The sequence below is a fragment of the Pseudarthrobacter sp. 01T43 genome (assembly GCF_056398665.1).
Window position 1 is genome coordinate 1 of record NZ_JBFTPV010000004.1, and the last position, 115343, is coordinate 115343.

The following is a 115343-nucleotide window of genomic DNA, read 5'->3' on the forward strand; positions in this document are numbered from 1 at the left end:
GAGCTGAACACCGCAGCTGAAGGTATCGAGATTGGCCCGTCGCCGACGGACGCTGCCCTGGCAGCAGACATGGCACTGCCGATCGAGGATCTGGACCTCACCGTCCGTTCCTACAACTGCCTCAAGCGTGAGGGCATCCACACCGTGGGTGAACTCGTTGCACGCTCCGAGGCTGACCTCATGGACATCCGTAACTTCGGTGCGAAGTCCATTGACGAGGTCAAGGCAAAGCTGGTTGAACTGGGCCTGTCCCTCAAGGACTCGCCTCCCGGTTTTGACCTCGCAGCACGCGCCGCAGCAATTGAAGAGGACGACGCCGCTTTCGGCGACGACGAACTCTAAAACAGATCTTGGCCGGCGGGCACCATGGTGTGCCCACCGCCGGCTTCCATATGAGGAGAAACTATAATGCCTACCCCCGCTAAGGGTCCGCGCCTCGGAGGCGGAGCGGCTCACGAGCGTCTTATGCTCGCGAACCTGTCCGCAGCACTGTTCGAGCACAAGCGGATCACCACCACGGTGACCAAAGCCAAGCGACTGAAGCCGTACGCCGAGCGTCTGGTGACTTTCGCCAAGCGCGGCGACCTGGCTTCCCGCCGCCGTGTACTCGGCCTGATCAGCAACAAGGGCATCGTCCACGAGCTGTTCACCGACATTGCACAGGCAGTGGAGAACCGCGAAGGCGGCTACACCCGCATCACCAAGATCGGCAACCGCAAGGGCGACAACGCTCCCATGGCTGTCATCGAACTGGTTCTCGAGCCGGTTTCCGCTAAGCAGGCCGTTGTAGCCGAGGCTACCTCCGCCGCCAAGCGCGATGCAGACAAGAAGGAAGCTGCTGCTGCCGCTCCGGCCGCTGAAGAAGCTCCCGAGGCTGAGGTTGTTGAGACCGAAGCTGTAGAGGCTGAAGCTGCCGAGGCTCCGGCCGAGGACGCTGCAACCGAAGAGGCTCCGGCCGCTGAGGAAGCTGCTCCCGCCGCCGAGGAAAAGGACGCGAAGTAATTCGCTGATTTTCTTCGCATAGACTTAGTTCTATGAACAACCAAAAACCCGCGGCCCCCGTTTTGGGGGGCGGCGGGTTTTTGCGTGTCCGGCTTGATTTATCGTACGACGGCGGTCCTTTCAGCGGGTGGGCACTGCAGCCTGGCCTGCGCACCATCCAGGGAATTCTGGAGGAGGCGCTGGCTCTGCTGGTCCGGCGTCCCATCCGGGTCACCGTGGCAGGCCGCACCGATGCGGGCGTGCACGCCCGGGGCCAGGTGGTCCACCTTGACCTGACCGAAGCTGAGTGGCTGCGGCTGCCGCGGGGGCACGAACTGGATCCCGCCGTCGCGCTTTTGCGTCGGATCCGGGGGGCGCTGAGCCGTGGCCTGGGCGACCTGTCCGGGGCTATCGAGGTCCATCAGGTGTCCTTGGCGCCGGTCGGCTTCGACGCCCGGTTCTCAGCCCTGTGGCGCCGCTACAGCTACCGGATCGCCGACGGCCCTGCCCTGTGGGACCCGCTGGAACGCTACTTCACGCTGTGGCACAAGAACCCGCTGGACGTTGACCTGCTGAACGAGGGGGCATCCCAGCTGCTCGGGCTGCAGAACTTCCTCTCCTACTGCAAGCCGCGGGAAGGCGCCACCACCATCCGTGAGCTGCAGCGTTTCGAGTTTCACCGCAGCGAAGACGGGGTTATTGTGGCCACCGTCCAGGCCGACGCGTTCTGCCACAACATGGTCCGTTCCCTGGTGGGCTCGGCCCTGTTCGTGGGTGAGGGCGTGGAGGAACCGGGCTGGCTGCATGACCGGCTCGTGGCCAGGAAGCGGGACGCCAAGTCGGTCCTCGCCGCGCCGCACCCCCTCGTCCTGGAGGAAGTGGCCTACCCGTCCGACGACGAGATGCTGGCGCGCGCCGAGCTGACGCGCGCCGTGCGGAAGCACTAACGTTCGCGCCCATCCATTGCTCCGTAACGGCCCTTTTGGGGCTTCAAAAGGGCCGTTACGGAGCAACCGACGCTAGAACGACGGCGGCGGCCCGTCCGCCGGCAGCGTCACCGTGAAGGTGCTGCCCTTACCCCGATCGCTGGTGCACGCCACCTTGCCTCCGTGGCGTTCCACGATCATCTTGGTGATGGACAGGCCCAGTCCCGCTCCCGGGATGGCTGCCTCCCGGGCGGAGTCGGTGCGGTAGTAGCGGCGGAAAACCCTGGCGGCGTCGTCCGTGCTCATTCCCATTCCGGTATCGCGGACGCTAAGTTCCACCCAGTCCCCGCCGGCGCCCGCGCTGATGTCCACCACGCCGCCGTCGGGGGAGTACTTGATGGCGTTGGACACCAGGTTGTCCAGTGCCTGCCCGATCCGCAGCGGATCCGCGTACGCCCAGAGAGGTGACGGGATGTGCGCCGCGAGCCGGACCCCGGATCGGTCTGCCTCGGCCCGGGCGGAGCTGAGGCTGCTTTCCACGAGGCTGGCAAGGTCGGTGCGTTTGGGGTGGACTTTCAGGGCTGCCGAGGCGGTGGCCGACAGGTCGGCCAGCAGGGCCAGCAGCCGTTCGGAATTCCGTTGCACCACGGTGAGCCGCTGGGCCGTGATCGAGGACAGTTCGGCGGCATCCTCGAGGACGAGGTCCACATTGCCTAGGATGGAGTTCAACGGCGTCCTGAACTCGTGGGAGACGTTGGATATCAGCTCCTCGTGGGCGGCCAGCGCCTCCACCCAGCCGGTCACGTCGCTGTACACCACTACCGCACCGTTCAGGTGCCCGTTCTCGCTCGTCAACGGCCGTGCGGCAGTGGAGTAGGCACGCTGGACCGGATCCTCCCCGGCCCAGACCAGGTAGTCGGCAAAGGATTCTCCGGCGATGGCCCTGTTAATGGGCCGTTTGCCGGGCGGCAGCAGGGTCTGCCTGTCCTGCCCGAAGATGAGCTGGTGCCCCTGGCCCGGCATCTCATCGGCAACGCCAGTGGCCTGCCGGAAGATGCGCTGACGGTTATTCGTAACCAGGTAACGGCCTGAGCTGTCGACGGCGGCAACGGCGACGTCGGTCGCGTCCAGGATGGTGGTGAGGAGTTTCTCGCGTTCCCGGCTTACCGATAGCAGCTCCCGCAATTCGTCACCCATAGCAAGCAACTCGCGGTGCTGCACCCGCATATTGACGCTGGCGAAGCGGATGGCCAGCGCAACGGCCAGCATCATCAGCGGGAAAAGAACCAGAGCCGTGATGTCTGACGCTGTGAGGTGGGGGAGACTGCCCGCGGCTGAGGGGAGCATGATCAGGAACGGCCCGACGGCGCTGAGCGCGAGGGTGGTGCGGACCAGCATGCCCGAGGCAGCCAGCCAGATGATTGGAAAGACCACCAGGATGGCCAGCCCCGGCAGATGGGGTGCGGCGCCGTTTCGCAGTAGCCCAATTGCCAACAGGTCAAGCACCGGGATGCTCAGGTAGGTACTGGCAGGAAGCCTTTCCCAGGGAGTCATAAAGCAGGCCGCGAACAGGACGAGATGAAGGCCAAGTCCGGCCACGTAGGCGGGACTGCTGAGGAGGGACGGCCAGGTGAACGGTGTGGCCAAGCCGAGGAAGCTGACAAGCAGGGACAGCGGAAGCTGGCACAGTGCTACCTGGGTGCGGCGGCCGAGCTTCCTGAAGAACAGGGCAACTCCTCGCGGCGAGGGGCGAACAGCCATGGGGATCTCCGTTTTTCCGACGGTCCCCATCCGTCACCAATGAAATCGACAGCCGCTCTTCTGAAGACGGCCTCAACCAATCTTATGAATCCTAATATGCCTGTGATGTCATAATAATTGACTTTTCAAAAGTAAACACGGACGGGCGTGTCATCTGCTGTTCATGCTTGTACGGTATAGAGAGTTGGAGTGGATAAGGGATTGGCGCTGGGCTGATGGGGGCCTTTTCCACCTGGCATCAGGGATAGCAATGGAAGATCTTGGGGTAGCAGTAGTAATCGAAGACGATGCGGACATACGCAATCTCCTGGAGGGAGTGCTGCGCCAGGCGGGATTTGAGGTCCATACCGCCGTCGACGGACGGGACGGCGTGGAGGCGGTCCGGAACAACATGGCCCACGTGGTCACGCTGGACATCGGCTTACCGGACATTGACGGCTTCGAGGTCCTCCGGCGGATCAGGAATTTCAGTGACGCCTACGTGGTGATGCTGACCGGCAGGACGGAGGAGCCGGACCTGCTTTCGGCCCTGAATGCCGGCGCGGACGACTACATTGCGAAGCCTTTCCGGCCGCGCGAGCTCAGGGCGAGGGTGGCAGCTATGATGCGCCGGCCCCGCCAGGAGATCCACCGGCCGCAGCAAACTCCGCGATCCTGGGCTGCGGCTCCGGCGGCACCGGCACCGTTCGGCACGTCCTTGGTCCATGCCCCTTCCGGGGAGTCATCGTCGGTCCCGGCGGGAGTCCTGCGGCACAACGGACTGGTTCTGAACTACCGGACGCGCACCGTGATGGTTGGCGAGGCGCCCCTTGGACTTACCCGCAGCGAGTTCGACCTGCTGAATACCCTGCTTCGGGGCGAGGGGGCCGTGTGTACACGATCAGAACTGGTCCGTGCGGTCCGCGGGGATCTCTACGAGCCCGACGCGTATATCAGCGAGGCTGATGAGCGGGCCGTGGAAGTGCACATCGGGAATCTTCGGCGCAAGCTCAGGGAAGATCCCCATTCACCGCGTTGGCTGCAGACCGTGCGGGGAGTCGGCTACCGGCTGGCCCCGGAGCGGACGGACGTCCCGGCCTGGCCGGGCCAAGGCTGATCGCTGCTAGTTTTTCGGGATGTAGTTGGCTTGGAGCTCTGAGACGGTACTGACCCCGTGCTCGGCCACACCTGCCAGAAGGTCCTGCCCCTGGACGAAGTCGTCCCTGCGGATAGTGTCCTCCAGTGATTGAGCCAGCGAGGCGAGCCGGATTCCCCCCACCATTGCGGAGGCGATCCGCAGGCTGATGACGGCGTCCAGGGCGGCCTTGCGGTCGTGGGCCTGGACGGCTGCGGCCAGGCGTCTGAAGCGCTGGTCCCACATGGCGGCATAGTCGCGGGCGAATCCACGGGCAAGTTCGGGGGCGTCCAGTTCGGCCTCCAGCTCGGTGAGGACTTCGAGTTCAACCCACTGGTTGAGTTCCCCGGCCGACGTCGGCACGGCTGGATGCGCGCCACCATTCACGTCCGCAGCGGATCCCTGAGCCGCAGGGCTGACGGGAACACCCCCGCTGCTGGAGGTGAATGGGGGGCTGTCCATGCTCCAAGGCTACTTCCTGTAAATGGATGAGGATCCATCTTCAATGGATCCTGTGGAAACCTTGAGTCATCCTTGCCCTACTTGATCCGCAGTCACTGGCCGCTGAACGTGACAATCGTGTTGATAACCGCGGGACCAAGAATTGCAATGAAAAGCACGGGAAAGATGAAGAACAAGAGGGGGAAAAGAATCATCACGGGCAGTTTCATGGCCTTTTCCTCAGCCCGCTGGCGGCGTTTGACCCGCATGACCTTGGCCTGGATCCGCAAAACCCGGCTGATGGCGATGCCATAGGTGTCGGCTTGGACCACTGCCTGGACGAAGCTCCGCAGCTCAGGAATGTTGGTCCGCTCGGCAAGCGCCTGGTAAGACTCGCGGCGGCTCCGGCCGACCTGCATGTCCTGCAGGGTGCGGACCAGTTCCTCCGCCAGCGGGCCCTTGCCGTTTTCGCCGGCGCGTGCCATGGCGCCTTCGAAGCCGAGGCCGGCCTCCACCGAAATCAGCATCTGGTCCAGGGTGTTGGCCAGTTCCAGCTGCATGGCCTTCTGCCGCTCCATGCCCTTGCTGTACAGGAGCAGGTCCGGGATGAAGTAGCCGAGGAAGAGAAGGAACAGGCCGGCAAGTTTCATGATGGGCGTGGAGCCGACGGCGGCCAGATAGAGGCCGAGGCCGGCGCCGGCCACGCCAAGGGCGAGCTTGGAACCCAGGACTTTTCCGAGGGGCATGGATACTGGCCGGCCCGCCAAGGAGAGCAGCCGGTCCAGGAACGCGACATACGAAGGCGGGGTCAGTCGCCGTCCGATGGACTCAAACAGGCTCGTTTTGGGCGGGGCCACCTCGCCGTTGAGTGCGGCCCCGCGGCTGAGGAGTTCTGCCGTTGCCACACGGCCCTTCTGGTCGGCGGTCAGCAGCGACCAGGTAATGGCGCCCACAGGAACGCAGACCAGCACCGTTGCGAGGAGGATCACGGGGTTCACTAAATCCTCAGAACTTCAGGTCGATGATCTTGCGCATCCACAGCGCGCCGATGGTCATCATGACAAACGACGCGCCGATCATGACCCAGCCCAGGGGATGGCTGAACATAGGGTTCATGTAGTTCGGGCTGATCGCAAGCAGCATACCCACGATGCCGAATGGCATGGCAATGAGGATGTAAGCGGAGAATTTGCCTTCGGCGGCAAGGGCTTTAATGTGTCCTTTGATCTCACCGCGCTCGCGGATCGTTTCGTTGACTTGGTCGAGGACCTCGGCGAGGTTACCGCCCACTTCGCGGTTGATCTGGATGGCCTGCGCAACCCAGACAAAGTCCTCGTTCTCCATCCGGAGGGCTGTGTCGTTGAGGGCTGCCAGAAGGTCGCGGCCCAGGCTGGTCTCGGTGATCACACGCCGCATCTCCTCGGACGTTGGCTTCTGCGACTCAGCCGCGGCGGCGTCAATCGCACGAAGAATACTGTGGCCGGCACGCAGGCCCCCGGAGAGAAGCTGCAGGGTGTCGCCGAGCTGGGTGTCAAACCTCGCCCGGCGCTTCCCGGCGAGATACCCGAGGACCAGGTGCCCCACGAACGGAGAGAGCAGCGCCAGAAGCAGCCCGATCAGCGGCCCCACGGCCACGAGACCGACGAGGATTCCCACACAGGCGCCCACGGCGACAAGGATGAAAAACTCTGCCTGGCTCAGCCGGAGGCCTGCGTTCTCAAGCTGCACGCGGGAGAAGAGCTGGACATTGCGTCCGGCCAGCATCCGCTCGAAGGACACCACGGCGGACGCTGCGAGGCGCGTCAGCGTGGTGGGCGGGTTCGCTTCGAACGGACGACGGCGGTCCATCGGCACCTCAGGAGTGCCCGGGGCAAGGACTGCGATGCCGAGGAGTCCGATGGCAGCGAGTAGGACGACGATCCCGACGTAAAGAATCATTTCGTGACCGGGGAGAGGGAACCGGCGAACACGGCCGGTGAGACGTGGATGCCCAGGTCCTCGAACCGGTCGATGAAGCGTGGCCGGATGCCGGTAGCCACGGGCTTGCCAAGGAAACGGCCCTGGGCATCAACACCGGCCGAGTAATCGAAAACAAACGCGTCCTGGAGGGTGACGATGTCCCCTTCCATGCCTTGGACCTCGGTGACGTGGGTGATCCGGCGGGACCCGTCGCGGAGTCGGGAGATCTGGACAATAAGGTTCACGGCCGAGGCAATCTGTTCGCGGATGGCCCGCAGGGGCAGGTCCATGCCGGCCATCAGCACCAGGGTCTCCAAACGGGCAACGGCGTCGCGCGGGGAGTTGGAGTGCACCGTGGAAAGGGACCCGTCGTGGCCGGTGTTCATGGCCTGGAGCATGTCCAGGGATTCCCCGCCGCGGACCTCGCCCACCACAATGCGGTCCGGTCGCATACGCAGGGAGTTGCGGAGCAGTTCGCGGATGGTCACCGCGCCCTTCCCTTCCGTGTTCGGGGGACGGCTTTCGAGCCGGACCACGTGCTGCTGCTGGATCTGCAACTCCACCGCATCCTCGATGGTCACGATCCGCTCGTCAGCGGGAAGGAAGGAGGACAGGACATTGAGCAGCGTGGTCTTGCCTGTGCCGGTACCGCCGGAGACGATGATGTTCAGTTTGGCCTTCACACAGGCGTCCAGGAGCTCAGCCATCTCCGGGGTGAGGGTGCCGAAATCGATCAGGTTTCGGACCGTCAAAGGTACTTTGCTGAACTTTCGGATGGTCAGTGACGATCCGCCCACGGCCAGGGGCGGGATGACCGCGTTGACACGTGAGCCGTCCTCGAGGCGCGCGTCCACCAGCGGCGAGGACTCATCGATCCGGCGTCCCACCTTGGACACGATCCGCTCGATTACTTTCCGCAGGTGCTCTTCCGAGCTGAACCGGGATTCCGTGAGGGTGAGCTTGCCCTTGCGTTCCACATAGATCTGGTCCATCCGATTGACCATGATTTCCGTGACGGCGGGATCGTCCAGCAACCGCTGCAGCGGCCCGTAGCCCAGCACGTCGTCGGCGACGTCGCGGACCAGCCGGGTGCGCTCGTCCGCGGAAAGCGGTACCTGTTCGGCGTCGATGATTTTGGTGAGCTCTTCCTTCGCGGTGCTCCGCAGCTCCTCTTCAGTAACTGATGCGTCGTTGAACCGTGCGCCCATTCGTTCAAAAAGGGCGCTCGCGGCCCGGAGCTTCATCGCCGCAAAGACGTCCACCGGTTGGGCAATGGGCGCCTGCGCCGGCGGTTCCGGCAGAGTGGCTGGTGAAAGTACGACGGCGGCAGGCTGGGTTCCAGCGGAATGCTCCACCCTAGCGGTGCCCGCCGCATGCTGCGGCACCGAGGTGCGTACCGGCGTCGTACCTTTGACGGCAGGGTTTAAGGCAACCGCCGGGTGGACGCCCTGGTTCCTGTCTTGGACGGATTGGATCCGTTCGGAGAGTTTCACGAAATGACCACCCTTCGGTGAAGCTTGCGTTGGACCTGCGCCCGCCAGACAGGGTTGAAACGTTCAACCAGCTGTTTGAGGCTCTTGACGGCGGGATCCTTTTTGGATTCCTGGAGGACGGGAATGCCCCGGTTGGTGGACAGGGCCACGGCGCGGGACCGGGGAATGCTGACGTCCACGGGCGCGCCGATGGTGGACTCGACGTCCTGGACGGTCAGGCCGGCCTTGGAATCGGCCATGTTCAGGACCACGTGCCGGGACTCGGGCGTGATCTCGAGTTGTCTGAGGACCTCCAGGCCGGACCGCAGGCCGCGGAGGCTGGGGATATCCATCGCGCTGACCCACACCACATCGGTGCACTGTTCCAGGGCTGCAATCCCGATCTCGGGAAGACCGGGTGCGGTGTCCAGCACCACATATTGGAATTCCCGGGCCAGCTGCTCCAGCAGGTGGGTGATCTGCTCGGCTGTGATGTGGTCCGCGTCCACCGGCGAGGGCGGCGCACACAGGGCATAGATCCCGGCCGGGTGGACCGTGAGAAAGGCCTTGAGGACCAGTGAATCCTGGGCCGCGGCAGGTGACACGGCGTCGGTGACCGTGTGCTCTGGGTGGAGATAAAGGCCGGAGGCGACGTCGCCGAACTGCAGGTCAAGGTCCACGATGACCACGCTCATGGGCGCAATCTGGCCGAGACCGATGGCGATGTTCGTGGCGAGCGTGGTCTTGCCGACGCCGCCCTTGGGGGAGAACACGCCGACCACGAGTCCGGTGCCGCCGTTTTCGGGCGGGGGCGCGTCAAAGGTGCGGTTGCGGGTGGCGAAGGTCTGGCATGCACGTTCCAGGAGGACACGGATTTCCGCGGCGTCGGCGTGGGGGCTCAGCATGTCCCGGATCCCGGCCCGCATGGCGTGCAGGAGGAAGATGGGATCGGCGTCGCTGACCAGCACAACGCTGAGGCCGGGGACCTGGACGTCGAAGACTTTGGCAAACCGCAGTGCATCGTCCGGCGGCACGTCCGGGCCGATGATGAGGACTTCGGGCTGCTCGTGGTTGAGGAGGGCGAACAGTTCCTGCGGGCCGGCGGGGAGGATGTCCGAGACGATGGTCTCCACCGAACCGCGAAGTCCCTGCGCAACGGCCTGGCGGAGCCTTACATCAAAGTCGGAGTTGGGGGAGAGGAGGACGAACCGGCTCACTTGTAGACCACATCCTTGCGCTCGACTCGGGGTCCGTTGTCCTGTGCGTCGAGGGGTTCCTTGGTGAGCCACAGGGTGCCGAATTCGGACGCGAATATGATCTTGCCGGCGTCGATGTCGTTGACGGCGACGGTGAGCATCAGCGATCCCTCCGGCAGTGAAGTGTTCTTCGGATCCGTGCCGTCTGCCGACTTGGTGGCCGTTGCCTGGGGCGCGCGCTGCACTGCAGTGATCAGGACCTTGCGGAGACTGATTTGGGTCGTTTCGGCTGCAGGATTGGGCTTGTAGGCGCCTTCCTTAAAGCTCATCGCGATGCCCACATGGTCGCCGACCTCGAGGCGTCCTCCGGCCATCCGCTGCGGCTCCAGCTGGAAGGACACTTCCTGGAAGCCTGCCGGCAGTTTGACGGTACCTTCGGCTTGGACGTCTTTCGGAGCGACGAGGCGTTCTGCGAGGAGCTGTTCGCCGGGGATGAGGTCTACCGCGCTGACGGTGCCTGCCTTGTTGTCCAAGCTGCCGAGTGCCGTTTTGGAGACTCCGGCGGCGGGGATTCTTTCGACCACCAAGGAAGCTGCCATGGCGTCGACTGGTGTGCCGGCCGGGATGGCGGTCTTCACCACCAGGACGTCCACGGGTTGCGTCGTTGCAATTGCCCGCTGGTCCGCGCCTTGGGCATAGAAGACGATGAGGAGTGCTCCCACAAGCGCCAGGGCAACTGCGGCCGTTCCGGCGAGCATCCGAGACTTCACTTTTTACTCCTGGTGTGGGGTGGCGCTAGAGGGTGAGCCGGACTATTGAGGTCCCGTAATCAGGGGTTTGGCCGAGTTCGAAAGCCTGGGCCAGGGAGACAAACTTTACGAAATAGCCCCTGATGGTCTTGTTGTCGACCTTTGGCCCTGCTGTCCAGCTGATATTGGCAAAGTGGTAACCGGTGACGTGAAAGGCGGCGAAGCCCTTGATGAAGTACTTGCCGTTGGAGCCAGTTCCCGTGGCAATGTCATAGAGGGGCAACAGCACTGTCTGGTTGTTCATCTGGCTGAAGTCTGCGGCGGTGCACCCCGACGGCGGACTGGCGCCAGTGTCGCTGGTGAACCACACCCCCGAGTCGCTGGATGCACCTGCGGTAAGTGTCACGCTGCACTTTGTACCGGTCCCCTGAATCCAGCCGAATCCACCGGGGATGCCGGCACATCCATTGAACGACTGGTCCAGTACCTGTTCAGCGCCGGCAATTCCCCCAGTGGGGATGTTCAGCTTGCAGTAGGCAATCGCCAATGGGAGGATAACCGGTCCCTTCTTGGGCGTGCCCCATTGCGCCGTGGAGCTGGCCGACACTTCTGCGGTGTTGAATCCGAGGACCCGCGCGAAGAAGAGCGAGACCTGGTTGGGCGCATGGCCAGCTTCCTGGGCCCCCGCGGTGACGGTCACTGAGCCCTGGGCCTTGTCCAGCACGGTGGACTTTATGTTGCTGAGGCCGTCAAGGGCATTGCCGTTGTTGAGGCCTGCTGCCAGAGGAGAAGTGTTCGAGCAGTCAAGGTTGTTGATGTTCTGACTGCACTTTTGTGCGATGGCCAGGGCCGCCGCGTCGGCTCCATTTCGGAGCTGGGCCCGTTCTGAATACATCATTCCCACGTCCACTGCTATGGCTCCGAACCCAAGCAACGTGACAAGCAGTAGTGCGACGATTAGGCTCACAGCTCCGCGCTCGCCGTCGTTTCCTGGCGGGCGACGGGTCAGCCGCCGCATAGCATTGCTCCCTTTCCGGCCATCGAGAACGGACCGGCAATTCCAGTCAAGGTGGACAGGTTGTAGGTGATGGTGATGGATATGCGGTTGCCCGGCGCGCAGCTGGTTGTGCCGGTGTCGAGATTCTTGAAGGTGATGTTGGTGTCCACCAGCCCGGGTTGCAGCGACGCGGCCGTGTTCCTGGCAGCGGTTCGAGCGTCTGCCGGGAGGTTGGAGATTGCCATGACGCGGACCCCTTCGCGTGCGGCGGCTGAGAGCGAAGCCTGGGCATTGTATGCGCGGCCGAATTCCATAATGCCCAAGAGCAGCATGACCAGGAGGGGCAGCAGGATCGCGAACTCGACAGCGGCTGCGCCGCGTTCCGAATCTTGCGTCACCTGCTCTGCTTCCTCGTGAATTGATAAGGCTTTGAACGCGTGCCTATTACACGCCGCCAGAGCACGGGAAGCGGTTCAGGCGTCTGCCTGAACCGCTTCCGAGCTGTATCAGGCCGGAACTTTGGGTGCGAGCTGAGTGTTGATCGACTTGAAGAAATCGTTGAGGGTGCCGCCCAGAGTGCTAACGGCGATAATGATGACGACGGCGATGAGGCCCACCATGATGCCGTATTCAACGGCAGTGGCGCCTTTTTCGTTGCTGAGGCGGTCCTTGAGGCTGAAACCGAGGGTCTGAAGGGTGGCGATGAGAGAAAGCATTTCGTACTCCTGAGCGAGTTTGGGTGGCTGGCCCTGCACCAGCACTGAGACGAAGCTAGCAACCCTTGATTCGACGTTGATCGGACCTTGCAATATCCTGCGCGAAGTCTTCCTGAATGCGGCGTACCCTGCGGATCTGCTTGGAGAAAGCTGCAGTGATCCTTGGAAGTCGTTGTCGTCGGGCACACAAGCGGACCCCCTCGGTTCTGGGTGCCGAGGGGGTCCGGATTTGGGGCGCTGGTAGCGCGTTTCTATCGACGCCGGATCACCGGCAGGGAATGCTCAGCTCAGTGCCTCCATGATATTGATAGCAGCGGGTCCAAGCAGAACGATGAAGAGCACTGGGAAGATGAAAAAGATCAATGGGAACAGAACCTTCACGGGCAGCTTCATTGCTTTTTCCTCGGCGCGCTGGCGACGCTTCACGCGGGCATCCTTGGCTTGGGCTCGAAGGACCTTCGCGATGCCGATTCCATACTTGTCTGCCTGCACCACTGCCCTCACAAAGCCACGCAAGTCCGCAACTGAAGACCGAGCTGCCATAGCCTCGTAGGCTTCCTGCCTCGGACGGCCCACTTGGATGTCCTGGAGGGTGCGCACTAGCTCCTGTGCAAGTGGACCTTCGCCGTTGGAGCCGGCCCGGGCCATGGCAGATTCAAAACCCAAGCCTGCCTCTACGGAAATCAGCATTTGATCAAGAGTGTTGGGCAACTCGAGTTCGATGGCTTCTTGGCGCTTTATACCTTTGTTGTATATGAGCAGGTCGGGCACAAAATAGGAGAATACTATAAGAAAGATTGTGAGCGCGAAATTGGTGGGTGTTGGTGAGTCGCTGAGAAGGAGAATTCCGGCCACCCCACCGGCCAGTGCTAACAGTGGCTTGGCAACGATCAATTTCGAAAGCGGCATTGAGGCAGGGCGTCCTGCCAATGATAGCCAACGGTCTAGTCTTGCCTCGTAGCTGGAAGGCGTGAGTCTTCTGGAGATGCCCAAGAGGGCAGGCGCACCTTGGGGTGATTTTGTTCCAGCCAGGTTAAACCCGCGGGCAAGGTTACTCTGAACGGCCAGCACACCTTTTCTGTCCAGTGTCAACAGGGACCACGCGAAGTAAGCGAGGGGCAGAATTATCGTCGCGATGATTATCCAAGCGAATCCGGTCATGGCAGGTCCTCAAAACTTGATCTTGATGATGCGGCTCATCCAAAAGCCACCTATTGCGAACATGAAGACGCTAAGACCCATCATGAAGTAACCGATGGGTTTAGTTACGAATACGTCCAGATATCCGGGGTTTATCATTCCGACGAAGAATGCCACACCTACGGGCAATGCCATCAGAATGTAGGCGGACATCTTGCCTTCCGCGCTAAGCGATTTAACGTGACCTTTGATTTCGCTGCGTTCCCGGATGGTGCCTGCAACTTGTTCCAAGACTTCCGCCAGGTCACCTCCCACTTCGCGGTTAATCTGAATGGCTTGACCGATCCATCGAAAGTCCTCGCTGTCCATTCGATCGGCGACATCCTCAATTGCTTCACGGGCATCCTTGCCGATGCGTGTCTCGTTTACGATCCTGCTGAGTTCCTCCGACGCTGGGGCGTCCGATTCGGCAGCCGCCGCCTCAATAGTGCGCATCACACTATGGCCAACGCGCAGACCGCCAATAAGCATTTGAATTGTGCCAGCCAACTGGGCATCAAATTGGCTGCGTCTTTTGTCCCGAAGAGCAGTCAGAACGAACTTCGCACCGAGCGGTGTCGCTACCGCCGCAAGTAGGCCAATTAGCGGACTGCTGAGGAGGACCACAAAGAGCCCGACCACGAAGGCGACGACGGCGACGAGGACCGAAAATTCGCCCGGCGATTGTTTGACACCGGCGTTGTACAGGAGATCCCGGTTGAATGGGCCGCCCGACTTGCCTAAGTACCCACCCATCAATCTTGCGGCGGCTTCAGCGGCCCGGCCTAGCGGAGAGGGATCGACTTGTCCTGCGGGGCGGCGCCGTTCGACCGGAATGGCTGCGAAACGCGGACGGAGCACGACAAGAATGAGGAGGAGAAGGGCGCAGAGGCAGAGTGCAATGGCCACAGCGAAAACCATCGGGGACTCCATTGCTATCTCCTCCCGGCTGTGGGCGTAGCGGCAAACACCGCTGGGGAAACTGAGATTCCAAGTTCCGCAAATCGGTCCAGAAAGCGCGGACGTATCCCGGTCGCAATAGGCTTTCCGAGGAATCTGCCGTGGGAGTCTACGCCGGCCGAGTAGTCGAAAAGGAACGCATCTTGCAATGTCACGATGTCGCCCTCCATGCCTTGTACTTCGGTGACATGTGTAACCCGGCGGCTTCCGTCCCGTAGCCTGGTGACCTGGATTATCAAGTCAACGGCTGAGGCGACCTGTTCTCGGATGGCGCGCAAGGGAAGATCCATACCGGCCATAAGTACAAGAGTTTCGAGGCGGGCTATTGCATCGCGGGGCGAGTTGGCATGAACAGTTGAAAGTGATCCGTCATGGCCAGTGTTCATAGCCTGCAACATATCCAAGGACTCACCGCCGCGGACCTCGCCAACGATGATGCGGTCTGGGCGCATTCGTAGGGAGTTGCGAACCAGTTCACGAATTCCTACCGCACCCTTGCCCTCGATGTTGGGGGGCCGGCTCTCCAACCTAACAACATGCTCTTGCTGAAGCTGAAGCTCCACCGCGTCTTCAATGGTGACGATTCGATCGTCCTCGGGGATGAAAGAGGAGAGCACGTTTAGGAGGGTAGTCTTTCCGGTACCGGTCCCACCGGAGACTATGATGTTGAGCCTGGCGCGAACACAGGCGCTGAGCAGCTCGGCCATTTCGGGCGTGAGCGATCCCCAGTCGATGAGGTTCCGTACAGTTAGTGGAACATGGCTGAACTTCCTGATCGTCAGCGAGGGCCCATTCACAGCCAACGGCGGAATGATTGCGTTAACGCGAGAGCCGTCTTCGAGGCGGGCATCGACCAACGGCGAGGATTCATCGATGCGGCGCCCCACTCTGGAAACGATTCGTTCGATCACCTTTCGCAGGTGGTCATCGGAGCTGAACTGGGATCCAGTGAGCGTGAGATGTCCATTGCGCTCAATGTAGATTTGATCGAACTTGTTGACCATAATCTCCGTAACTGAGGGGTCTTCCAGGAGCCGTTGGAGTGGCCCGTACCCCATAACTTCATCGGCGATTTCTCTGATGAGCCTGCGGCGTTCCTCAGGGGAAAGCGGTACCTGCTCTTCGTCGATAACTGCAGAAAGTTCCTCAACGGCTGTGGTGCGGAGTTCCTCCTCGGACGACGACGTGTCCCCAAATCGAGTTCCCAGTCTTTGGAACAGGGCCAGGGCAGCTCTTTGTTTTAGTCCTGCCAGAGCATCTGGCGCGGCAGTGAGGGGTATGCCGCCCAAGGGAAGGGGCGCCGATGAAGGCTCGGAATTGTTGAGTGCAGCGAACGGCGAGGTTTCGGGTGGAGTAATTGGGAAGTTAGCGTCAGAATAGGCCTGAAGGCTTGATGTATGTTCGCCACCAGACAGGGACACGTTCTGCGACTTGGCGAGCCGATCTGAAAGTTTCATGACACTACCACCCTTCGATGCAATTTAGTGTGTGCGGTGGCGACCCACGCTGGATCAAAGCGGTCGACAAGCTTTTTCAACCCCTTCGACGCTGAGTCCCTCGTGGAAGCCTGAAGCACGGGTATGCCGCGGTTTGTTGAGAAGGGAAGCGTCCGGGAGCGTGGAATGACGGCGTCGACAGGGACTCCAATGGTGGCCTCCACGTCCTGAACTGAAAGTCCGCTCTTGCGATCTGCAAAATTGAGAACAGTATGCCTTCCCTGTGGGAGGAGCTGTAGTTCCTTCAGCACCCCGAAACACTTGCGCAATCCGCGTACGCTGGGAACATCCATCCCACAGACCCACACGCCGTCGGTTGCTTGCTCAAGAGTTGCCAAGACGTGCTCACCCAGACCAGGTGCGGTGTCAACCACAACATATTTGAATTCGCTGGCCAGCTGACTGAGGAGCCGGCTAACGTGCTCTCCAGTGATGTAGTCAGATTCCGCAGGCGTCCGCGGCGCACAGAGTGCGTAGATTCCTGCAGGGTGCACAGTCAGGAACGCTTTGAGAACCATGGAGTCCTGGGAGGCTGTTCCATGGACCGCGTCCGTAATGGAATGTTCAGGCTCAAGCAGCAGCCCTGATGCGACGTCACCAAACTGCAGGTCAAGGTCAACGATCACCACGCTCATCGGCGCAACTTTGGCCAAGCCAATAGCCAAATTGGTTGCCACTGTCGTCTTGCCCACACCGCCTTTAGGCGACATGACGGCGATCACGCGTCCTTGCTCTTGGCCCGGGTCGGTAGGCAATGCCATGCCTCGGCGTCTGCTGGCGGAGGCCAAGCATGCACGTTCCAAGAGGACCCGCAGGTCGTTGGCCCGAATATCAGGAGTGAGGACGTCGCGGATACCGGAATGCATAGCCCGTAAGACAAGGTCCGGAGTGGGGTCTGCTACCAGAAGTAGGCTGATCTCGGGAAATTGAAGGTCAAAAACTGTCGCCAGTTTAAGTGCGTCTTCAGCATCAACCCCTGGTCCGAGGAGCAGCACTTCTGGTGGGGCACCGGTGAGCTGCTTGAAAACGTCATCAGGACCGCCTGCCAGAACCTCTGGGGACAAGGTCTGCAATTCGCCGTGAAGGGAGCTTGATACCGCTTCGCGTACCCGCGATTCGAAGTCGCGCACCCCCGTGACGGCTACGAAACGACTCATCAGTACAGCCCTCCCAAGGTTGTGACAGGTGGCTGTGACTTGGCTGTCGTGTCAGTTTGTTTGGACAGCCAGAGGGTTCCGAACTCTGCTCCGAACACTATTTTTGCGGCGTCGGCGTCGCTCCGGGCCACCGTCACGAAGGCGGAACCGTTTGGCATCGCCACTGCGGGGTCTGAAGATGAAGTCGATGTTCCGGCCTTTTGAGTCTCGGGTGCTGCCTTTTGGACGGCGGTCACCAGGACATCGTGAAAGAGGAGGCCGGTAGACTCCTTCGCACCGGTCTGACTGCCATCTTCTGATTTGAACGAACTATAGACGGTGACTTTGTCGCCGGCCTCAAGCCTGCCACCGAGGATGCGTTCCGGAGCAAGAAGGATGGTAACTTCACCAAGGCCCTCAGGAACGGGAACTGTTCCAGGCACAAGTTCCTTTGGATCCACGAGCTTTGCCGCAAGCAGCTGTTCTTCAGGCTCCAGAACGGCAGAAGTCACCCTACCTGACTGATCGCTAAGGGTTTCAAGTGCGGCGGCCGGAACAGCTGCTTGTGGGAGCGATTCCAGCTTTACCTTGCCGTTCAAGTCCTCTACTTTGGTGCCGGCAGGAATACGCTCTTTAGCGACTAATACTTTAACGGGATTCAGCCCTTGGGCCGCTCTGCTATCGGCTGCTTGGACATAGATGGCCAGTAGGACTGCTCCAGTGATTGCCAGCAGCAGTGCGGCGATGCCTCCCAGTAGGCGAGATTTCACTTTGATTGCTCCTTCGAGAGTTGGTGACGTCGAGTTGACGGGTAAGGMTCCTGGCTACTGTGTGAGGTATACAACTGAGCCTCCATAATTTGGGGTTCCGCTCGTCGTAGCCAGCCCTTCCTCGAGGGACACAAAGCGGGTGAAGTAGCCCTGGATTCCACGACAGTTGTTGGTGCAAGCCGGGGCGAGAGGATCCATGCTTGCAACCGAGCCGCTGAACTTGTAGCCGGTGACTTGAAATGCAAGGAAGCCACTGAGGGTGTACTTCGTCTTCGCTCCGTTCTTGACGGCCGAAGTGAAAACCGGAATCAGGACGGGTGTGTTCTTGATGGTCGCAGGCATGTCTCTGCACACGTTCGGCAGGCTATTTCCTGGATTGCTGCCTACTTCGGCCGTTGCAATGTTTATGTTGGCCGAACACCCTGAGTCCGTGTCGAGCCAGCCAAAGCCTCCGGGCTGGTAACCGTTTTGCGCGGCGCACCCCGGGTAGGTAGGCGTATTCGTGTCATAACGGAACAAGATATGGGTGGGGGTGGGGTTCCCCGTGAAGTTTCCAGTCGAGTTGAACTCAGTAAGCTGGGCGGTGCTGAGGAACTTCTTGAAGACACATTCGCTGATTGTCCAGGGAAGGGTGGTGGCTTCGGATGGAGACCCCCACTTCGCCTGCGCCACAGCACTGATTTGGGTGGAGTTAAGACCCATAACTCGGGCGAAGAAAAGGGAGAAACCGTTAGCGGTCGCCCCAGCTGCCTTGGCATTGGTTACAACTCGAACTGTGGTCGCGCCGGGAAAAGTTACTGTCGCTCCGCTCGCCCCATCGTTTGCATTGCTGTTGGCGAAGAGATTTCCCGTGGCCGTGGTGTCGCCGCAGGTGCCTTTTGCACACTGGTTTGCCACTGCGAGGGCCGCGGAATCGGCGCCGTTCTGCAATTGGGCTTTCTCTGCATACATGGCTCCGACATCAACGGCCAGGGCTGCGAATCCCAGGAGAACAACTAGGAGAATGGCGACGACGACCGTCACGGCACCCCGTTCCGGGCTCTCGGACTTGGCAGAAAGCCTATCTTTCACAGAATTCCTCAGCCGCCGCATCGCATTACTCCTACTCCTCGGAGGTTCATCGGAAAGATGCCGGGTGACCCAAAGAAGCCTGCGTCCAAGAAGCCGGAGAGCGAGGTGAGCCTGACGGTGGTTGTGACCGTCACGTTCGCCCCGGAAGTGCAGGAACTTTCATTGCTGGAGACGCCAACAGGAAGTGTTGAGAGCGACGGCGCTGCCGCCAGGGTAGCCCCCGACACGTTCCGGCTTGCCTCCTTATAGTGGATGGCTGCGTATCGCGCGCCTTCCCTGGCTGCCTGAGTGAGGGACACCTGGACATTGAGGACACGACCAAACTCGATTGTTCCCATTAGTATTAGGAGCAGTAGCGGCAGGATTATTGCCATCTCCACGGCTACAGCACCGCGTTCTTTTTGTTTCCTTTTCAAGACCGTCTCCCCAGGCCTGATACCGCAAAATTGGGTTTGGGCTCCTTTTGCCTTCAAAGGAGCTGGCCGGCTCCAGGGGCTACTAGCGCTCCCAGAGCCGGCCAACGAGGCTCTGGCTAAAGTCCAGCGGTGACGCCGTTGAACATGCCCTGGATGGCCAAACCGAGCGGTCCTACGGCAAGGATTACGACGACGGCGATCAGTGCGACCATAATGCCGTATTCCACCATCGTGGCGCCTTTTTCGGAAGCGAGGCGATCCTTGATGCCGGCGATGAATGCAGTCATTGAGACCATGAGAGAAGTCATTGTATTTTCCTTAATTCGGTGAAATGGATTTGAATAAATTCCAACGAATTTCCAGCTCCCCCCATATTTCCTAGCGGTGGCTGGACTTCGCTAAGAAGAGATTGTCATTCCAATGTTTCGGCAACAATGCGTAGAGGTACTCGACTTTTTTCAGTTCATTTCAATGACGTACTCGAAAGATAATCTTGAGTACTCGCATGCGGAATGTATGTACGCAGGTCACTACTTGGATGCGGCGGGGTGCCCCACCGCTAGCACTGTGAAAGGAGCGACGTGGCCTAGGCCAAAAGAAGCGCAACGCCGGCTGCCGCAAAAAGCATCGACGGCCCGTGGGGCACCTCAGAGGCACGTTCTGAGCGGTTTCTGCGTAGGACGAGCAGCGTGACGATCCCGTTCAGGATGAATCCCAGGAGGCCGCCATACAGAAGCTGAGTCCAACCTAGGTACCCCAAGTAGAGGCCGATCGGTGCCGCGAACTTGACGTCGCCCATCCCCATGCCTGCAGGGGAAATTAGCGCCAGAATCAGGTAGATGGCGAAGAGAATCGCCGCCCCGGCCACTGCCCGAAGCACGTCTGGCCACTGCGATCCACCCAAAATCGCCGCCAGAAGGCAAAAGAGTCCGCCCAATAATAGGGACAAAACCAGGGGGTTCGGTAGCAAATGCAGTGATATGTCGATTCTGGCCAGCTGCAGGCCAAGAACGGCAAGCAATACGAAGGCCGGCAGTCCGGCGCCAGCTCCGAAGCGCAAAGCGAAAGCTGCGCAGAGAACCCCGGTGACCACGGCCGTCGTCATCCTTATACGCACGGACGGCAGTCCGCCGATGCGGGGGAGGAGCTTGGCGATGAGCAACTCGGCGGCAGGTGAAAGAATGAGTCCCAGGAGTCCGAGGCCGGCCACGAACAGCGGCGCCGTTGAACCGGCGTTACCTAAAGAAGTCATCGAGTCCCCCTGCATGTGTCAGGCCGGCGGGCAGCGAATAGCGTCCGGCTCACCCATTTTGACCCTGAGGCCGGGTTCAAGCTAACATTGGTAGTCGTTGTGCGTGTCCTTTCTCGATGATGCGTGCCCGCTTGAGAATCCGGTTGCAGGATAACTACTCAACGAGCACATTCGAGACCTCTGGATGACTGGTTACATAGAGCCCTCACCTCTGTTCCGGTAGCGCATAGATAGTAGGTGCACACGTTTGAGTGACACCTAAACAAGAACGCCAGAACAAGAACGAGGCAAAAACCGTGCGTACGTACACCCCGAAGCCCGGCGATATCAACCGCCAGTGGCACGTCATTGACGCCACAGACGTTGTCCTTGGTCGTCTCGCGAGCCAGACCGCAATCCTGCTGCGCGGCAAGCATAAGGCCACCTTTGCGTCCCACATGGACATGGGCGACTTCGTCATCATCATCAACGCTGAAAAGGTAGCCCTGACCGGCGCCAAGCTGGAGCAGAAGCGCGCATACCGCCACTCCGGTTACCCGGGCGGCCTGACCTCCGTCAACTACGCGGAACTSCTGGAATCCAACCCGGTCCGCGCCGTKGAGAAGGCCATCAAGGGCATGCTYCCSAAGAACTCCCTCGCTGCRCAGCAGCTGGGCAAGCTGAAGGTRTACCGCGGTGCAGAGCACCCCCACGCCGCCCAGCAGCCCAAGACTTTCGAAATTACCCAGGTCGCCCAGTAGTCCTGGCCACCAAACAACTTATCTATACAAGGAGAATCGTGGCTCAGAACGAAGAGACCACCGAAGCCGTTGAGGCTGAGGAAACCCTGACCAGCTACACCTCTGAAAGCGGAGCTGCTGAAGCTGCTGCGCCGAAGAAGGAGCGCCCGGCCCTGACGGTTGCTGGCGCAGCCGTTGGCCGCCGCAAGGAAGCTGTTGCCCGCGTCCGCGTTGTACCGGGTTCCGGCAAGTGGACCATCAACGGCCGCGCGCTGGACAACTACTTCCCGAACAAGCTGCACCAGCAGGACGTCAACGAGCCCTTCAAGATCCTTGATCTCGAAGGCGCCTACGACGTTATCGCCCGCATCCACGGTGGTGGCATCTCCGGCCAGGCCGGTGCCCTGCGCCTCGGAATCGCTCGTTCACTGAACGAGATCGATGTCGACAACAACCGCGCCACCCTGAAGAAGGCGGGTTACCTGCGCCGCGACGCACGCATCATCGAGCGTAAGAAGGCCGGTCTCAAGAAAGCCCGTAAGGCTCAGCAGTACTCCAAGCGCTAAATCCGCTTGCACAGAAGCCCGTCCCGCCATTGGCGGGGCGGGCTTTTTGTCGTCTGGCAGTTTGGGTCATTGACGCCGATGTTGAAGCACGCTAACTTCGTACTTGATCAGCCACTTCGAGTGGATTCGGGTCGGTCTGTACTAGACAGCCGATCAAGTGTGGACATAGGTCTCGCGCGCATCCTTAAAGGGATTTCGCCCGATGGCCAACTGCACCAAGATCACTTATCAAACCCGGAATGATGCCGCTCACGCGCTCCGAGCCATCCGTCACTCGGGAGGCAGTCGCAGGCGGGAAGCCGGTGTATATCCCTGCGCTGATTGCATGGGATGGCATCTAACTTCGAAGGAAGTCACCGGAGCGTGGAAGAGATTCCAAAGACCGCTATTCGTATCCAAACGCCGGGCTAGGGAAAAGAATGCCGTTTCACCAGTCATTTCAAACCCTGAAGCCCACATCCCCTAGACTTGACCCCGATGTCTAGATTATTTGGAACAGATGGAGTCCGGGGCCTGGCTAACGGCCTGTTGACGGCGGAGCTCGCCATGCAGCTCGCCCAGGCAGCCGCCGTGGTGCTCGGGCACGACCGCAACACCAACGGCACGCGGCCCCGCGCCGTGGTGGCGCGCGACCCGCGCGCGAGCGGTGAGTTCATTGCCGCGGCCGTTGAGGCCGGGCTGTCCAGCTCCGGCATTGACGTCTACGACGCCGGAGTACTGCCGACGCCGGCCGCTGCTTACTTGGTGGCGGATCTCGACGCCGACTTCGGCGTGATGATCTCCGCGTCGCACAACCCGGCGCCGGACAATGGCATCAAGTTCTTTGCCCGCGGCGGCCAGAAGCTCCCGGACGAGGTTGAAGACGCCATCGAGCAGCAGATGAGCAAGGAGCCCACCCGTCCCGTAGGCGCCGACGTCGGACGTATCCAGCGCTTCTCAGACGCCGAAGACCGCTACGTGGTCCATCTCCTGGGCACCCTGCCGCACCGCCTGGACGGCCTCAAGGTGGTACTGGACTGCGCCCACGGCGCCGCCAGCGGCTGCTCACCCCAGGTCTTCAAGGACGCAGGCGCCGACGTCATCGTCATTGGCGCGGATCCCGACGGCCACAACATCAACGACGGCGTGGGCTCCACCCACCTGGGCCAGCTCAAGGCCGCCGTCGTCGAGCACGGCGCCAACCTTGGCATCGCCCACGACGGCGACGCCGACCGCTGCCTGGCCGTGGACCACGAAGGCAACGAAGTGGACGGCGACCAGATCATGGCCATCCTGGCCGTTGCCCTCAAGGCCTCGGGCAAGCTCATCGACGACGTCCTCGTCGCCACCGTGATGAGCAACCTGGGCCTGAAGATCGCGCTCCGCGAAGCCGGCATCAGCATCCGCCAAACAGCAGTAGGGGACCGCTACGTCCTGGAGAGCATGCGCGACGGCGGCTACAACCTCGGCGGCGAACAGTCCGGGCACGTCATCTTCTCCGACTACGCCACCACCGGCGACGGCGTCCTCACCGGCCTGCAGCTGGCGGCCCAGATCGCGCTGACGGGCAAAACCCTCAAGGAACTGGCTGCCGTGATGACCAAGCTCCCTCAGGTCCTCATCAACGTCAAGGGTGTTGACCGCAGCCGCGTAGGCAGCTCGGACGTCCTGCAGCAGGCTGTAGCAGTGGCTGAAGCCGGGCTGGGGGAAACCGGACGCGTCCTGCTCCGCCCGTCAGGCACAGAGCCGGTGGTCCGCGTTATGGTCGAGGCAGGCGACGAAGCCACTGCCCAGTCCATCGCCGAGCGGCTAGCCCAGGTGGTGCGCACCGAGCTCGCGCTGGAGCTAGTCGCCGACTGACAGGGTGAACATGAGACGCGGGTTGCGGATTGTGGGGTCCTACGGGACGCAGGCCGCGGGGTCAGCTGACCGTAAGGGAGCGCGCCGAGAGGCGATGCTTGCAGCCGCTAGCAGCCCGGTCAGAACAGGCCGGGGACAAATCGCTTAGTTCGCAGCTTGTACGCTGCATATTCGGGTAAGTTCTCCTCCAGAAGCTGCTCTTCCTGGATTGCTCGGTAGGCCTGAATTGCGCCCAGTGCCAAAAGGATTGCCACCTTGAACCACGTGGGACTGAAGAACACTGCGCCGATCAGAGTCACCATCTCTCCGACGTAAAGCGGGTTACGGATTAGGCGATAGGGACCGTGCTGTACGAGCGTCCTCACTTGGGGTTCCACGCCGAAACTCTTACCGAGCGTCATAAGGGAATAGACAGTGAAGGACATTCCCAGAGCCATGAGCCCCACGGCAAACGAAGCTAATCCCTCGGAAACTTCCGAGCCACCAGCAAACGCGAACAAGAATGGCAGGAAGGTCCCCACGTAGGCAGCAGCCGTGGGCGCAATCCGCCCGCTCCGGGCACTTGCAGGGTTCCTTGTGAGAAGGAAGACGATCGAAATGAAATAGAAGACGGTCATCAACACTTGGTATGTCAGGTGCAACGCAGTGACAAGGACGGAATCCGACGCGCGATTCGCACCAGAAAATAGTGCGGATATCGCCGCCAATAACAAGAGTGCGATGACTGGGACTAGAATCACCCGTTCAATGTCAATTGACCTGAACTGCGCGCGAATTTTCATCGAAAAATAGCCTTCCAGAGGGAGTTGCGGACCCATCTAAAAAATCTGCAGTCGCTATTCCGCGGCTGCCCGAGCTGAGGTGGCGGTGCTATGAGCCTAATGGGCCTCCGGGAATTATTAGGGCTGGACGCGCCATCGCCGAGCGGCTCGCTGAGGTGGTCCGGACCGAGCTCGCGCTCGAACTCGTCACCGACGAACCAAGTCTTAAGCAACTGTGGCCCGCCTCCGTCAGGAAGCGGGCCACAGTTGGTTGGTGTGGAGGGAACCTAGAGAGTTCGGTTCTGCAGTGAGTCGCGGATTTCGGTGAGCAGGGCGATCTGCGGGTCTTCGGCAGATTCTTCCTTGACGTCGGGGTCGATGCCGAGCCGGCGGTTGCGCCGTTCGATCATGTGGTTCATCGGGACGATAACAATGAAGTAGATGGCGGCGGCCACCAGCACGAAGGAAATGATGGAGGCGATGACGGATCCATACATGAATCCCTCCCACTGCATTTCCGCAATGCCCTTGGCATTGAACAGACGGCCGATCAGCGGTGTGAGCAGGCCCTCGACAATTGAGGTCACGACGGCGCCGAAAGCGGCACCCATCACGACGGCGACGGCAAGGTCTACGACGTTGCCCTTCATGATGAAATTCTTGAATCCTGTCAACATAAAAACCAAGCTAGCGCACTATGGTGAGGCCGGTCATGACGGGAAAGTAAATTCTTCGCCCGTGTCGGGAACCAACTAAGTTCAACGAACGTTCAGGCGTACCCCGGCGCCGCTTCCAGCCCGAAGTATTCCTCCACCGTGTTGATGCCCCGGTTCGCCATGTCGGTGGCGGCCTCCACGCCGATGTACCGCAGGTGCCACGGCTCGTAGTAGTAGCCCGTGATCGGGTGGAACATCAACGGGTACCGCACCACGAACCCGAAGCGGTGGCCGTTCGCCTTCGCCCACACCGCCGCCGGCTGGTCCGCGAAGCAGGGCTGGAAGCTGCACGCCCCGCCGCCGTCGCCGACGTCAAAAGCCCACCCCGTCTGGTGCTCCGAGTAGCCGGGCCGGGCACTGGCAGTATCGGCATCCGCCTGGCCGCGCGCCGCCACGTAGCCGCCATAGGTGGCCACCTGCGTCGCGTACGAGCGGTAGCCGCTCGCCAGCGTCATCACCACGCCGTCCCGCGCGGCGGCGGCGAACATCGCTTCCGCGGCGGCCGCCGTGGTGCTGTTCAGCAATGCAGCCTCACCGGACGTCGCAAGCCGGACGTTCGGCCGGACCAGGTCCGCCGGGGCATAGTTCGCCGGCTGCAGCGGGCGGTGCTTGTTCACCACCACCCAGGGGCTGGCCGGGTCCATCAGCGAGAACTGCCCCCGCAGCGACGCAGCTCCCGACGGCGAAACGGACGTTCGGGCAGTCGGCTCAGCTGCCGCCGTCGTACTTTCCGCTGGTGATGGGGTGGTGTACGCGGAGGTGATTGTGGGGATAGGGGCGGACGACGGCGGCGCCACCGCCCCGGGTGCCTCCGGCGTGCACGCTGTTAGGACAGTCAGTCCCGCTCCGGCGGCGAGGAACCGGGCAAAGGATCGCCGGCTGGCGCCTGCCGGGACACTGCCGGCCACACAGTTGTGGCACACCTGGGTTAAACCTTCCGCAGGAGCATGCGGCGGATGGAGTGGTCCGCGTCCTTGGTCAGCACCAGCTGCGCCCGGCCGCGGGTGGGGAGGACGTTTTCCTCCAGGTTGGGCTCGTTGATGCGCTTCCAGATGTCCCTGGCCGTGCTCTCCGCCTCGCTGGCGGACAGCGACGCGTAGCGGTGGAAGTAGGACTCCGGCTGCGCGAACGCGGTGCTCTGAAGCCTGCGGAACCGCTCCACGTACCACTCCTCGATGTAGGCGGTCTTGGCGTCCACGTAAATGGAGAAGTCGAAGAAGTCGCTCACGGCCAGGCCTTGCCTGCCGTCCTGGCGCGGACGCGCCGGAGCCAGCACGTTCAGGCCCTCGACAATGAGCACGTCCGGCCGGCGGACCACCACTTCCTTTTCGGGGACGATGTCGTAGGTGACATGCGAGTACCACGGTGCGCGGACCTCCTCCGCGCCGCCCTTGACCTCGCTCACAAAACGCAGCAGCGCACGCCGGTCGTAGGACTCGGGGAAGCCTTTGCGTTCCAGCAGCTGCCGGCGCTGGAGTTCGGCCAGGGGATAGAGGAAGCCGTCCGTGGTGATCAGCTCCACGTTCGGGGTGCCGGGCCAGCGCCGCAGCATCTCCCGGAGCACACGCGCAATAGTGGACTTCCCCACAGCCACCGAACCGGCCACCCCGATAACAAACGGCGTGCGCTGCGTCTTCTCACCCAGGAAGGTGGTGGTGGCCGAATGCAGCTGGCCGGCAGCCTCGACATAAAGGTGCAGGAGCCGGGACAGCGGCAGGTAGACCTCGCGGATTTCCTTCATGTCCAGGGGATCGCCGAGGCCACGCAGACGGACAATGTCCTCTTCGTTAAGGGGCTGCTCCATCTGGGCGGCGAGCCGGGACCAGGTCTGGCGGTCCAGCTCAACGAACGGGGAGACACCCTCACCGTTCGCTTCGTTGCGTTGCAAAGTCACTTTAGAGATTCTGCCCCGCGCGCGGCTGAGAGCGAAATGCCGCGCCCGAAGTTTAGATCTCAACCCGGCTGCCGATAAGCTGTAGCGCATGTGTGGAATCGTGGGATATGTGGGTCATTCTGCTGGCCGTGGGAATGCCGGTCACAGTGCGTTGGATGTGGTCCTTGAGGGACTGCGCCGCCTGGAGTACCGGGGGTATGACTCCGCAGGCGTTGCCGTGGTCTCGGACGGGGCCATCGAGTCCCGGAAGAAGTCCGGCAAGCTGAGCAACCTCCTTGCCGAGCTGCAGGAGCACCCGCTGCCGGAAACACTGACCGGCATCGGCCACACCCGCTGGGCCACGCATGGCGGACCCACGGACCAGAACGCGCACCCGCACCTGGCCGACGGCGGAAAGCTGGCCCTGATCCACAACGGCATCATCGAAAACTTCGCCGAGCTCAAGCTGGATCTGGTGGACAAGGGCTACAAGTTCGCGTCCGAAACGGACACCGAAGTGGCGGCCGTGCTCCTCGGCGACATCTTCCGCAACGAGCTGAACGGCGACGGCGGCGGCCTGGCCAAGGCCATGCAGCTCGCCTGCCAGCAGCTGGAGGGTGCGTTCACTCTCCTCGCCGTGCACGCTGACCAGCCCGACGTTGTGGTGGCTGCCCGCCGCAACTCCCCGCTGGTGGTTGGCCTGGGCGAGGGCGAGAACTTCCTCGGCTCGGACGTGTCCGGGTTCATTGACTACACCCGCCGCGCGGTGGAGCTGGGCCAGGACCAGATTGTCAGCATCACGGCCGACTCTGTGGAGATCACCGACTTCTTCGGCGCCCCGGCCGAGGGCAAGGAATACCACGTTGACTGGGATCCCGAATCGGCCACCAAGGGTGGCTTCAGCTCCTTCATGGAGAAGGAAATCCACGACCAGCCGGACGCCGTCCGCCAGACCCTGCTGGGCCGCTCGGACCTCAACGGGAACCTGACCCTGGATGAGCTGCGCATCGATCCGGAGGAGCTCAAGAAGGTCAACAAGATCATTGTGTTGGCCTGCGGTACCGCCGCGTACGCCGGGACCGTGGCCAAGTACGCCATCGAGAACTGGTGCCGGATCCCCACCGAGGTGGAACTCGCGCACGAGTTCCGCTACCGCGATCCGATCCTGGACGACAACACCCTGGTGGTCTCCATCAGCCAGTCCGGCGAAACCATGGACACCCTGATGGCCGTCCGGTACGCCCGCGAACAGGGCGCCAAGGCCATCTCCATCTGCAACACCAACGGGTCCACCATCCCGCGTGAGTCCGACGCCGTGCTGTACACGCACGCCGGCCCGGAGATCGCAGTTGCCTCCACCAAGGCATTCCTGGCGCAGATCACGGCGGCCTACCTGCTGGGCCTGTACCTGGCACAGCTGCGCGGGAACATGTTCTCCGGGCAGATCAAGGACGTCCTGGCCGACCTGGGCAAGATCCCGGACAAGATCCAGGCCATCCTCGACGGCGCCGGCCCCCTGCGCGAACTTGCCCGCAGCATGGCCAACGAGCAGTCCGTCCTGTTCCTGGGCCGCCACGTGGGCTACCCCGTGGCCCTGGAAGGCGCGCTGAAGCTCAAGGAAATCGCCTACATCCACGCCGAGGGTTTCGCCGCCGGCGAGCTCAAGCATGGCCCCATCGCCCTGGTCGAGGAAGGCAAGCCGGTGTTCGTGGTGGTCCCGTCCCCGCGCGGCCGCGACTCGCTGCACGCCAAGGTGGTCTCCAACATCCAGGAAGTCCGCGCCCGTGGCGCCCGCACCCTGGTCATCGCCGAGGAAGGCGACGAAGCCGTGAAGGCCTACGCCGAGTTCGTCTTCTACGTCCCCGAAACGCCGACGCTGCTGATGCCGCTGCTGACCACGGTCCCGCTCCAGATCTTCGCCGCCGAACTCGCCGCGGCCAAGGGCTACGACGTGGACCAGCCGCGCAACCTCGCCAAGAGCGTCACCGTCGAGTAATACAGACCGGCCGGCCCAGCGCCGGTAGTACTGCCGCGAACCGGAAGCCCCGGCCCTGTGAGGCCGGGGCTTCCGTCATATGCCCCGCCGCTGCCCGGCGTCACCGTAGAGTAGAGCCATGATTGTTGGCATTGGGGTAGACGTTGTAGACATCGAGCGGTTCGGCCGCCAGCTTGAACGGACACCGGGGCTCCGCGACCGGCTGTTCGTCCCTGCGGAACGCGAGCTGAACACCCGGTCGCTGGCGGCCCGGTTCGCTGCCAAGGAAGCCGTAGCCAAGGTGCTCGGCGCGCCTGCCGGCATGAACTGGCAGGACTGCTGGATCGGCCTGGACCAGCATGGCCCCACCATCCAGGTGAAGGGGACCGTCCTGGCCGTGGCCGAAGCCAAGGGCGTCAAGCGCTGGCATGTGTCCATCAGCCACGACGGCGGGATCGCCACCGCCACGGTCATCGCCGAAGGCTAAGAGCCGTCCGGCCGAGCCACCAAAGGACCTGACACCATGATCAGCGCCTACACCGGAACCCAGATCAGGGCGGCCGAACAGCCGCTCCTTGCTGCCGGGACGGGCGCCGTCTTGATGCAGCGCGCCTCCTACGGGCTCGCCAACCACATCGTCCAAGAGCTGCAGGCCCGCCGCCGGCGGCTCTACGGCACCAGCGTGGCCGTCCTCGCCGGCAAGGGCAACAACGGGGGAGACGGACTCTTCGCCGCGTCCTTCCTGGCCGCCAGGGGAATGCGTACGACGGCGGTACTCACCGGCGATGCGGCCCACCCCGAAGCGCTAACTGCTTTTGAGCGCGCCGGCGGGCGGGTGCATGTCCTCACGGATGCGAACGCAGGCGAGCTCGCCGCGCAGGTGGCGGGCGCCGACGTCGTGATTGATGCTGTCCTGGGGACGGGCGCCCAGGGCGGGCTGCGGGGAGCGGCTGCCGCCCTGGTCACCGGTCTCTCTGACGTGCGGTCCGGTGCGTCCCGGCTCGTGGTGGCCTGCGATATCCCCAGCGGCGTGGACGCCGATACCGGTGAAGCCCATGCGCCGGTGCTCTCCGCCGACCTGACCGTAACCTTCGGCGCAGCCAAAGTGGGCCTGCTGGCCGACCCCGGCGCCGACCACACGGGCCGCGTCCACGTGGTTCCCATCGGCATCGAGGAACACCTTCCTTGGCCCTCGCTGCGTCGCCTCGAGCAAACTGACCTCGCGCGCCTGCTGCCGCACCCCGGGAGGCGCGCACAAAAGTATTCCCGCGGGGTCCTTGGCGTCGTGGCCGGATCTGCCGACTACCCCGGCGCCGCCGTGCTCGCCTGCCGCGGTGCGCTGGCCGCCGGCGCGGGCATGGTCCGCTACCTCGGGCCCCCCGAAGTGGCAGACCTGGTGCGCCAGTCCTGCCCCGAGGTGGTTTGCAGCGCCGGCACCGTGGCGGACACCCGCGTCCAGGCCTGGCTGGTCGGTTCAGGCATGGGTCCCGGCGACTCGGAGCAGCTCCAGCGCGCCTGCGACGCCGTCGAATCGGGCCTGCCGGTGATCGCCGACGCCGGTGCGCTGCCCGCCCTGCCCGAGGTCCTGGCCCCGCAGGTGGTGCTGACCCCGCACGCCGGCGAGCTCGCATCGCTGCTGGACCGGCTCGGCGCCGACTACGAACGCTCCGCAGTGGAGGTCAACACCTTGGGCGCCGTCCGGCAAGCGGCCGTCCTGACGGAGGCCACCGTCCTGCTGAAGGGCGCCACCACCTTGGTGGCTTCACCCTTCCAGGACTTCTACAGCCAGGCGGACGGCACGCCGTGGCTCGCCACCGCCGGGAGCGGGGACGTCCTGGCCGGGATCATCGGTGCGCTGCTCGCCCAGGTAGGGTCCGACGTCGCGCGCTTCCGGAACGCGGGCATCGACCCGGACGAGCGCTGGGCAGCGATCGCGGCGCTGGGCGCGAGCCTCCACGGTCTCGCCGGGACCGCCGCAGCCGGCGGGGGACCACTCAGCGCGGGGCGGATTGCTGACGCCGTGCCGGAGGTTTGGGGACGGCTGGCGGGCTGACCCGGCCTGTGGACCCGCTGATTCCCTGGGCGTAGCATGTGGCTACCAGCCGCTGCTGGCCGCCGAACGTGGGGGAGACAACGTGGTCGAATCATCAGCGCAGAATGTGGTGAGCGGGGCCCCCCGGCAAGGCGGTCCACGAGTGCTGGAACTCCGCATCCACGGCATCAAAAACACCGCGCCGCACGATCTCATCGGCTGCAAACCGGACCAGATCGAGCCTGTGGGCGACGGCGATGCACTCAGCGGCTTCTGGACCGAAAAAGATCCTCCGGCCGGGTCGCCAACCCGGGTCGAGGCCTACAGTTGGGGCAACCTGGCACGAAGTTCTCCCTCGTCATCGTTTTTGAAGGGCGTGGGCCGCGTGGTCGGCCAGGCGCTCTGGTTCCTCGTGGTCCCGTTCGCCCTGGCCAACGCGGCCTACTGGGCCCGGAAGCTGCCGCCTCCCGGCACAGGCAGCCGGCCCTTGGCAGCCGGGACGGGCGCCGGAACCGTCAGGCTCTTCGCCTTGCTGTTGAGCCTCGTGTTCACCACCACCTTCTGCGCGGTGGCTTTCGGCCTGTTCGCCGTGGAATGTTTTCCATCGACGGGGCAGGGTCAGCCAACTGCCATGTGCAAGCAACTGCCGGAAGCCCTGGACTTTATGACCCACTGGTCGCGGGGCCAGCGCCTGGCCCTGGCCGCGCTGGTGCCGATAGCCGCCATTCTTGCCGTGTTCGTCACGGCCAGCTTGGCCACTGTGCGGAATCTTGCTCCAGTCCGGGTCAGCTGGAATGAAGAGTCGCCTGAAGGAACCGACCGGGCCCCAGGCGGCAGGCCTTTCCTTGCTTCGCCCGGATTGTGGACCCGCCCCCACGGCTCCACGGTGACCGGCAAGGCGCACATTGCCGCCTGCCTCGCATTGGTCTGCATCCTGCTCCTGTCCGACAGTATTGGCTCACTCTGGCCCCGCCACTGCCAGACTCCGCTTCGGATGCTCGACGGCGGCTGCCTTCGGGAGCTGGGCACCGCGATCGGCCAGGATGGCTTGGCGGCACCGTTCCTGGTCCTGTCGGTGCTGCTCCTGCTGGCGTCCATGACCACGGTGGCGTTCTTTTACCCTGAGGTGCGCGCGCCTGAGAACGATGACGTCGGGGCCAAACGATCCAATATCCTCTGGATCAGCGGGGCAGGCCTGGTGCTCGTTACAGCTGGCCAGCTGATCCTCGTTCCCACCCCGGACGTGGTTCCGAGCCTGCCGTTCGCCGGAACATGGGTGGCGTCCCTCCTTTTGCTGACTGCGCTGGTGGTCCTGGCTGTCTCGGGCCTGTTCATGCGCAGCGGACGCTTTTTTTGGCTCGCCACCATTGGAGCCTCCGTAAGCTCTGCCGTGCTGATTCTGTGGGCGGCCGGCGTGGGGGAAGACGTGGTGCTGGGGATCCCGGCCGCCATCACCGCGGTTTTCATCGCGTTCTACTTCGGCCTGCAGCACCGTGACGGCAACACCGATGAAGGCTGGCGCGGCCGGGGTCCTGGCATCTTTATGTTCGCCGCCGTACTGACGGCCCATTTTCTGTCCAGCGCGCTGGTCCTAGGACTGCGGAAATTTCTTCAGTGGCCCATGGACAAAGAGCTCCCCGCCCGGCCGGAGGAACTCTGGCGGGGCGCCGGCGGATCCAAGGTGGACCTGACCGACACCTTGGACATTCCTGCCGTCTATGCGGTGACCGGAGGGCTGCTTCTCTTTGGCATTGCCCTTGCCGTGGTGGGGTTCCTGCCTGCCTGCTCCTGGCTGATGCGCAACCGCGGCCTCACGCCTATGCAGCCCCCAGCCCATACCGGACCCGGACCGCGGCCTCTCCAACCGCCGTCGTATTTCAGCGACATCGACATCGATCCCCATTCCGGAGCCGAAGGACCTGGTGCCGAACGCCAAAACCTGACCTACCGCCGTCGCAGGCTCGCGGCCCTCACCCAGCGCGGGGAAGCGGCCTTCGGGCTTCTCACCCTGCTGATCTGGGTGGCCGCGGTCCTGGCGATTGCCGCCAGCGCCCTTCACAACGGAACCGGAGCGACGCCCTATCGCGGTCTGCTGAAAGGCCCCATGGATGCCATCCAGGAAGACTTCGCCGGGTGGGGCATTGTCCTGGCAGCAACCGTCATCCTCGCCTTTATGGTGCTGAACGCCGCAACATCCAAGGAAGAAAGGCCTCTTGCCATCCTTTGGGACGTGATGTGTTTCCTTCCCAATACCGCCCATCCGTTCGGAGCCCCCAGCTACTCCAACCGCGTGGTTCCAGAGCTTGCCCGGCGCATCAATGACTGGCTGGAGGCGCCGACTCCCGCACCCGTCCCGGCGGGCCCGGTTCCGGGGAACGCGGGGCCGACGCACACTGTCCTGCTGTCCGCGCACAGCCTCGGCGCTGTGGTTGCCGTTGCTGCTCTCTTCCATCTCAAGGCATGCAGACCGGATTTGGACTTCAAACGGATCCGGCTGCTTACGTACGGCGTCCAGCTGCGACCCTACTTCGGCCGGTTCTTCCCGGAGTTGTTTGGCCCCGCCGTTCTTGGCACCTGGCCAACCCGGGGACCGGGACTCTTCTCCGCCGATCCCTGGAAGGAGGCCCGGGAGGAGGAAGCGGCAAAGCCTGGTTCGGCGGACCTGACCCTGGTGAAGCTCCTGCGGGACGGGCAGGAGGCCAAATCTCCGGTCTGGAGGAATATCTGGCGCCGGTCCGACTACTTGGGCTTTCCTGCCTACGCCCACACCCCACAGGGCAATGACCTTGATGTTTACGCCGTGGAGACGGAGCCCAAGCACTCCCAGTTTGTGGTGGCGACCCACGGCAACTACACGGCGACCACTACCTATGCCAGGGTCCGCGAGGAAATGCTGACGGAGTGGTTTGGCTAAGGATTGCTGCCATAGCGGAGGTTTGCGGTAAAGTCAGCCTGCTTAGTAAACGTGGGGTCAGAAACGTAATAGTCACACCCACCCGCTACCGTAGGCATAGGTTCTGCACCGGCTGGGTGGCGCGGCGATGATTTCGCCCGCCCCGATGTCGAACAACAATGAGGAGCACGCATGATGGAAATCTGGCCCGGAACGGCTTATCCGCTTGGCGCCACTTTTGACGGTACTGGCACAAACTTCGCGCTGTTCAGCGAACGCGCCGAAAAGGTGGAACTGTGCCTCTTCGATGACGACGGCGTGGAAACGCGGTTCAGCCTCGATGAAGTGGACGGCTACGTGTGGCACGGCTACATCCCACAGGTCCAGCCAGGGCAGAAGTACGGCTACCGCGTCCACGGCCCGTACGATCCCCAGTCCGGCAACCGGTTCAACCCGAACAAGCTGCTCCTGGACCCGTACGCCAAGGCAGTGCACGGCCAGATCGACTGGGATCCCGCCCTCTTCACCTACAACCTGGGCGAAGAGCCGGACACCATCAACAACGACGATTCCGCGCCTCACATGATGATGGGCGTGGTCATCAACCCGTTCTTCGACTGGGACGGCGACCAGAACCTGCGCGTCCCGTACCACAAATCGGTCATTTACGAGGCCCATGTCAAGGGCCTCACTGAGCTCCACCCCGAGATCCCCGAGGAGCAGCGCGGCACCTACGCCGGCGTGGCCCACCCGTCGGTCATCTCGCACCTCCAGAAGCTGGGCATCACCGCCATCGAACTGATGCCGGTGCACCAGTTCGTCAATGACGGGACCCTGCAGGACAAGGGCCTGAACAACTACTGGGGCTACAACACCATCGGTTTCTTCGCCCCGCAGAACACCTACAGCTCCACCGGCGACACGGGCCAGCAGGTCCAGGACTTCAAGGCCATGGTCCGGTCGTTGCACCGGGCCGGCATCGAAGTGATCCTGGACGTGGTGTACAACCACACCGCCGAAGGCAACCACCTGGGCCCCACCTTGTCCTTCAAGGGCATCGACAACCAGTCCTACTACCGCCTTATGGAAGGCGACGAGAAGCACTACATGGACTACACGGGCACGGGCAACTCGCTCAACGTCCGCCAGCCCCACTCCCTGCAGCTGCTCATGGACTCGCTGCGCTACTGGGTCACCGAAATGCACGTGGACGGTTTCCGGTTCGACCTCGCCTCAACCCTGGCCCGCGAGTTCTATGACGTGGACAAGCTCTCCACGTTCTTCGAACTCATCCAGCAGGACCCGGTGGTTTCCCAGGTCAAGCTGATTGCCGAGCCGTGGGACGTCGGCCCCGGCGGCTACCAGGTGGGCAACTTCCCGCCGCAGTGGACGGAATGGAACGGAAAGTACCGCGACACGGTCCGGGACTTTTGGCGCGGCGAGCCGGCTACCCTCGGCGAATTCGCCTCCCGCATCACCGGCTCCGCGGACCTGTACGAACACTCGGGCCGCCGCCCCGTGGCGTCCATCAACTTCGTCACCGCCCACGATGGCTTCACCCTCGCGGACCTGGTCTCCTACAACGAGAAGCGCAACGACGCCAACGGCGAGGACAACAACGACGGCGAATCCCACAACCGGTCCTGGAACTGCGGCGCCGAAGGCCCCACCGAGGATCCCGCAGTCCTGGGGATGCGCGCCCGCCAGCAGCGGAACTTCATCGCCTCGCTGCTGCTCTCCCAGGGTGTGCCCATGCTGCTGCACGGCGACGAACTGGGCCGCACCCAGCAGGGCAACAACAACGGCTACTGCCAGGACTCTGAACTGACCTGGATCAACTGGGAAAGCATCGACCAGCCCCTTATTGAATTCACGGCTGCCGTCAACGCGCTGCGCGCCAAGCACCCAACCTTCCGCCGGAGCCGGTTCTTCGACGGCCGCCCCGTGCTGCGAGGCGAAGGCGAACGGCTGCCGGACATCGTATGGCTGGACCCCTCGGGCGAGACCATGAAGCCGGAAGCCTGGGACAGCGGCTTTGGCCGTTCCGTGGGTGTGTTCCTGAACGGCGACGGCATCCAGGGCAAGGATGACCGCGGCCGCAGGATCACGGACGTGAACTTCGTCCTGTACTTCAACGCCCACGACGACGCCGTGCCGTTCACCCTTCCGAACGACGAGTACGCGCCGGCCTGGGACATCATTATCGACACCGCCGGCCACAATGCGGATACGGCCCCTGTCAAAGCCGGTGAGGCGCTGCCCGTGGCGGCAAAGTCACTGGTGGTGCTCCGGGCCCACACCATTGAGGAGACGGAACCGGATCACTCCGTGGCCGCGTCGCTCGCCGCCCTGTCGCAGACAGCTACCGCGGAAACCGCCGCACTGAGTACGCCCGCTGTGCCGGAGCCCGCAAAAACGAAGAAGGTCAGCGAGCCGAAGGATCCCGCTAAGTGAAGGCCCCGGCGTCCACTTACCGGCTCCAGATCCGCAGCAGTTTCACGCTCTTTGACGCTGCCGAAACGGTTCCCTACCTGAAGTCCCTGGGCGTCGACTGGGTCTACCTCTCTCCGATCCTGACCGCTGAAGGCGGGTCCGATCACGGTTATGACGTGACGGACCCGTCGTCGGTGGATCCGGACCGGGGTGGCCCGGAAGGGCTGGGGGCGCTTTCCAAGGCTGCCCGCGCCCACGGCATGGGCGTGCTGGTGGACATTGTCCCCAACCACGTGGGCGTGGCCTCGCCGGCGCAGAACCCGTGGTGGTGGTCGCTGCTGCGGGAGGGCCGCGGCTCGCCTTACGCGGAAGCGTTCGACGTCGACTGGGAGCTTGGGGACGGCAAGGTCCGGTTGCCCATGCTGGGCTCGGACACGGCCCTGGACAAGCTCGAAATTAGGGACGGGGAGCTGCGGTACTTCGACCACCGCTTCCCGCTGGCCGAGGGCTCGTATTCCGACGGCGATTCGCCACAGGATGTCCACAGCCGCCAGCACTATGAGCTGATGGACTGGCGCCGCGCGGATGCCGAGCTGAACTACCGGCGCTTCTTCGCCGTCACCACGCTGGCGGGCATCCGGGTAGAAGACCGTTGGGTTTTCGACCAGGCCCATGCCGAAGTGAAACGGTGGTTCTCTGAAGGCCTGGTGGACGGGCTGCGCGTGGACCATCCGGACGGCCTGGCCGATCCCGCCGGGTACCTGCGCTGGCTCAAGGACCTCAGCGGCGGTGCGTACGTCCTGGTGGAGAAGATCCTCGAGCCGGGGGAGGAGCTTCCCGCGGACTTTGCCTGCGAGGGCACCACCGGCTACGACGCCCTGGCGGACGTGGACCGGGTCCTCGTGGACCCCTCGGGCCAGCGCGCACTCGATGCACTGGATGCCACCCTGCGCGGAACCGGCGCCCCGGCCGACTACGCGGCGATGATCCGCGGCACCAAACGGATGATTGCCGACGGCATCCTGCGTTCCGAAGTGCTGCGGCTGGCCCGTTTGGTGCCGGCTTCGAGCGGGCTGTCCCTTGAGGTTGCAGCGGACGCGATCGCCGAAATCATCGCCTCGTTCCCCGTCTACCGGAGCTACCTGCCTGTGGGCGCCGAGGTGTTGAAGGAAGCCTGCGGATCGGCGGCGGAACACCGTCCCGACCTCGCACCGGCTGTGGGGACGCTGCTGCCGCTGCTGCTCGATCCCGCCAATCCCATCGCCGTGCGCTTCCAGCAGACTTCGGGGATGGTCATGGCCAAGGGTGTGGAGGACACGGCCTTCTACCGTTACACGCGGCTGGGCACCCTGACAGAGGTGGGCGCCGAGCCCACAGAGTTCGCTGTGTCTGCGGAGGAATTCCATCACCGGATGCGGCGCCGGCAGGACGACTTGCCGCTCTCCATGACCACACTCTCCACGCACGACACCAAGCGCAGCGAGGACGCCCGGGCCCGGATCTCGGTCATCGCCGAACTGCCGGACGAGTGGACGGTAACGCTGAACACCCTCCGCGAGCTGGCCCCGATCCCCGACGGGCCGTTCGAGAACCTGCTGTGGCAGGCGGTCGTCGGCGCCTGGCCGGCGTCACGGGAACGCCTGCAGGGCTACGCGGAGAAGGCTGCCCGTGAGGCGGGCAACTCCACGACGTGGACGAACCCGGACGAAAAGTTCGAAGCGAGCGTTACGGCGGCCGTGGATGCAGCCTTTGACGACGCCGGGGTCACCCAGGCGGTGGAGGGCTTTGCGGCACGGATCGACTCCGCCGCCGCGTCCAACTCACTCGCGGCCAAGATCATCCAGCTGACCATGCCCGGCGTGCCGGACGTGTACCAGGGCTCAGAATTCTGGGAGCGGTCGCTGACCGACCCGGACAACCGCCGGCCCGTTGACTTTGCCCAGCGGGTCAAGGAGCTGGCAGAGATCGACGCCGGCAGCCTGCCTGCAGCGGGCACGGAAACAAGCAAGCTATTGGTGACGTCCCGGGCACTCCGGCTTCGCCGCGAACGGCCCGAACTCTTCCAGGGCTACAGCCCGGTGACCGCGTCCGGCGCGGCGGCGCAGCACCTGCTGGCGTTCCACCGCGGCGCTCCGGGGGCGCCCGGCTCCCTGACCCTGGCCACCCGGCTCCCCGTGGGACTGGAGCGCGACGGCGGGTGGCGGGACACCGCCGTCGAACTCCCCGCTGCGATGAAGGACGAGCTCACCGGCGCCAGTTACCCGGCCGGAACCGTTTCGGTGGCCGCCGTTCTGGGTACCTACCCGGTGGCTTTGCTCGTACCGGTGGATGGAGAAAACGAATGACGCTGGTCAATGCAGGATCCGAACGGTTCGATGTCTGGGCGCCGGACGCGTCGGCGGTGGTACTGCTCGCCAACGGGCAGCAGTACCCGATGAAGCAGGTGGCCACCGCCCCGGGCGCGGAAGGCTGGTGGTCCGCGCCTGACGCCCCCGGGGACGCCGAGGTGGACTACGGCTACCTGCTCGACGGCGAGGCTCAGCCGCTGCCGGACCCCCGGTCGCGGCGGCTCCCGGACGGCGTCCATGCCCTGTCCCGCACCTACGTTCCCGCCTCCCACAACTGGCAGGACGCCGGCTGGCGGGGGAAGGAGCTGCAAGGCTCGGTCATCTACGAACTTCACGTGGGGACCTTCACCCCTGAGGGGACCTTGGACGCGGCAGCCGGCAGGCTCGGCTACCTCGCGGACCTTGGTGTCGATTTTGTGGAACTGCTGCCGGTCAACGGGTTCAACGGCACCCACAACTGGGGCTACGACGGTGTCCAGTGGTTCGCCGTGCACGAAGGCTACGGCGGTCCTGCCGCCTACCAGCGCTTTGTGGACGCCGCCCACGCCGCCGGGGTGGGCGTCATCCAGGACGTGGTCTACAACCACCTGGGCCCCAGCGGGAACTACCTGCCGCGGTTCGGGCCGTATCTGAAGCAGGGCGACGCCAACACCTGGGGAGATTCGGTCAACCTCGACGGCCCGGGCTCCGACGTCGTGCGTGAGTACATCCTGGACAACGCAGCCCTCTGGCTTCGCGACTACCACGTGGACGGCCTGCGGCTGGACGCCGTGCACGCGCTCCGTGACGAGCGGGCCGTGCATCTGCTGGAGGACCTCGGTGCGCTGGGCGACGCCGTCGCGGCCGAAACCGGGCTGCCCAAAACGCTGATCGCCGAGTCGGACCTGAACGATCCGCGGCTGATCTACCCCCGCGAAGCCAACGGGTACGGCCTCGCCGGGCAGTGGAGCGACGACTTCCACCACGCCGTGCACGTCAACGTCACCGGCGAGACCACCGGGTACTACTCCGACTTCGCATCGCTCGGCGTGCTGGCCAAGGTCCTCAAGGACGGCTTCCTGCACGACGGCAGCTACTCCAGCTTCCGCGGACGCCACCACGGCCGGCCCATCAACACCTCACTGGTCCACCCCACAGCCCTGGTGGTGTGTGCGCAGAACCACGATCAGATCGGCAACCGCGCTGTGGGGGACAGGCTGTCCCAGTCCCTGCCGTACGGCCCGTTGGCTCTCGCCGCCGTGCTGACCCTGACCGCGCCGTTCACGCCGATGCTGTTCATGGGCGAGGAATACGGGGCCTCCACGCCGTGGCAGTTCTTCACCTCGCACCCCGAACCGGAGCTGGGCAAGGCGACGGCGGAGGGCAGGATCCACGAGTTCGAGCGCATGGGCTGGGATCCCGCCGTCGTGCCCGATCCGCAGGATCCCGAAACGTTCAGGCGCTCCAAGCTCAACTGGGCCGAGGCTTCCACGGGAGACCATGCGCGCCTCCTGGCACTGTACCGGTCCCTGACCGCGCTGCGGCGTGAGTACCCGGACCTGGCCGGGCTGGGATTCGCGGAAACTGATGTGACGTTCGACGACGACGCCGGCTGGCTGCGTTTCCGGCGCGGGTCCGTGGAGGTGCTGCTGAACTTCTCCTCGGAGGCGGCACTGCTTGAGAACGTCGGCGGAACGGTGCTGCTCAGCACCGATGACGCTGCGCAGCCACAGGGCGGCTCGCTCAGCCTCCCTGCATGGAGTGCCGCAATCGTAAGGCTCTAGGGTGAATGGCCGCGGGCCGGCTTCTGTCAGCCCGCGGCGTAACACCGGCGTCCTGTCCTGTTGCCTGGATCACAGGTGGCAGGATGGAATGTATGACTTATTCAGCCGCGGAAAACCGCTATGAATCCATGCCCTACCGCCGCGTCGGACGCAGCGGTCTGAAGCTCCCGGCCATCTCACTGGGACTCTGGCACAACTTCGGTGACGACAAGCCCTTCGAAGTGCAGCGCGCCATCCTGCGCCGGGCCTTCGATTTGGGCGTCACCCACTTCGACCTTGCCAACAACTACGGTCCGCCCTACGGCGCGGCCGAAACCAACTTTGGCCGCCACTTCAAAGACGACTTCAAGCCGTACCGCGACGAACTCATCATCTCCAGCAAGGCCGGCTACGACATGTGGCCAGGCCCCTACGGCAACTTCGGCTCGCGCAAGTACCTGCTGGCCAGCCTGGACCAGTCCCTGGAGCGCATGGGCCTGGACTACGTGGACATCTTCTACAGCCACCGCCCGGACCCGGAAACGCCGATGGAAGAGACCATGGGCGCGCTGGACCAAGCCGTCCGCTCGGGCAAAGCCCTGTACGCCGGCATTTCGTCCTACACCCCGGAGCAGACCCTGGAAGCCGCCCGGATCCTGAAGGAACTGGGCACGCCGCTGCTGATCCACCAGCCGAGCTACTCCATGCTGAACCGCTGGACGGAGAACGGTTCGCCCAACCTGTACGAGGCTCTTGAACAGGTGGGCGCAGGCTCCATCGCGTTCTCGCCGCTCGCCCAGGGGATGCTCACCGACCGCTACCTCAACGGCGTGCCGGCCGATTCGCGCGCGGCGCAGCACAAGTCCCTGGACCAAGGCATGATCACCGACGAGAACCTGGGCCGCATCCGCGGGCTCAACGCCATCGCCGAAGGCCGCGGCCAGACGCTGGCGCAGCTGGCTGTCGCCTGGATCCTCCGCGAGCAGGGCAAGGGCTCCTCCGTGACATCCGCACTGGTCGGCGCGTCCAGCGTCCGGCAGCTCGAAGACAGCCTCGCCGCCATCAACAACCTCGAGTTCACGGGCGACGAACTGCGGGCCATCGACGAGTTCGCGGTGGAATCGGACATCAACCTCTGGCAGCAGAAGTAACGTAGCTGCACTTTTTCGTTGCGGGGGCCGGGAACAATCCCGGCCCCCGCTTGGTTGGGTAAGATGATAAGGCGCCGATTGGCGCACTGCCAGCGCACCGCCGTCGTACTTTCCGGTATTGACCGTCCTGGCGGCTGAGGTTGTCTTCAAAGGAGTTCCGTGTCTGCAAATCCGATTCGTGTTGCCATTGTTGGTGTAGGTAACTGCGCCGCCTCGCTCGTGCAGGGTGTGCACTACTACCGCGACGCCGATCCCCAGGCCACGATCCCGGGTCTGATGCACGTTGAGTTCGGCAAGTACCACGTCAATGACGTCCAGTTTGTTGCCGCATTTGATGTGGACGGCAAGAAGGTGGGCGTGGACCTCGCCGACGCCATCCTGGCCAGCGAGAACAACACCATCAAAATCGCCGACGTTGCTCCCACCGGCGTGACCGTCCAGCGCGGCCACACCCTCGACGGCCTTGGCAAGTACTACCTCGAGACCATCGAGCAGTCCACCGAAGAGCCCGTCGACGTGGTCGCAGCGCTGCGCGAAGCCAAAGCTGACGTCATGGTCTGCTACCTGCCCGTCGGCTCCCAGGAAGCGGCCGAGTTCTACGCGCAGGCTGCCATCGACGCCGGCGTGGCCTTCGTCAACGCCCTTCCCGTCTTCATCGCCGGCACCAAGGCCTGGGCTGACAAGTTCACCGCGGCCGGCGTGCCGATCGTGGGCGACGACATCAAGAGCCAGATCGGTGCCACCATCACGCACCGTGTTATGGCCAAACTCTTCGAAGACCGCGGCGTCACCCTGGACCGCACGTACCAGCTGAACGTCGGCGGCAACATGGACTTCAAGAACATGCTGGAACGCGACCGCCTCGAGTCAAAGAAGATTTCCAAGACCCAGGCCGTCACCTCCAACGTCGAGGCCGACATCGCCCCGCGCGACGTCCACATCGGYCCGTCCGACTACGTCSMSTGGCTCGATGACCGCAAGTGGGCSTTCGTCCGMCTCGAAGGCCGCAACTTCGGCGACGCCCCGGTGTCSCTGGAATACAAGCTCGAAGTSTGGGACTCACCCAACTCGGCCGGYGTGATCATCGACGCCATCCGTGCCGCTAAGATCGGCCTGGACCGCGGCATCGGCGGCCCGCTGCTCTCCGCYTCCAGCTACTTCATGAAGTCCCCGCCGGAGCAGTTCAACGAYGACMTCGCCCGYGAAAAGGTCGAGGCCTTCATCCGCGGCGACCTSGAGCGCTAACCCGCCTCCCCCCCAAGTTGCTCTATCACTTTTGGTCCCCAAACCCCTGGTTTGGGGACCAAAAGTGATAGAGCAACAGGTCTTTAATGGGAGTTCAGCGCAAGCCGGACTTTCTGGACAGCGCGGCGAAAGTCCTGTGCCAGGTCGTCCCCGTTAAATTTGAAGTACCGCCAGCCTGCGGAATTGAAGGACTCATCGCGGCGATTATCGCGTGACTGCTGCTCGCGGGTCAGATGATGGCCGCCGTCGTACTGGATGGCGATGCGCTGCCTCCGATATCCCATATCTGCCGCTGGCGAATACGGGTCATCCGGCACAACACGCAACTGCAGCTCCGGCTCCGGCAGGCCCGCGGCCGTCAGGGCCAGACGCAGAAAGGTCTCCGGGACCGAATCCGAGCCTATGCGGATGAGCTCGGCAGCCTCCCTGGCTTTCACGATGCCCTTGAGCTTCGGATGCCGCGTCAGCATGCCGTCCAGTTCCGGGCGCGTTGCCCACGGCTCCGCGCGCTGGTCGAGGTCAAGCCGGGGCTGGCGGACCAATTGGTCACCCACGGCCACGAGGTCCTCCAAGGGAAGGGTGCTGGCAAGGTCAAGCCAGGTCCGTGCCGGCGTGGACAGGCGAATTCCGTCCAGCACCATGACCTCGTGGCTGAAGGCCAGGACAGTGTGGCCCACCACGCCCTTGCGCCTGACCGGCGGCAGCGTTCTGGGCTTGCTCAGATGGAGTTCGCGGCAGTCGCGGAACCAGGTCGGAAGCCAGAATCCGAGCAAAACCGCAGCTGTGAAGTGCGAGATCCATGCACCAGGAGTGGCTGCCGAGAGCGCTCTGGCCAAGCCCCGAATTTCAAAGTCCCATCCAGCCGGCAGATAGAGAAGCCGCCCCTCCGACGAAAGGTCTGACGAACGGAGCCTGCCGTTGCTCAGTCCGGCGGCCCGGGCCTCATGGACAGTGAAAGGAACGGAGGAAAGCGGGGCCGGCAGAGGCGTGGATGGGCGCATGTGGACCATTGTTGCCGCAAGTCGACGGCTCCCGCAGAAGTTATCCACAGCCCCCACTTGCACTATCAGGTTTGGTCGTTAAATGGCCGGAATGAGGACCAAAAGTGATAGAGCAACTCGGGTGAGGGGAGGGGGCGGCTAGGTGAGGCCTACGGGGTTGCCGGCGTCGTCTACGTCCATGCGCATGGCGGCTGGGGAGGCGGGCAGGCCGGGCATGGTCATGACCGCGCCGGTGAGGGCCACAATGAAACCCGCGCCGGTCTTGGGGATAAGGTCGCGGACGTGGATGGTGAAGCCCTTTGGTGCTCCCAGCCGGGAAGCGTCGTCGGTGAAGGAGTACTGCGTCTTGGCCATGCAGACCGGCAGGCCGGACCAGCCGTTCTTTTCGATGTCCGCCAGCCGCTTCAGGGCCGGCACGGAGAAATCGACGCCGTCGGCCCCGTAAATCTCCTGCGCGATGGTACGGATCTTCTCCTCCACAGGCAGCTCCAGCGGGTACAGGTGCCGGAAACTGGTCGGCGCCGCAACGGCCGCCGCCACCTTCGCGGCGAGCTCGTCACCACCGTCGCCGCCACCGCCCCGCCCCCACACGTCAGCAATGGCCGCCGGCACACCTTCCGCGGCACACCACTCCAGGAGCCAGTCGAGTTCCTCCGCAGTATCGGACGAGAACCTGTTGATGGCCACCACCGGCACCACGCCGAACTTCTCCACGTTGTGCACGTGCCGCCGGAGATTGGCGACGCCGGCCTGCAGCGCCTGGAGGTCGGGTTCGGTCAGCCGGTCCTTGGGCACGCCGCCGTGCATCTTGAGCGCGCGGACAGTTGCCACAAGAACGACGGCGGAGGGTGCCACGCCAGCGATCCGCGCCTTGATGTCCATGTACTTCTCCGCGCCCAGGTCGGCGCCGAAGCCTGCTTCCGTGACCACGATGTCCGCGAGCCGCCGGGCCGTCTGCGTGGCGATCAGCGAATTGCAGCCGTGCGCGATGTTGGCGAACGGGCCGCCGTGAACCAAAGCCGGCGTGCCGGCGATGGTCTGGACGAGGTTCGGCTTGATGGCTTCCTTGAGGAGCAGGGTCAGCGCGCCCTGGACGCCGAGGTCCGCAACCGTGACAGGAACCCGGGAGTAGGTGTAGCCGAAAGTGATCCGGCCCAGGCGCTCGCGGAGGTCGGAAAGATCCGTCGCGAGGCAAAAGACGGCCATGATCTCCGAGGCCACCGTAATGTCGAACCCGTCCTGGCGCGGCACACCCTGCGCTGGGCCGCCGAGTCCAATGATCACCTCGCGGAGAGAGCGGTCGTTCATGTCCAGGACCCGCTTGAAGGTCATCCGGCGCGGGTCGATGTTCAGCTCGTTGCCCTGGTAGATGTGGTTGTCCACGAGGGCCATCAAGGCGTTGTTGGCTGCGGTGACGGCGTGGAAATCACCCGTGAAGTGCAGGTTGATCTCGTCCATCGGCAGGACCTGGGAATAGCCGCCACCGGTAGCGCCGCCCTTCATACCCAGCACCGGGCCGAGCGACGGCTCACGCAGTGCAATCATCACCTTGTGCCCCGCCCGGGCCAGCGAATCGGCGAGACCCACCGTGGTGGTGGACTTCCCCTCCCCGGCCGGAGTGGGCGACATGGCGGAGACGAGCACAACCCGCCCAAAAGGCTCCGGAGCTGTCAACAGGGAAGGATCAACCTTTGCCTTGTACCGGCCATAAAGTTCCAGGGCGGCGGCGTTGATGCCCGCTTCGGCCGCAATGTCCTCGATCGGCCGGATGACGGCCTGCCTCGCGATCTCGAGGTCGCTCAGGGGGTTCAGGCCGGTCATTCAATCTCCTTAGGGCGCCGCGACGGCCGGAGCCGCCGCAATAGAGGCAACAGGGGAAACGACGGAAGCGGTCGGTATCGCCGGGACCACCCGCCCGGCCGACTGCTCTTCGACGGCGGCGTGATAGGTCTCCAGCGTGATGGCGGCGGTGCGGTTCCAACCCAGGTTCTCCGCCCGGATGGCCGCGGCCCGCCCCATATCGGCGCGGGTGTCCGGATCGTCATACATGGCTTCGAGCGCGTCAGCCCAGTCCTTGGCATTGTGCCCGTCCACCAGCAGCCCGGTCCGGCCGTGCTGGATGGCCCGGGACAGGCCGCCCACCCGAGTGCCCACCACGGGGGTCCCGCACGCCTGCGCTTCAATGGCCACCAGCCCGAACGACTCGCTGTAGGAAGGCATCACCACAACGTCTGCTGCCCGGAACCAGACCGCCAGCTCGGCCGCGCTGACCGGGGGAAGGTGCGTCACGACGTCGTCCAGTCCAGACTCGGCGATCAGCTGCCGGAGGTTGAAGTCCTTGTTGCCGCTCAACGCCCCGAGGATGGTGACCCGGAGGTCGATTTCCGGGCGCCGGGTACGCAGCAGGGCCGCAGCCTTGAGCAGGACCTGCGGGCCCTTCAGCCGCTGGATGCGGCCGGCGAAGACCAGGTGGAAGGTCTCCGGCGGGACGCCGCGCTCCGCCCGGGACCGCGCCCGGAAGGACGGCGTGAACGTGCTCAGGTCCACGCCCGGCGGCGCCACATCGATCCGGTCCTGGTCGGCACCATAGTGGGAGACCAGTTCCGCGGCTTCGGCGCTGGTGTTGGCGATCAGGCGTGTGGCGCCGTCCACGATCCGGTGTTCGCCCTCTTCGCGGCGCCGCGGCTCCGGCTGTTCGCCGGACTCCAAGAGGAGGTTCTTAACCTTGGCCATGGTGTGCATGGTGTGGACCAGCGCCACGTCCCAGAGCTCGGCGAGTTCCAGGCCGGCGATCCCGGACACCCAATAGTGCGAATGAATGACGTCGTAACGGCCGTGCGGCTGGCGCCGGCGGATCTGCTCGATTTCGGCCACCATGCTGTGCAACAGCGCCGGCAGTTCCTCTTTGGGGATTTTCGTCGGGGGCCCGGCAAACACGTTGTGGACGCACACGCCCGGGTCCGGGTGCTCGACGGCCGCCTGCTTGGCCGAGGTGGAGCGCGTGAAGATCTCCACTTCGACGCCGGTTTCGGCCAGCGCCGATGCCAGTTCGCGGATGTAAACGTTCATTCCGCCAGCGTCACCGGAGCCGGGCTGCTCCATGGGGGAGGTGTGGAGGGAAAGTAGCGCGACCCTGCGAATCGGTGTCATGGCCCCTCCTTCCCGCCGCCGGCACGGATTCCGGCCCGGCTGTTGTCCATTCGGTAAAACACTACTCCTGCCGCCAGAGCGTACCGAGCGCCGGGAAGGCGCGCTCATACCCGGTCAGCAGAGCCGCCCCCAGCCGGTGCGAGTCCAGACCCGGCGAGTCCACCAGCGGATGCCGGCTGAAGGCTTCGACGGCGGCGTCACGATCGCCGTGCGTGGCGGCCCGGACGGTGAGCTGCTCCACCTCCTTGACCCGGCGCAGCAAGGCAAGTTGCTCGGGCCCCGGCGCCGACTGGGGAAGCGGCACCGCGCCGTCGGGCGTTACATCGCAAGGGACCTCGACGACGGCGTCCGCCGGCAATCCCGGGATGGCCGCCTTGGGTGCGGCTTCTCCGGCGGGACTGGCTCCGGCCGGACCCGCCCCGGCGGGATTGGCCTCGGCGGGATTGGCCGGAAGGGTGTTGGGGGTGTTGAGGATCAATTGAGTGGCCCCCGCATCCGGGGAGGCGCCGTGCGAACCGGCCAGGGCACGCATCACGGCCAGGGCGACCCGCTCGTAGCCGCCGCCGGCGAGGTCGGCCTCGTCGCGCTGCTCACCGTGGGTCCGGGCCTCGGCGAGGTAGCCTTCCTCACGGGAACGGCGGGCAGCGTCCCACAACTGGTACGCGCCTGCTCCGGACGAGGCCAGCCGCGGATACAGTTCGGCCTGCTGGACGTGGATCGACTCGCCGCGCGTCACCGGCATGGCCCGCATGGCCGCAGCCGCGCCGTCCCGCTGGTAGTAGTAATAGAGGTATTCGTTGGGCAGGGCGCCGAGCTCCGCGAGGAACGGCTGGGGGAAGAGCCGGCCTTCCTCGAAGGACGCAAGGGCAACCGGGTCGGCGAGCAACCCGGGCAACAGGTCCAAGCCGCCGGACTCCAGCCGGTACAGCCAGCCCAGGTGGTTCAGCCCGTAGTAGCCCACGCCGTCGAGCCTTCCGTCCGGCAACGCAAGCCCGGCCGCGCGGGCCGCCCGGTGCACCAGCCCGCCGGCGGAATCGCAGATCCCGATGACCTTGCGGCCGAGCACAGGCACGAGCGCTTCTGTGACCATGCCGGCCGGGTTGGTGAAGTTGATCAGCCAGGCGTCGGGGCAGAATTCCCGCATCTGCCGCGCCAGGTGCAGCATTTCCGGGATGGTCCGCAGGGCGTAGGAGATCCCGCCCGCGCCCGTGGTTTCCTGGCCAAGCAGGCCGAGGTCCTGGGCGATACGTTCGTCGGCGACGCGGCCTGCCGTACCGCCGGGGCGGATGGCCGCGAACACGAGGTCCGTCCCGCGGAGGGCGTCCGGCAGGGACGTGGTGGTGCGGACGGCGGGCGGCCGCGCACCCGGGTGAGTGCCGCCGTCGGGCGTTGGCATGGCCCGCAAAACCGCGTCGATGGCACCAAGGCGGGCGGGGTCGACGTCGAACAGCACCAGTTCGCTGGCCAGCCCCGCGAAGGGGCCCGAAACCAGCGCCCGGTAAACAAGAGGCACTCGGAACCCGCCGCCGCCGGCAATCATGAGCCGCATAGTCAGCAGTGTAGGCCGCCCGCGGGCCCGCCCCTATCGCCGCGCGGCGGCAGGGCGTAGTCTGCCGGACATGGACGCCATCCCGGACCGCCGCTTCGATCCGCTGTCGTCCGTCCGTACCCAGGCCGACGGCGGCTTCGACCTCATCCTGGCTGGCACAGTTTTCCAGGACATCATCTTCACCGGCCTCCCGCACGCGCCCGAGCCCGGCACCGAAATCTGGAGCGAAGGCATGGGCAGCTGCCCCGGCGGCGTGGCGAACCAGGCCATTGCCGCCGCACGGCTGGGCCTGAAAACCGGGCTCGCTGCCGCCTTCGGGGACGACGGCTACGGCGACTACAACTGGAAGATCCTGGCCGGGCAGGAGCACGTGGACCTCAGCCTGTCGCGCCGCGTTCAGGGCTGGCATTCGCCGGTCACCGTCTCGCTCAGCGTCCAGCACGACCGCTCCCTGGTCACCCATGGCCATCCGGCTCCGGTGACGGCGTCCGAACTGATCGGCCCGCCGCCCGAGGCGCTCGCCGGCATCGCCGAGCTCGGCATCGACATTGAACCGTGGGCCGAGGCCGCGCACCAGGCCGGGGTCAAACTGTTCGGGGATGTGGGCTGGGATCCCAGCGGCGAATGGGCCCCGGTCCGGCTGGAGAACCTGCAGTTCTTCCACGCGTTCCTCCCCAACCAGCGCGAGGCGATGGCTTTCACCGGCAAGGACAACCCGTGGTCCGCGCTGTACGCCCTGGCCGACCGCGTGCCGGTGGCCGTGGTGACACTCGGCGCGCAGGGTGCCATGGCGGTGGATTCGGAAACGGGGGAGGAAGAGTGGGTGCCGTCGTTGCCGGTCACGGCCTATGATCCCACGGGCGCCGGCGACTGTTTCGACGCGGCCTTCATTGTCGGCAGCCTCGCGGGCTGGCCGTTGGGGAACCGGCTCAGGTTCGCCAACCTCTGCGCCTCCCTCGCGGTGCAGGAGGTGGGCGGTTCGCTGGCGGCGCCGGGCTGGGGCGACATCGCCGACTGGTGGAAGCGCGCTAACGCCCGGCCGGAACGCCAGAGCAGCCAGTGGCTTCGCCGCTTCGGCTTCCTCGCCGACATTATCTGCGACGTCCCGGTGGCGGCACAGCGCCGGGCCGGCGCCACGATCGCACACCTCTCGGACGCGTAGCGCCCGACGGCGATTCTCCGGCTGTGATTTGCGGCTGGGCCGCTCGCACTAGAATCACTAGGGTGACTTACCCCGCAGCAACCGGTGACTTCAGCGCGTCCTCAGGAACAGATCCTCTGTACGAGCGGTCCGCCGTGATCGACCTGGATGCCATCCGCCATAACGTCCGCCGGCTCGCCGGAGCGGCTTCCCCCGCCAAGGTCATGGCCGTGGTGAAGGCCGACGCCTACGGGCACGGCGCGGTTCCGGTGGCCCGGGCCGCCCTCGAAGGCGGTGCCTCCTGGCTGGGTGTTGCACACATCTCCGAGGCCCTGGCCCTGCGGGCGGCCGGCATCGACGCGCCGCTGCTGGCCTGGCTGCACACCACGGAAAGCAACTTCGCCGCGGCGGTGGCTGCCGGCGTCGACATCGGCTGCTCGGGCTGGGAGCTGGGGCGCATTGTGGCTGCCGCGCGTGACCAGGAACGGCCCGCACGGATTCACCTGAAGGTGGACACGGGCCTCGGCCGGAACGGTGCGACCCTCGAATCCTGGGACCAGCTGGTGGGCGAGGCCATGGAGTACCAGGACCAGGGCCTGTTGCGCGTGGTGGGCATTTTCTCGCACCTCTCTGTGGCCGATGAGCCCGAACGGCCGGAAACCGACGAGCAGCTGGCCGTCTTCCGCGACGTGCTGGCCGTGGCCGCAGACGCGGGCGTGGACCCTGAGGTCCGTCACCTGGCCAACACCCCGGCCACGCTGTCCCGCCCCGACACGCACTTCGACCTGGTGCGCGTGGGCCTCGGCATCTACGGACTCTCGCCCTTTGAAGGCCAGACCTCCGCCGAGCTGGGACTCCGGCCGGCCATGACGCTGCGAACCCTCGTTTCCCAATGCAAGGACGTCCCCGATGGGCAGGGCGTCTCCTACGGTCTGCGCTACCGCACCGACGGCCCCAGCAGCCTGGCCCTGATTCCGCTCGGCTACGCGGACGGCGTGCCCCGCGTAGCCACCGGTGGCCCTGTCCGGGTGGCCGGCCGGACGTACCCCGTGGTAGGCCGGATCGCCATGGACCAGATGGTCATCGACGTCGGCAACATCGGCGCCGCAGGCTCGGACCTCTTCGGTGCCGAGGCGGTGCTGTTCGGGAGCGGGGACGACGACGGGCCCACGGCTGACGACTGGGCGCTCGCCGCCGGGACCAACAACTACGAGATCGTCACCCGGATCAGCCCCCGGGTGCCGCGCCGGTTCATTAACGAAAGTCCCGCCGTCGAGGGCTCTCCTGGTCCGCATTCTGCCGAAAAGGCCACGCCGTGAGTGTGCCCACCCAGCTGCCCGCGTGGGAACAGACGCTCAGGGTCACGACGGCGGACCAGACCCACGCGCTCGGTGCGGCTTTGGGGGAGGGGCTGCAGGCGGGGGACCTGCTGGTGCTGACCGGCGAGCTGGGCGCCGGGAAGACCACGTTTACGCAGGGGCTCGGCGAGGGCCTGGGCGTGCGCGCGGGCATCATCTCGCCCACTTTCGTCCTGGTGCGCATCCATCCCAACCTGCCGGACGGCCCGCGGCCCGGCGGCCCCGACCTGGTGCACGTGGACGCGTACCGGCTGGGATCGGCGTCTGAGATTGACGACATTGACCTGGAAAACACGCTGGACTCGTCCGTGACCGTGGTGGAGTGGGGCCGCGGCCGGGTGGAGCACCTGAGCGAAAGCCGGCTGGAAGTGGACCTGCACCGAGCCATCGGTCTGGATGCCGTGGGCGCTTCGGAACCGATCCCCGGCCACACCGACGTCCTGGACTTTGACACCGAGGACGACGACGAGCCCCGCACCATTGTGATGCGCGGCTTTGGTCCCCGGTGGAGCACCCAGCCCGCCCTCGGCGGAGCCTTCGAAGGGACACCCTGATGCTCATTCTTGCCATCGACACCTCCGCCGTGGCCAGCGCCGCCCTCGTCTCGGATGACGCCCTCGAAGGCGAAGTGGCGAGTTTCGCCACGGAGGACACCCGCAGCCACGCCGAGGTCCTGGCCCCAGGCATCGAGGAGCTCCTTTCCTCCGCTGGCGTCACGGGCCGCGACATTGACGCGATCGTGACCGGCGTGGGCCCCGGCCCGTTCACCGGCCTGCGCTCGGGAATCGCCACCGCCCGTACCCTCGCATTTGTCTGGGACAAGCCGCTGTACGGGCTGATGAGCCTCGACGCCGTTGCGCTGGAGGTGGCGGAGTCCACGGACGCCCCGGTCGAGTTCCTCGTGGTCACCGATGCGCGCCGCAAAGAGGTGTACTGGGCCAGGTATACCCTCGTGGAAGGTCAGCTGCCCCGGCTCGAGGACGGCCCCCACGTCAGCTTCGCAGCAGACCTGCCAGACCTTCCCGCGTATGGCGCCGGCGCCGGGCTGTACAGCGACGTCCTGCGCGCTGACCCCGGCTTCAGCAAGGAGCAGCCGGACGCCCTGTATCTGGGCCAGTTCGCCCTGGCCCGGCTCGCTGCCGGCGCTCAGTTGCTTGACTCCACGCCGCTGTACCTGCGGGAATCAGACGCCCAAGTCCCCGGGCCGCGGAAGCGGGCGCTGTGAGCACGCCGGCCGGCGGCGGCCGTTCCAGCACCGACGGTTCCGCCGCCGTTGCCGGCAAAAACGGTGTGGCTTTCCGGGACATGACCCTGCAGGACGTGCCAGCGGTGAACGCCCTGGAGCAGCGGCTGTTCCCTGCGGACGCCTGGCCGCTGGAGATGTTCCTGGCGGAACTGTCCCAGCCGGAAACGCGCCGCTACGTGGTGGCAGAAAGTGGCGGGACCATTGTGGGCTACGCCGGCCTGATGTGCATCGAGCCCATCGCGGACGTCCAGACCATCGCCGTCGTGCCTGAATTCGAAGGGCGGGGGATCGGCTCCGCCCTCCTGACCCGGCTGATCGACGAAGCACGGCGCCGCCGCGCGGCGGATGTCCTGCTGGAGGTCCGCGAGGACAATCCGCGGGCGCAGCAGCTGTACGTGCGGTTCGGCTTCGAACAGATTCACGTGCGCCGCAAGTATTACCGCGACGGCGTTGACGCCCTCATCATGCGGCTGCAGCTGGTACCGGAAGGCGCCGTGCCCGAGGGCGCCATTCCGGCCGCCACATCAACAGAAGCCGACCCGACAAACGGCGCCACACCCGCCGGCCCGACAACAGAAGCAGGACAGGCATGAACCGCTCGCAGCCCCTGGTGCTGGGCATCGAATCCTCCTGCGACGAAACCGGCGTGGGCATCGTCCGCGGCACCACGCTGCTCACCAACACCGTGTCCTCCTCGATGGACGAGCACGTGCGTTTCGGCGGCGTGATCCCGGAGATCGCCTCCCGCGCGCACCTTGACGCCTTTGTCCCCACCCTGCGCCAGGCCTTGGCCGACGCCGACGTGAAGCTGGAGGATGTGGACGCCATCGCGGTCACCTCCGGCCCCGGGCTCGCCGGAGCGCTGATGGTCGGTGTCTGCGCGGCCAAGGCCCTCGCCCTCGCCACCGGCAAACCGCTCTACGCCATTAACCACCTGGTGGCGCACGTGGGCGTCGGGCTGCTGGACGGTAAACCAAACAGCGGTGCAACGCCCGACGGCGGGTCCCCGGCTTCTGTGCCGGCGCACGCCGCGGATGCCCCGCGCCTGCCCAACAACCTCGGTGCCCTGCTGGTCTCCGGCGGCCACACCGAGATCCTGAAGATCAACAGCATCACCAGCGACGTCCAGCTCCTCGGCTCAACGATCGACGACGCCGCCGGCGAAGCCTACGACAAAGTGGCCCGCATCCTGGGCCTTGGCTACCCGGGCGGCCCTGCCATCGACCGGCTGGCCAGAACTGGCAACGCGAAGGCCATCCGGTTCCCGCGCGGGCTTAGCCAGTCGAAGTACATGGGCACCGCCGAGGAACCCGGCCCGCACCGTTACGACTGGTCATTCAGCGGACTGAAGACCGCCGTCGCGCGTTGCGTCGAGCAGTTCGAGGCCCGCGGCGAAGAAGTGCCGGTGGCCGACATCGCCGCGGCCTTCCAGGAGGCCGTGGTGGATGTGATCACGTCCAAGGCCGTGCTGGCCTGCCGCGAGCACGGCATCAAGGACGTCCTGCTGGGCGGGGGAGTGGCGGCCAACTCGAGGCTGCGGGAGCTCACCGGCCAGCGCTGTGCCTCCGCCGGAATCAAACTCCATGTGCCGCCGCTGGACCTGTGCACGGACAACGGGGCCATGGTGGCTGCCCTGGGAGCGCAGCTGGTGATGGCCGGGATCGGGCCGAGCGGCATCGGCTTCGCCCCGGACTCCTCAATGCCCGTCACCGCAGTGTCCCTCCCCGCCTGACCCGCCCAACCCCCACTTGCTCTATCACTTTTGGTCCCTAAACCGCGGGTTTGGGGACCAAATCTGATAGAGCAACGGGTGGTTCCCGTGGTTTGGTGTCTCTCGTACCTCTCGTGGCCGCGTCAGCTGATCCGCTCAGCCAGGGCCACAATGATTCCCTCCGGACCGCGCACATAGGCCATGCGCCAGGCACCCTCATACTGGCCGATGCCACCGACCAAGCCGTACCCCTCCCCGGCCAGCCGATCGACGTGCGCCTGAAGGTCATTGACTTCGAAGGACAGGCTGCGCAGACCGAGTTCGTTGGCCATGGCCGTGGGCGATCCCGGCTCGGGGTCAGGCCGGACGAAGCTGGAAAGCTCCACCCCCGTCCCTCCGTCGGGTGACCGCAACATAACGATCTCCGTGCGGGAATCAGGGATCGCGATGACCGTGTCGATGAATTCGCCCTCCACAAACGTGCGGCCCTCGAGCTCGAGCCCGAGTCCAACGAAGAACGCCGTCACTACGTCGAGGTCCCGAACGGTGACACCGACGTGGTCGAACCGCATGATGCGCGACATAAGCAAAGCCTCCAGTGTTCGTTTCCACGGCCCATGAGGGAGCCTACAGCGATGCTTCACCACCCGGCCCTGTTTCGCCCGCGTTTGCGGTGCGATGCAGGTTGCGGTGCGATGCAGGAAGGGCGGAGCGATCAAAGCCGGGTCGAACGGCCCTACCTCAACGGCAGGGTGTGGGCAAGGCTGGAGCCATGAAACGCGTCGTTGTCGACCGGTTCGGTGGCCGGAGGTCTTGAAGGTGGTGGAGGCCGGGATTCCCCGGCCGGCCCCCAACGAAGTCGCTGTCAGGGTGTTGGCGGCCGGTGTGTCGTTCACGGATTCGCAGTTGCGGGCCGGCACGTATTTTCATGTTCCGAAGCCGCCGTTTACCCCCGGCTATGAGCTCGTGGGCGTGGTGGAGGAACTCGGCGCCGCGTGCTCCCGGCTGCGGGTAGGGGACCGGGTTGCAGCATTGACAGTCTGGGGTGCCTACGCGGAACGCGTCTGTGTGCCCGAGGCGGAAGCAGTCGAACTGCCCGGAGACCTCGACCCGGCGGAGGCAGTCTGCCTCGTCCTGCCCTACATCACGGCCTACCAGGTGCTCCACCGGGTAGCGAAGGCACAAAGCGGCGAGACCGTGCTGGTGCATGGAGCGGCAGGCAGGGTGGGCGTCGCCGTCCTTGAACTTGGTGCGGCGGCCGGACTTCGGCTTTACGGCACGGCCTCAGCCAAGGATCGTATGTCCGTCGAGCAGCTTGGCGCGGTGGCAATCGACTACCAGTCCGATGACTTCCTGGCTCGGGTACGCGCCCTTCCCGAAAAAGGGGTGGATGTTGTGCTCGACGGGATCGGCGGTCCGCTGTCCGTTCGTTCGTTCCGGGCGCTGCGTCCAGGGGGCAGGCTTGTTGTGTTCGGTCACTACGCGACTTTGTCGCACGGGCGAAAGAGCCGGCTCGGGTGGCTGAAGTGGTACGTGGCCACTGCGATCGTCGCGGTCTGGGGCCTACTCTCGCCCCGTCGTCGTGTCCTCGCCTACCGTGTCCAGAAAGTGCATGAGCCTGCCCGGCCGCTGGCCGTGGGCGGCGGGCCTCGGGTACCGGACTGGTACCGGGAAGACTTTGGCTCGCTGCTCGACCTGCTTCGTCGGGGGCAGATCCACCCGGTTGTGGCCGAGCGCCTGCCGCTGTCCGAGGCCCGGCGCGCGCACGAACTGCTTGAGCACTCGGCGGGGAAGGGCAAGCTCGTGCTGGTTCCGGATGGTGCCCAGCACGCTTCCTGAAGGTTGACGACGTCGGTCAAGCCCCCCGGTTGCTCTATCACTTTTGGTCCCTAAACCACAGGTTTGACGACCAAAAGTGATAGAGCAACGGGAGGGGAGGGAGGGGTCAGCCTGTCGGGCCGTTCCGCATCTGCTTCACGAGGTCCAGCACCACGGCCTGCAGGTCCCCGCCGTGCTCGGCAGCGACGCGGCGCTGGCGCTGGTAGCCGGCGCCGCGGCGGATGATCTTTTCGACGTCGGCCAGCTCGTCAGGGCAGCCGAGCTTAGCCGCGACCGGTTCCAGCCTGTTGAGGGTTTCCATGAGGTGCTCGGTGACCAGCTGCTCGTTGCCCGCGGCATCGAGGATGATGATCGCTTCCATACCGTAACGGGCGGCCCGCCACTTGTTCTCCTGGATGTGCCACGGCGGCATGGTGGGAATGGTCCCGCCGTTGTCCAGCGTGGTGGAGAATTCGTCCACGAGGCACTGGGTGAGGGCGGCGATGGCGCCCACTTCCTCAAGGGTGGCCAGGCCGTCGCAGATACGCATCTCGATGGTGCCCAGGTTGGGGACGGGCCGGATGTCCCAACGGATCTCGGACAGGGTATCGATCACGCCGGTGGTGAACATGTCCTGAACGTAGGATTCGTATTCTTCCCAAGAACGGAACTGGAAGGGCAGGCCCGCCGTCGGCAACTGCTGGAACATCAGGGCGCGGTGCGAAGCGTAGCCGGTGTCCTCACCGCCCCAGTACGGGCTCGATGCCGAGAGTGCCTGGAAATGCGGGAAGTAGTTGACCAGGCCGTCCAGCACGGGAAGGGCCTTTTCGCGCCGGTCCAGGCCCACGTGGACATGCACACCGTAAATGACCATCTGCCGGCCCCACCATTGCGTGCGGTCGATCAGCTTGGCGTAGCGGGCTTTGTCTGTGACCGGCTGCAGCTGCGGCGGGCTGAACGGGTGGCTGCCGGCGCAGAACACCTCAACGCCCATGGGATCAGTGATTTCGCGGACGGCGGCCAGCGACCTGCTGAGGTCTTCCTTGGCTTCGCCGACCGTCTCGCAAATCCCCGTGACCAATTCCACGGTATTCAGTAGGAGTTCCTGCTTGATGTGAGGATGCTCGTCGTCTTCGTTAAGTTCGGGGTGCTTGGAAACCACGCCGCGGAGCACCTCGTTGGCCACCGATGCCAGTTCGCCGGTCTGGCCGTTCACCAGGGCCAGCTCCCACTCCACACCAAGCGTTGATTGCTTCGATGAAGCGAAATCAATCTTCAAATGCGTTCCTAACTGTTCGGTTGTCCGGGGGCGCGCGCCGCGTTCAAGTCTAGTGCAGGGGTAGCATCGAGCTAATGGCTTTGTTCGTGCGGACCCGTGACAGTATTCACAAAACTACCCTCTTCCTCGCGGCTGCTGCGGCCGCAGCCGCGCTGGCCGCCTGCACCGCTGTCCCGCCCACAGTGCCGGAGGCGTCACGCTCCGCCCCGGCCCCCGCGACTTCCTCCCCACCGGCGTCAGAAAGCCCGACGACGGCACCTCCCTCTGCGCCGCCCTCACCTGATCCCGGGCTGAGGCCGCTCGGCTGGGGCCCGGAACAGCGGGACCGTGACGTTGCTGCCGCAGCGGTGTCGGCGATGTCTGTGGAGGAGAAGGCAGGACAGGTGCTGATGCCCGTGTATGCGGGGACCGACCCCGCAGGCCAGGCTGCCGCCATAGAACGCCTTCACCTGGCCGGTTCCATCATCATGGGCGACAATATTCCGCTGGATGCCAGCGGCCAGGCAGACCCCGGAGCCATGATGGCCGTGAATGCGCGGCTCGCGCAGGCGGCCCGCGCCGACGGCAGGCCGTGGCCCGGGCTCATCGGCGTGGACCAGGAAGGCGGGATCGTGGCCAGGCTGGGCGCCCCCCTGACGGAATGGCCCACTCCCCTGAGCTACGGGGCCGCGGGCAACGTGCCCCTGGCCAAGGACGCCGGCCGGGCAACGGCCTCCGAGCTCGTGCCCCTTGGTTTCAACCTCGACTTCGCACCGGATGCCGACGTCACCATCGGCCCGGCGGATCCCACCATCGGGGCGCGGTCCATGTCCGGAAACCCGGATCAGGCCGGGCAGCTCGCAGTGGCGTTCTCCCAAGGGATGCTGGAAGCCGGTGTCCTGCCCACCCTCAAACATTTCCCGGGCCACGGCTCCGTCACCGTCGACTCGCACCAGAGCCTTCCGGTGCAGTCCGCAGGCATCCCCGAGCTCGAAGCCCGCGACTGGAAGCCGTTCGGGGCCGCCGTCGCAGCCGGAATGCCAATCGTCATGATGGGGCACATCGCCGTGCCCGCGCTCGAACCCGGCGTTCCGGCGTCGTTATCGGCGCCGTCTTACGCAGCACTCCGGGGCATGGGCTTCAGCGGCGTGGCCGTGACCGACGCCCTGAACATGGGCGCGGTCCAGCAGAAATATCCTGGCGGCTCCGCAGCCCCGGCGGCGCTCGCTGCCGGAGCGGACCTGCTGCTGATGCCTGCCGACGTGGGAACGGCCCATGCCGCCATCGTGAATGCTGTGGCGGCCGGAACCGTGCAGGCAGCGCGCCTGGACGAGGCAGCAACGCGGGTTGCCACCATGCTGGCCTGGCGGGGCCGAATAGCCTCATCCCCGGGTGCCCCGCAGGGAGCCGCCCCGGGCAGCAGCGGCGACACATCAGCGCGGGTCTCCGCCGCCGCCGTCACGGTGCTGTCCGGGCAGTGTTCCGGGGCCCTCGCCCCATCCGGCGTCCGGATTGCCGGAGGTTCGGACCAGGACCGGGCCCGGTTCGCGGCGGCCGCCGCCAAGGCCGGGCTCAGCATTGGCCAGGGCCCGCTGGTTACGCTCGTCGGCTACGCGGGACGTCCCGCCGGAGGCGACATTGCCGTGACGCTCGATGCGCCGTGGCCGCTGGCAGGCTCCAGCGCGCCCGTCAAGATTGCCCTCTATGGCCGGACCCCTGGCGCCTTCGATGCGCTGGTCGCCGTGCTCACCGGCAAGGCGACCGCCCCCGGGAAGCTGCCCGCCGCCGTCGGAAGCTTCCCGGCCGGCACCGGCTGCCCCTAACCTCACGTCCGCCGCCCAACTGGGTAGCAGCACATGTCGTTATGAGCACTCAAACCGACATGTGCTGCTACCCAGTTGGGGGGAAGCGCGTTTAATGGACGGGTGCCCATTCTGAATAAAGACATGACCCTCTGCATCTCGCTGTCGGCCCGGCCCAGCAACAACGGGACTCGGTTCCACAACCACCTCTACGAGCAGCTGGACCTGAACTGGATCTACAAGGCGTTTGCCCCCGCCGACCTGGCCCAGGCGATTGCCGGCGTCCGGGGCCTGGGGATCCGCGGCTGCGCCGTGTCCATGCCCTACAAGGAGGACGTGATGGCCCTCGTGGACGAGCTGGATCCTTCCGCCAAAGCCATTGATTCCGTCAACACGATTGTGAACACCGAGGGCCATCTGAAGGCCTACAACACCGACTACACGGCCATCGAACAGCTGCTCCAGAGCAACGCCGTGCCCACACACTACTCGGTGCTGGTCCAGGGCGCCGGAGGGATGGCCAAGGCCACCGTCGCTGCATTGCGCGACGCCGGTTTCGCCGAGGTCACCGTCCTCGCCCGCAATGAAACCACCGGCCGGGCGCTCGCGGAGCAGTACGGCTTCCAGTGGCGGGCAGCGCTCGACGGCGGCACTGCCGACTTGATCATCAACGTCACCCCTATCGGGATGGCCGGTGGTCCCGACGTCGAGTCGCTGTCCTTCCCGGAGGACGCCATCGCGGCGGCCAAAGTGGTGTTCGACGTCGTGGCGCTGCCGGCCGAGACGCCGCTGATCAAGGCGGCGCGTGGTGCCGGGAAGCAGGTGATCACCGGCGCAGAAGTGGCCACCATCCAGGCGCTCGAGCAGTTTGTCCTCTACACCGGAGTGCGTCCCACCGACGAGCAGGTCCGGGCGGCCGAGGACTTCATGCGCGCCCAGTAGGACGCGCCGCGCAGACCAAGGTTTAGACGGGTTCCACCGAGATGGCCACCCGGTCCTCCCCAATACGGGTCAGGACCAGGGTGGCCGTTTTGGTGCCGGCCTTCTTCCTGCTGCCTGCCTTGCCGCCTGGGAGCAGCTGCTTCCGCAGTTCTTCCGGCGTGACGGACATGCCGCGTTTCTTGATGTCCAGCACCGTGACGCCGTTGTCCTTGACCCAGAACTTGAGCGCCTTGACGTTGTACGGCATCACTTCCAGTACCTTGTAGGCGCGGGCGAAGGGCGTGTCCAGCCGGTCCGGCGCGCAAATGTAGGCGATGTGTTCGTCCAGCAGGTGCCCGCCGAGCTGAAGTGCGACGTCGGCCACCAGGCCCGCGCGGATCACCGCACCGTCGGGTTCGTACAGGTAGCCCTCTGCCGGACCAACCGGAGCGGTGGGACCGCCGTCGAAATCTTCGCCGCTGGTGATCTCGGCGGCACCCTGCGGCCCAAGAAGCAGGGCGGCGCGGCGGATGCCGGGCCGGCTGACGGAGTTGAACCAGAGGGTCACTTCAGTGACGTCGCCGCCCACCGAGACCCACTGCGCCTCACAGCCTGCAGGCACCGATTCGTGCGGCATGCCGGGGCCCATTTTGACGCCTACCGCCCGTCCGGTCTCCGCGAGCGATTCCACAAAGGACAGCGGCGGGGAGAACGCCTCGGGATCCCAGATCCGTTTGGTGCCCGACGTGGAGGTGACCCTGCGGGCGGGATCCAGCCAGACGCCGTCGACCCCTTCCAAAGAAACAGAAGTGGCGTCAGCGTGCACCACCGTGGCGTTGGGAAACGGAATGAGGTTGACGGTGGCGCACGCGGCCGTGGTTTCGTCCATCTCCACTGCAGTGACCGTAATGTCCATCGACGCCAGGGCCAGTGAGTCTGCGGCCAGCCCGCAGCCGAGGTCCGCAACATGGCGGACGCCAGCCTGCGCGAAGCGTTCGGCGTGCCGGGCGGCAACGTTGAGCCGGGTGGCCTGTTCAAGGCCCGCCTGGGTGAACAGCATGCTCCGGGCGAACTCCCCGAACTTGGCCTCAGCCTTGGTGCGCAGCCTGGACTGGGTGAGCACGGCTGAGACGAGTCCGGGGGAGTGTCCGGCCTTGCGGAGCGTCGAATTGAGTTCGAATGCCTCGTCCTCGCGGTACGGCCCCAAAGATGCCAGCAGTTCCCAGCCTTCGCTGGTCAGCAGTGGGGCGATCTGGTCCTGCGGTGCTTGAGACATGGATTCAAGCCTAGTGGAGGTGGCCAGGCGCCGGTTCCGGCTAGGGTTGAAGACATGGAAGACAGTGCAGGCACCCAGCCGTCCGGACCGCCCCGAAAAAGCCGCACGGATCTGGTGAAGATTGCCCGCCCCGCCCTGATTGCAGGATCCGCCATAGCGATTGTCTGCATTGCCCTGCTGGTGATCATCTTCTTCCTGGACACCTTCAACGCCACCGTCTATTCCGTGGGCGGCAAGGACATCCAGGACGCCACCGACGAAGCCCGCGACATCCGCAACCTCTACAGCGGCGCCCGGCTGGGCGGCATCATCCTGCTGGTACTTTCGCTGCTCGCGGCCCTGGGGGGCGCCGTCGTGCTTTATTTGCGGCGCGGCACCTTTACCGACGGGAACGACGGCGACGAGGACGTCGATTTCGACGACCTCGGACGCTGAGGCTCCAAAAGCTGTTCACTGGGGACATAATTCTGGCACTCGCCTTGACCGAGTGCTAACCAGTACATAGAGTCGTCATTAGCACTCTCCCTAGGAGGGTGCTAACACATGAAGAGCTGCCAACCAGGCTGCTGCCGGCACCGCGACGACGGTTTGCCAGCCACGGCGAAGCAACTCAACTGTCCATGAATTTTGCTGACGTAGAAGGAGAGGTCCGAGTGTCGGTCTCTATTAAGCCTCTTGAGGATCGTATTGTTGTCCGCCCGCTCGAAGCCGAGCAGACCACGGCTTCCGGCCTGGTTATCCCGGACTCCGCGCAGGAGAAGCCGCAGGAAGGCGAAGTTGTCGCAGTAGGCCCCGGCCGCTTCGAAGACGGCAACCGCGTTCCGGTCGACGTAGCCGTTGGCGACGTTGTTATCTACTCCAAGTACGGTGGAACCGAAGTCAAGACCGGCGGTACCGAGTACCTCGTGCTGTCCGCCCGCGACGTTCTGGCGATCGTCGTWAAGTAACTTTTGGATCCCCGTGCCGCTGACCATGCATTCCGCTGGTCAGCTGCGCGGGGTTCTGTCTTGAAAGGACAAAACCATGGCAAAGCAGCTTGCGTTTAATGACGCTGCACGCCGGTCGCTCGAAGCCGGCATCGATAAGCTCGCCAACACGGTCAAGGTGACGCTCGGCCCCCGCGGCCGCAACGTTGTTCTCGACAAAAAGTGGGGGGCACCCACCATCACCAACGACGGCGTCACCATCGCCCGCGAAATTGAGCTTGATGACCCGTACGAGAACCTCGGCGCGCAGCTGGCCAAGGAAGTAGCCACCAAGACCAACGATGTTGCCGGCGACGGCACCACCACGGCCACCGTGCTGGCCCAGGCCCTGGTCAAGGAAGGCCTGCGCAACGTTGCGGCTGGCGCCGCTCCGGGCCAGATCAAGCGCGGCATCGAGGTTTCCGTTGAAGCCGTTGCAGCCCGCCTGCTTGAGAATGCACGCCCGGTTGAAGGCACCCAGGTTGCCAACGTGGCCGCCATCTCCGCCCAGAGCGACGAAATCGGCGAGCTCCTCGCCGAGGCGTTCGGCAAGGTCGGCAAGGATGGTGTGATCACCATCGAGGAATCCTCCACCACGCAGACTGAGCTGGTCCTCACCGAAGGCATGCAGTTCGACAAGGGCTACCTGTCCCCCTACTTCGTGACCGACTCCGAGCGTCAGGAAGCCGTCCTCGAGGACGCCCTCATCCTGATCAACCAGGGCAAGATCTCCTCCGTCCAGGACTTCCTGCCGCTGCTGGAAAAGGCGCTGCAGAGCTCCAAGCCGCTCTTCATCATCGCCGAAGACGTCGAGGGCGAGGCCCTGTCCACGCTGATCGTCAACCGCATCCGCGGCACCCTGAACGTGGTTGCCGTCAAGGCTCCGGGCTTCGGTGACCGCCGCAAGGCCATGCTGCAGGACATCGCCACCCTCACCGGTGCGCAGGTTGTCTCCCCGGAACTGGGCCTCAGCCTGGACACCGTCGGCCTTGAGGTGCTGGGTACCGCCCGCCGCATCACGGTCACCAAGGACAACACCACCATCGTTGATGGCGCCGGTTCCGCAGAAGACGTCGCAGCACGGGTTTCCCAGCTGCGTGCCGAGCTGACCCGCACTGACTCCGACTGGGACAGGGAAAAGCTCCAGGAACGCCTGGCCAAGCTGGCCGGCGGCATCGGCGTGATCAAGGTTGGCGCAGCCACTGAGGTTGAGCTCAAGGAAAAGAAGCACCGCATCGAAGATGCAGTGTCCTCCACCCGCGCCGCCCTCGAAGAAGGCATCGTGGCCGGTGGCGGTTCCGCCCTCATTCACGCGCTGAAGGCCCTCGACGAGGACCCCGCAGTGAAGGCCCTCGAAGGCGACGCCGCCGCAGCTGTGGGCATCGTCCGCCGCGCGCTGGTCCAGCCGCTGCGCTGGATTGCCCAGAACGCAGGCTTCGACGGCTACGTCGTCACGGCCAAGGTTGCCGAACTCGAAACCAACAACGGCTTCAACGCCAAGTCGGGCGAGTACGAAGACCTGATCGCCGCCGGTGTCATTGACCCGGTCAAGGTCACCCGTGCAGCCCTCCGCAACGCAGCCTCCATCGCCGCGCTGGTTCTCACCACCGAGACCCTCGTGGTGGAGAAGCCCGCTGACGAAGACGAGCACGCAGGCCACGGCCACTAAGGTTGTAGCCGGCGCGTGGGCCCAGGCCCGCTGACAGTCGCAACGAGAAACCGGTCCAGCTTCGGCTGGGCCGGTTTTTTGTTGCCCTTAGCCGGCCGCCATCTCCTGCGTCTCGACCGCGCCCGCACGCTCGTAGACCAGCGACACGGCACCCTTCGGGAAGGTGCGCGCCGGCTCTGCGAGGCGGAAGGTAGCGGGGATGGATCCGGCGTCGAAGAGGCGCTTGCCTTGGCCGAGGGTGACCGGATACAGCCAGAGGTGGAGGCGGTCAAGCACGTCAGCCGTGAGCAGTGAACGGATGAGGACGCCGCTCCCGAACATGTGCACTTGGTCGTATTCCTCCCGGAGCCGACCGGCGGCCCCGGCATCCGGCAGCACGGTAGTTCCCGCCCAGGCCGGTGCCGTCAGGCTGCCGGAGACGACGAACTTGGGTACGCGGTTGAGTATGCTGCCGATCTCGTCGGTCTGATGGGGCCAGAAGGCGGCGAAGATGTCGTAGGTCTTGCGGCCCAGCAGCAGCGCGTCAATGCGGCCGATCTCTTCGCCGATGGCCGCGCCGGCCTCGTCGTCAGACACCGGCGCCTGCCAGCCACCGTAAGCGAAGCCGCCTTCAGGGTCTTCTTCGCGTCCGCCGGGCGCCTGGTAGACGCCGTCGAGGGTGATGAACAGGTTCGCGACGATGATGCCCATCCACCAAGTCTGAAACGGCATTCCGGCACTGTCCAGAGTCGGACGCCGTGGCAGACTGTTGCCATGCTGCTCGACGAGCTCGTGAAAACCACCAACGCCGTCGCGTCCACCCGCTCCCGGCTCGCGAAGGTCGAGGCCCTGGCCGACCTGCTGCGCCGGCTCGGGCCGGGGGAGATCGCCACGTCGGTCGGCTTACTCACGGCCAAACCGCGGCAGGGCCGGGTCGGGATCGGTTGGCGGGGCATGTCGGCAGCCATGGGGGAGCCGGCCGCCGAGCCGAGCCTTACCGTCACCGATCTCGATGCCGCACTGGACCGGCTGCTCGCCACCGCAGGCGCGGGCTCAGCCGCGGAGCGTGCCGCGACCCTTCGGACGCTCACCGCCGCCGCCACCGAGCGCGAGCAGGCCTTCATAGCGGGCGTGCTGCTCGGTGAACTGCGGACCGGCGCACTCGAGGGTGTTCTCACGGATGCCGTGGCCCGCGCCGCTGACCGGCCAGCCGACGCCGTGCGCCGCGCGGCCATGCTCTCCGGCGATCTCGGCGGGACGGCACTCCTGGCGATCACGGGCACGGCAGCCGAGCTTGACGCCGTCGGCCTGGTGCTCGGCCGTCCCGTGCAGCCGATGCTCGCCGCAACCGCGGCCAGTGCCAGCGAGGCGCTGGAGGTCACCGGGGAAGCATCCGTGGAATACAAACTCGACGGCGCGCGCATCCAGGTGCATCGCCTCGGCGACGACGTTCGCATCTTCACACGCACCCTGGCCGAGGTGACCCACCGGCTGCCCGAAGTGGTGGAGGTGGTGCGCGGGCTGCCGGTCCGCGATGTGATTCTCGACGGCGAGACCCTCGCCCTCGACGAGGACGGCGGCCCGCGGCCATTCCAGCAGACCATGTCCCGGTTCGGGGCGGATGCGGCGCGCGCAACCCTGCTCCATCCCTGGTTCTTCGACGTGCTGCACATCGACGGGCGGGACCTGCTCGACGAGCCGCTGTCAACACGCATCGATGTCCTGGAGCGCATCGCCGCCGAGCACCGGATTCCCGGGGAGATCACGGCGGATGCGGCTGTAGCCGAGAGAGTGTCCCGCGATGCGCTCGCCGCGGGCCATGAGGGCGTGGTGGTGAAGGCGGTGGGATCGGCCTACGCGGCCGGACGGCGTGGTTCGAACTGGATCAAGGTGAAGCCGGTGCTGACCTACGACCTGGTGGTCCTCGCCTGCGAATGGGGTTCAGGACGGCGCACCGGACTGCTGTCAAACCTGCATCTCGGAGCCCTGGACCCCACCGGCGAGTTCGGCGAACCCGGCGGCTACGTGATGGTGGGAAAGACGTTCAAGGGCCTCACCGACGCGCTGCTGGCCTGGCAGACCGGGAGGTTCCAGGAGCTCGAGGTCCGGCGCACGGCGGGCACCGTCTGGGTTGAACCAGTCACCGTCGTCGAGATCGCGATCGACGGCGTGCAGCAGTCCTCGCGCTATCCGGGCGGAATCGCCCTGCGGTTCGCACGCGTGAAGCGTTACCGCGACGACAAAACGGCGGCAGAAGCCGACACCATTCAAACGCTGCGGGGGCTGCTGCGTTCCTAGCAGCCTGTGGCGGGGTTCGTGTGATTGGCCTTGGACGTTGCCTGTCCGTAGGCTTGATGTTTTTGCCAGCCGGTTTTGAGGGGTCACTTGTGTTGATTGCGGGAACAGGGGCTGCCCGGGGCGGTACGGCAGGCGCCACCAGCGCCCACCGGAAGTCCACCTTCCGTCCCGAAGTCCAGGGGCTCCGCGCGCTCGCGGTCCTGATGGTGGTGACCTACCACGTGTGGCTGGGCCGGGTTTCGGGTGGTGTGGATATCTTCCTGCTGATCTCCGCCTTCCTGCTGACTTTGTCCTTCGTCCGGAAGGTCGAAGCGGGGACCTCGGTCCACCTCCTCCGGCACTGGCTGCACTTATTCAAACGGCTGCTGCCGGCCGCCGTCGTGGTGATCCTCGGTGTCCTCGCCGGCACCTGGCTGGTCCTCCCGCAAAGCCGCTGGCCCGCGGTACTGGATCAGGCCTGGGCGTCGCTGCTCTACCGGCAGAACTGGCTGCTGGCGGACACCGCCGTGGACTACTACGCGCAGGACCACGCCGGGGCGAGCCCGCTGCAGCACTTCTGGTCCCTCTCCATCCAGGGGCAGGTCTTCATCCTGTGGCCGCTCGTCTTTGCCGGCTCCGCCGTGGTGTGGCGGCTGCTTCGGCGGCGATTCAACACCAGCTACAGGGCGGTGCTGGCCGCCGCGTTTACCGTCATCCTTGCATGCTCGCTGGTTTTTTCGGTTGACCAGACAGCCACGAACCAGGCGTACGCCTACTTCGATACGAGGGCCCGGCTGTGGGAATTCGCCCTCGGCTCACTGCTGGCCCTGGGCCTGCCGTTGCTGAACCCAGGCAAAGTGCTCCGGGTGGTGCTCGGCTGGGCAGGCCTGTTGGCCATGATCTCCTGCGGGCTGCTACTGACCGTGGACCGGGCCTTCCCGGGGTTCGTGGCCTTGTGGCCCACGCTCGCAGCGGCAGCGGTCATTGTGGCCGGCCAAAGCGGCAGCCGTTTCGGCGTGGACCGCTTCCTGAGCTGGAAGCCGCTGGTCTCGCTGGGCGACAACTCCTACGCCCTCTACCTGTGGCACTGGCCCGTCCTGGTGCTGGCGCTGGCGGCCACCGGCGTCGATTCACCCAACCTCCGCCAGGGCGGTGCGATCATCGCCGCCTCGGTTGTCCTCTCCGTCCTCACCACCCGCTTTGTGGAAAAGCCGCTCCGCGAGTGGCGCTGGCCGCAGGTGCGCAGTTGGCGCACCGCCGTCGTCATTACCGCTTGTTGCGCCGTCCTGGCCGGACCGGTGGCGGTCTGGCAGACGAGCCTCACCGAGGAGGAGGCTGCCACCGCAGCGCAACCCCGGGAACTGACGCCGGGGGCCGCCCAACTCACGCAGGGGAACGGCGGAACGCCGGCTCCCGCTGCACGGATCATTCCTGCGCCGGCGGCCCTCGACAATGACTGGGCGGGGATCCACGCGCCCTGTATCGAGGGAAATGCAACGCTGGACCCGGTGCTGGAAGGCTGCCGGCAGGAGATCCCGTCCGGCGAAACCACCAAACGGATCGTGGTGCTGGGGGACTCGCATGCCCAGCAGTATCTGGCAGCCCTGGCTCCCATCGCGGAAGCCCGCGGCTGGGAGCTGGTCACGCTGTTGATGCCCGCCTGCCGTTTCGGGGCCGACTCCGAGGCCCGGAACGCCGAATGCAACACCTACAACCGTTCCAGTACTGCATACGTACTGGAACACCGGCCGGATGCCGTCTTCACCGTGGCCACCCTGACCCACGAGGAAGCCCCGTTCGAGACCGAGGTCCCCGCATACCTTGAAGGAATCCAGCCGATGGTCGAGGCCGGCATCGAGGTCGTGGGTATCCGGGACAACCCCCGGTTCACCTTCAACATGCCCGAGTGCGTCCAGCGCTACTCCCCGGGGGCCCCGGCCTGCAACCCGCCGCTGAATGAATCCCTGGTCGATCCTTCGCCGCTGGAGAGCTATCGCGGGAAAGTCGACGGCCTGCACCTGATGGACCTGAGTGACTTCATCTGCGCCGACGGCATCTGCCCGGCCGTGGTGGGAAACGTCTACGTGTACAAGGACGACAACCATCTAAGCCGGACGTACGTCGAAAGCATGATCCCCATGTTTGAGGAGAGACTGTTGGCAGCCACGGGCTGGAGCTGACGCCGGAGCCGGGCGGGGATGCGTGCCCTTGCTCACAATGCGTTCCCGGAATAGGGGGATCGGCTGCGAGGTTCTAATATTTACACAAAGCTTTACGCATGGCTTCCGTGCGTGCGGCACAAACTTATTAGGCCCCTGCACCGACCAGTCCCGTAATGACGGGCTGGTCATCAGCTGCAACCCCTACCCGAGAACCCAAGACCAAGGTAAGAGGCGCACTCATGACCCAGCCCGAGCACAACCCCTTCGGCTTCATCGGCCTGACCTACGACGACGTCCTGCTCCTGCCGGGCCACACGGATGTCATCCCGTCCGAAGCCGACACGTCGTCACGGATTTCCAAGCGGATCTCCGTGCACACGCCGCTGCTGTCCGCTGCCATGGACACCGTCACCGAATCACGGATGGCCATCGCCATGGCACGCCAGGGCGGCCTGGGCGTCATCCACCGCAACCTCTCCATCCAGGACCAGGCCGATCAGGTTGACCGCGTCAAGCGCAGCGAATCCGGGATGATCACCAACCCGCTGACCATCGGTCCGGAAGCCACCCTGGCGGAACTGGACGAGATCTGCTCGCAGTACCGGGTGTCCGGCCTCCCCGTGGTGGACGAGGGCATGCGACTGCTCGGCATTGTCACGAACCGCGATACCCGCTTTGTCCCCGAAGCCGACTTCCCGCTGCGGCTGGTTAGCGACGTCATGACCAAGATGCCGCTGATCACCGGCCATGTTGGCATCAGCCGCGAGGAAGCCTCCCACAAGCTGGCCACCAACAAGATCGAGAAGCTCCCGCTCGTCGACGAGCAGGGCAGGCTCAAGGGACTCATCACCACCAAGGACTTCACCAAGGCCGAGCAGTACCCGCTGGCCACCAAGGACGACGAAGGCCGGCTCCGCGTTGGCGCCGCCATCGGCTTCTTCGGTGACGGCTGGGAACGCGCCATAGCCCTGATCGACGCCGGCGTGGACGCCCTGTTCGTTGACACGGCCAACGGCCACTCCCAGGGCGTGCTGGACATGATCCGCCGCCTCAAGTCCGATCCCGTGGCGGCGCACGTGGACATCATCGGCGGCCAGGCAGCCACCCGGGAAGGTGCCCAGGCACTGATCGACGCCGGCGCCGACGGCATCAAGGTGGGCGTGGGTCCCGGTTCCATCTGCACCACACGCGTGGTTGCCGGCGTGGGCGTCCCGCAGATCACGGCCATCTATGAGTCCGCCAAGGCAGCCATCCCTGCCGGTGTTCCGCTGATCGCCGACGGCGGCCTCCAGTACTCGGGCGACATCGGCAAGGCGCTGGTTGCCGGCGCCGACACCGTTATGCTGGGTTCCCTCCTCGCCGGCTGCGACGAGTCCCCGGGTGACCTGATCTTCGTGAACGGCAAGCAGTTCAAGCTCTACCGCGGCATGGGCTCCCTCGGCGCCATGCAGACCCGCGGCAAGAACACGTCCTACTCCAAGGACCGCTACTTCCAGGCGGACGTCTCCGGTGACGACAAACTCATTCCCGAAGGCATCGAGGGCCGCGTCGCCTACCGTGGCCCGCTCGCTTCGGTGGCCTACCAGCTGGTGGGCGGCCTCCGCCAGACCATGTTCTACACCGGCGCACCCACCGTCCCGGAGCTCAAGGCCCGCGGCAAGTTCGTCCGCATCACCGCGGCCGGCCTGAAGGAATCGCACCCCCACGACATCCAGATGACGGTGGAGGCTCCGAACTACGGTTCGCGCTAACGGTCGTGTCTGAGCTGCGGCCGGCCCGGACGCCCAGCCGGAAACTTGCCGTGCGGCCCTACGCCCGGGCCGTGGCGCAGGTGCTTCGGGTCAGTTTCCGCGCCTCCCCGGGCGCGGTGATCATGAAGGTGCTCGGCTCGCTGATCTCCGCGGTCCTTCCGCTGGTTACCACCTTCTTCGCGGCGCTCACCACCACGGCGCTCGCGGCGGCATATTCAGGCAACGCCCCGGCCGGCCAGCAGGCCATTGTCTACGTCATCATCACAGCAGCGCTTGGCCTCTTTTGGGGCGCCTTCGGCAGCGTGGACCGGTACATCCAGCAGCTCATGAGCTTCAAGGTGGGCGCCATTGTGGGCGACCAGATGTACGAGCGCTTCCTGGCCCTCGATTTCTGGCGCTACGACGACAAGGAAACCGTGGACCTGTACGACCGGGCCAAGCGTTTCTCTGATTCGTACGCCCGCGTCCTGGACCGGATTGCCGCCATTTTCACGCAGCTGGTGTCCGTCCTCCTGGCCATCGGCGCCCTGCTGCTGGTCAGCTGGTGGATCGCCGTGATCGTCCTGGTGGCCATCGTCCCCAGCGTCTACCTGCAGTTCAAGCTTTCCAGGGAACAGATCGCGCACTGGAACACCCAGGTGGACTCCCGCCGTCAACGCCGGATGATCGAAATTAACCTTCTCCGCCCGCAGCATATTGCCGAGATGCGGCTGTATGGGATCGTGGGTTACCTGATGGACCTGCGCTCCCGGCTCCGCGACGCCGATGAGCGCCGGCGCCTGGACTTCCAGAAGCGGTACATTCCCAAGCAACTCGCGGCCGACGCCCTGCAGTACGGCGCCGAGGTGGTTTCGCTGATCTGGGTGGTGGGGCAGATCATTGCCCGGGCGCAGCCGGTGGGCCAGTTCCTGTACGTCCAGCAGATTGTCAGCCGCGCCCTGTCCACGGCCAATAACCTCGTGTCTTCGCTGAGTTCCATCGATGAGGACCTGGCAAACCTCAAGGACTACGAAGTATTCATGGCGCTGCCCGTGCACTCGCACCACGCCCCGCCGCTGCTGCAGTCGCCGAAGGTTGTAGAGCTGAGGGACATCCGCTTTACCTATACAGGCAGCGACCTCGAGGTGATCCGCGGTATCAGCATGACCATCCGGGAAGGCCAGCACGTCGCCGTCGTCGGGGAGAACGGGGCAGGAAAGTCCACCCTGATCCGGATCCTTGCCGGACTTTACCGGCCGGACTCGGGGCAAGTAATGCTCGACGGCGTCGATCTCGCCGCCGTCGATGTCACCTCCTGGCACCGCCACCTGGCTGTGCTCAGCCAGGAATTCCTGAAGTACGAGTTTGCCACTGCCGCGGACAACATCCGTTTTGGGGACGTCGATTCGCCGCGTGACGATCACCGGATCCGGCGGGCGGCGGCCGACTCCGAAGCCCTCGAATTCATCAACAAGCTGCCCAACGGCCTGGACAACCACGTCAGCAACTGGATGGAGGATCCGCGGGGCAGGAAGGGCAGCGGTTTGAGCGGCGGCCAGTGGCAGCGGCTCGCGATGGCCAGGAACTTTTACCGCGGTGCGTCCTTCATGGTGATGGATGAGCCAACCTCAGCGATCGATGCGCTGGCCGAGCACCGGATCTTCACCAGGCTTTTCGCGGACCGCAGCAGCACCATCATTGCCATCAGCCACCGGCTCGCCACCATTGAGAAGGCCGACATCGTCTACATGCTCGAGGACGGGCAGATCGTGGAACAGGGCACCCATAAGGAACTGGTTGCGCTGCGCGGCCGGTACTTCAGGATGTTCGAGTCCCAGCTCAGCCTCGACGCTCAGACCGGGCCGTAGCCCGCGTTAACGTAAGGGTCGCGCCAATGGGTAGATCCCTCTCCGGGGCGGCACGAAGATAGGGTCAGTTTGCGGCCGCGTCCACCACAGTGGTGCGGACCCTCGCGATGCTGGGCCGGGCGGGGACACTGCTGAAGCCGAAAGTCACGCCGGGACGGATGGGCGCCAAATCCCCGGCGTGCGCACCGTTCCAACGTACGACGGCGGAGCTGATGTGGTGCAGGTCGCTCACCCCGTAAAACTCCAGTCTGCCGTTTCCGGCAGTTCCCGAGGTTCGGGCCCCAGGGCTGAGCAGCCCGGCCAGCGGACTGATGGCCCGCAGCCAGGCCGTGTGCACGGCCAGGGGCCGCGGTACGACACGCAGCGACCTGCCCAGGAGGGTCCTGGCGCCGGTGCCGGCACTCAGCTGCAGCGGACCGGCATCCACCGTAAGAAACCGATCTGCGAATTGGGCACTCACCTCGACGACCTGCACCGAATCGAAGGTGTAAGTGGCCGAAATGAAATCGGCCACTTCCTGGGTTGGCGCCAGGAGCACCCGGTGCCCGGACGGGTGCTGGACCATGACGTCGGCAAAAGACCCGAACGGGGACTGCTGCCATACTCCCACCACTACCCGCAGTCCTGATGCGGTGCCAATGCCGGCTATGTGACCGTCGAAGATCCAGCGTCTGTCCATCCCCGGATCTTAGCCCCGGCCCAGGACCACGCCGGGGCTGGGATAACCTAGAGCAGTGACTTACGAGATCGAGATCGGCCGTGGCAAGCGTGGGCGTCGTGCCTACTCCCTGGATGACATTGCGATTGTCCCTAACCGTCGTACCCGCGACCCCAAGGACGTGTCTGTCTCGTGGCAGATTGATGCCTATAAGTTTGAGATGCCCGTGATCGCGGCTCCGATGGATTCGGCCATGTCCCCGGAGACGGCCATCGCCCTGGGCCGCCTGGGCGGTCTCGGCGTCCTGGACCTTGAGGGCCTCTGGACCCGCTACGAGGATCCGCAGCCGATCCTTGACGAGATCGGCGCCCTCGAAGATGAGGTCAACAGCCCCTCGGTGACCGGCCGCATGCAGGAACTCTACCGGGCCCCCATCCAGCCGGAACTGATCACCTCCCGCCTCGCCGAGATCCGCGCCGCCGGCGTGACAGTGGCCGGATCGCTGACGCCGCAGCGCACCCAGGAACACTACAAGACCGTGGTGGCCGCCGGCGTGGACATTTTTGTCATCCGCGGAACCACCGTCTCAGCCGAGCACGTCTCGAAAGAAGACGAACCGCTCAACCTTAAGCAGTTCATTTACGAACTCGACGTTCCGGTGATTGTGGGCGGCGCGGCCGGCTATACGCCCGCCCTGCACCTGATGCGGACCGGCGCTGCCGGTGTCCTGGTCGGCTTCGGCGGGGGAGCCACCGCCACCACCCGCCGGGCGCTGGGAATCCACTCGCCCATGGCCTCCGCAATCTCCGACGTCGCGGCCGCCCGCCGTGACTACATGGACGAATCGGGCGGACGCTACGTCCATGTCATCGCCGACGGCGGCATGGGAACCTCGGGTGACATCGTCAAGGCCATCGCCATGGGCGCCGACGCCGTGATGCTCGGCAGCGCGCTCGCGAGGGCCGAAGAGGCTCCCGGCAAGGGCTGGCATTGGGGCCAGGAGGCCCACCACCTGGAACTGCCCCGCGGGGACCGGGCCAATGTAGGCACCGTGGGGCCGCTCGAAGAGGTGCTCTTCGGGCCGGGCCACCACACCAACGGCACGTCGAACCTGATCGGTGCGCTCCGCCGGTCGATGGCCACCACGGGTTACTCGGACCTGAAGGAATTCCAGCGCGTCGACGTCGTGGTGTCCCCGTACGCCGGTAACTAAGGCTCCGAGGACGCCTGCCCAACTGCGCGGCAACGAAGTAGTGTGGGGTTACTACCGGCAGCAGCGGCAAGGGGAGGCGTTCCATGAACAGTGTTCCAAACGAAGGCGGTGTCCTGGGGCCCGCAGCCCGGGAAGCATCGATTGCCCGGCTAAGGGCCACATCCGAGCCAGGCAACGAACTGGACATCCTCATCGTGGGCGGCGGAATCGTCGGTACGGGTTCGGCCCTCGATGCGGTGACCCGCGGACTGAGTGTGGGAATCGTGGAGGCCAGCGACTGGGCGGCGGGCACGTCGTCCCGGTCATCCAAGCTGATCCACGGCGGCCTGCGCTACCTGGAAATGCTGGATTTCGGGCTGGTCAAGGAAGCGCTGCAGGAACGCGGACTGCTGCTTTCGGAGCTCGCCCCGCACCTGGCCCGGCCGGTGCCGTTCCTGTACCCCCTGACCAAACCGTTCTTTGAGCGTCCCTACGTGGGGGCCGGCATCGCCCTGTATGACCTGATGTCCGTCTCCAACGGGCACCGGCGGGGCGTGCCGTTCCACAAGCACCTCAGCAGGCGGGGCACCCTCCGGGCCGCGCCCAGCCTCAAAAAAGATGCCTTTGTGGGGTCAATCCGCTACTACGACGGCCAGGTGGACGACGCAAAGTACTGCGCCAACCTCATTCGGACGGCAGCCCACTACGGCGCCCATGCGGTGAACCAGATGGCTGTGGTGGACTTCCTCCGTGAAGGCGAACGCGTGGTCGGAGCCAAGGTGGTCAACCACGAGGACGGTTCGGAGTTCAATATCCGGGCCAAGCAGGTCATCAACGCCACCGGGGTGTGGACGGACGAAACCCAGGCCATGGTCACGGACCGCGGCCAGCTGAAGGTCCGGGCGTCCAAGGGCATCCACCTTGTGGTGCCTCGCGACCGGTTCCAGTCCACCGTTGGCCTGATCCTGCGCACCGAGAAATCGGTGCTGTTTGTGATCCCGTGGGGCCGGCACTGGATCATCGGCACCACAGATACCGACTGGCACCTGGACAAGGCCCATCCGGCAGCGTCCAGCAAGGACATCGACTATATCCTCGAACATGTCAACAAAGTGCTCAAGCGGCCCCTGACGAGGGAAGACGTCGAAGGCGTCTACGCGGGGCTGCGTCCGCTGCTGGCCGGGGAAAACGACTCCACTGCCAAGCTTTCCCGAGAACATGTGGTGGCCCACCCGGTACCTGGCCTGGTGGTGGTGGCCGGCGGCAAATGGACCACCTACCGCGTGATGGCCAAGGACGCGGTAGACGAAGCAACCCGCACCATGGATGAGCGGGTCCCGCCGAGCTGCACCGAAACCATCCCGCTGCTCGGTGCCAGCGGATTCAAGGCAGCCTGGAACCGGCGGAGCAGGACCGCCGAGGAATATGGCGTCCATGTGGCCCGGGTGGAACACCTGCTCAACCGCTACGGCTCCATGACGCCCGAAGTGCTCGCCATCATCAAGGAGCGGCCCGAACTTGCAGAGCCACTCCCCGGCGCAGACGATTACCTGCAGGCGGAGGCCGTCTACGCCGCCACCCATGAAGGGGCCCGGCATGTTCACGATGTCCTGACCCGGCGGACCCGTATTTCCATTGAATCGTGGGACCGTGGCGTGTCCGCAGTGCCGGTAGTCGCTAAACTAATGGGCGAAGTCCTTGGCTGGAGCGATGTGCAGCGCGAGAGCGAAATCAAGCACTACACCGCTCGCGTTGAGGCTGAACGACTGAGCCAGCAGCAGCCGGACGACGAATCGGCCGATGCCGCACGCCTCGGCGTGGAGGACATCGTCCCGTTGCGCTGAGGAGCCCGCATCAGCACTTCTCACCTGACCGAAGGAACACGCCTTGGCCGAACCACTTGACCGGTACGATGCCGATCTGACCACCTCCGAACTGGTGATTTTGGAGTTGGAGGCCACGGACAAGGCGGACGCTGCGGCGCAACTTGCAGAACGGCTCTTCGCTGCCGGCCGCGTCACGGACCTGCCGGGCTTCCTTGAGCACGTCAACGCCCGGGAACACCAGCTCGCCACCGGCCTGCCGGGCGGAATCGGCCTGCCACACGCGCGCAGTGAGTTCGTGTCGCGGACCTCCATCGCCGTAGGGATCACCAAGTACGGACACGCGCTGGACTTCGGCGCCGCAGACGGTCCCGCCACCGTCATCCTGCTGATCGCCACGCCGGCCAGCTCCTTCTCCGATCACCTCGAAGTACTGGCCACGCTGGCACGTTCACTGTCCAAGGAGTCCTTCCGCGAGTCCTTGCGGCGGGCCTACGACGCCGAAGTGATCGCCGAGCTGATCAACTCGAGCCTGGTGTTCTTCGACCATTAAGGGATGCGGGCAGGCCCTACGTGTCGATTCCGTCGCCACATAGGACCCTGCTGCCCCACTCCAGGGGCAGCAGGCGGCTCGTTTAGTTGTTCTACAGCGGAACGAAGTACGGTTAAGGGGTGTGGAAAACAGCCCTTAAGCCCCGATGGATCGCCGGCCTGGTGTTCGCGATCGCCGTCTCCGGGGTGTTTGTCCTGCTCAGCCAGTGGCAGTTCGGGCGGTCCATGCAACCCGAAGTTCCGGTCAGCCCGGCCACCGAAGAGACCAGGGCGCTCACGGAAACGCTCGAGCCCGGACACTTCTTTCCCGGGTCCGTGTCCGATCAGATGGTTTCGGCCGACGGCACGTATGACCCCGCAAAACAGGTCCTGGTTCCCGGCCGCCTGAAGGACGGTAACAGCGGCTACTGGGTTGTTTCCGCCTTCGCCGTGAAGGGGGCTCCTGTCCTCAGCGGCGTGGCCGCGTCCCCGCAAACATGGATTCCGGTAGCCCGCGGCTGGGTGGCCGATCCCAACGCCGCCGGCGCGCCGCCGTCGGGTGCCGTCCAACTCACCGGACGGTTGATCCCGTCCGAATCACCGCTACCAGCCACGGCACCGGAATCCGGACGCGCCTCCGCCGTCTCGGTCGCCGAGCTCATCAATGACTGGGACGTCAGCAGTTACCCGGGGTTTGTGGCCGCCACCGCGGAAGTGACGGACGGCACCGACGTCAGCGCCGCGGCCGTTCCCGGAGACTTGAAGCCGCTAAACATTGGTCCGCAACCCCCGTCCCAGCAGGTCAACTGGCTCAACCTCTTCTACTCCTTGGAGTGGGTGGTGTTTGCTGGCTTCGCCTTGTTCATCTGGTGGCGTCTGGTGAAGGACGACTACCGGCGGGATCTCGAAGAGGACCTCGACGACGACTTCCACGAGGATGTGCCGCCCACTCCGCCCAACCCGCCAACTTCTGAACAGCTCCAACAAAAGGTAAAGCCATGATCGAACCGAAACCGGCCGTCCAGCAGGGTTCCGCCCCAGGAAAAAACAAGAAGCGCCGCTTCGGCGGTACCGAGGCGCAGATCCGGTCAGCGCTGAAGTTCTACAAGGTGATGGCCTACCTGACCGGCGGAATGCTGCTGCTGTTGTGCGCCGAACTGATAGCACGGTACGTGTTTGGCCAGTACCTGTTCGCCGGCGGCACGAACGCCGTAACCGGCCAGCCCTTCGGCCTGGGCTTTGCCGGCGCCGAACCCCAGGGCGTCCTGGGAGGAGTCAACCTTTCCATTGCCGTGCTGATCGTGCACGGCTGGATGTACGTGGTGTACCTCATCTCCAACTTCCGGCTGTGGACGCTGATGCGCTGGCCGTTCCTGAAGCTCATCCTGCTGGCCCTGGGTGGCGTAGTGCCGTTCCTCTCCTTCTTCGTGGAGAAGAGGTTCCACGCCGAGGTCGAGGCGGAGCTCGCCGCGCACCCGCAGGCGGCGCAGCGGTACTGACGCGCCGCGACGGCGGGTGCGTCCCGCCGTCGGACGTTCTATCCGTCACACCTGCAGCCCTGAATGTGCGGCGGAGCAACCGCGCAAAGTAGGCTAGTACGGTGACTACTCCCACTGCATCCCAGACTTCCCAGAAGCCGGTGCTGGTTGTTGACTACGGTGCCCAGTACGCGCAGCTGATTGCCCGCCGCGTCCGGGAAGCGAATGTGTATTCGGAAGTGGTTCCGCATACCTACAGCACCGAGCAGCTCCTGGCCAAAAACCCTGCCGCCATCATTCTGTCCGGTGGCCCGTCCAGCGTCTACGCGGACGGTGCGCCATCGGTCGGCGCCGACCTGTTTGAGGCCGGGATTCCCGTGTTCGGCATCTGCTATGGCTTCCAGGCCATGGCCAACGCGCTGGGCGGAAAAGTCGACAAGACAGGCCTGCGCGAGTACGGCGCCACCCAGACCACCGTCCTCGGCGAGGGCCGGTCGGTGCTGGCGGGGATGCCGCAGCACCAGAACACCTGGATGAGTCACGGCGACTCCGTGCACACTGCCCCTGAAGGCTTCGAAGTGCTGGCGACGACGGCAGGCGCCGAAGTTGCTGCCTTCGCCAACGAGGAAAAGCGCCTTTACGGCGTGCAGTGGCACCCGGAGGTGAAGCACTCAGCTTATGGCCAGCAGGTGCTGGAGAACTTCCTGTTCAAAGGCGCGAAGCTTGAGCCCAACTGGACCACGGGGAACATCCTTGAGGAGCAGGTGGACCGGATCCGCCAGCAGGTCGGCGATGCCCGGGTAATCTGCGGCCTCTCCGGCGGCGTCGACTCCGCCGTTGCCGCCGCGCTCGTCCAGCGCGCCGTAGGCGACCAGCTCACCTGTGTCTTCGTGGACCACGGGCTGCTCCGCGAAGGCGAAGCCGAGCAGGTGGAACGCGATTTCGTGGCCGCCACCGGCGTCAAGCTCTACGTCGCCAACGAGCAGGAGCGGTTCCAGGCCGCCCTGACCGGTGTCAGCGATCCGGAAACGAAGCGCAAGATCATCGGCCGCGAGTTCATCCGCGCGTTCGAAGAGGCCGAACTGGCCATCATCGCGGAGGCAGCGGCCCACGGCGAGAAGATCAAGTTCCTGGTCCAGGGCACGCTGTACCCGGACGTCGTCGAATCCGGCGGCGGCGAAGGTGCGGCCAACATCAAGAGCCACCACAATGTGGGCGGACTTCCCGAGGACCTTCAGTTCGAACTCGTGGAACCGCTGCGCGCACTGTTCAAGGACGAAGTCCGTGCCGTTGGCGCCCAGCTGGGGCTGCCGCAGGAAATTGTCGGCCGCCAGCCTTTCCCCGGGCCCGGCCTCGGCATTCGCATCGTTGGTGAAGTCACCAAGGAACGCCTGGACCTGCTGCGCAAGGCGGACGCCATTGCCCGCGCCGAGCTGACCGCAGCCGGACTGGACAACGAAGTATGGCAGATGCCTGTTGTCCTGCTGGCCGATGTGCGAAGCGTTGGCGTGATGGGAGACGGCCGCACCTATGGCCACCCGATCGTTCTTCGCCCCGTGTCCTCCGAGGACGCCATGACGGCCGACTGGTCCCGCCTGCCCTACGATCTCCTGGCCAGGATCTCCAACCGGATCACCAACGAGGTGGAAGGCGTCAACCGGGTGGTGCTGGACGTGACCAGCAAGCCACCGGGAACCATCGAGTGGGAATAGCAGTGTGAGTGGCCGGTCTCCGTCAGCGGAGGCCGGCCATTGCTCTTATGCATCCAAAACCCCTAATTTGGCCTGACCGAGTGTTGCGGTCTCTCATCCAGGCCGCTTTTGCGGCTACGCTCGAAAGCATGCCGGTATGGTCCAGGGCGTCACGTGCAAACGCAGAAAAGAAGGCAGTAGTGTCAGTTGGTCAAGGCCACCCGGAGGGTTCTGAGGAGCTTGGAAAATGGCTGTCCGGGCTCAAACCCGTCACCGGGGCAGACACCATGCTGCGTTTCACCAAGACCCCCGAAGGCTCTATTGACCTGACCCACGCCCACCCATCAGGGCTGGCGCAGCTGATGGCGGGCCGCCGTACCCGGCTGTCCACCTTGATCCGGGACCAGCAGCAATACGTGGTGGCGGCGCGGGCCTCCCGGAACATCCGCTCGAAAATCTTTGAACTCGCAAACGACAGGGGTATTGACGCGGGGTATTTCTCCGCGGGCACCGTGGTGTGGACATCCGCCGTTGGGGGCAAACCGCAGCGAATTTCCGCGCCGGTCATGCTCACCGCGATTTCGCTGACGGTCCGTCCCGGCGAGGACGACTACGAGCTGCAGCTCACCGAACAGGCCCACATCAACCCGGCACTGGTCCGGCACCTGAAGAACATCCACGGCATCGTTTTCGACGTCAATGCCGTCACCCGCCTCGCCTATAGCACCGCCCGCTTTGATCCGCAGCCGGTCCTGGACCGGCTTGCCACCCTGATCAGGCCCATCCACGGCGCGGAAGCCCAGCACAACCTGCTGGTGTCCACTTTTGCCGATCTCTCCGGGAACCTCGACGACCCTTGGATCAACGACGGCAACCCGCTCATCACCGCACTGGCCAAGTCAGGCGGCGGCGAAGTGGTTGACTTTGACCAGCCCGACACCACGCGTTTTCCGAGTGTGGACGACCGCCACCCGAGCGATGAACTCCTCCTGCTTGATGCCGACCCGGACCAGCAGTACGTCATTGACGCCGTGTGCGCGGGGGACTCCCTGGTGGTCAGCACCCCGCCCGGCACGGGCCAGACCCAGACCGCCATCAACACCATCGGCGCGCTGGTGGACGCGGGACGGTCGGTACTGGTGGTCGGAGACCGCCGTGCCAGCCTGAACGAAGTGTCCGGCCAGCTGGAAGCCCTGGGACTGGACTCCATCCTTTTCCAGCTCTCCGGCTCCGCCACGCCGCAGCAGCTCAAGGCCCAGCTGGTGCGGGCCATCGTTCGCAACGAGAAGTCGCTCGAACCGCAGCTGGGAAACCTGCACAAAACCCTCACCGAACACCGCCACGCCCTGGTGGACCACGTGGCCTCCCTGCACAACGTACGCCAGCGCTGGGGCTGCTCGCCGTACCAGGCCATGCAGTCACTCGCCGAGCTGACGTCCATTCACCCGGCCCCGGCCACCACGGTGCGGCTCAAGCGGAGTGTGCTGGACAGCATCCGTGACCGCGAGGAGCTCGCCGGCAGGCTACACCGCGCGGCCGAGCTTGGCAGCTTCAGCCGGGCGTCCACCACCAGTCCGTGGCACGGTGCCAGGCTCCTCACCCGCAAGGAGACCGAGGAGGCCCAGGAACTGGCCCGTTCGGTGGCGACCAACCTCCCGGTCCTCCGCGAGCGGATGCATAGTGTGGCCGAGCACGCCGAGATCCGGCTGGGTACCTCTTTCGCTGAATGGGGAGAGCAACTCGAACTCCTGGTGGCGGTCCGCGAAAGCCTGGACAAGTTCACGCCGGACATCTTCGACCGGCCCGTCCATGACCTGATCTCCGCCACTGCAACCTCGGCCTGGCGCCGGGAGCGGAACATCGACATGGCGGGCATGCAGCGGTCCCGGCTGCGCCGCGTCGCCAAGGAGTACGTCCGGCCAGGGGTGCACATTGCTGACCTGCACAGTTCGTTGGTGCTGGTCCAGGAGCAGCGGGCGCTCTGGTCCGGGTACGCCACCTCGCAGCGCCACCCGGCCGTCCCCTCCGGGCTCGCCGAAATGAACGTGCTGTACCGTTCGCTGGACCGGGAGCTGACGGAACTGGGGGAGGCCCTCCGGCACACGGCGGCCGGCGGCTCGCTGGCCACTGCCCGCTATGAGGAACTCATGGAACGGCTCGAACGGCTGGTCGCGGACACCACCACTCTGCGAACGCTGCCTGAACGCACCCTGCTCATAGAAAACATGCGCGAACACGGCCTGGGTGAACTCCTTGCAGACCTTGCGGACCGTGAGGTTCCGGCAGAGTCCGTGGCCGCCGAGCTTGAGCTCGCCTGGTGGCAGTCCGCCCTGGAAGCCATGATCAGCGGCGATGATTACCTGGCCATGTCCGACGGTGACGCCCTCCGGCAGCTGGAGGCCGAATACCGGCTTGCCGATAACGCCCACATTGCGAGCGGGGCGGCGCGCCTGCGCTGGGATCTTTCCGAGCGGTGGCGGGCCGCGCTGGCAGAGCATCCGCGCCAGGCCCAACTGCTCCGCAGCCTGCTCAAGGACGGCAGGGTGACGTTGGCTGCGCTGACGGCCCAGGCGCCGGACCTTGTCCCGATGCTGGTTCCCGTATGGTCGGTGAGCCCGTACCTGATGACCGGGCTCCTGCCGGCGGAGCAGCGCTTTGATGCAGTGGTCATCCTGGACGCTGAAGCCACGTCCCTGCAGGCGGTCCTGCCTTCCATAGCGCGGGCCAAGCAAGTCATTGCCTTCGGTGACGCCAAGATCGCCAGTCCCCGAACCTTCACGGTGGGCGTGGAGCGCCTGGCTGTTGGCGAAGCCGCCCACCAGCGGGTGGAGAGTGCCTACACTGCGCTGTCTGCCGTGCTGCCCGTCTGGCGCCTGAATTTTGTGTACCGCGCGGTGGACGAGGACCTGGTCCTTCAGTTGAGCAAGAATTTCTACGACGACGGCCTCCGTCGGCTCCCCGAGGGACAGGCGGCCACAGGCCTGGACCGGGCGCTGACGGTCGAGTACCTGCCGGACGGGACCGGGCTGCCGAGCGCAGACCACGAGGGCGTGGAGTCCGTGGTGGCCGAGGTCAACCGTGTGGTGCAGTTGGTCTTCGAACACGCAAGGCTGCGTTCCCGCACGTCCCTGGCGGTGGTGACTGCCAGCCTCCGGCACGCGGCACGGATCGGCGAGTCCATCCGGCTGCAACTGCCCAACCATCCCACGCTTGCCGGGTTCTTCGGCGGCGGTGATGAGTCCTTCCGGGTGGTTGACCTTGAGCGGGCGCAGGGCCTGGTCCGGGACCACATCATCTTCTCACCGGGCTTCGGCCGCACCCCCCACGGGCGGGCGCTGCACAACTTCGGTCCGCTGTCCGCTGAGGGCGGCCGCGAAAAATTCGCGCTGGCCATGACGCGTGCCCGGCGGTCGATCCACGTCCTGACATGCTTCCAGCCCGAAGACCTCGACCACACCCGGCTTTCGTACGGCGCCGTGGAACTCTACGAGCTCCTGAACCGGGAAATCGCAGGAAAGACGGACCTCGGCACTCCGGCGTCCCGGGCCGCCGCCAGCGAACAGGCACTCGGCGCTGATCCCCTGGTGGCTGACCTCGGCGACCGGCTGCGCGCCCGGGGTGCCCGCGTCTGGCACCAGTACGACGGTGTGATCGACGTAGTGGCTGCAGCTGACCCGCTGAGTACCATGGGGCAGGACGACGCAGATATCCCCTGGCCGGTGGCGATCGAATCCGACGGCACGGAACAGTACCGCACCATGAGCGTCCGCGAGCGGAGCCGCCTCCGCCCGCAACTGCTGGAACGGATGGGCTGGCGGTACATGCCGCTGTGGACCATAGAGGTCTTTACGGACCCGTCCACCTGCGCCGACCGGATCGCAGGCTACCTGGGCCTTGAGAATGTTGTGCCACCTGGACGCGGCACCGCCTCGGGAGGATTCTTTGATGAGGATTTGGACCCGCATCGCCTCGGAACGGCTGGAAACGACAGGAATGAAGACCAGGCCCGACGCCTGGAGAGGGAGGTTGTTGTGAACCCACAGAACCCCGGCCACGCCGGTACCGAAGGCGACGACCAGCCGGACACCACAGGCCATGACCAGGCGCCCGCACCGGAAACCCCGCAGACCGGTACCGCAGGAATTCTGCCGAACAAGGCCGCTGAGGACGATCCCCGGAACTGGGGCGACGGCACCGACGACGATCACGATGCCTGGCTGAAGGAGAACAAGCCGCCGCACTGGGGCTGATAGCCGTCACGGCGCGTCACCCTGCAGCGCTCTGAGGACCCACCAGGACAAAGAACAGTTTGCCCTGCGTGGATGCTCCAGCCAGGCGGGCGGCTTGTTCAGGGGCCGCTGCCACCACGATCAGCCCGTCCGTCTCGCCGGTGCCGAGCCACTGGCCCGTCTTCCCACCCTGCCCCGAAGTCCAGAGGACCGGCACGGAGGAAGCGAGCACTTCGGACGGGGAGTTTTGGTCGTAGCCGTTGGCGCCGGTCAGTACGACGTTAACCAACTGCCCGGGGGACACCAGCTGGATGGAGGATGGATCCGCCATCCGCAGCGGCACAGCCGCGGAACCGGGAGGCGTTCCGGTCAGGAGGCCGGGACCCAGCAGTTGGGAATCCGTCAACAGCTGTCCTTTCCGGAGTGGTGCTGCCAGTTGTTTGCCCGTGGCCTCGCTTGGGTTGGATATAAACCCGGGGCTTACCAGCTGCGGGGGAATCTTCACGGGCGCCAGGTCAGTGGCTGCCAATGCTGTTCCGGCGGGCAGGTCCCGTGCGGCGGCCAGCGTCGTGGCAGTGTCCGCGGGTGCGGGAGTGAGCTGATGGACGGTGATCCCGGCGGCAATGCACAGCAGGAGGGCGATGGCGAGGCGACGGTTCCGGCTCAGCCATAGGACAAGTCTGCGGCGGCCGGGGCGGCGAGTGTCTCGGGCCGCCAGACGGCGGCGGACGGCACTCGCGGGTGGGGCGGCTCCGCGTCTGGGGCGGAAGAGCGTGGCTGGCATGGCACCCACGCTATGTTCAGGAGACCTCGCCGCACAGCAGCTGAGGTGCCTATGTGGACAACTGTGCTGCCGGCGTCGGACGCGGCCTCAAACAGTGCCGCAACACCGTGTTCAGCGCAAGCGGATTAGTCCGTTGCTACGGACGGGTCCTTTACTGAAGGCAGCTAGTAGCGTCAGCTGGCTGCAGCTGCGGCGGCCGGGGCCGGTGCAGCTGCCGGGGCGGGAGCCGCCGCGGGTGCGGCAGAAACCGTGCTGCCTTTGGCATCGCGGGAGTCGGTCCGGTAAAAACCGGAGCCCTTGAAGACGACACCAACGCTGTTGAACTTCTTGCGCAAGGCTCCCTGGCACTCCGGGCATGACGTCAGGGTGCTGTCGGTAAACGACTGGAAAACGTCGAAGGCGTGGCCGCAATCCTTGCAGGCGTAGGCATAAGTGGGCACTGGTGATCCTCCTCTTGGGCAAACGAGAGGTCCTGCATTGCCTGGAACGAGCGGGTCGTTCATTAGCAGTCTCAGGGCCTGAGTGCCAATTCTATCACCTCAAACAAGCAGCTCTTGAGACTGCCGGAGCCCCGGTCATGCGGGAGTCGACAGCCGAACCAGCCCGGACGGGGTCAGGGCGACAGGGACCTTCCGGTCAAACGCTTCGGCGGGAATGCTTCCGGCTGGCAGCACTTCGCCATCGAACACGACGGCCGCGAGCGGAATGTCCAGCCCTTGGCTGGCCAGTGAGCCCAGGAGGACGTCGTAGTAGCCGCCCCCCTGGCCTATCCGGTTCCCGCTGAGATCAAGGGCCGTGGCGGGGATCAGGAGCCCGGACACGGAGGCCATGATGGAGAGGTCATGGCGCGGTCCGGCGGGTTCCAGCACGGGAGCAAACCGGCTGCGGATAAACTCCGCCCCGGGCGTCCAGCGGGTCCAGCTCAGTTGGCGATCCGGCTCGCAAACGGGGAGCAGGACTGTGTGGCCGCGGCGGTGAAGTTCGCTGATCAGCGGCAGTGTGGGCGGCTCAGGAACCACGCCCAGATAGGCGCAAAAGGTCGACGGCGTTGCGCCGGCCAGTTGGTCAGCCCACGTTGCCCCGTGGACGGCAAGCCCGGCACCGGCTGCGTCGCGCCGGCCAGGTTCCGTGGCCGCGCGTTGCTCCCGGTGGCGGGCCCGGATGCCTTCCTTGGCCGCCCTGTCGCGCTCGGACATACCGTTCCCTCTTCCACGTGACGTCTTGCAGATGTGCTGCCCTGCGGTATGCAGGATAGGGGCGCCCAGGAATTACTGAATGATCAGCCCCTCCGTTAGATTAGTCCAGTGACTACCTCTCAGCAGACTGTACGCAAAGCCGTTATCCCTGCAGCCGGCCTCGGCACCAGGTTCCTGCCGGCCACTAAGGCAATGCCCAAGGAAATGCTTCCGGTGGTGGACAAGCCTGCCATCCAGTACGTGGTTGAAGAGGCGGTCCACGTTGGTCTCAACGACATCCTGATGATCACGGGACGCAACAAGCGCGCCCTCGAGGACCACTTTGACAGGGTTCCTTCGCTGGAGGACACTCTGGAAGCCAAAGGCGACATGGCCAAGCTCGAGTCAATTCAGGCAGCCAGCAACCTTGGTGACATCCACTACGTCCGCCAAGGTGACCCCAACGGCCTGGGCCATGCGGTGCTTCGCGCAAAGCAGCACGTCGGCAACGAACCGTTCGCTGTCCTCCTCGGTGACGACCTGATCGATGCCCGGGATGAGCTCCTCAGCACCATGATCGACGTACAGGCCAAGACCGGCGGATCCGTGGTGGCCCTCATTGAGGTGGAGCCCTCCCAGATCAGTGCCTACGGGTGCGCCGACGTCCAGGCCATCGATGGTGAAGGCTACGTCAGGATCAACAAGCTCGTCGAAAAGCCCGACGTGGACGAGGCGCCCTCAAACCTGGCCGTCATTGGCCGCTACGTCCTCCACCCTGAAGTTTTCGAGGTGCTGGAGCGCACGGGCCCGGGCCGCGGCGGGGAAATCCAGCTGACGGACGCCCTGCAGGAACTGGCCGCCGGCGAGGGCGAGGGCTACGGCGTTTACGGGGTGGTCTTCCGCGGCCGCCGTTACGATACCGGTGACAAGCTCAGCTACCTCAAGGCCTGCGTCCAGCTTGCCATTGACAGCGAGGACCTCGGCCCCGGCCTTCGGGAGTGGCTGCCGGGCTTCACTGCCGGCCTCGCTAAATAGCTGCCGTGCGTCCCGGACCCATCTGGCCCACCACCCTGGAGTGCGGTGACCTGGTCCTGCGCCCCATCAGGTATCGGGACAAGAAGGAATGGACCGAGGTCCGGTCACGCAACCGGGAGTGGCTGGAGCCCTGGGAAGCTTCCAATCCGGCGCCCGGTGGCCTCCTCCCGGACTACCGGCAGATGGTGCGGTCCCTGAAGATACAGGCAGCCCAAGGCACCGCCTTGCCGTTCCTGATCACCGAACGCACGCCAAGGTCAGCCGCGCCCGCGATCGTCGGCCAGCTGACAGTGTCCTCAATTGTGTGGGGTTCGGCCATGATGGCGACCCTGGGGTATTGGGTTGATCAGGCGCGCGCCGGGCATGGCATCGCACCCACCGCTGTGGCCCTGGCCACCGACCATTGTTTCCAGGTCCTCGGGCTGCACCGGATGGAGATCAACATCCGGCCGGAGAACGGCCCCAGCCTGCGGGTGGTGGAGAAACTCGGCTTCCGCGATGAAGGTTACCGGCCCCGTTTCCTGCACATCAACGGGGACTGGGCTGACCACCGGACGTTCGCGTTGACGGCGGAAGAAGTACCCGAAGGACTGCTCAACCGATGGTTGGCAACCCGGGCCTGACCTGCAAAGGCTCTTCCGGGGTCATAAATCCAGTGATTTGCCACGTTGCCCGCGACACACCGAGGCTAATGCGGGAGAGGCCGGCCGAATACTCATACGGTTTTGATTGTGGACTTCCCTCTCAGCAGCTCAGTGATCCTTGTGGTTGCCGTTGTGCTCTGGATCGTATGGGTTGCGCCTTACGTCCTGCGGAAACATCGGCACCAGGCCCAGGCCGCTGCCGACTATTTCACGGATGTTCCCGCTATTGAATCATCGGACCCGAGAGCCGGGATGGTCATGAACATCGCCGCCCCGCAGGAGAAAGTCATGGATATCAGGAAGAGCCCCGAAACCGTAGCCGCGCCCTCCAGCAGTGCAACGACGGGCGCGTTCCGGATCCGATACGGCCGGACCGCCGTCGCCCTCGCCGGCGTCGCGGGATTGCTGACCGCCTTTGTTTCAGTAGTCCTGCTGCTCTTTGGGCTGGGAACGGCCCTGGTGCCGATTGCGGGTTTGGCCGCCACGGTGCTCGCCGTGGTGCTGTTGCGCTATTTGGCTGTGCGGGACCGCAAAGCCAAGGTGCAGGCAGCCTTCCGCTCCGCCATGAGCGCCCCCGTGCGCCGCCAGGAACCAGCCGCCGAGGTCCCGGACAAGCCCGTCCCTGCTGCCCGGCCGGAAAGCCGGCTCTTTGACGCCGAGGCGCATACGCCTGCGCCGAAGCCGCTCACCGCGGTGGAACTCAGGGAAGCCGCGTTGGCCGTCGCTGTTGCCGCGGGAGACGCCAGTGCGAGCGAGGCCAGGCAGTCCGCTCACGCCGCAACCACCTGGGAACCTGTGGACGTGCCCAAGCCTGTGTACGTTGAGGCCGCAAAAGCCGAGCGTCCTGCCCCTGAACCGCTGGACCTGCCGGAGGCGCCAAAGGCCGTTGGTAAGCCGTCCCTGAAGCAGGGCAGCACCACCGTTCCGCCCGTGCCTACGGCCAAGCCCCTCACCAAGGCCCAGAGCGCCCTGAGCAACCTCGACGACGTCCTGCAGCGCCGCCGGGCCTGACATCAATTGGAAATGCGAAGGGAATATTTGTAGCCTAAGTTCACCGGTACCGGCGTTCCCCTCGGGGAGGCGGACTGTTCCGGGGCTATAGCTCAGTTGGTAGAGCGCTTCGTTCGCATCGAAGAGGTCAGGAGTTCGAATCTCCTTAGCTCCACATTGAAAGCCCATTGGCCTGCGGAAACGTCGGGTTGGAGGGCTTTTCTCTTGCCCGTTTATAGGACCAGTCGACGTTTACCGGACGTTTTGCGGCTAGAAACGGCATTGGACGGAAGTGTCGTTTTCGGAAGTCCACTTCTCAGGTGCCCGCGGAATGCCGGGGTCGTGCAGACGAGTATGGACGTTGAAATTTCAGAAGTGCCCTGTGTCAATGGCCATTAGGTTCTGCCCATGGGCGGTCAGTTGATGTGCCCGCTGGTGGCCAGTGAAACTGCCCGGTGATGGCCAACAGATCTGCCCACTGATTGGTTCGGCGGGGTTGGCCATCCTTGGGGTTGAAGGTTGGAGCTGATCGCGACAGAGCGTTTTTCGTAGGCTTCATCCACGACCCGGTAGAGGCCTTCGGCGGCGTCCGTGGCCACCGGCAACAGCCCAATATGATCAATCTCTGCGGACATCCGCATAGGTCGATGAAGTGGGCTATATGCCGTTCGATCAGGATGCCGCGAATCTGTTCTTCCAGCTCGTCTCCGGCCGCTACGAACACGCCTCCATGATCCTGACGTCCAACCTCCCGTTCGCCCGCTGGGCGTGGGCGGCTTTTCGTCGTCTCATCAAGGGATCCTCAGCGGGCACCAGAGCAGAACGAGCCCTAAACATCGAGCGGCGAACACTCTGGCCGGTCTCGTTTGCGCCTGCACTACCACCGGACCTTCGGGTTCGTCGCCCGAAAGGTGTCGAAAGTCATCGGACCCCTCAGCTTGATTTAGAATCTCGGCATGACGTTCTCAGTCAACCTACACACTGTTCGCCCCCGCAAGCTGGCCGCAGTCCGGCGCGAGATCGCGCCGAACGAAGTTGGCTCGGCATGGGGGCCTGCGGTGGGCAAGGTCTGGGACTTCATTCGCAGCCAGCCGGGTCTGTGGACGGATGGCCACAACATCTTCGTCTACCACCACTCGAACGAGCCCGGCGCGCCTATTCTGTGCGACTTCGGCGTCGAAGTCACGCGCACCTTTGAAACGGCAGGGGAGGTGTATGCGACCGAAACGCCAGAGGGCGATGCCGCTGTGGCAGTCCACCGTGGGACGTACGACCGCATGAACGAGGCGTACAACGCGATCGACGAGTGGATTGCGGAGCATCGTAGGGAGTCTGCCGGGCACTCCTGGGAGATCTACGGAGATCCGACACCGGATCCGGCCCACACTGAGACGACAGTCGTGCGCCTCCTAAAGTAGGAGTCAGTGGAGCCTGTTCAGGTACAGCTGGGGTTCCTATGAGTGCCCCCGTTACATGCCCCGCCCGGTTTCGCGGCCTGGAGGCCGCACGAGTCCGGCAACCGATCGTGTGGGCTCTGTGCGCCTGTTTCACAGGGTGCGGGCAGAAGGTATCGGGCGTTCAGTTGACCAGCGACTCCGTCCGGCTCCGACGTGGCCTCACATCATGGGCCGCTGCTTCCCGGCGTAGTCTTTCACCGTCATTGAATCGGCCAGGCGCAGACCTTGGTTGCTGAGCCGAGCCACGGCCCTTAGAGGGCCGGCGGGCAGGTGGGAGATCAGCCGGGCGCTTTGGGCAAGTGTCCACACCTGCGCCCGGCTGGCCGGGATCAGGGTCCGGGCCGCGCGGCGGGCCAGCGATCGGCTGCCCCGCACGTACTCGCCCATTTCCCGTTCACAGGCGATGAAAGCACGCTCACAGTCGCCTTCGGCCGTGGCCAGCTCGCCCGCCAGCACGTAGGCCCCGACGACGGCAAGGCTCGCGCTGCCGCCGACGACAGGACCGGGGCAGTAGCCGGCATCGCCCACGAGCGTGACTCGGCCTCGCGACCAGGTCTCGATGGTCAGCTGAGTGATCGCGTCGAAGTAGAAGGCCGGAGCTTTGTCAAGTTCGTCCAGCCACCGGGTGACCTCGCCATCCATGCCGGCGAAGACCTCGCGCAGCAGCTCCTTCTGTCGGGCATCGTCGTGGTGGTCGTACACGAGCGGGCGCTCCGTGCGGAACAGGAAGAGCGCCCTGGCATCGTCCATGTGCTGGGCGCTGTAGGTTGCCGCCAGCCGGCCCACGTCCAGATAGGCGATCCTGCGGCGGTCGAGCCCCAGGTAGTTGGGTAGGGAGAACACTGCCAGATGGGCCCCGAGGAAGGAGCTGAAGTGCCTCTCGTCCCCGAAGACGAGGCTCCGCACGTTCGAGTGCAGCCCGTCGGCGCCGACGATCACGTCGAAAGACCGCGGCTCGGCGTGTTCGAAGGTGACCTTGCCGCTCTCCGCGGAGACTGTGGCGATGGAGTCGCCAAATACGTACTCGACTTCGTCCCGGGTGCTGGCGACCAGGATCTCGCTCAGGTCGTCGCGCATGATCTCGACATGCCGGTCGGAGACGGCGTTGACGATCTTATCGATCTTCACCTCGACGGGGCGCTTGGCTCCCGGAGTGAAGATGGTTGCCCGGTTGATGCCTGTCGCCTTGTCTTGGACCTGGGTCAGCACCCCCATCTGCTCGAGGATGTCCAATGCGGGTCGAAACAGGTCTACAGCATGCCCACCTGACTTGCGGAGCCGGGGGGCGCGTTCGACCACGGTCACCGTGTGGCCGTATCGGCTGAGCCAGTACGCCGCAGCGGGGCCGGCGATGCTGGCGCCGGAGATGAGGATCCGCATTGCCCATCGCTCGATTCCTGTTTGCCGGGGAGAGATGACAAGACGGCGGTCAGACTCCCGGAGCTCGGGAGAGGATGCGGACCCGCCTCGCGAATCGTCCCGCCGGAACGCTCCACCAGATGGCGCGTCAGAACATCCCCACCTCAGTGTAATCATGGTGAGCGTTCGGCGGCGGACATTCTGTCGCCTAAGCGAGCGGCTCTTAATGCTCGCAAGCCGGTCCGCTAGCGTGTTTCCTCATGGGCTTTTCTGCCGTCAAATGGCTGTGCAGAGGAGTAGTGAAATTTGTGCAGACGACTTCTGAAAGCGACAAAGGAACGCCGGAACGCCGCGAGCCAGCGATTCTCATAACCATGTGTCGAAACCTCGCGGTTGAATCGGCGGAGGTACTGACCATTTAGTTACGAGATGCCGTGGAGCGGTCGTGAGCAAGCTGATCGGATACGCGAGGGCATCGACCAGAACTCTTGCGATGGCACGATCGAAGATGTCAGGAGTTCGAATCTCCTTAGCTCCACGTTGAAGGCCCTTTGACCTGCGGAAACGTTGGGTTGGAGGGCCTTTCTCTTGCCCGTTATTGGATCCAGCCGACGTTTACCCGACGTTTTGGGCAGGAATCCAGATGCGGGCGCTGACGCGACTTGCAGGTCGCGGCGCCGGATAGGGGCTTCCGTGCCAAACCATATGCCAGGGGGCCGTTGCATGCTACGGGCGCCAGGTTTGGCTCGCTTGGTCATCGGAAGGACGAAGCGTCGTGGGGCCGCAATTGTCACGATAGGCTGAAGCAGCACTGAAAGGAACGTGATTGGGCCAAAATCAGGGGGAACCCGCGCCTGACAGGGCACAGACGTCTGAGGGGGAGGAAGTGCCCGAAGCAGGAGGTCACTGGCACGCGCTCGAGGATCTTGGCCCACATTACAAACCTGAACTGCACGGTACCTACCTCCGCGCCCTTGTCGAAGGTATTGAGGGCTGCAATGCCACGAATATTGCCTTGTCCGGAGCGTATGGGGCCGGAAAGAGCAGCATTCTCGACGGTCTGGTTCAGCGCTATGATGCTCAGACCGTCCAGGTGTCCCTTGCGACGGTCCGTCCTCCGGGTTCGGCAAGCGAAGTTACTCTAGTCACTGCCAACGAACTTCAGAAGGAGATCGTTAAGCAGATCCTCTACGTAGTCGATCCAGCAAAGACCCCCGCTTCACGGTTCCCGCGAGTCACCCGGTTCCGCTGGGCGCGAGGCCTGTGGTGGGCCTTGACTGCCGGGCTTGCCGGAATCGCCGTGCAGTGGCTCATTACGATCGTGATCGCGCTTGGACAAGGGCCGCTCCGGCTGAAATGGATGCCCGAGGCCTACGTGCCGACCTTCTTGGCTTCCTCGCTGATCGTTTTTCTATTGTTGCGACTAACCAACGGCCGCTGGGCAATTAGCGACCTTACGGCAGGGCCGGCCAAACTCACGCTCTCAGACAAAAAGGGTAGCTACTTCGACGACTACTTGGACGAGATCGTCTACTTCTTCCAGGCGTCGCGGAAGAGGATTGTGATTCTCGAGGATATGGACCGGTTCAGCAACGTGGAGGTCTTCGAAGATCTTCGCGCGCTTAATGTCCTCCTTAATCACGCGGCGCAGCTGAAGTTTCCGAAATTACACGGCATGCGGCACCTCTACTACCAAATTACCGGCCACATGCCTGGGCATGCTGACTTTAATCCTCGCAATGCACAATCGAGTTTTTTTAGCGGTCCCATCGTATTCGTCTACGCGATCCGTGACTCCCTCATCACAACGAAGACTCAGTCGACGGACGACGTTCGGCACGATGCATTCGGGCGCACGAAATTTTTTGACCTCATCGTCCCCGTCGTGCCGTTCATTACAAAGCAAAATGCCCGGGGTGCCCTCAGAAAGGAGCTCGACCTCCTTGCTGCCGGCCAGAGCGAAGATGTTACGACCGCAGAACTCCCCAGTGATGAGCTGGTCCGAGCAATCGCACAGTACTTCCCGGATCAGCGTCAAATCCGAAACATCCGCAACGAGTTCAGCATGTACCGTGACCGGCTCCTGCGTCCGGGCCATCACCCGGCCGAACTCACGCCGGATCGACTACTCGCTCTGATCCTCTACAAGAACCATGAGGTCGCTGATTTTGAACGGATCCGGCTCGGTGAAGGGCAACTCCACCGTGTCCTAGATCTGTCACGTGAGCTCATTGCCACGAATTTAGAGCGCATCAATGAACTGCTGAACGGTCCCACTGATCACCTGCACGAGGAACATGCCCGAAAACTGGGAACCCGTGTATTCGCGCAAGCCGGCGCACTCGGAGTACCACTTCAAAAGCATGTTGCGTCCCAGTATTCGACAAACTATCAGGCACTCACGGAAGCAGAACTGCAAGATTTAGAACTCTGGCGTAAAGTCGCCGCCGGTGAAGCTATCTTGTTCGTCCAGCAGCGCTACCTTAACCGCGGGCAGCTTGAAGCGGCGTTCGACATCTCGTTGAATTTTGCCGCACAGACCCCTGCTCCAGTTGACGTAGACGAGCGTAGGCTGCTGGAAAAGGACCGGGCCGAACTGGAGCAGGCGACGTGGGCCAAGCTATGGCAGTCGCCTCAATTCACGTTGGCACAGCCCATAGAGAGCGTTGGTCGACAGCACGATAGCGGCGTAGCCGACGTCGAGCGATCGTTCGCGCAGATAGTTGTGGACGTCCTTGGTGAGGGGCTCTCCGCCGACCTCATTGCCGGAGACCTCCTCACACAGAATTTCGCTCTACTCAGCGCCACTTTCGACGTCGAGTTCCTCAGCGTTGACGCGCAGGACTTTGTTACACGAGTGTTGGAACAGCCAGGACGGCGTGCCCTTGACTTCGTCTCATTTGCTTCAGTCGAGCAGGTGCTTGTGGAGAARGGCGACTCCATTCTCGAACGGGCGGGCATGGTCAACATCCATGTCCTTGCCTACCTTGTCGCTCACCGACCGGATGTTGTCCATCGCGTCACGGCGCAACTCCGAAGCTGGACCCAACAGGACCGGGCTGTGTTGCGGGACTACTTCCAGAGGTACGGAGCTGATGCCCCAGTAGACTCTCAGAACGACATGGTGGGCTACCTTGCCAAGTTGGCTCCCAGCATAGTTGCGTTTATCGCCACGGACTCGGCAGTACCCCATGACTTACGCCCGGCCCTGTTCGATACCGTGATCGGCAGTGTGCGTCCTGGTGGTTTGCCAGATGAAGTTGCCTCCGATCCAGCCGTGCAGCAGTATGCCGCGGAGAATCAGCAATCGCTATCGTCGCTGACCAACGTGGGCGAAAGCGCGAAGCAGGCAGCTCACTGTCTGGCCCAGCTCAATGTCCGGATCGCTTCTATCGGTCCTGTTTCGCTCGCCGCAAGAGATGTGCTCGTGCCCAATGGCATGTTTTCCATGAGCATGTCGAATCTTCGAGTCCTTACAGACCTGGGCGACGAGGCTCTCGTGTCGCTCGAGCACATCAGGGAATACCACGATCTGTACGAGGCCACGCTGCCCAGGATTCGTGAGTACTTGGAGCTTCGTGATGATGACGGTGCAACACTGATCACAGTCCGCGCACCTGAAGCCCTCGAAGCAATCCTCGCCGACCTAGTCAAACACGTCGGCGACAGCAGCGACGGCATGGAGATTCTTCGGCAAGTCGCTTCGCGTTCGTCGCCAGAAGCGACCGTCGACACCGTCGACAGCCTCGAGGGACCCGCGCAAGATGCTCTTCTTTTTGAACAGCGTGCCCGGCCGACGACAGACAACCTGTTCGCCCGTATGTCTTCGGCTGGAAGAATCACCGAATCGATCGCATACGCTCTGCACCAGCGCCCCCGGCCGACGATCTCGGCTGACGCTTCGGCCGAACTCGTGAATGGGATCATCAAGGCGTCAAAGTCGTATCCAATTCTTCTAACCGCCGATACGATCGGCGAATTCTTGGAAGAGGCTGCCGGCTCCGTCGCCTTAGAAGCAGATGCTGTGCTTCAGGCAGAAGAGTCTGTCGCCCTGCGACTCATCAGCGACCAGTTGATCGACGTCGTTCAGTTGCGTCGGGTCGCGGATCAGACATCGACTTGGGCAATAAGGGAGGCTCTGCTGGCCAGCGTCCCTGCGCCGGATGTCAGCGAGGTTACCAGACTGGTCAAGGCCGATGATGTCAGCGCTTTCATCTCCAGTGCGCGGATTTCGCTGCCCGTCCGCGCAATGTCGCTGTCGCTGCTTGACCAGTTCCTGGCGGGCACGACCCGGGCAGCCAACGCAACGGCAATAGTCGAGCACCTCGTTAGACACCAAGTGGATACGAACCTGGCTCAAGTTCTCGACCTCGCCCGCGCCGGCGCGAACCGTGCGCTCCTTCTCGACCTACTCGTCCGACAGCCTGCCCGATCTGAGCTTCCCGACGATGTGGCCACCGTCCTCAACGTCCTCGGGGGTGACTATGCTGCTCTTCTCGATMGGCAGGTCTCCAAGTCACCAACGTTCGCCTCAGGCGTTGCCACCAGCCAGTTCCTGCACTATATGGCCGACCTTGGCGTGATTCGGATGAGGGATGTTGGAATCAATGGACGGCTCCGAGTGCAACGTCTGTACCCGTACGGGTAAGTGTGCCTCCCCAGCGGTGTGCCACTTCAGCCATTCGTAACCGACCTGATGCATAGGAACGGCGAAACGGAAGGTCCGGAGCGCCAGCACGTGCCGCGCGGGTCTAAGGCTGAGCCACGAACTAATGTCCCGGCCGTACACAACGGTTGTGTTCTCAGCCCACGTGGGAACTGGAGTTAGTGCAAGACGTCACTTGACGTGACCATCGCCTTGTTCCTGGCTCCCGAATCGCTCGAGTGCATCGGTGAGATCGGGGGATTCCGTGGCTTTTGCGATGTAGTGCTTTTCTGTGATGGCTGTTCCCGAGTGACCGAGTTGCGCCGCGGCGTGCTTTGAGCTGTACTCGTGGTCAATCAGCGTGGCAACGGATTTCCGGAAGACGTGCGGAGTGACCCATTCATAGGGGGACCCCGCCCGGGCGTCCCGCCATTGCCTGCGGAAGTTGTGTGGGCTGCGAACGGTTCCTGTGGAAGACGGGAACAACATGTCTTCGGGCTTGGGCTGCTCGGCTGCTTGCTTGCGTCGGAGTGTTTGCGCGGCAAAAGGTGGCACCTTCATCGTGCGGAAGCCGGCTTTTGTCTTCGGATGGTCTTGCCGGTAGGCGCCGCGGCCTTTCTCCATGACGACAGTACCCGAGACGGTAATGGTTGGCGGTTCCGCTTCGAGGTCGAGGTCCTGCCAACGGATGGCCAGGACCTCGCCAATTCGGGCGCCCGTTGCAAGGAAGATATCGAGAACGTCCAGTAGATCTGTGGCACGCGGACGTCCTTGGTGTGTGGGGTCCTCTTGCCACCTGGCAATGACAGTTCGGAGCTTCTGAACGTCTTTGACCGATAGAGCCATGACGTCCTTCTTTGCGACCTTGATGGGTCCGACATCGCGGACTGGATTGCTGTGAAGGGCATCGTGCCGTACGGCTAATCCAATGATTCCGGTGAGGACTATTTTTGAGTGCCGGGCTGTGGCTGGATGGTCGACGGCAACGTTTTTCAAGAACCGGTCGAGCCTGCCCGTCGTTAGTTCGTTGAGCCGCAGGCCCGAAAGGGCAGGCGAAACGACTCGGTTGTACGTGTCTTTATAGCCATCGATGGTCCGGCGGCCAGCACGGCCGCTGCTTTCGATTTCGGCGAACCAAAGTGTGCTGAGCTCAGAAAGTCGCATGCTGCGGGAAATCTCGGATTGGACCGGAGATTGACGGTCCTTCAGCATGGTCACCAGGGCTCGCTCCGCGCTGGCCCCGGTGTCACCCCAAGCTTCCGCTGCACGTGTTATGCCGTCTGTATCCCGGTATCTGGCTGTGGCTCGCCACCGGCCGCTTGGGAGTTTCCGACGGCGGATCTTGCCCCATGTGCCGAGCGGCAACGGAGGTCTTGGTGACATCAAGCCTCCAAGCGCGAGGACAACCAGGAGTCGTAGTCTGTACGGCTGATCCGCAAATGTCTACCGATTCGGTAGGCGCGGGGCCCGAGGTGTTTCACCCGCCACTGGTAGAACGTCTGCTCTGGAATCTGTAGCTGGGTGCAGATGTCCTTCGGGGTCAGCCATTGCTCGTCGGCAGTTTCTGCGCTGTTACTGCTTTCTGGGGTCGTGGTCATGTGGTTCTCCGTCGTTGATGCCGGCCCAAGGGCGAGGTCTGTTCCTGATTCATGGGAGCAGGGTATTGGGACGACATGACGGATACGTGGAAGCTTGCCGCCAGCGCTACGGCGTTCAGCCGGACGTGCTCGGGGGAAGCGCTGAACTGAGCTGATGAGTGTTGCACGAGGCCGGCATCTCGAAGCAAGTGGAGGTGCCGGCGGACGTTCGACGGCGACGTGTGGAGATTGGTGCCGATGGTGCCACAGCTCGAGGGACCGTTCCTCAGCAGGAAACGGACGATTCGGCTTCGCGTTTTGTTCATCAAGATGCTCGACATGGAGACCATAACCTGAGGAAAAGAAGAATTGCTTGTAGACGGGTCTACACATGCAGGGTACTCCCATTGGGTGTCATGTTGGAAGAGTGCGGCATTGGAAATGATCCTCACAGGACGTGAGGAGTTTGCCATGCAAGATCACCCACAGATCAAGGCCCTTGCCGAAGCGGCTTTGGCTCTCCGAGCCGAACGGTACTGGCACTACGGCTCGCCAGACGAGCGCGTCGAATTTCTGCGGGCCCTTGGAGATGTGCTGACTGAGGTCTCGTACCACCTGGACGCGAATGCCGTGGTGCCGCCGGCGGTCCTGGAGGTGTGGCAGGATGCGGCGGTTCCAGGGATCCGGGACCTACCACTGCCGCCGTCAGCCGCGTCAGTTCTGATGTCTTGTCTTGACCGTCGAATTGAGGAACTGATTGCCGCGCCGGAAGACTCACGGAATACTGGGGCGGAGGGAGGCTGAAGCGCCTGGCGGAGCCGTCGGCCCCGGAACTGCTGATCGAGGGGTAGACGATGCGGACTGACGAGACGGGGCGTGGCGACACGTTGTCTCCCCAGGCCCAGCTAGCTCGTCGCCTGAATTTGCTGCTAGACGTCGTCGTTGCTGAACGCGGAAGGCCCGTGACATTCCGGGAAGTACAGGCCGAGCTCGAGGCTAAGGGCATCAAGTTGTCCCGCGCGCGGTGGTTCTACATGAAAGAGGGGACTGGACGTCTAGTCAGCGATCCGGTGCTATTGGGTGGGCTGTGCAACATCTTCAACGTCGACCCCTCCTACTTGACCGGTGCCGACGCCGAATTGCCCGAGCGGATCGATTCGCAGCTCGAGTTCGTGAAGTCCCTCCGTGCGGCCCGGGTGAAGTCTTTCGCCGCGCGTACATTGGGTGACGTATCGCCTGAGACGTTGAAAGCCATTTCTGAATACCTCAACAGGGACATTGGACGCCACCCGGGAGCGGAAGCGGCTGCAGTCAGTCCTCCAGAAGATACTGAAGATGAGCCGCCAATAGCTCCTTGATCCTTGCCGAGTTAGCTGAATACCGCGGCGACCGGCCATGCCGCCGGCCCGGTTCCACATCCACCACGATGGCGCCAGATTCCTCCAGCGCAAGAAGGTGTTTCGCTACGCTTGGCTCGCCGGCACTGACTGCTTCTACGATGTCTCCGCGGGTGGCCGGACCGTGCGCTGAAAGATAACGCAGGATCTCATTGCGGGACCTGTTGCCGAAGGTCGCGACGGCAGCTTCGACGTCGGCCGACCATGCGGCGTCGTGAGGCTGCGTAATCCTGGGCATGCCACCATTCTTACCGAACGCCGATCGAAAAGTAAGACCCGGAACCTTGACGATACTTTAACTATCCTTGACAATAGTTTGCATAGCCTTCGTGTAGTCGTGGTTGGCGCCCTGTGGGTGGCCACTCTTCGCGGTCAGCAGTGCTGACCGCGGACATATTAAATCGCGAGTTGAAGCGGTGAAGACCAATGCGAGTCGAAGCCCGGGCGAATCAAGCCCAACAAGAACAAGTCAACCAAGAAATCATCGATGTTTCCCTGCGCGCTGCCCCAGAGTCCGCCGTGCGTTCCGTCCCGGTCGATCAGATTATGGTGGCCGTGGACGGGGTGCAGCGCTACGTCGTCTCGCACTTGTCGCGCATCGGGCGTGCGTGCGATGTGGACGACGTCATGCAGGACATCCGCGTGGCCGTCTGGGATGGAGTGACGCGAGGTCATTACCGGCAGCTGCCCGGGGTACCGTTCGGCGCGTGGGTCCAGGGTGTGTGCGCGAACGTATGCGCGGCACACATCCGCCGGGAGATGACCCACCAGACGCTACCGCTGCTCGTGGAGCCAGAGGCCGATGGCTGTCCGTCACTCGACGCTGTGACGGTGCTCAGCATGGACCGTGGGGCTGATCGAAGCGCTGAGAAGTTTGTCGATCAGCAGTGGGCACGCACCATCATCGAACTGACCCGGGAGAGCGTTCCTAGGGGAGTGTGGGAGCTTGCCGTCGACAGTCTTACCGGGCCGCGGCGGTACGGTCCGCCGTCGCCGCAGGACCGCCGGCGGTGGCATGCGGCGACGGTGGTCCGCCAGACGGCGAGGACTGTTCAAAGCGCGCTGGAGGTTGACCTCGCCAGCATCCGGAGCATCCGGGACGTCTGCGAGCATGCAGCAGAGTGCTTGCCGACGCCGGTTCTCCGCCGCACGGCGGCAACGATTGTTCGTCCAGACGTCCGGGGACCGGAGCGAACCAGGGCTGTACTGGCGTTGGCTTCCGAGCTTGGCGTCACGGAACGCTATGTGGCTGTCCAGATCGGCTTTGCCCGGCGCTTGTATCAAACCTCGTGGCGGATTCTCCGGGCTGGAATGCGCTCCCCTCGCTGAGTCATGTCCTTACCGGCCGTTCAAAACATGAACGGGACGTGGAAGGTGGAAAGTTGTTCTCGCTTCGAAATGGACTGTCGAGCCTGGGTCGACGCTGGCGATGGTGCCTTCTGGCAGTCGTCATGTTCGGCGTCGCCGTGGTGTTGTGGACTCTTGCACGGCCACTGGTGGGGCCCGCGGTAGAGCCGGTTGCGCCGCCGTCGAACGGCCCGGCCGGGGATAGTCCGGTTCCGACGCACCCGGGCCCGCAAAGGGAAACCCCGACGGCGGCTCCGGCCATTTCGGGGCCCGTTCCGGATGGTGCCCCGCGCACCACCGATTTCCGGCAGCTCGCTTCCGCGGCAGCGATGGCGATCTATTCGTGGGACACCCGGTCGTCGTCGTACTCGGAGGTTTACTCGCGGGTCCGCGCATGGTGGCATGTGCTGCCGGACGGCTCCAATCCGCTGGCGGTGCTGGTGCAGGAGTTCGAAGCGACAGGCGTCAACGCCGGATCCTATGTGACGTTGGCCAGCCAGCAGGCATACCGCTCGGCCAGTGTTGAGTCGTTGACGTGCGACGGCGAGCTGGTGAAGGTACGCGAACAGCCGGCTCCGTGGGTGGGGCTGCATGTTTGCACCGTCTCCCTTCAGGTTCTGGAACAGTCGACGGCGACGCGGAACGCGTACACGGCCCCTGTCAGTGTCATGGTGAACTGCCCGCCCGCTTCCATGGCACCGCCTGATCGTTGCGTCATGGTCGCCTTCTACGCTTCGCCTAGCAGGATCGTGTACTGATGCCTGCTGCTGTGCTGCTGGCGGGGCTTGCTAGGCGTCGGGCTATTTGGCGGGCAGTGGTGGCAGCGGTCTCAGCGCTGTTTCTGGCGGGTGCCCTTGCGTTCTGCGCCGCGGTCGCTGTGCTCGGGGTCAATTCAGCAAAGGCGGCGTCTGTCTGCTCACCAGCGTCCTTGGGTACTTCGCCTGTCGCCAGGGCACCCGCTGCGATTGTCCGCGATGGCAGCCAACCAAGCCGGAATCTGAGCGCCCGACAAACGGCTGTGGCGGAGGAGTACGTTTCAATCGGAAAGCAGTTGGGAATACCTTGGGATGGCCAGGTCATTGCGATCATGGTGGCCTTGCAGGAATCCAGCTTGAGGGTCCTGGCAAACGCGAACGTGCCCGATTCGCTTGGTTACCCGAATGACGGGGTCGGCAGAGACCACGATTCTCTGGGTAGTGCCCAGCAGCGGCCAGCGGCAGGCTGGGGGAGCGTTGCTCAACTGATGGATTCCGCGTACAACGTGCGGGCTTTCTACGGCGGGCCAACTGGCCCAAACCGCGGGACTCCACGTGGGCTGCTGGATATCCGTGACTGGCAGTCGATGACCAAAGGCCAAGCTGCCCAAGCGGTCCAAGTGTCCGCGTTCCCGGAACTGTATGAGCGCTGGGAGGGTCAAGCCGCTGCGATTGTAGACGCGCTCGACGACGGGGCTGCGCTGGCGCCGTGCGGTGAAACGCCTAGCGTGCCTGTGGTCCCAGAATCCGCAAATCTGAGCCAGATCCGCAACGACATCCTGCGGTTTACCAATGAAGGTGTCGGTGGCGCTTACGTATGGGGTGGGACCGCCTTCAAAGCATGGGACTGCTCCGGCTACGTGCAGTGGATTTATCGGCAGGCCGGCATCAATCTCCCTCGAGTCGAGCAATGGCGCGTCGGTGTGAGAACTGACAATCCCCAGCCCGGAGACCTGGTCGTCCAGAACGCCCAAGGGCCGAACAACTGGGGACACGTTGGCATCTTTGCCGGGGACGGCATGATGTGGAGTGCGCTCAATCCTTCGGTGGGGACGCTGCTGCATCCCATAGCTTGGAATTCGGACACGGCGTACTTTGATCTCTTGCGCTAAGAACGTAACTTACGAGAGTGGCCACGATGGCGACGGGTCCGACGGTTTTCAGCTTGTCGTGAAGAGAACTTAGGGTTGCCGAGAACGCTGGTTACGAAGGCTCGCCACGGTGCGATCCGTGACGAGCCTTTCCTAGCGAAGACTCAGCTAGGATAGGTCGGTCCGCGCTGGGATCAAACTACGATGTGCTGATCCATTGCCTAAATTTAGGGAGTAGATATGCCTCTTGATGCCAGTGGTTACCAAATTCTCGGTGCTTCAATTTTCGGGCCTGAACCGTTGTCCGGTATCCATCTTGATGTACGACCTGGGTCTACCTTCTTGTACGGAAAGAACGGCACCGGGAAGACTCGACTCCTTGATCAGCTCACCAAAGCACTTGAAGGGGCCGGCCAGCCCAAAAACGGATCGTGGCCGCGGTCTCTAATCCACACCTCTGTTGAAGTTCGACCGGCGACTGGCGACGACGACTTTGTGTCCGCACTCTACGAGTTGCTCGACGTTCCAAAAGAACTTCAAACGGACGACGTTCATCGCGAGGAGTTCCAAACGGCACTCCTTGAAAGAGTCAATCTCTGGGAAGCACTTGACCTCGACGACGCCTTGGCCTTGATCGAGTATCCCGAGCTCAGAACGAGCCAAGGATTCCACCTTTCTCTCATGCCCTCAGGGACCTCCGGATCGGGCCGATGGACCGTATATTTGTCGGCGATCTTGGGCGCCGACGACATACAGAAGCTTGCGATGTATGGCGCCGCCCTCAGCGAAGCTAGGCGTGCGATGCTTGAGGGCACCTCGCTCGATGAGCAGTCTTCCTTTCAGCGGTTGCCCTTTAAGTTGGCACAGGCAGATGAGTGGTACACCGAGCCGTTCGAAATTCTCCGGGGGGATGGCCGACCGGTTTACTCGTCCACCGGGGCCTCACCGCTGGAAACTTGGCCGCCTAACGTCCCAGTGCCCTTGGCTGCAATCGGATCCATTTCAAGAGGTCCTGCCCAAGTATTCGTCAACTCGCTGCCACTGGACGTGATCCAGGAGAAGACGCTGTCACTGGTTTCCAGAAGCCAGTGGAAAGCCCCGATCGTGGAGGCCACAGCGGGATCTGAAATGGTGCTGGCAGAAAGTGTTCAGCAGGCCGTCGCCCTGGCAGAGACAGAAACGAACCGGATCCTGGATGTGTTGGCTGACTTTCCATTCTGGCTGAAATTCGACACTCGGAGTCCGTCGGACTGGTTCGCTGGCAAACCGCCACGGTGGGTTGCGGTCCCTCGTCATGACCAGGCAACAAAAATGCTGTTGGACGATCTCTCGTTCAGCCAACAAAAGTGGGTCAGGTTCGCGTTGAGCCTATACCTCAGCAAGTCTGACCGTAACAAGCCCCGTTTGGTCGTCGTGGACGAACCGGAGCAAGGGCTGCACAGGCAGCTCGAGTCTCGAATCTCCCTCGGGCTTCACCGACTCGTAGCAGAATTCGATGACGTCGCTGTCGTCGGCGCGACTCACTCGCCTGCGTTTTTGGATCCGCGTCTAGGGTCTCACCTACTTCATCTGACTCTGACTGGACTCGGCGGGACTGAGGTGTCCGACCTGGAAGTCGGTCATCTCAGCCTCGATGAAGAATCCAAGCGCCTTGGTGTCGCGCCCAGTGATCTTCTCGCGATGACGAGGGTCGCCCTCGTTGTGGAGGGCACCCATGACCAAATTGTGTTGGAGGAATGTCTATCGGAGGACTTGCACGCGTCCGGAGCTAGGGTTTTCGTGATGCGCGGGACGGATCACGCCGCTGCACTACCCGATATGCAGTTTCTGTTCGACGCTCTGGAGGCGCCTATTGTGGTGGTCTTCGACAATGTCATCCAGGAGCGGGTACTGCCGATCTGGCAGCGAGCTGTTAATGCTTTTCAAGCTAACGATTCCCGGCTAGCTGAGCGAACCATATCGGAACTCGAATCGAATTCGGCAACGAAGGAAGAACGCGCCTTGGCTGAGCTTGGCAGACGCGCCATTCGAGTTGGCAGGCTCAGCCGAATCACTCCCTTTGGGCTTGGGCAGGCAGACATCCTCGATTACTTGGCGCCAAGTCATTTCGGCTTGGAAGACGGCGATTGGCAGACGTACAAGGCCGCATTCAGGACTCGAAAACGGCTCGGTGAGCCGTTCAAAGATTTCCTTCGACGTGAATATAGGGCCAAGATCAATATTGACGCCGTTCGGCGCGCAGCGAAGACCATGGTTGCATTGCCTGGCGATTTAGCGCAGCTTGGCGACTTGATACGGCAGCTCGGTTATCTTGGGGCAATCGACGACCTGGAAACCGCTGTTAACTGACGCCGTACTCTGATCGCCCACGGCGCAGCCTGCCGCCTGTGTCAGGGCCCCGCTGCATGAGCCTTCTTGGGCGCTTTGGGCGCATCGCAGGGCTTGGCCTACCATCGGGGAATGACGATCAGACTGGACGAAGACGGCAACCTCTACTCGATGAATGATTGTTACAGCTGTGACAATGAGGGACCTCACTACTCTTCCTTCGTCGTCAAAGGCAGACCTGCTTTTCAGTGTGCCCGGTGCATGGGCCCGGTCAGCGACAATTCGCCGGTTCCGTCCTCATGGCTACCCGGAAATGCAGGTTAGGGGCGTAGTCCCGAAAAACGACTGGACCTTTAGCCTCTATATGGACTGACCATTGCGCCGCCGATGATCGCCAATTCCTCGGTAGGGGGACAAAGCGCAACTCGGCGATCTGCCCGTTCGACCCTGTAGACCTCCCCTGATCGTAGATCCGGCAGAGAGCCTCCACTTGTAAAGCATCCCGGCAGGTCATGTCGCCCCGCCCCGCTGTCTCCATGAAGTCGTGAACCCAAACTCGACACCAGATGGAGCGCCCAATGTTGATGGCAGCTGTAGACCCCGGAATCACCCCCAACGCGAGCTTTCCCTTTCTTGAATCGCTGAAGCAGATCGGCGGCGGCATCCTGGTCGGCGCGTTCATCGTGATCGCCATTGTCGCAATCGTCGGTGCGGCGATGCTTCTGGCAGGCAAGCTGAGCCAATCGTCGCGGCTGGCGTCCGGCGGCGGCATGATCCTGCTCTGGACCGGCCCCGTTGCCGCGATCCTGGGTGGCATCAACGGTTACATTCTCTGGTCCCAGACGGCGTTCAACCTCGGATTCTAGGCTTGTCGTGCCGGTTCAGTGTGATCTGAATGGGTGGTGGCCGCCCGGGTGTGGTCTCGTGTCCCAGGCCAACGATGGTGTTCAAAGTTCCATCACGTCGTTCTTCGCGAATATTCTGCAGAACGTCGCTGCCTGGATCTGGTCGTTCATCACGGGCGCGTTCAGCGTCTCCGACGTAGATGATTCGCAGTGGACCGCCATCGAAGGGCTGACGAGCTGGTGGGTGGTCGTCATGCTCACGCCGCTCGTCGTTGTCATGATCCTCCAACTGCTCTCCGCACTCATCAGCCAGCAGCCCCGCCGCCTGGTGCGGGCGCTCGCGGGCGGCTCCGCCGCTATCCCCATGGTCGCGGCCGCCGTCTACCTGGTCCGCCAGCTCACCAAGGTCAGCGATGAGGCGTCGACGGCGCTGCTCGGTTCCCTGGGAACGGACCCTTATGTGCTGTTCATGCGGCTCTTCGGTTTCGAGAAAGCTCCCGCCGGCTCTGGCCGGGAGTGGAACGTTGTGGCACTGGCGCCCGGATCCGCTGCTGGCGCGGCCGGTGCTGTCGTCGTCACCGCCCTGGCTGTCATCGTGGTCTGGGCCTTGGCCTTCATCCTGATGTGCTCGATGATCTTCCGGTCGTTTGCGCTCATCGTGCTGGCCGCCGTCGCCCCGGTCGCGTTGATGCTGATGCCGTGGGAGAAGACGAAATCAATGACGCGCCGGTGGTTAGAGATCGTGGTCGCCCTACTCTTGGCCAAGCCGCTGGCCGCGACGGTGCTCGCGGTGGCCATCAAACTCTTTGCGGAGTCGAAGTCGTTCGCCGGTTTGGCCGCGGGTACCGTCGGGATGGCTCTGGCGTGCGCCGCGCCCATGATGGCGCTGCGCCTTGTGAGCTTTGCCGGTGGCGAGCTGGCGGCAGCCGCGCAGACTGCAGGTGGCGGCCACGTGCTTTCCCGGAGTTCTGGCTTCGCAGCCCGGCAGATCAGTCGGCAGACGGGCGGCCGCTTCACGCTCGCTGCGTTGGCCAGCCGCTCAGCCATGAACCGCCCCATCCAATCCAGCAGGCCGGTCTTCCCCACCAGGACGCTGCCGCCTCGTACATCGCTGCCCGGGATCGGGACAGGCCCAACGCCGTCGCAGACTTCCGGCGGTGGAGGCACCGCTGTGATGCTCGACGCCGGGCCGTCGCCTTCCGGCCCCTTGTCGCCGGACGCGAAGGATGAGCACGAGACAACGCGGCCGAATGCGCGCACTTCGCCAAGCGGACCGATGACCGGCGCCAACCCCGAGCCAGCACGTCCGCCGTCGCCCCAGTCCGCAACTGATCCCAAAGCCGTTCCTTCAGCGGCGCCGCCAGTGCGGCCGCTGAAGCCGAGGCAACCAATGGTCCAGCCACCCAAAGATGGTGATTCCCGTGTCTGAGAACTCCCGGGCCCTTGAGGCCGTCAAATTTCCCAGGTATGAGCGGCACGGCCTGTTCATGGGTCTGAAGTGGTACCAATTGCTCTTCCTCGCTGGCGGTGTCCTGGTGGCCAGCACGGCGTCGGCGGTCAGTGGCCCTGCCGGCCTTTTCGCCTCGGGACCGATGTGGCTGGCGCTGCTACTCCTCGGGTTGCTGCAGTACTCACGGATTCCCTACCCCGTGTGGGCCAGCCATGCTGTGCTGTTTTTCATCAGGATGGCCACTAAACAGACCCGTTTTCTGGTGAGGCCTGAACGGGCTGCGCTGGCCGGGCGGCTGGCGCTGCCCGGTGGATTGGGGAACCTGGAGGTGCGCCGGACGTCCAGCGGCGACGCGTTCATCGTGGACGCCCGCGGCAGGGAGGCCCTCGCCGTTTTGCGGTGCAGCACCAGATCATTCGCCCTGTTGGACTCTGACGACAAAGCGTGGGCTGTGCAGTCATGGTCCCGGGTGCAGGCAGGTTTGGCCCAGCGCAGCAGCGTTGCGAGAATCGCCGTGCAGGATTACACGGTTCCGTATCCCTCCTCCGCGCTGCGTGACTTCTATGACCGGACCGTCCTGAACGCGGACCGCGATGGCGAACTCACCTGGGGACAGCGAGCCTACGAGGACCTGATCTCAGCAGCCGGCTCGGCGATGAGCCATGATCTCTTGCTGACCCTTGTTGTGGACACCGCCAAGGCTCGACGACGGATCCGGGAGAGCGGCGGGGGACTGGGCGGCATCGAACGCGTCCTGCGGCTGGAAGTCGAGGCCATGACCACAGCGCTGGGCACTCACAATGTCAGGGTGGAGGAGTGGCTGCCCGAGGCGGGCGCGAAGGCCCGCACCTGTGGGCGAGGGCTTTGTTGAAGGGCGAATTGCGGCGTGACGTACATTCGTGAGATGCAGGAGTAACGGGTGCTGTTGGAACTTCACCCGTCCTTCAACGTAATTGTTGGAGAGAATGGGTCTGGCAAGAGCAGCGTGCTTCAGGCGCTGCATTGGATGCTTCAATCCGGTCGAAATCGCACTGTGAAACCAGGTCCAACGACGTCGACTCTCTCGGAGAAAGATGCGATCTACATGCCTTCCCCTGACTATCGAAGCGCCGGGCATGGCTCGGACTACGGAAATAAGCAGGGAACGCCCCAGCTTGGGCTAAAAGTTGTTGCGATGTCGGAGGATGGATCCGAGCTGAAAGCTGCGATGTCATTGAAGTCGGCGCGCAACGAAGGAATCTCCGTTCAGCTTCCCTCAAATAACCAATTTGTGAGTGTCATGAGAAGCGCTCGTGAGATTAGTGCCTATATTCCTGGCGTCGCTGGGATCCCGTTGGTTGAGGAAAAGCGGTCAAAACTGATTGTCCATAGGTCGGCTGCGGCAGGTGACGCGAATACTGTTCTTAGGAACATGCTTGACCTGCTTCGGACTACTGAAGTGGCTGGGAAGAACGGACTCAGACTCGTTGAGGACCTGGTAACTAAGGTGATGGGTGACTTCGAATTGAAGGTCGACTTCAACGACGCGCGGCACACTCGTGTCAACGCACTGTTTCGCACCGGAGAGATGGTCTCGAACGGTGATCGAGGGTTTAGGCCGCTGGAGCTGGCGGGCATCGGATACCTTCAGGTGCTCCAGATCTTTTGTTATCTAGTCTATTTCCGGCCAGTTCTACTGCTAGTCGACGAGCCAGATGCGCATCTTTATCCAATCGCGCAAGAGCGACTGGTCGAGGTGCTGTCTGAGGCGGCGACGGAATTTGATGCACAAATCTTGCTCACAACGCATAGTCCTTCGATCGTGCGCGCGCTTCCACAGAATTCCAAGGTCATCTGGATGAAGGAAGGAAAAGTTGAGCCAGGTGGCGATGCCCGACCCAGGCAGCTGATGGGTTGGGGATTGCTTGATCGGAAAATTATTCTGCTGACCGAGGACTCTCGAACTGACATGCTCCGGTCAATTCTCGGGCAGTGGCCAGACCTGGAACGGGTAACTGCGGTATGGCCGTTCCACGGTACAGGGAAACTACCGACCCCTGAGACCCTGTCGGGATTCCAGTCTCTGGTGGGAGATCAAGTGAAGATCGTCATCCACCGCGATCGAGACTTCCTGATGCCTCTCGAGGTGCTAGTCCGTCGGATGCCGTGGATGACAACGACCACGAAGAGGATGCTGACCCGGAGGCCGGGGTCTCGTCCCACGATGAGGCTGGGGAGCTGGCTGAAGCCACTTCGACGACCCTTGTCGAGGTCGTTCCGGGAGTCGCCGTCGTCTTCGGAAACGTGCCTGAAGGTGTCGAACTAGTTGATTTTGGCTTGATTCCAGGATTTGACCGCGAGTACCTCTCGACTGTCCTCGGCTCAGTGGGCAACGCTGGGGCGGCTGCAGGCAACGTGGTGAACGCCATCTCCAGCGCACAGGGCCTTTACCGGGTCACCGATGCAACCCTGGCATTGCTACAGAGCGGTGGGGAACTGGCAGCAAAAGACGGCGCCAAACTCGCAGCGATATTCAAGAACGGCAAGATTGTCGCTCAGGCACGATTCATTCCCTACGGGGTGACTGCTGCGCAAGCAGCGGCTGCCATCGGCCCGGCGGTCGCGATGATCGCGCTCCAGATGCAGCTCAGCGAGATTTCGGGACTTGTAAAGACTAATATCGCCTTGACGACTCAGACTCTGAAGGCAATTCGTCATGAACAGTGGGCTAAACTCACTGGTTTGGTCAAATCCGTTGATCGCACAATTAAGCAGGCGAGCGAAATCGAAGGATTAACCAGGTCGCTTTGGAATAACGTTGCGGGAATCGAATCCGAACTTGAGACGCAGTTCGACTTGTATCGACGCAATGTCGATGACCATATTAAGCAACTTGGTCAGTTAAGAGGCACCGCTCGCCGCCAACATCTTGAAACGAACGCTGAATCAATCCTTTTCGATGCGAACGCTCTTCTTTATGCACTGAAGGCCCAAACTGGCTTTCAGGCGATCCGCGCAGCTTGGGCAAGGGCTCAGGGTGCCGACAACGAACAAGAAGCACAGCTTGTCGACGTGATCACTCGGGACGCGCGCGCAGACTTCGACGCCGCGCTCCACGAATCAGCAGAGCTTGTAAAATCCCTCAGACGCGAGTTGAGAATCATCGCGGAGCTTCCGGGCCGCGCTACGATGCCGTTGACAAGGAGACGTCGCGACGCAAGAACCTCGCGACTCACGTGCAACCAGCTCCTTGAAGCAATCGAGCCACTCGCCAATGCGCTTCACCCTGCCGCTGCGGAGCTAGTGGCCCCGGACTTAGTTTGCGCTCCGGAGAACCTCGACATCGAACCGTACCTACACATTCTGCGCTGGTTTATGGAGGACGGAGAGGAACTCCATGGCATCGCTTTCCCGTACCAGCCTGGCACGCACAACCTCGTAGGAGCTTTTCCGTCCGTCCTTGGCAAGAGAGCCGATGCTGCGTGGAGCGCGCTGGCTCCCGGCAAATGGGCGTCAGTGGTGGATAAGGCTGCTTCCAGTACTTTCGTCGCAGTGACGGATAGTCGAATCTTCACAGCTGCTCCTCGAGCGTTACTCCAACGAGGGGAACTTGGCGATAGCTTCCAGCTGAAAGACGTGCAATTTGTTCGGCCTCCTGAGAAGCAGAGCGAGAGCGTACGTGCGGCTATAGATGTCATCACGGAGCACCACGACCTACGATGGGTTTTCCCGTCAGCTGCCGACGACGGATCGATCGACAAACTCGCGATCTTACTCATGGAGGGCGCGAAAGGTGCAAGTGGGGACCTACCGGCCGTTGACGATCTCCCGGTGCCGGAGCCGGAGCCTATCGCTTCAGAATGATCCGACGCCGACAGCTACCGAGCATCGACACCCGTCGACCGGCAACTATGTCCGCCACACGTTTACCCCACGGAAATGGTAAAGAACGTTGACATGTCAGGCGTTGTCCTTCAAGCCGAAAACGCCTAAATTCCGTGGATTAGCAAGGGAATGTAAGCCCTTGGCAAACGACGAAATACACTGTCCTCTGAGAAGAGGTCAGGAGTTCGAATCTTCTTAGCTCCACAAATTTTCAAAGGGTTGCCGCGCGGGGTCAGGCCGGCTGCCAGCTGACCGGGAGTTCCTTGAGCCCGTAGATGATGGTGCTTTCCATTCGTTCCAGCTGCGCTCCCGGAACCAGGGATAGCCCGGGCAGGCGGGACAGTATGGCCTCCAAAGCGATCCTGGCCTCAAGCCGCGCCAGCGGCGCTCCCAGGCAAAAGTGAATGCCGTGGCCGAACGCCAGATGCCGGTTCTGGGCGCGATCGACGTCGAACTCAGCAGGCCGCTGGAATTGCCGCTCGTCGCGGTTGGCGGACCCGATCCAAGCCACGACCGGTGCACCGGCGGGAATCAGTTCGTCTCCCAGGGTTGTCTCCGCGACCGTCACCCGGTACATGGACTGGACCGGCGACCGAAAGCGCAGCACTTCTTCGATGGTCTGGGGAAGCAGGGCAGGTTCCCCCAGGAGACGGTTGATGGTGCCGGGCGATTCCGTCAGACACAAAACGGCGTTGCCGATCAGGTTGGTGGTGGTTTCATTGCCGGCCACGAGCAGCAGCGCGCAAAAACCGAGCAGTTCGGGCACCGTCAACTGTTGGCCGTCAATCTCGGCGGACAGCAGGGTGCTGATCAGGTCCTTGCCGGGACGGCTCCTGCGTTGGTCGATCAGGGCCAGGAAGTACTCCGTCATCTCAGTGTTTGCAGCGTAGTGATCCTCGCTGGCTGAACCGGACCGTGTTTGGCTGACAATCACATCGGACCAGTGTTTGAAGCGCTCACGGTCCTGGGCGGGGATGCCCATAAGTTCGGAGATCACGATGACCGGCAGCGGGTACGCCAATTCCCGGATCAGGTCCGCGCTGCCGCGGGCCGTGATCCCGTCCAGGAGCTCGTTCGTGAGCCCGGAGATGCGGGGAGCCAGTGCGTCCACAGCTTTGGGCGTGAATGCCTGGGTGACCAGGGAGCGAAGCTGCCGATGCCGTGGGGGATCGGTGGAGATCAGGCTCGAGGCGAACAGTTGGCCGGTCCCGGATGCATCGTCCCCGACCATGCGCGATGAGAATGATGCATGCTCGGACAGGGCACGCTGGACGTCGTCGTACCGGAAGACATGCCAGCTTCCCGATTGTTCGTCGTAAAAGACCGGGGCAGTTTCCCGCATTCGAGCGTAGTGGGGAAAGGGATCGAGCTGGTGTTCAGCGGACTGGGTGAAGTCCATGGCCGGCCTTTCTGCTCGTCCGGGCTACATCGGCCTGGCGGACGCCGGGGCCTCGGCCGGCTGAGCGTTTGACCTTGATTTTATCCAAAGCCTGCCCTGCGGTCATTAGCCACATGTGTGATGCGGGGGTTCCGGACTTTTCTTGCTGGGACGGCTGCCTGCGGCAGGTCTCGCCGAGGTACCCGATGAGTTACATCCCGGTCAGCAGACGGACCATCCGACTCGACGGCGCAGCGACGCCACTCATCCGGGGTGGTCTTCCTGGCTGCCGGCCAGCGGCTGCATCTGGTGTTCTGCCTTGTGGTCTCACAGGTGTGTTGGTGGACGGCAATCATCGTGGGGTTCATTAACGCTGCGTCCTAATGCTGAGTTCGCATCCAGGACTGGGGATTTAGATTCCGCGGACCGGGAGACAGCTAAGATCAGACAGGCCGCCCTGATCAGTTTGCGGCTGAAAGACCACTACCCCACACATCTACTGAGTTGGCCGCGATCCTGAAACGCCCGGGCGTTCCGTGCCCATCAGCCAGCACCTGAAGAGGACACCAGCAATGAGTTTGATCCGGCTGAACGACGTCAACGTCAGTTTTGAAAAGACCCAGGTCCTCCGCGAAGCCTTTTTCAAGCTTGACGCCGGAGACCGTGTGGGCCTGATCGGCAAGAACGGATCCGGCAAGTCCACCATCCTCAAACTGGTCCAGGGCCAGGTTGCCCCGGACACCGGAACGGTCGCCGTGGAACTGGGTACCAAGACGGCCTACTTCTCCCAGTTCTCCGAGCTGAACGGCGAGTCCACGATTTCCGAGGTCCTGGACGGCTTGTTCGCCCACGTGCAGGAAATCGAGGCCGAGCTTGCAGGAATTGATGCAGCCATCGCCGCCGATTCCTCCGATAACGCACGGCTGGATGAGCTGATCCACCGCCAGTCCGAGCTGTTCGAGGCTATGGACCGGCTGGATGGCTGGGACTACCAGCGCAGCATCGACAAAGTCCTCACCACCCTTGGCTTCAGTGAACACCACCGCACCTGCGCCATCGACGAGCTTTCCGGCGGCTGGCGGAACCGGGCAGCGCTCGCGAAGATCCTGCTCGAGGCCCCGGACGTCCTGCTGCTGGATGAACCCACCAACTACCTGGACGTTGCAGGCGTCGAATGGCTCGAAGGCTGGTTCAGGACGTTCAAGGGCGCCGCGATCATCGTCTCGCACGACCGGAAGTTCCTTGACTCCGTTGTCACCCGGATCATCGAAGTGGAGAACTACCACCTCCACGAATACCCGGGGAACTTCGCAGAGTATGTCGTGGCCAAGCAGTTCCGGCTCAAAAGCCTGGAAAGCCAGTTCGTCCACGAGTCGGAGCTGCTCGCCTTCGAAGCCGAGGGCATCTCCGACCGCCGGGAGGCTGCCAAGGCGGCGGGCAAGGGATTGGCGAACCAGCTGGCCAGGATCAAGAAGTCCAGGGCGCCCCGGCCAGTGGACCAGATCATCACGGAGATCTATGGCGGCCTCTACGTCAAGGATGTCCTGTGCCGGGTGGAATCGCTGGGCAAGGCCTACGGGGGCAGGACTCTTTTCAGCGGCCTGAGTTTCGAGATCGGCCGTGGCCACCGGATCGCGGTCATCGGCGCCAACGGCAGCGGCAAGACCACGCTGCTGCGGGCGCTCACCGGTGAAGAGCCGGCTGATGCCGGTACGGTGGCCTGGGCCAAGGGCGCGGGCATGGTTTCTTACAACCAGGTACTTGAAGAACTGGACGACGACGACACGGTCACCCATGCGGTGAACGCGATGCCGGACAGCCTGGCCCTGACCGCGACGAAGAAGTCGGTCAACAGGTTCCTGGCGATGTTCCAGTTTTCCGAAGCCGACCTCAAGCAGAGAATTGGCAACCTCTCCGGCGGCCAGCGGGCCCGGGTGGCGATGGCCCAGTGCCTGCTCTCCGGCGCCTCGGTACTGCTCCTCGACGAGCCCACCAACCACCTTGACCTGTCCAGCACGCAGGTCATGGAGCGCGCCCTGCTGCACTTTCCGGGGGCAGTGGTGGTGGTCAGCCACGACCGTTTCTTCACGGACAAGATCGCCAACCGCAGGCTGGTGTTCAGCACGGCAGACTCAGGCCACGGGGCGGTTGACCTGCAGGCAAGCTAAACCTGGCGTGACCGGCTCAGGCTAAAGCCAGCCCTTCCTCTTGAAGATGGCATACATCAGGGTTGCGGTAGCTGCCATCAGCAGGATGGCCATGGGATAGCCCGCGGCCCAGTGCAGTTCGGGCATGTGGTCAAAGTTCATGCCGTAAACCCCTGCGACGAACGACGGTGCGAAGAAGATCGCCGCCCATGACGAGATCTTCTTGACCTGTTCGTTCTGTTCGGCGCTGGCCTCGTTTTGCCGGTTGGCGGTCAGCGTCCCGTCCAGGGTGAGCGCGTTCTGCAGCAGGTCGCGGAACGAATCCGCACGGGAAATCAGCCGTTCCACGTGGTCCTCCACATCGCGAAGGCTGTGCTGCAGTTCAATGTTCACGCCGTACTTTTCGAAGCCCTGCTTCAGCTGCTCCATCATCTCCGGCAGGGGATGGATGGCCCGCTGGAACTGGATGACCTCGCGGGCGAGTTCGTAAATCCGGCGGGAGACCAGGGGGTCCCCGCTGAACAGTTGGTCTTCGATCTCATCGATGTCGTTTTCCAGCCCGGCAACCACCGGCGCATAGTCGTCCACCACCATGTCCAGCAGTGCGTAGAGGACCGCTTCCGGCCCGTGCCGGAGCAGATCGTCGCGGCTCTCCATGCGGCGCCTCACCCCCGCCACGCCGGCCATTTCAGCATGGCGGACGGTCACCACGAAGTTCCTGCCGGTGAAGATGTGCAGTTCGCCGAACTCCACCGTTTCGGTGGTGTCCAGGTACCGTGCCGGCCGGAGCACCGTGAACAGGTTGTCCGCGTAGCGTTCCAGCTTGGGCCGCTGGTGCGCTGATATGGCATCCTCCACCGCCAAAGCATGCAGCCCGAATTCGTCGGCGACTGCCGCCATCTCCGCGGCCGTGGGCCGGTATAGCCCGATCCAGGCCATGCCGCCATGATGGGCGAGGGTTTCGAAGGTCTGTTCCAGGCTCTCGGGCTCTGCACTGCGGAAGCCGTCAACGTAGACGGCGTTATCGATGATGGTCACGTGAGGTCATCCATTCTGGAATGCTGGCCCTTGCCCGGAACAGCCTGTGCGAGGCGGCTGATCAGGGGCTCGGTGCGGTAGGGAATGTGGGTATGGAGCGCCAGGACTGTTTCGGTCCTGATGACGCCCTTGATGCGGAGGATCTGGCGGAGGGCGGACTGCAGGTTGTGGGTATCGGTGGCTACGACGCGGCACCAGACATCGCCCCGGCCGGAAATTTCATGGACCTCCAAAACCTGGGGCAGCAGCCGGAGTGCGCCCACCACCCCGTCCAGTTCCCGGTGTGTCACTTCGATCGTGACGAAAGCGACGACGTCGTACCCCACCGCCGCGAGGTCAATCTCGCGTCCGCCGTCGTGCAACACACCTGCCCGGAGCAGTCGCCGGACGCGCGACTGTGCAGTGTTGCGCGCAATGCCCAGCAGCTCGCTGAGTTCCCCGATCTGGACACGGGGATCGCGGATGAGCGCCAGGAGTATCTTCAGGTCGGTGGGGTCGAGAGTATGCAAACTGTCACTTTCGGTTATCGCCGGTTCCACAAATTGCGAATTTTGCTCAATTCAACCACGAACAGCAGCGTTTTACGGCAGTAATGCCCCAGTATTTGGTTATCCATGTACACCCCGGGGGCGCGTCCCACAAGGACCCCGCACCCCGGCAGATGCCAAG

At 64.0% G+C, this 115343-nt stretch carries 98 protein-coding genes, 1 tRNA gene and 2 pseudogenes; 57 read left to right on the top strand and 44 right to left on the bottom strand.

Annotated features, from left to right (window positions below):
• From AC1DIM_RS05750 to AC1DIM_RS05760, 3 genes are all read left to right on the top strand, one after another.
• Positions 1 to 342: DNA-directed RNA polymerase subunit alpha C-terminal domain-containing protein (locus AC1DIM_RS05750; RefSeq protein WP_477709544.1), on the top strand; the 342-nt coding region annotated here is incomplete at its 5' end.
• 66 nt (positions 343 to 408) lie between these two features.
• A complete protein-coding gene (gene rplQ, locus AC1DIM_RS05755; RefSeq protein ID WP_477709545.1) occupies positions 409 to 1002 on the top strand; it encodes a 50S ribosomal protein L17 in 594 nt (197 codons plus the stop codon).
• Between the two features lie 32 nt (positions 1003 to 1034).
• Positions 1035 to 1928 (top strand): tRNA pseudouridine synthase A, encoded by an 894-nt coding sequence (locus tag AC1DIM_RS05760; RefSeq protein ID WP_477709546.1) that lies wholly within the window; start codon positions 1035 to 1037, stop codon positions 1926 to 1928.
• Positions 1929 to 2000: 72 nt separating this feature from the next.
• Here AC1DIM_RS05760 and AC1DIM_RS05765 read toward each other — a convergent pair whose 3' ends face one another.
• Entirely contained in the window at positions 2001 to 3668 is a 1668-nt protein-coding gene (locus AC1DIM_RS05765; RefSeq protein WP_477709547.1) for a sensor histidine kinase, read from the bottom strand.
• A 250-nt stretch (positions 3669 to 3918) separates the two neighbouring features.
• On the opposite strand from AC1DIM_RS05765, the gene AC1DIM_RS05770 reads away from it, so the two are divergent.
• A complete protein-coding gene (locus AC1DIM_RS05770; protein ID WP_477709548.1) occupies positions 3919 to 4764 on the top strand; it encodes a response regulator transcription factor in 846 nt (281 codons plus the stop codon).
• A gap of 6 nt (positions 4765 to 4770) precedes the next feature.
• Here the strand turns inward: AC1DIM_RS05770 and AC1DIM_RS05775 are convergent, their stop codons facing one another.
• From AC1DIM_RS05775 to AC1DIM_RS05845, 15 genes are all read right to left on the bottom strand, one after another.
• Positions 4771 to 5244 carry an Hpt domain-containing protein gene (locus AC1DIM_RS05775; RefSeq protein ID WP_477709549.1) on the bottom strand — a complete coding sequence of 158 codons (474 nt, stop codon included), beginning with the start codon at positions 5242 to 5244 and terminating at the stop codon, positions 4771 to 4773.
• Positions 5245 to 5336: 92 nt separating this feature from the next.
• Positions 5337 to 6221, bottom strand: coding sequence for a type II secretion system F family protein (locus AC1DIM_RS05780; protein ID WP_477709550.1), 885 nt, complete (start codon positions 6219 to 6221; stop codon positions 5337 to 5339).
• 7 nt (positions 6222 to 6228) lie between these two features.
• Positions 6229 to 7161 carry a type II secretion system F family protein gene (locus tag AC1DIM_RS05785; RefSeq protein ID WP_477709551.1) on the bottom strand — a complete coding sequence of 311 codons (933 nt, stop codon included), beginning with the start codon at positions 7159 to 7161 and terminating at the stop codon, positions 6229 to 6231.
• A complete protein-coding gene (locus tag AC1DIM_RS05790; RefSeq protein WP_477709782.1) occupies positions 7158 to 8426 on the bottom strand; it encodes a CpaF family protein in 1269 nt (422 codons plus the stop codon). Before AC1DIM_RS05790 ends, AC1DIM_RS05785 begins: the two co-directional genes overlap by 4 nt.
• A gap of 245 nt (positions 8427 to 8671) precedes the next feature.
• Positions 8672 to 9871 carry a CpaE/TadZ family protein gene (locus AC1DIM_RS05795; protein ID WP_477709552.1) on the bottom strand — a complete coding sequence of 400 codons (1200 nt, stop codon included), beginning with the start codon at positions 9869 to 9871 and terminating at the stop codon, positions 8672 to 8674.
• A complete protein-coding gene (gene cpaB, locus AC1DIM_RS05800; RefSeq protein WP_477709553.1) occupies positions 9868 to 10620 on the bottom strand; it encodes a Flp pilus assembly protein CpaB in 753 nt (250 codons plus the stop codon). The genes AC1DIM_RS05795 and cpaB (AC1DIM_RS05800) overlap by 4 nt, the downstream gene beginning before the upstream one ends.
• Positions 10621 to 10645: 25 nt before the next feature.
• The gene (locus tag AC1DIM_RS05805; RefSeq protein ID WP_477709554.1) at positions 10646 to 11566 is read right to left on the bottom strand and encodes a pilus assembly protein TadG-related protein; all 921 of its coding nucleotides are present in this window, start codon (positions 11564 to 11566) and stop codon (positions 10646 to 10648) included.
• Positions 11567 to 11604: 38 nt separating this feature from the next.
• Positions 11605 to 11994: a TadE/TadG family type IV pilus assembly protein gene (locus AC1DIM_RS05810; RefSeq protein WP_477709555.1), complete on the bottom strand. Its 390-nt coding sequence runs from the start codon at positions 11992 to 11994 to the stop codon at positions 11605 to 11607.
• 108 nt (positions 11995 to 12102) lie between these two features.
• Positions 12103 to 12312 carry a Flp family type IVb pilin gene (locus AC1DIM_RS05815; RefSeq protein WP_477709556.1) on the bottom strand — a complete coding sequence of 70 codons (210 nt, stop codon included), beginning with the start codon at positions 12310 to 12312 and terminating at the stop codon, positions 12103 to 12105.
• A 282-nt stretch (positions 12313 to 12594) separates the two neighbouring features.
• The gene (locus tag AC1DIM_RS05820) at positions 12595 to 13473 is read right to left on the bottom strand and encodes a type II secretion system F family protein (protein ID WP_477709557.1); all 879 of its coding nucleotides are present in this window, start codon (positions 13471 to 13473) and stop codon (positions 12595 to 12597) included.
• Positions 13474 to 13482: 9 nt separating this feature from the next.
• Positions 13483 to 14400, bottom strand: coding sequence for a type II secretion system F family protein (locus AC1DIM_RS05825; RefSeq protein ID WP_477709558.1), 918 nt, complete (start codon positions 14398 to 14400; stop codon positions 13483 to 13485).
• A 26-nt stretch (positions 14401 to 14426) separates the two neighbouring features.
• On the bottom strand, positions 14427 to 15908 hold the full coding sequence (locus AC1DIM_RS05830; RefSeq protein WP_477709559.1) for a CpaF family protein: 1482 nt from the start codon (positions 15906 to 15908) through the stop codon (positions 14427 to 14429).
• Positions 15905 to 17104 (bottom strand): CpaE/TadZ family protein, encoded by a 1200-nt coding sequence (locus AC1DIM_RS05835; protein ID WP_477709560.1) that lies wholly within the window; start codon positions 17102 to 17104, stop codon positions 15905 to 15907. Before AC1DIM_RS05835 ends, AC1DIM_RS05830 begins: the two co-directional genes overlap by 4 nt.
• Positions 17104 to 17853 carry a Flp pilus assembly protein CpaB gene (gene cpaB, locus AC1DIM_RS05840; protein ID WP_477709561.1) on the bottom strand — a complete coding sequence of 250 codons (750 nt, stop codon included), beginning with the start codon at positions 17851 to 17853 and terminating at the stop codon, positions 17104 to 17106. The genes AC1DIM_RS05835 and cpaB (AC1DIM_RS05840) overlap by 1 nt, the downstream gene beginning before the upstream one ends.
• A 54-nt stretch (positions 17854 to 17907) precedes the next feature.
• Positions 17908 to 18924, bottom strand: a complete 1017-nt coding sequence (locus tag AC1DIM_RS05845) for a pilus assembly protein TadG-related protein (RefSeq protein ID WP_477709562.1) — start codon at positions 18922 to 18924, stop codon at positions 17908 to 17910.
• Positions 18925 to 18981: 57 nt separating this feature from the next.
• On the opposite strand from AC1DIM_RS05845, the gene AC1DIM_RS05850 reads away from it, so the two are divergent.
• The gene (locus AC1DIM_RS05850; protein WP_477709799.1) at positions 18982 to 19173 is read left to right on the top strand and encodes a hypothetical protein; all 192 of its coding nucleotides are present in this window, start codon (positions 18982 to 18984) and stop codon (positions 19171 to 19173) included.
• Between the two features lie 26 nt (positions 19174 to 19199).
• Here AC1DIM_RS05850 and AC1DIM_RS05855 read toward each other — a convergent pair.
• The 3 genes and pseudogenes from AC1DIM_RS05855 to AC1DIM_RS05865 all read right to left on the bottom strand — a co-directional run.
• Positions 19200 to 19304: pseudogene (locus AC1DIM_RS05855) on the bottom strand (TadE/TadG family type IV pilus assembly protein); the annotation flags it as partial.
• A gap of 152 nt (positions 19305 to 19456) precedes the next feature.
• A complete protein-coding gene (locus AC1DIM_RS05860) occupies positions 19457 to 19648 on the bottom strand; it encodes a Flp family type IVb pilin (protein ID WP_477709563.1) in 192 nt (63 codons plus the stop codon).
• 278 nt (positions 19649 to 19926) lie between these two features.
• Complete coding sequence (locus tag AC1DIM_RS05865; RefSeq protein WP_477709564.1) at positions 19927 to 20592, bottom strand: prepilin peptidase; 666 nt, start codon at positions 20590 to 20592, stop codon at positions 19927 to 19929.
• Positions 20593 to 20888: 296 nt separating this feature from the next.
• Here AC1DIM_RS05865 and rplM point away from each other — a divergent pair, with 296 nt between their 5' ends.
• The 3 genes from rplM (at position 20889) to glmM (ending at position 23716) form a co-directional block, all read left to right on the top strand.
• Positions 20889 to 21332 (top strand): 50S ribosomal protein L13, encoded by a 444-nt coding sequence (rplM, locus tag AC1DIM_RS05870; protein WP_015937805.1) that lies wholly within the window; start codon positions 20889 to 20891, stop codon positions 21330 to 21332.
• 38 nt (positions 21333 to 21370) lie between these two features.
• Complete coding sequence (gene rpsI, locus AC1DIM_RS05875) at positions 21371 to 21877, top strand: 30S ribosomal protein S9 (RefSeq protein WP_164205955.1); 507 nt, start codon at positions 21371 to 21373, stop codon at positions 21875 to 21877.
• Between the two features lie 477 nt (positions 21878 to 22354).
• The gene (glmM, locus tag AC1DIM_RS05880; RefSeq protein ID WP_477709565.1) at positions 22355 to 23716 is read left to right on the top strand and encodes a phosphoglucosamine mutase; all 1362 of its coding nucleotides are present in this window, start codon (positions 22355 to 22357) and stop codon (positions 23714 to 23716) included.
• 119 nt (positions 23717 to 23835) lie between these two features.
• Here glmM and AC1DIM_RS05885 read toward each other — a convergent pair whose 3' ends face one another.
• The 4 genes from AC1DIM_RS05885 to coaA form a co-directional block, all read right to left on the bottom strand.
• On the bottom strand, positions 23836 to 24534 hold the full coding sequence (locus AC1DIM_RS05885) for a methyltransferase family protein (RefSeq protein WP_477709566.1): 699 nt from the start codon (positions 24532 to 24534) through the stop codon (positions 23836 to 23838).
• A gap of 230 nt (positions 24535 to 24764) precedes the next feature.
• Positions 24765 to 25154, bottom strand: coding sequence for a large conductance mechanosensitive channel protein MscL (gene mscL / locus AC1DIM_RS05890; RefSeq protein WP_477709567.1), 390 nt, complete (start codon positions 25152 to 25154; stop codon positions 24765 to 24767).
• Positions 25155 to 25246: 92 nt separating this feature from the next.
• Complete coding sequence (locus AC1DIM_RS05895) at positions 25247 to 26116, bottom strand: M15 family metallopeptidase (RefSeq protein WP_477709568.1); 870 nt, start codon at positions 26114 to 26116, stop codon at positions 25247 to 25249.
• A 5-nt stretch (positions 26117 to 26121) separates the two neighbouring features.
• Positions 26122 to 27087 carry a type I pantothenate kinase gene (coaA, locus tag AC1DIM_RS05900; protein ID WP_477709569.1) on the bottom strand — a complete coding sequence of 322 codons (966 nt, stop codon included), beginning with the start codon at positions 27085 to 27087 and terminating at the stop codon, positions 26122 to 26124.
• A gap of 88 nt (positions 27088 to 27175) precedes the next feature.
• Here coaA and glmS point away from each other — a divergent pair, with 88 nt between their 5' ends.
• The 9 genes from glmS to AC1DIM_RS05945 all read left to right on the top strand — a co-directional run bounded on the left by glmS (position 27176) and on the right by AC1DIM_RS05945 (position 42885).
• Complete coding sequence (glmS, locus tag AC1DIM_RS05905) at positions 27176 to 29062, top strand: glutamine--fructose-6-phosphate transaminase (isomerizing) (protein ID WP_477709570.1); 1887 nt, start codon at positions 27176 to 27178, stop codon at positions 29060 to 29062.
• Positions 29063 to 29180: 118 nt separating this feature from the next.
• Complete coding sequence (locus AC1DIM_RS05910; RefSeq protein ID WP_477709571.1) at positions 29181 to 29528, top strand: holo-ACP synthase; 348 nt, start codon at positions 29181 to 29183, stop codon at positions 29526 to 29528.
• Between the two features lie 36 nt (positions 29529 to 29564).
• A complete protein-coding gene (locus AC1DIM_RS05915; RefSeq protein ID WP_477709572.1) occupies positions 29565 to 31094 on the top strand; it encodes an NAD(P)H-hydrate epimerase in 1530 nt (509 codons plus the stop codon).
• A gap of 142 nt (positions 31095 to 31236) precedes the next feature.
• On the top strand, positions 31237 to 33987 hold the full coding sequence (locus AC1DIM_RS05920; protein ID WP_477709573.1) for a hypothetical protein: 2751 nt from the start codon (positions 31237 to 31239) through the stop codon (positions 33985 to 33987).
• A 174-nt stretch (positions 33988 to 34161) separates the two neighbouring features.
• On the top strand, positions 34162 to 36420 hold the full coding sequence (gene glgX / locus AC1DIM_RS05925; RefSeq protein ID WP_477709783.1) for a glycogen debranching protein GlgX: 2259 nt from the start codon (positions 34162 to 34164) through the stop codon (positions 36418 to 36420).
• Positions 36417 to 38744, top strand: coding sequence for a malto-oligosyltrehalose synthase (gene treY / locus AC1DIM_RS05930; protein WP_477709574.1), 2328 nt, complete (start codon positions 36417 to 36419; stop codon positions 38742 to 38744). Before glgX ends, treY begins: the two co-directional genes overlap by 4 nt.
• Entirely contained in the window at positions 38741 to 40510 is a 1770-nt protein-coding gene (gene treZ, locus AC1DIM_RS05935) for a malto-oligosyltrehalose trehalohydrolase (RefSeq protein WP_477709575.1), read from the top strand. Before treY ends, treZ begins: the two co-directional genes overlap by 4 nt.
• Positions 40511 to 40602: 92 nt before the next feature.
• Positions 40603 to 41640 carry an L-glyceraldehyde 3-phosphate reductase gene (mgrA, locus tag AC1DIM_RS05940; protein WP_477709576.1) on the top strand — a complete coding sequence of 346 codons (1038 nt, stop codon included), beginning with the start codon at positions 40603 to 40605 and terminating at the stop codon, positions 41638 to 41640.
• Between the two features lie 159 nt (positions 41641 to 41799).
• Positions 41800 to 42885 (top strand): inositol-3-phosphate synthase, encoded by a 1086-nt coding sequence (locus AC1DIM_RS05945; protein ID WP_477709577.1) that lies wholly within the window; start codon positions 41800 to 41802, stop codon positions 42883 to 42885.
• Positions 42886 to 42968: 83 nt separating this feature from the next.
• Here the strand turns inward: AC1DIM_RS05945 and AC1DIM_RS05950 are convergent, their stop codons facing one another.
• The 4 genes from AC1DIM_RS05950 to AC1DIM_RS05965 all read right to left on the bottom strand — a co-directional run bounded on the left by AC1DIM_RS05950 (position 42969) and on the right by AC1DIM_RS05965 (position 48585).
• A complete protein-coding gene (locus AC1DIM_RS05950; RefSeq protein ID WP_477709578.1) occupies positions 42969 to 43721 on the bottom strand; it encodes an endonuclease domain-containing protein in 753 nt (250 codons plus the stop codon).
• A 303-nt stretch (positions 43722 to 44024) separates the two neighbouring features.
• Entirely contained in the window at positions 44025 to 45707 is a 1683-nt protein-coding gene (locus tag AC1DIM_RS05955) for a formate--tetrahydrofolate ligase (protein ID WP_477709579.1), read from the bottom strand.
• A 9-nt stretch (positions 45708 to 45716) separates the two neighbouring features.
• The gene (gene mshA, locus AC1DIM_RS05960; RefSeq protein WP_477709580.1) at positions 45717 to 47036 is read right to left on the bottom strand and encodes a D-inositol-3-phosphate glycosyltransferase; all 1320 of its coding nucleotides are present in this window, start codon (positions 47034 to 47036) and stop codon (positions 45717 to 45719) included.
• A 61-nt stretch (positions 47037 to 47097) separates the two neighbouring features.
• The gene (locus tag AC1DIM_RS05965; protein ID WP_477709581.1) at positions 47098 to 48585 is read right to left on the bottom strand and encodes a family 4 glycosyl hydrolase; all 1488 of its coding nucleotides are present in this window, start codon (positions 48583 to 48585) and stop codon (positions 47098 to 47100) included.
• Positions 48586 to 48655: 70 nt separating this feature from the next.
• Here AC1DIM_RS05965 and AC1DIM_RS05970 point away from each other — a divergent pair, with 70 nt between their 5' ends.
• From AC1DIM_RS05970 to tsaD, 6 genes are all read left to right on the top strand, one after another.
• Complete coding sequence (locus tag AC1DIM_RS05970; protein ID WP_477709582.1) at positions 48656 to 49747, top strand: PfkB family carbohydrate kinase; 1092 nt, start codon at positions 48656 to 48658, stop codon at positions 49745 to 49747.
• 62 nt (positions 49748 to 49809) lie between these two features.
• A complete protein-coding gene (gene alr / locus AC1DIM_RS05975) occupies positions 49810 to 51045 on the top strand; it encodes an alanine racemase (protein ID WP_477709583.1) in 1236 nt (411 codons plus the stop codon).
• The gene (tsaE, locus tag AC1DIM_RS05980; RefSeq protein ID WP_477709584.1) at positions 51042 to 51638 is read left to right on the top strand and encodes a tRNA (adenosine(37)-N6)-threonylcarbamoyltransferase complex ATPase subunit type 1 TsaE; all 597 of its coding nucleotides are present in this window, start codon (positions 51042 to 51044) and stop codon (positions 51636 to 51638) included. Before alr ends, tsaE begins: the two co-directional genes overlap by 4 nt.
• Positions 51638 to 52309, top strand: a complete 672-nt coding sequence (gene tsaB, locus AC1DIM_RS05985) for a tRNA (adenosine(37)-N6)-threonylcarbamoyltransferase complex dimerization subunit type 1 TsaB (RefSeq protein ID WP_477709585.1) — start codon at positions 51638 to 51640, stop codon at positions 52307 to 52309. Before tsaE ends, tsaB begins: the two co-directional genes overlap by 1 nt.
• 80 nt (positions 52310 to 52389) lie before the next feature.
• The gene (gene rimI, locus AC1DIM_RS05990; protein ID WP_477709784.1) at positions 52390 to 52923 is read left to right on the top strand and encodes a ribosomal protein S18-alanine N-acetyltransferase; all 534 of its coding nucleotides are present in this window, start codon (positions 52390 to 52392) and stop codon (positions 52921 to 52923) included.
• The gene (tsaD, locus tag AC1DIM_RS05995; RefSeq protein WP_477709586.1) at positions 52920 to 54062 is read left to right on the top strand and encodes a tRNA (adenosine(37)-N6)-threonylcarbamoyltransferase complex transferase subunit TsaD; all 1143 of its coding nucleotides are present in this window, start codon (positions 52920 to 52922) and stop codon (positions 54060 to 54062) included. Before rimI ends, tsaD begins: the two co-directional genes overlap by 4 nt.
• A gap of 122 nt (positions 54063 to 54184) precedes the next feature.
• Here tsaD and AC1DIM_RS06000 read toward each other — a convergent pair whose 3' ends face one another.
• The gene (locus tag AC1DIM_RS06000) at positions 54185 to 54625 is read right to left on the bottom strand and encodes a VOC family protein (protein WP_477709587.1); all 441 of its coding nucleotides are present in this window, start codon (positions 54623 to 54625) and stop codon (positions 54185 to 54187) included.
• Positions 54626 to 54860: 235 nt separating this feature from the next.
• Here AC1DIM_RS06000 and AC1DIM_RS06005 point away from each other — a divergent pair, with 235 nt between their 5' ends.
• On the top strand, positions 54861 to 55880 hold the full coding sequence (locus AC1DIM_RS06005; protein WP_477709588.1) for a medium chain dehydrogenase/reductase family protein: 1020 nt from the start codon (positions 54861 to 54863) through the stop codon (positions 55878 to 55880).
• Positions 55881 to 55986: 106 nt separating this feature from the next.
• Here AC1DIM_RS06005 and AC1DIM_RS06010 read toward each other — a convergent pair whose 3' ends face one another.
• Complete coding sequence (locus tag AC1DIM_RS06010; protein WP_477709589.1) at positions 55987 to 57138, bottom strand: glutamate--cysteine ligase; 1152 nt, start codon at positions 57136 to 57138, stop codon at positions 55987 to 55989.
• A 356-nt stretch (positions 57139 to 57494) separates the two neighbouring features.
• Here AC1DIM_RS06010 and AC1DIM_RS06015 point away from each other — a divergent pair, with 356 nt between their 5' ends.
• A complete protein-coding gene (locus tag AC1DIM_RS06015) occupies positions 57495 to 58940 on the top strand; it encodes a glycoside hydrolase family 3 N-terminal domain-containing protein (RefSeq protein ID WP_477709785.1) in 1446 nt (481 codons plus the stop codon).
• A gap of 102 nt (positions 58941 to 59042) precedes the next feature.
• On the top strand, positions 59043 to 59861 hold the full coding sequence (locus tag AC1DIM_RS06020; RefSeq protein ID WP_477709590.1) for a shikimate 5-dehydrogenase: 819 nt from the start codon (positions 59043 to 59045) through the stop codon (positions 59859 to 59861).
• A 22-nt stretch (positions 59862 to 59883) separates the two neighbouring features.
• Here the strand turns inward: AC1DIM_RS06020 and AC1DIM_RS06025 are convergent, their stop codons facing one another.
• Complete coding sequence (locus AC1DIM_RS06025; RefSeq protein ID WP_477709591.1) at positions 59884 to 61116, bottom strand: class I SAM-dependent methyltransferase; 1233 nt, start codon at positions 61114 to 61116, stop codon at positions 59884 to 59886.
• Positions 61117 to 61170: 54 nt separating this feature from the next.
• Here AC1DIM_RS06025 and AC1DIM_RS06030 point away from each other — a divergent pair, with 54 nt between their 5' ends.
• From AC1DIM_RS06030 to groL, 3 genes are all read left to right on the top strand, one after another.
• Positions 61171 to 61551: a hypothetical protein gene (locus tag AC1DIM_RS06030; RefSeq protein ID WP_477709592.1), complete on the top strand. Its 381-nt coding sequence runs from the start codon at positions 61171 to 61173 to the stop codon at positions 61549 to 61551.
• Between the two features lie 218 nt (positions 61552 to 61769).
• Complete coding sequence (groES, locus tag AC1DIM_RS06035) at positions 61770 to 62063, top strand: co-chaperone GroES (protein ID WP_003805290.1); 294 nt, start codon at positions 61770 to 61772, stop codon at positions 62061 to 62063.
• Between the two features lie 76 nt (positions 62064 to 62139).
• Positions 62140 to 63750 carry a chaperonin GroEL gene (gene groL / locus AC1DIM_RS06040; RefSeq protein WP_477709593.1) on the top strand — a complete coding sequence of 537 codons (1611 nt, stop codon included), beginning with the start codon at positions 62140 to 62142 and terminating at the stop codon, positions 63748 to 63750.
• Positions 63751 to 63837: 87 nt separating this feature from the next.
• Here groL and AC1DIM_RS06045 read toward each other — a convergent pair whose 3' ends face one another.
• The gene (locus AC1DIM_RS06045) at positions 63838 to 64440 is read right to left on the bottom strand and encodes a dihydrofolate reductase family protein (RefSeq protein WP_477709786.1); all 603 of its coding nucleotides are present in this window, start codon (positions 64438 to 64440) and stop codon (positions 63838 to 63840) included.
• A 63-nt stretch (positions 64441 to 64503) separates the two neighbouring features.
• Between AC1DIM_RS06045 and AC1DIM_RS06050 the strand changes: the two genes are divergently transcribed.
• The 4 genes from AC1DIM_RS06050 (at position 64504) to AC1DIM_RS06065 (ending at position 71766) form a co-directional block, all read left to right on the top strand.
• Positions 64504 to 66027 (top strand): ATP-dependent DNA ligase, encoded by a 1524-nt coding sequence (locus AC1DIM_RS06050; RefSeq protein ID WP_477709594.1) that lies wholly within the window; start codon positions 64504 to 64506, stop codon positions 66025 to 66027.
• A gap of 92 nt (positions 66028 to 66119) precedes the next feature.
• A complete protein-coding gene (locus AC1DIM_RS06055) occupies positions 66120 to 68186 on the top strand; it encodes an acyltransferase family protein (protein WP_477709787.1) in 2067 nt (688 codons plus the stop codon).
• A gap of 221 nt (positions 68187 to 68407) precedes the next feature.
• Positions 68408 to 69919 carry an IMP dehydrogenase gene (gene guaB, locus AC1DIM_RS06060; protein ID WP_477709595.1) on the top strand — a complete coding sequence of 504 codons (1512 nt, stop codon included), beginning with the start codon at positions 68408 to 68410 and terminating at the stop codon, positions 69917 to 69919.
• A complete protein-coding gene (locus AC1DIM_RS06065) occupies positions 69862 to 71766 on the top strand; it encodes an ABC transporter ATP-binding protein (protein WP_477709788.1) in 1905 nt (634 codons plus the stop codon). The genes guaB and AC1DIM_RS06065 overlap by 58 nt, the downstream gene beginning before the upstream one ends.
• 64 nt (positions 71767 to 71830) lie before the next feature.
• Here the strand turns inward: AC1DIM_RS06065 and AC1DIM_RS06070 are convergent, their stop codons facing one another.
• A complete protein-coding gene (locus AC1DIM_RS06070; protein WP_477709596.1) occupies positions 71831 to 72445 on the bottom strand; it encodes a hypothetical protein in 615 nt (204 codons plus the stop codon).
• 55 nt (positions 72446 to 72500) lie between these two features.
• On the opposite strand from AC1DIM_RS06070, the gene AC1DIM_RS06075 reads away from it, so the two are divergent.
• The 7 genes from AC1DIM_RS06075 (at position 72501) to AC1DIM_RS06105 (ending at position 83389) form a co-directional block, all read left to right on the top strand.
• Complete coding sequence (locus AC1DIM_RS06075) at positions 72501 to 73637, top strand: GuaB3 family IMP dehydrogenase-related protein (RefSeq protein WP_477709597.1); 1137 nt, start codon at positions 72501 to 72503, stop codon at positions 73635 to 73637.
• Between the two features lie 83 nt (positions 73638 to 73720).
• A complete protein-coding gene (locus AC1DIM_RS06080) occupies positions 73721 to 75460 on the top strand; it encodes a glycerol-3-phosphate dehydrogenase/oxidase (RefSeq protein WP_477709598.1) in 1740 nt (579 codons plus the stop codon).
• 43 nt (positions 75461 to 75503) lie between these two features.
• Positions 75504 to 75992 carry a PTS sugar transporter subunit IIA gene (locus AC1DIM_RS06085; RefSeq protein WP_190992005.1) on the top strand — a complete coding sequence of 163 codons (489 nt, stop codon included), beginning with the start codon at positions 75504 to 75506 and terminating at the stop codon, positions 75990 to 75992.
• Positions 75993 to 76111: 119 nt separating this feature from the next.
• Complete coding sequence (locus tag AC1DIM_RS06090) at positions 76112 to 76972, top strand: SURF1 family protein (protein WP_477709599.1); 861 nt, start codon at positions 76112 to 76114, stop codon at positions 76970 to 76972.
• The gene (locus AC1DIM_RS06095; RefSeq protein ID WP_477709600.1) at positions 76969 to 77469 is read left to right on the top strand and encodes a DUF3817 domain-containing protein; all 501 of its coding nucleotides are present in this window, start codon (positions 76969 to 76971) and stop codon (positions 77467 to 77469) included. Before AC1DIM_RS06090 ends, AC1DIM_RS06095 begins: the two co-directional genes overlap by 4 nt.
• A gap of 101 nt (positions 77470 to 77570) precedes the next feature.
• Entirely contained in the window at positions 77571 to 79160 is a 1590-nt protein-coding gene (guaA, locus tag AC1DIM_RS06100) for a glutamine-hydrolyzing GMP synthase (protein ID WP_477709601.1), read from the top strand.
• A 128-nt stretch (positions 79161 to 79288) separates the two neighbouring features.
• Positions 79289 to 83389 carry an AAA family ATPase gene (locus AC1DIM_RS06105; protein WP_477709602.1) on the top strand — a complete coding sequence of 1367 codons (4101 nt, stop codon included), beginning with the start codon at positions 79289 to 79291 and terminating at the stop codon, positions 83387 to 83389.
• 16 nt (positions 83390 to 83405) lie between these two features.
• Here AC1DIM_RS06105 and cpaB (AC1DIM_RS06110) read toward each other — a convergent pair whose 3' ends face one another.
• From cpaB (AC1DIM_RS06110) to AC1DIM_RS06120, 3 genes are all read right to left on the bottom strand, one after another.
• Positions 83406 to 84152, bottom strand: coding sequence for a Flp pilus assembly protein CpaB (cpaB, locus tag AC1DIM_RS06110; protein WP_477709603.1), 747 nt, complete (start codon positions 84150 to 84152; stop codon positions 83406 to 83408).
• A gap of 173 nt (positions 84153 to 84325) precedes the next feature.
• Positions 84326 to 84592: an FmdB family zinc ribbon protein gene (locus AC1DIM_RS06115; protein WP_164198708.1), complete on the bottom strand. Its 267-nt coding sequence runs from the start codon at positions 84590 to 84592 to the stop codon at positions 84326 to 84328.
• 135 nt (positions 84593 to 84727) lie between these two features.
• Positions 84728 to 85348: a 5-formyltetrahydrofolate cyclo-ligase gene (locus AC1DIM_RS06120; protein WP_477709604.1), complete on the bottom strand. Its 621-nt coding sequence runs from the start codon at positions 85346 to 85348 to the stop codon at positions 84728 to 84730.
• Between the two features lie 108 nt (positions 85349 to 85456).
• Here AC1DIM_RS06120 and galU point away from each other — a divergent pair, with 108 nt between their 5' ends.
• The 4 genes from galU to AC1DIM_RS06140 all read left to right on the top strand — a co-directional run bounded on the left by galU (position 85457) and on the right by AC1DIM_RS06140 (position 88171).
• Positions 85457 to 86362 carry a UTP--glucose-1-phosphate uridylyltransferase GalU gene (galU, locus tag AC1DIM_RS06125; RefSeq protein ID WP_477709605.1) on the top strand — a complete coding sequence of 302 codons (906 nt, stop codon included), beginning with the start codon at positions 85457 to 85459 and terminating at the stop codon, positions 86360 to 86362.
• Between the two features lie 5 nt (positions 86363 to 86367).
• Complete coding sequence (locus tag AC1DIM_RS06130; RefSeq protein WP_477709606.1) at positions 86368 to 86985, top strand: GNAT family N-acetyltransferase; 618 nt, start codon at positions 86368 to 86370, stop codon at positions 86983 to 86985.
• Positions 86986 to 87093: 108 nt separating this feature from the next.
• Positions 87094 to 88017, top strand: coding sequence for a hypothetical protein (locus tag AC1DIM_RS06135; protein ID WP_477709607.1), 924 nt, complete (start codon positions 87094 to 87096; stop codon positions 88015 to 88017).
• 81 nt (positions 88018 to 88098) lie between these two features.
• Positions 88099 to 88171 (top strand) — tRNA-Ala (locus AC1DIM_RS06140).
• 241 nt (positions 88172 to 88412) lie between these two features.
• On the opposite strand, the gene AC1DIM_RS06145 is transcribed toward AC1DIM_RS06140, so the two are convergent.
• Positions 88413 to 88637, bottom strand: a complete 225-nt coding sequence (locus tag AC1DIM_RS06145) for an ATP-binding protein (protein ID WP_477709608.1) — start codon at positions 88635 to 88637, stop codon at positions 88413 to 88415.
• 2 nt (positions 88638 to 88639) lie between these two features.
• On the opposite strand from AC1DIM_RS06145, the pseudogene AC1DIM_RS06150 reads away from it, so the two are divergent.
• A pseudogene (locus tag AC1DIM_RS06150) lies at positions 88640 to 88762 on the top strand (ATP-binding protein); the annotation flags it as partial.
• 190 nt (positions 88763 to 88952) lie between these two features.
• A complete protein-coding gene (locus AC1DIM_RS06155) occupies positions 88953 to 89414 on the top strand; it encodes a GyrI-like domain-containing protein (RefSeq protein ID WP_477709609.1) in 462 nt (153 codons plus the stop codon).
• 198 nt (positions 89415 to 89612) lie between these two features.
• Here AC1DIM_RS06155 and AC1DIM_RS06160 read toward each other — a convergent pair whose 3' ends face one another.
• On the bottom strand, positions 89613 to 90833 hold the full coding sequence (locus AC1DIM_RS06160) for an FAD-dependent monooxygenase (protein WP_477709610.1): 1221 nt from the start codon (positions 90831 to 90833) through the stop codon (positions 89613 to 89615).
• 865 nt (positions 90834 to 91698) lie between these two features.
• On the opposite strand from AC1DIM_RS06160, the gene AC1DIM_RS06165 reads away from it, so the two are divergent.
• Positions 91699 to 95460: a YobI family P-loop NTPase gene (locus tag AC1DIM_RS06165; protein WP_477709611.1), complete on the top strand. Its 3762-nt coding sequence runs from the start codon at positions 91699 to 91701 to the stop codon at positions 95458 to 95460.
• A 189-nt stretch (positions 95461 to 95649) separates the two neighbouring features.
• On the opposite strand, the gene AC1DIM_RS06170 is transcribed toward AC1DIM_RS06165, so the two are convergent.
• From AC1DIM_RS06170 to AC1DIM_RS06180, 3 genes are all read right to left on the bottom strand, one after another.
• Complete coding sequence (locus tag AC1DIM_RS06170; RefSeq protein ID WP_477709789.1) at positions 95650 to 96669, bottom strand: tyrosine-type recombinase/integrase; 1020 nt, start codon at positions 96667 to 96669, stop codon at positions 95650 to 95652.
• Positions 96670 to 96839: 170 nt separating this feature from the next.
• Positions 96840 to 97055 carry a helix-turn-helix transcriptional regulator gene (locus tag AC1DIM_RS06175; RefSeq protein WP_477709612.1) on the bottom strand — a complete coding sequence of 72 codons (216 nt, stop codon included), beginning with the start codon at positions 97053 to 97055 and terminating at the stop codon, positions 96840 to 96842.
• On the bottom strand, positions 97052 to 97507 hold the full coding sequence (locus AC1DIM_RS06180; RefSeq protein WP_477709613.1) for a winged helix-turn-helix domain-containing protein: 456 nt from the start codon (positions 97505 to 97507) through the stop codon (positions 97052 to 97054). Before AC1DIM_RS06180 ends, AC1DIM_RS06175 begins: the two co-directional genes overlap by 4 nt.
• Here AC1DIM_RS06180 and AC1DIM_RS06185 point away from each other — a divergent pair.
• The gene (locus AC1DIM_RS06185) at positions 97506 to 97838 is read left to right on the top strand and encodes a hypothetical protein (RefSeq protein WP_477709614.1); all 333 of its coding nucleotides are present in this window, start codon (positions 97506 to 97508) and stop codon (positions 97836 to 97838) included. The two genes, AC1DIM_RS06180 and AC1DIM_RS06185, sit on opposite strands and share 2 nt — an antisense overlap.
• Before the next feature lie 507 nt (positions 97839 to 98345).
• On the opposite strand, the gene AC1DIM_RS06190 is transcribed toward AC1DIM_RS06185, so the two are convergent.
• Positions 98346 to 98669: an ArsR/SmtB family transcription factor gene (locus tag AC1DIM_RS06190; RefSeq protein WP_320536155.1), complete on the bottom strand. Its 324-nt coding sequence runs from the start codon at positions 98667 to 98669 to the stop codon at positions 98346 to 98348.
• A 281-nt stretch (positions 98670 to 98950) separates the two neighbouring features.
• Here AC1DIM_RS06190 and AC1DIM_RS06195 point away from each other — a divergent pair, with 281 nt between their 5' ends.
• The 8 genes from AC1DIM_RS06195 (at position 98951) to AC1DIM_RS06230 (ending at position 108552) form a co-directional block, all read left to right on the top strand.
• The gene (locus AC1DIM_RS06195) at positions 98951 to 99760 is read left to right on the top strand and encodes a hypothetical protein (protein ID WP_477709615.1); all 810 of its coding nucleotides are present in this window, start codon (positions 98951 to 98953) and stop codon (positions 99758 to 99760) included.
• A gap of 122 nt (positions 99761 to 99882) precedes the next feature.
• A complete protein-coding gene (locus AC1DIM_RS06200) occupies positions 99883 to 100536 on the top strand; it encodes a hypothetical protein (protein ID WP_477709616.1) in 654 nt (217 codons plus the stop codon).
• A 260-nt stretch (positions 100537 to 100796) separates the two neighbouring features.
• Positions 100797 to 101645, top strand: a complete 849-nt coding sequence (locus AC1DIM_RS06205; RefSeq protein ID WP_477709617.1) for a C40 family peptidase — start codon at positions 100797 to 100799, stop codon at positions 101643 to 101645.
• Positions 101646 to 101864: 219 nt separating this feature from the next.
• Entirely contained in the window at positions 101865 to 103973 is a 2109-nt protein-coding gene (locus tag AC1DIM_RS06210; protein ID WP_477709618.1) for an AAA family ATPase, read from the top strand.
• 563 nt (positions 103974 to 104536) lie between these two features.
• A complete protein-coding gene (locus AC1DIM_RS06215; RefSeq protein WP_477709619.1) occupies positions 104537 to 104818 on the top strand; it encodes a hypothetical protein in 282 nt (93 codons plus the stop codon).
• A gap of 58 nt (positions 104819 to 104876) precedes the next feature.
• On the top strand, positions 104877 to 106226 hold the full coding sequence (locus AC1DIM_RS06220; protein WP_477709620.1) for a type IV secretion system protein: 1350 nt from the start codon (positions 104877 to 104879) through the stop codon (positions 106224 to 106226).
• Positions 106219 to 107118 carry an SCO6880 family protein gene (locus AC1DIM_RS06225; protein WP_477709621.1) on the top strand — a complete coding sequence of 300 codons (900 nt, stop codon included), beginning with the start codon at positions 106219 to 106221 and terminating at the stop codon, positions 107116 to 107118. The genes AC1DIM_RS06220 and AC1DIM_RS06225 overlap by 8 nt, the downstream gene beginning before the upstream one ends.
• Positions 107119 to 107166: 48 nt before the next feature.
• Positions 107167 to 108552, top strand: a complete 1386-nt coding sequence (locus tag AC1DIM_RS06230) for an ATP-dependent nuclease (RefSeq protein ID WP_477709622.1) — start codon at positions 107167 to 107169, stop codon at positions 108550 to 108552.
• Between the two features lie 1791 nt (positions 108553 to 110343).
• On the opposite strand, the gene AC1DIM_RS06235 is transcribed toward AC1DIM_RS06230, so the two are convergent.
• On the bottom strand, positions 110344 to 111510 hold the full coding sequence (locus tag AC1DIM_RS06235) for a cytochrome P450 (RefSeq protein WP_477709623.1): 1167 nt from the start codon (positions 111508 to 111510) through the stop codon (positions 110344 to 110346).
• Positions 111511 to 112061: 551 nt separating this feature from the next.
• On the opposite strand from AC1DIM_RS06235, the gene AC1DIM_RS06240 reads away from it, so the two are divergent.
• The gene (locus tag AC1DIM_RS06240) at positions 112062 to 113657 is read left to right on the top strand and encodes an ABC-F family ATP-binding cassette domain-containing protein (RefSeq protein ID WP_477709624.1); all 1596 of its coding nucleotides are present in this window, start codon (positions 112062 to 112064) and stop codon (positions 113655 to 113657) included.
• 21 nt (positions 113658 to 113678) lie between these two features.
• Here the strand turns inward: AC1DIM_RS06240 and corA are convergent, their stop codons facing one another.
• Both corA and AC1DIM_RS06250 read right to left on the bottom strand, forming a co-directional pair.
• The gene (gene corA / locus AC1DIM_RS06245) at positions 113679 to 114674 is read right to left on the bottom strand and encodes a magnesium/cobalt transporter CorA (protein ID WP_477709625.1); all 996 of its coding nucleotides are present in this window, start codon (positions 114672 to 114674) and stop codon (positions 113679 to 113681) included.
• A complete protein-coding gene (locus tag AC1DIM_RS06250) occupies positions 114671 to 115183 on the bottom strand; it encodes an Lrp/AsnC family transcriptional regulator (protein WP_477709626.1) in 513 nt (170 codons plus the stop codon). The genes corA and AC1DIM_RS06250 overlap by 4 nt, the downstream gene beginning before the upstream one ends.
• Positions 115184 to 115343 lie beyond the last annotated feature (160 nt).

What these genes read in the sequence shown, in the direction of transcription:
- rplQ (WP_477709545.1), top strand. Translation starts at nt 409, where the DNA reads ATGCCTACCCCCGCTAAGGGTCCGCGCCTCGGAGGCGGAGCGGCTCAC.
- AC1DIM_RS05760 (WP_477709546.1), top strand. Translation starts at nt 1,035, where the DNA reads ATGAACAACCAAAAACCCGCGGCCCCCGTTTTGGGGGGCGGCGGGTTT.
- AC1DIM_RS05765 (WP_477709547.1), bottom strand. Translation starts at nt 3,668, where the DNA reads ATGGCTGTTCGCCCCTCGCCGCGAGGAGTTGCCCTGTTCTTCAGGAAG.
- AC1DIM_RS05770 (WP_477709548.1), top strand. Translation starts at nt 3,919, where the DNA reads ATGGAAGATCTTGGGGTAGCAGTAGTAATCGAAGACGATGCGGACATA.
- AC1DIM_RS05775 (WP_477709549.1), bottom strand. Translation starts at nt 5,244, where the DNA reads ATGGACAGCCCCCCATTCACCTCCAGCAGCGGGGGTGTTCCCGTCAGC.
- AC1DIM_RS05785 (WP_477709551.1), bottom strand. Translation starts at nt 7,161, where the DNA reads ATGATTCTTTACGTCGGGATCGTCGTCCTACTCGCTGCCATCGGACTC.
- AC1DIM_RS05790 (WP_477709782.1), bottom strand. Translation starts at nt 8,426, where the DNA reads ATGAAGCTCCGGGCCGCGAGCGCCCTTTTTGAACGAATGGGCGCACGG.
- AC1DIM_RS05815 (WP_477709556.1), bottom strand. Translation starts at nt 12,312, where the DNA reads ATGCTTTCTCTCATCGCCACCCTTCAGACCCTCGGTTTCAGCCTCAAG.
- AC1DIM_RS05820 (WP_477709557.1), bottom strand. Translation starts at nt 13,473, where the DNA reads ATGACCGGATTCGCTTGGATAATCATCGCGACGATAATTCTGCCCCTC.
- AC1DIM_RS05830 (WP_477709559.1), bottom strand. Translation starts at nt 15,908, where the DNA reads ATGAAACTTTCAGATCGGCTCGCCAAGTCGCAGAACGTGTCCCTGTCT.
- AC1DIM_RS05835 (WP_477709560.1), bottom strand. Translation starts at nt 17,104, where the DNA reads ATGAGTCGTTTCGTAGCCGTCACGGGGGTGCGCGACTTCGAATCGCGG.
- AC1DIM_RS05850 (WP_477709799.1), top strand. Translation starts at nt 18,982, where the DNA reads ATGCCGGGTGACCCAAAGAAGCCTGCGTCCAAGAAGCCGGAGAGCGAG.
- AC1DIM_RS05860 (WP_477709563.1), bottom strand. Translation starts at nt 19,648, where the DNA reads ATGACTTCTCTCATGGTCTCAATGACTGCATTCATCGCCGGCATCAAG.
- AC1DIM_RS05865 (WP_477709564.1), bottom strand. Translation starts at nt 20,592, where the DNA reads ATGACTTCTTTAGGTAACGCCGGTTCAACGGCGCCGCTGTTCGTGGCC.
- glmM (WP_477709565.1), top strand. Translation starts at nt 22,355, where the DNA reads ATGTCTAGATTATTTGGAACAGATGGAGTCCGGGGCCTGGCTAACGGC.
- AC1DIM_RS05885 (WP_477709566.1), bottom strand. Translation starts at nt 24,534, where the DNA reads ATGGGTCCGCAACTCCCTCTGGAAGGCTATTTTTCGATGAAAATTCGC.
- mscL (WP_477709567.1), bottom strand. Translation starts at nt 25,154, where the DNA reads ATGTTGACAGGATTCAAGAATTTCATCATGAAGGGCAACGTCGTAGAC.
- glmS (WP_477709570.1), top strand. Translation starts at nt 27,176, where the DNA reads ATGTGTGGAATCGTGGGATATGTGGGTCATTCTGCTGGCCGTGGGAAT.
- AC1DIM_RS05910 (WP_477709571.1), top strand. Translation starts at nt 29,181, where the DNA reads ATGATTGTTGGCATTGGGGTAGACGTTGTAGACATCGAGCGGTTCGGC.
- AC1DIM_RS05915 (WP_477709572.1), top strand. Translation starts at nt 29,565, where the DNA reads ATGATCAGCGCCTACACCGGAACCCAGATCAGGGCGGCCGAACAGCCG.
- glgX (WP_477709783.1), top strand. Translation starts at nt 34,162, where the DNA reads ATGGAAATCTGGCCCGGAACGGCTTATCCGCTTGGCGCCACTTTTGAC.
- treZ (WP_477709575.1), top strand. Translation starts at nt 38,741, where the DNA reads ATGACGCTGGTCAATGCAGGATCCGAACGGTTCGATGTCTGGGCGCCG.
- mgrA (WP_477709576.1), top strand. Translation starts at nt 40,603, where the DNA reads ATGACTTATTCAGCCGCGGAAAACCGCTATGAATCCATGCCCTACCGC.
- AC1DIM_RS05955 (WP_477709579.1), bottom strand. Translation starts at nt 45,707, where the DNA reads ATGACCGGCCTGAACCCCCTGAGCGACCTCGAGATCGCGAGGCAGGCC.
- mshA (WP_477709580.1), bottom strand. Translation starts at nt 47,036, where the DNA reads ATGACACCGATTCGCAGGGTCGCGCTACTTTCCCTCCACACCTCCCCC.
- AC1DIM_RS05965 (WP_477709581.1), bottom strand. Translation starts at nt 48,585, where the DNA reads ATGCGGCTCATGATTGCCGGCGGCGGCGGGTTCCGAGTGCCTCTTGTT.
- AC1DIM_RS05970 (WP_477709582.1), top strand. Translation starts at nt 48,656, where the DNA reads ATGGACGCCATCCCGGACCGCCGCTTCGATCCGCTGTCGTCCGTCCGT.
- tsaB (WP_477709585.1), top strand. Translation starts at nt 51,638, where the DNA reads ATGCTCATTCTTGCCATCGACACCTCCGCCGTGGCCAGCGCCGCCCTC.
- rimI (WP_477709784.1), top strand. Translation starts at nt 52,390, where the DNA reads ATGACCCTGCAGGACGTGCCAGCGGTGAACGCCCTGGAGCAGCGGCTG.
- tsaD (WP_477709586.1), top strand. Translation starts at nt 52,920, where the DNA reads ATGAACCGCTCGCAGCCCCTGGTGCTGGGCATCGAATCCTCCTGCGAC.
- AC1DIM_RS06000 (WP_477709587.1), bottom strand. Translation starts at nt 54,625, where the DNA reads ATGTCGCGCATCATGCGGTTCGACCACGTCGGTGTCACCGTTCGGGAC.
- AC1DIM_RS06015 (WP_477709785.1), top strand. Translation starts at nt 57,495, where the DNA reads ATGTCTGTGGAGGAGAAGGCAGGACAGGTGCTGATGCCCGTGTATGCG.
- AC1DIM_RS06025 (WP_477709591.1), bottom strand. Translation starts at nt 61,116, where the DNA reads ATGTCTCAAGCACCGCAGGACCAGATCGCCCCACTGCTGACCAGCGAA.
- AC1DIM_RS06030 (WP_477709592.1), top strand. Translation starts at nt 61,171, where the DNA reads ATGGAAGACAGTGCAGGCACCCAGCCGTCCGGACCGCCCCGAAAAAGC.
- groL (WP_477709593.1), top strand. Translation starts at nt 62,140, where the DNA reads ATGGCAAAGCAGCTTGCGTTTAATGACGCTGCACGCCGGTCGCTCGAA.
- AC1DIM_RS06045 (WP_477709786.1), bottom strand. Translation starts at nt 64,440, where the DNA reads ATGGGCATCATCGTCGCGAACCTGTTCATCACCCTCGACGGCGTCTAC.
- AC1DIM_RS06050 (WP_477709594.1), top strand. Translation starts at nt 64,504, where the DNA reads ATGCTGCTCGACGAGCTCGTGAAAACCACCAACGCCGTCGCGTCCACC.
- guaB (WP_477709595.1), top strand. Translation starts at nt 68,408, where the DNA reads ATGACCCAGCCCGAGCACAACCCCTTCGGCTTCATCGGCCTGACCTAC.
- AC1DIM_RS06070 (WP_477709596.1), bottom strand. Translation starts at nt 72,445, where the DNA reads ATGGACAGACGCTGGATCTTCGACGGTCACATAGCCGGCATTGGCACC.
- AC1DIM_RS06080 (WP_477709598.1), top strand. Translation starts at nt 73,721, where the DNA reads ATGAACAGTGTTCCAAACGAAGGCGGTGTCCTGGGGCCCGCAGCCCGG.
- AC1DIM_RS06095 (WP_477709600.1), top strand. Translation starts at nt 76,969, where the DNA reads ATGATCGAACCGAAACCGGCCGTCCAGCAGGGTTCCGCCCCAGGAAAA.
- AC1DIM_RS06105 (WP_477709602.1), top strand. Translation starts at nt 79,289, where the DNA reads ATGCCGGTATGGTCCAGGGCGTCACGTGCAAACGCAGAAAAGAAGGCA.
- cpaB (WP_477709603.1), bottom strand. Translation starts at nt 84,152, where the DNA reads ATGCCAGCCACGCTCTTCCGCCCCAGACGCGGAGCCGCCCCACCCGCG.
- AC1DIM_RS06120 (WP_477709604.1), bottom strand. Translation starts at nt 85,348, where the DNA reads ATGTCCGAGCGCGACAGGGCGGCCAAGGAAGGCATCCGGGCCCGCCAC.
- AC1DIM_RS06145 (WP_477709608.1), bottom strand. Translation starts at nt 88,637, where the DNA reads ATGCGGATGTCCGCAGAGATTGATCATATTGGGCTGTTGCCGGTGGCC.
- AC1DIM_RS06155 (WP_477709609.1), top strand. Translation starts at nt 88,953, where the DNA reads ATGACGTTCTCAGTCAACCTACACACTGTTCGCCCCCGCAAGCTGGCC.
- AC1DIM_RS06160 (WP_477709610.1), bottom strand. Translation starts at nt 90,833, where the DNA reads ATGCGGATCCTCATCTCCGGCGCCAGCATCGCCGGCCCCGCTGCGGCG.
- AC1DIM_RS06170 (WP_477709789.1), bottom strand. Translation starts at nt 96,669, where the DNA reads ATGCTGAAGGACCGTCAATCTCCGGTCCAATCCGAGATTTCCCGCAGC.
- AC1DIM_RS06175 (WP_477709612.1), bottom strand. Translation starts at nt 97,055, where the DNA reads ATGACCACGACCCCAGAAAGCAGTAACAGCGCAGAAACTGCCGACGAG.
- AC1DIM_RS06185 (WP_477709614.1), top strand. Translation starts at nt 97,506, where the DNA reads ATGCAAGATCACCCACAGATCAAGGCCCTTGCCGAAGCGGCTTTGGCT.
- AC1DIM_RS06180 (WP_477709613.1), bottom strand. Translation starts at nt 97,507, where the DNA reads ATGGCAAACTCCTCACGTCCTGTGAGGATCATTTCCAATGCCGCACTC.
- AC1DIM_RS06190 (WP_320536155.1), bottom strand. Translation starts at nt 98,669, where the DNA reads ATGCCCAGGATTACGCAGCCTCACGACGCCGCATGGTCGGCCGACGTC.
- AC1DIM_RS06200 (WP_477709616.1), top strand. Translation starts at nt 99,883, where the DNA reads ATGTTCGGCGTCGCCGTGGTGTTGTGGACTCTTGCACGGCCACTGGTG.
- AC1DIM_RS06210 (WP_477709618.1), top strand. Translation starts at nt 101,865, where the DNA reads ATGCCTCTTGATGCCAGTGGTTACCAAATTCTCGGTGCTTCAATTTTC.
- AC1DIM_RS06215 (WP_477709619.1), top strand. Translation starts at nt 104,537, where the DNA reads ATGGCAGCTGTAGACCCCGGAATCACCCCCAACGCGAGCTTTCCCTTT.
- AC1DIM_RS06235 (WP_477709623.1), bottom strand. Translation starts at nt 111,510, where the DNA reads ATGGACTTCACCCAGTCCGCTGAACACCAGCTCGATCCCTTTCCCCAC.
- AC1DIM_RS06240 (WP_477709624.1), top strand. Translation starts at nt 112,062, where the DNA reads ATGAGTTTGATCCGGCTGAACGACGTCAACGTCAGTTTTGAAAAGACC.